At 61.2% G+C, this 115,343-nt stretch carries 96 protein-coding genes, 1 other RNA gene, 1 pseudogene and 1 riboswitch (2 of these 99 only partly in view); of the genes and pseudogenes, 36 read left to right on the forward strand and 62 right to left on the reverse strand.

Going from position 1 to position 115,343, the window contains the following annotated elements; translation table 11 throughout:
• Nucleotides 1-203 carry the 5' portion of a methyl-accepting chemotaxis protein gene (locus tag AC1Q80_RS11465; protein WP_492360504.1) on the reverse strand. It extends 1,915 nt beyond the left edge of the window, so 203 of the gene's 2,118 nt are visible here — the first part of the coding sequence; the start codon lies at nt 201-203; its stop codon lies beyond the left edge, outside the window.
• Between the two features lie 243 nt (nt 204-446).
• Here AC1Q80_RS11465 and AC1Q80_RS11470 point away from each other — a divergent pair, with 243 nt between their 5' ends.
• The 4 genes from AC1Q80_RS11470 to AC1Q80_RS11485 all read left to right on the forward strand — a co-directional run bounded on the left by AC1Q80_RS11470 (nt 447) and on the right by AC1Q80_RS11485 (nt 5,094).
• On the forward strand, nt 447-605 hold the full coding sequence (locus AC1Q80_RS11470) for a hypothetical protein (protein WP_173420581.1): 159 nt from the start codon (nt 447-449) through the stop codon (nt 603-605).
• 175 nt (nt 606-780) lie between these two features.
• On the forward strand, nt 781-1,380 hold the full coding sequence (locus AC1Q80_RS11475) for an SCO family protein (protein WP_173420582.1): 600 nt from the start codon (nt 781-783) through the stop codon (nt 1,378-1,380).
• 160 nt (nt 1,381-1,540) lie between these two features.
• Nucleotides 1,541-2,416: a 50S ribosomal protein L11 methyltransferase gene (locus AC1Q80_RS11480; RefSeq protein ID WP_173420583.1), complete on the forward strand. Its 876-nt coding sequence runs from the start codon at nt 1,541-1,543 to the stop codon at nt 2,414-2,416.
• Nucleotides 2,417-3,258: 842 nt separating this feature from the next.
• On the forward strand, nt 3,259-5,094 hold the full coding sequence (locus AC1Q80_RS11485; protein ID WP_492360505.1) for an aminopeptidase P family protein: 1,836 nt from the start codon (nt 3,259-3,261) through the stop codon (nt 5,092-5,094).
• An 84-nt stretch (nt 5,095-5,178) separates the two neighbouring features.
• Here the strand turns inward: AC1Q80_RS11485 and AC1Q80_RS11490 are convergent, their stop codons facing one another.
• The 7 genes from AC1Q80_RS11490 to AC1Q80_RS11520 all read right to left on the reverse strand — a co-directional run bounded on the left by AC1Q80_RS11490 (nt 5,179) and on the right by AC1Q80_RS11520 (nt 10,698).
• Nucleotides 5,179-5,493: an AzlD family protein gene (locus AC1Q80_RS11490; RefSeq protein WP_492360506.1), complete on the reverse strand. Its 315-nt coding sequence runs from the start codon at nt 5,491-5,493 to the stop codon at nt 5,179-5,181.
• A 3-nt stretch (nt 5,494-5,496) separates the two neighbouring features.
• A complete protein-coding gene (locus AC1Q80_RS11495) occupies nt 5,497-6,216 on the reverse strand; it encodes an AzlC family ABC transporter permease (RefSeq protein ID WP_173420585.1) in 720 nt (239 codons plus the stop codon).
• A gap of 437 nt (nt 6,217-6,653) precedes the next feature.
• Nucleotides 6,654-7,475, reverse strand: a complete 822-nt coding sequence (gene panB, locus AC1Q80_RS11500) for a 3-methyl-2-oxobutanoate hydroxymethyltransferase (RefSeq protein ID WP_173420586.1) — start codon at nt 7,473-7,475, stop codon at nt 6,654-6,656.
• A 2-nt stretch (nt 7,476-7,477) separates the two neighbouring features.
• A complete protein-coding gene (gene panC, locus AC1Q80_RS11505) occupies nt 7,478-8,353 on the reverse strand; it encodes a pantoate--beta-alanine ligase (protein ID WP_492360507.1) in 876 nt (291 codons plus the stop codon).
• 247 nt (nt 8,354-8,600) lie between these two features.
• A complete protein-coding gene (locus tag AC1Q80_RS11510; RefSeq protein WP_492360508.1) occupies nt 8,601-8,987 on the reverse strand; it encodes a VOC family protein in 387 nt (128 codons plus the stop codon).
• A gap of 231 nt (nt 8,988-9,218) precedes the next feature.
• On the reverse strand, nt 9,219-9,818 hold the full coding sequence (locus AC1Q80_RS11515) for an NADPH-dependent F420 reductase (RefSeq protein ID WP_492360509.1): 600 nt from the start codon (nt 9,816-9,818) through the stop codon (nt 9,219-9,221).
• Between the two features lie 127 nt (nt 9,819-9,945).
• On the reverse strand, nt 9,946-10,698 hold the full coding sequence (locus AC1Q80_RS11520) for a 3-oxoacyl-ACP reductase family protein (RefSeq protein WP_173420590.1): 753 nt from the start codon (nt 10,696-10,698) through the stop codon (nt 9,946-9,948).
• Nucleotides 10,699-10,807: 109 nt separating this feature from the next.
• Here AC1Q80_RS11520 and AC1Q80_RS11525 point away from each other — a divergent pair, with 109 nt between their 5' ends.
• The 3 genes from AC1Q80_RS11525 (at nt 10,808) to AC1Q80_RS11535 (ending at nt 13,155) form a co-directional block, all read left to right on the forward strand.
• Nucleotides 10,808-11,737 (forward strand): LysR family transcriptional regulator, encoded by a 930-nt coding sequence (locus AC1Q80_RS11525; RefSeq protein ID WP_209790719.1) that lies wholly within the window; start codon nt 10,808-10,810, stop codon nt 11,735-11,737.
• A 151-nt stretch (nt 11,738-11,888) separates the two neighbouring features.
• The gene (locus AC1Q80_RS11530) at nt 11,889-12,296 is read left to right on the forward strand and encodes a VOC family protein (RefSeq protein WP_173420592.1); all 408 of its coding nucleotides are present in this window, start codon (nt 11,889-11,891) and stop codon (nt 12,294-12,296) included.
• A gap of 205 nt (nt 12,297-12,501) precedes the next feature.
• Nucleotides 12,502-13,155, forward strand: a complete 654-nt coding sequence (locus AC1Q80_RS11535; protein ID WP_492360510.1) for a CatB-related O-acetyltransferase — start codon at nt 12,502-12,504, stop codon at nt 13,153-13,155.
• Nucleotides 13,156-13,292: 137 nt separating this feature from the next.
• Here the strand turns inward: AC1Q80_RS11535 and ligA are convergent, their stop codons facing one another.
• The 10 genes from ligA to aqpZ all read right to left on the reverse strand — a co-directional run bounded on the left by ligA (nt 13,293) and on the right by aqpZ (nt 26,768).
• Nucleotides 13,293-15,446 carry an NAD-dependent DNA ligase LigA gene (gene ligA / locus AC1Q80_RS11540; RefSeq protein ID WP_492360511.1) on the reverse strand — a complete coding sequence of 718 codons (2,154 nt, stop codon included), beginning with the start codon at nt 15,444-15,446 and terminating at the stop codon, nt 13,293-13,295.
• 81 nt (nt 15,447-15,527) lie between these two features.
• Nucleotides 15,528-16,490 (reverse strand): hypothetical protein, encoded by a 963-nt coding sequence (locus AC1Q80_RS11545; protein ID WP_492360512.1) that lies wholly within the window; start codon nt 16,488-16,490, stop codon nt 15,528-15,530.
• Nucleotides 16,491-16,576: 86 nt separating this feature from the next.
• Nucleotides 16,577-18,250, reverse strand: a complete 1,674-nt coding sequence (gene recN / locus AC1Q80_RS11550; RefSeq protein ID WP_209790715.1) for a DNA repair protein RecN — start codon at nt 18,248-18,250, stop codon at nt 16,577-16,579.
• 20 nt (nt 18,251-18,270) lie between these two features.
• A complete protein-coding gene (locus tag AC1Q80_RS11555) occupies nt 18,271-19,137 on the reverse strand; it encodes an outer membrane protein assembly factor BamD (RefSeq protein WP_173420597.1) in 867 nt (288 codons plus the stop codon).
• Nucleotides 19,138-19,309: 172 nt separating this feature from the next.
• The gene (gene lpxC, locus AC1Q80_RS11560) at nt 19,310-20,263 is read right to left on the reverse strand and encodes a UDP-3-O-acyl-N-acetylglucosamine deacetylase (protein WP_173420598.1); all 954 of its coding nucleotides are present in this window, start codon (nt 20,261-20,263) and stop codon (nt 19,310-19,312) included.
• A 338-nt stretch (nt 20,264-20,601) separates the two neighbouring features.
• Entirely contained in the window at nt 20,602-22,371 is a 1,770-nt protein-coding gene (ftsZ, locus tag AC1Q80_RS11565; RefSeq protein WP_492360513.1) for a cell division protein FtsZ, read from the reverse strand.
• 106 nt (nt 22,372-22,477) lie between these two features.
• Complete coding sequence (ftsA, locus tag AC1Q80_RS11570) at nt 22,478-23,809, reverse strand: cell division protein FtsA (protein WP_173420600.1); 1,332 nt, start codon at nt 23,807-23,809, stop codon at nt 22,478-22,480.
• Nucleotides 23,806-24,711, reverse strand: coding sequence for a cell division protein FtsQ (ftsQ, locus tag AC1Q80_RS11575; RefSeq protein ID WP_234941881.1), 906 nt, complete (start codon nt 24,709-24,711; stop codon nt 23,806-23,808). Before ftsQ ends, ftsA begins: the two co-directional genes overlap by 4 nt.
• A gap of 32 nt (nt 24,712-24,743) precedes the next feature.
• Nucleotides 24,744-25,670, reverse strand: a complete 927-nt coding sequence (locus AC1Q80_RS11580) for a D-alanine--D-alanine ligase (RefSeq protein ID WP_492360514.1) — start codon at nt 25,668-25,670, stop codon at nt 24,744-24,746.
• A 372-nt stretch (nt 25,671-26,042) separates the two neighbouring features.
• Nucleotides 26,043-26,768 (reverse strand): aquaporin Z, encoded by a 726-nt coding sequence (aqpZ, locus tag AC1Q80_RS11585; RefSeq protein ID WP_209790712.1) that lies wholly within the window; start codon nt 26,766-26,768, stop codon nt 26,043-26,045.
• 322 nt (nt 26,769-27,090) lie between these two features.
• Between aqpZ and AC1Q80_RS11590 the strand changes: the two genes are divergently transcribed.
• Complete coding sequence (locus AC1Q80_RS11590) at nt 27,091-28,401, forward strand: MFS transporter (RefSeq protein ID WP_209790711.1); 1,311 nt, start codon at nt 27,091-27,093, stop codon at nt 28,399-28,401.
• Nucleotides 28,402-28,713: 312 nt separating this feature from the next.
• Here the strand turns inward: AC1Q80_RS11590 and AC1Q80_RS11595 are convergent, their stop codons facing one another.
• From AC1Q80_RS11595 to AC1Q80_RS11680, 18 genes are all read right to left on the reverse strand, one after another.
• The gene (locus AC1Q80_RS11595) at nt 28,714-29,256 is read right to left on the reverse strand and encodes a hypothetical protein (RefSeq protein WP_492360515.1); all 543 of its coding nucleotides are present in this window, start codon (nt 29,254-29,256) and stop codon (nt 28,714-28,716) included.
• A 212-nt stretch (nt 29,257-29,468) separates the two neighbouring features.
• On the reverse strand, nt 29,469-30,443 hold the full coding sequence (gene murB / locus AC1Q80_RS11600) for a UDP-N-acetylmuramate dehydrogenase (RefSeq protein ID WP_209790709.1): 975 nt from the start codon (nt 30,441-30,443) through the stop codon (nt 29,469-29,471).
• Between the two features lie 2 nt (nt 30,444-30,445).
• Nucleotides 30,446-31,855: a UDP-N-acetylmuramate--L-alanine ligase gene (murC, locus tag AC1Q80_RS11605; protein ID WP_492360516.1), complete on the reverse strand. Its 1,410-nt coding sequence runs from the start codon at nt 31,853-31,855 to the stop codon at nt 30,446-30,448.
• Entirely contained in the window at nt 31,852-32,976 is a 1,125-nt protein-coding gene (gene murG, locus AC1Q80_RS11610; RefSeq protein WP_492360517.1) for an undecaprenyldiphospho-muramoylpentapeptide beta-N-acetylglucosaminyltransferase, read from the reverse strand. Before murG ends, murC begins: the two co-directional genes overlap by 4 nt.
• 3 nt (nt 32,977-32,979) lie before the next feature.
• Nucleotides 32,980-34,134, reverse strand: coding sequence for a putative lipid II flippase FtsW (gene ftsW / locus AC1Q80_RS11615; protein WP_112810274.1), 1,155 nt, complete (start codon nt 34,132-34,134; stop codon nt 32,980-32,982).
• Between the two features lie 101 nt (nt 34,135-34,235).
• Complete coding sequence (gene murD, locus AC1Q80_RS11620) at nt 34,236-35,627, reverse strand: UDP-N-acetylmuramoyl-L-alanine--D-glutamate ligase (protein ID WP_492360518.1); 1,392 nt, start codon at nt 35,625-35,627, stop codon at nt 34,236-34,238.
• Nucleotides 35,628-35,634: 7 nt separating this feature from the next.
• Nucleotides 35,635-36,735 carry a phospho-N-acetylmuramoyl-pentapeptide-transferase gene (gene mraY, locus AC1Q80_RS11625; RefSeq protein ID WP_209790707.1) on the reverse strand — a complete coding sequence of 367 codons (1,101 nt, stop codon included), beginning with the start codon at nt 36,733-36,735 and terminating at the stop codon, nt 35,635-35,637.
• A gap of 238 nt (nt 36,736-36,973) precedes the next feature.
• On the reverse strand, nt 36,974-38,413 hold the full coding sequence (locus tag AC1Q80_RS11630; RefSeq protein ID WP_492360519.1) for a UDP-N-acetylmuramoylalanyl-D-glutamyl-2,6-diaminopimelate--D-alanyl-D-alanine ligase: 1,440 nt from the start codon (nt 38,411-38,413) through the stop codon (nt 36,974-36,976).
• Nucleotide 38,414: 1 nt separating this feature from the next.
• On the reverse strand, nt 38,415-39,878 hold the full coding sequence (locus AC1Q80_RS11635) for a UDP-N-acetylmuramoyl-L-alanyl-D-glutamate--2,6-diaminopimelate ligase (protein WP_492360520.1): 1,464 nt from the start codon (nt 39,876-39,878) through the stop codon (nt 38,415-38,417).
• Nucleotides 39,879-39,946: 68 nt separating this feature from the next.
• Nucleotides 39,947-41,695 carry a peptidoglycan D,D-transpeptidase FtsI family protein gene (locus tag AC1Q80_RS11640; RefSeq protein ID WP_173420612.1) on the reverse strand — a complete coding sequence of 583 codons (1,749 nt, stop codon included), beginning with the start codon at nt 41,693-41,695 and terminating at the stop codon, nt 39,947-39,949.
• Nucleotides 41,695-42,078 (reverse strand): cell division protein FtsL, encoded by a 384-nt coding sequence (ftsL, locus tag AC1Q80_RS11645; RefSeq protein ID WP_173420613.1) that lies wholly within the window; start codon nt 42,076-42,078, stop codon nt 41,695-41,697. The genes AC1Q80_RS11640 and ftsL overlap by 1 nt, the downstream gene beginning before the upstream one ends.
• 7 nt (nt 42,079-42,085) lie before the next feature.
• Complete coding sequence (gene rsmH / locus AC1Q80_RS11650; RefSeq protein WP_173420614.1) at nt 42,086-43,111, reverse strand: 16S rRNA (cytosine(1402)-N(4))-methyltransferase RsmH; 1,026 nt, start codon at nt 43,109-43,111, stop codon at nt 42,086-42,088.
• A 14-nt stretch (nt 43,112-43,125) separates the two neighbouring features.
• Complete coding sequence (mraZ, locus tag AC1Q80_RS11655; protein ID WP_112810281.1) at nt 43,126-43,566, reverse strand: division/cell wall cluster transcriptional repressor MraZ; 441 nt, start codon at nt 43,564-43,566, stop codon at nt 43,126-43,128.
• A 491-nt stretch (nt 43,567-44,057) separates the two neighbouring features.
• Nucleotides 44,058-44,457: RNase P RNA component class A (gene rnpB / locus AC1Q80_RS11660), an RNA gene on the reverse strand.
• Between the two features lie 89 nt (nt 44,458-44,546).
• A complete protein-coding gene (locus AC1Q80_RS11665; RefSeq protein ID WP_492360521.1) occupies nt 44,547-45,737 on the reverse strand; it encodes an NAD(P)/FAD-dependent oxidoreductase in 1,191 nt (396 codons plus the stop codon).
• A 292-nt stretch (nt 45,738-46,029) separates the two neighbouring features.
• Complete coding sequence (locus AC1Q80_RS11670; RefSeq protein ID WP_492360522.1) at nt 46,030-46,557, reverse strand: lytic transglycosylase domain-containing protein; 528 nt, start codon at nt 46,555-46,557, stop codon at nt 46,030-46,032.
• Between the two features lie 226 nt (nt 46,558-46,783).
• On the reverse strand, nt 46,784-47,548 hold the full coding sequence (locus AC1Q80_RS11675) for an N-acetylmuramoyl-L-alanine amidase (protein ID WP_173420617.1): 765 nt from the start codon (nt 47,546-47,548) through the stop codon (nt 46,784-46,786).
• Nucleotides 47,545-48,252 (reverse strand): TerB family tellurite resistance protein, encoded by a 708-nt coding sequence (locus AC1Q80_RS11680; protein WP_492360523.1) that lies wholly within the window; start codon nt 48,250-48,252, stop codon nt 47,545-47,547. The genes AC1Q80_RS11675 and AC1Q80_RS11680 overlap by 4 nt, the downstream gene beginning before the upstream one ends.
• A gap of 407 nt (nt 48,253-48,659) precedes the next feature.
• Here AC1Q80_RS11680 and AC1Q80_RS11685 point away from each other — a divergent pair, with 407 nt between their 5' ends.
• The 3 genes from AC1Q80_RS11685 to AC1Q80_RS11695 all read left to right on the forward strand — a co-directional run bounded on the left by AC1Q80_RS11685 (nt 48,660) and on the right by AC1Q80_RS11695 (nt 51,868).
• On the forward strand, nt 48,660-49,874 hold the full coding sequence (locus AC1Q80_RS11685) for a pyrophosphate--fructose-6-phosphate 1-phosphotransferase (protein WP_173420619.1): 1,215 nt from the start codon (nt 48,660-48,662) through the stop codon (nt 49,872-49,874).
• 249 nt (nt 49,875-50,123) lie between these two features.
• Nucleotides 50,124-50,759 (forward strand): LysE family translocator, encoded by a 636-nt coding sequence (locus AC1Q80_RS11690; RefSeq protein WP_492360524.1) that lies wholly within the window; start codon nt 50,124-50,126, stop codon nt 50,757-50,759.
• Nucleotides 50,760-50,875: 116 nt separating this feature from the next.
• Nucleotides 50,876-51,868, forward strand: a complete 993-nt coding sequence (locus AC1Q80_RS11695; RefSeq protein ID WP_209790700.1) for a lytic transglycosylase domain-containing protein — start codon at nt 50,876-50,878, stop codon at nt 51,866-51,868.
• 39 nt (nt 51,869-51,907) lie between these two features.
• Here the strand turns inward: AC1Q80_RS11695 and AC1Q80_RS11700 are convergent, their stop codons facing one another.
• Both AC1Q80_RS11700 and AC1Q80_RS11705 read right to left on the reverse strand, forming a co-directional pair.
• Complete coding sequence (locus tag AC1Q80_RS11700) at nt 51,908-53,263, reverse strand: serine hydrolase domain-containing protein (protein ID WP_492360525.1); 1,356 nt, start codon at nt 53,261-53,263, stop codon at nt 51,908-51,910.
• A gap of 91 nt (nt 53,264-53,354) precedes the next feature.
• Nucleotides 53,355-54,917, reverse strand: a complete 1,563-nt coding sequence (locus AC1Q80_RS11705) for a putative bifunctional diguanylate cyclase/phosphodiesterase (RefSeq protein ID WP_492360526.1) — start codon at nt 54,915-54,917, stop codon at nt 53,355-53,357.
• 177 nt (nt 54,918-55,094) lie between these two features.
• Here AC1Q80_RS11705 and AC1Q80_RS11710 point away from each other — a divergent pair, with 177 nt between their 5' ends.
• From AC1Q80_RS11710 to AC1Q80_RS11720, 3 genes are all read left to right on the forward strand, one after another.
• On the forward strand, nt 55,095-56,345 hold the full coding sequence (locus AC1Q80_RS11710; protein ID WP_492360527.1) for a BtaA family protein: 1,251 nt from the start codon (nt 55,095-55,097) through the stop codon (nt 56,343-56,345).
• The gene (locus tag AC1Q80_RS11715) at nt 56,342-57,070 is read left to right on the forward strand and encodes a class I SAM-dependent methyltransferase (RefSeq protein WP_492360528.1); all 729 of its coding nucleotides are present in this window, start codon (nt 56,342-56,344) and stop codon (nt 57,068-57,070) included. Before AC1Q80_RS11710 ends, AC1Q80_RS11715 begins: the two co-directional genes overlap by 4 nt.
• Nucleotides 57,071-57,333: 263 nt before the next feature.
• Complete coding sequence (locus AC1Q80_RS11720) at nt 57,334-59,361, forward strand: AAA family ATPase (protein WP_492360529.1); 2,028 nt, start codon at nt 57,334-57,336, stop codon at nt 59,359-59,361.
• 65 nt (nt 59,362-59,426) lie between these two features.
• Here AC1Q80_RS11720 and AC1Q80_RS11725 read toward each other — a convergent pair whose 3' ends face one another.
• From AC1Q80_RS11725 to AC1Q80_RS11760, 8 genes are all read right to left on the reverse strand, one after another.
• Nucleotides 59,427-61,337, reverse strand: a complete 1,911-nt coding sequence (locus tag AC1Q80_RS11725) for an AAA family ATPase (protein WP_492360530.1) — start codon at nt 61,335-61,337, stop codon at nt 59,427-59,429.
• Nucleotides 61,338-61,377: 40 nt separating this feature from the next.
• On the reverse strand, nt 61,378-61,974 hold the full coding sequence (locus tag AC1Q80_RS11730; protein ID WP_492360531.1) for a hypothetical protein: 597 nt from the start codon (nt 61,972-61,974) through the stop codon (nt 61,378-61,380).
• 190 nt (nt 61,975-62,164) lie between these two features.
• Nucleotides 62,165-62,929: a metallophosphoesterase family protein gene (locus AC1Q80_RS11735; RefSeq protein WP_492360532.1), complete on the reverse strand. Its 765-nt coding sequence runs from the start codon at nt 62,927-62,929 to the stop codon at nt 62,165-62,167.
• 104 nt (nt 62,930-63,033) lie between these two features.
• A complete protein-coding gene (locus tag AC1Q80_RS11740; protein WP_492360533.1) occupies nt 63,034-64,902 on the reverse strand; it encodes a TniQ family protein in 1,869 nt (622 codons plus the stop codon).
• Nucleotides 64,899-65,837 carry a TniB family NTP-binding protein gene (locus tag AC1Q80_RS11745; protein WP_492360534.1) on the reverse strand — a complete coding sequence of 313 codons (939 nt, stop codon included), beginning with the start codon at nt 65,835-65,837 and terminating at the stop codon, nt 64,899-64,901. The genes AC1Q80_RS11740 and AC1Q80_RS11745 overlap by 4 nt, the downstream gene beginning before the upstream one ends.
• 11 nt (nt 65,838-65,848) lie before the next feature.
• Entirely contained in the window at nt 65,849-68,152 is a 2,304-nt protein-coding gene (locus tag AC1Q80_RS11750) for a TnsB C-terminal domain-containing protein (RefSeq protein WP_492360535.1), read from the reverse strand.
• A gap of 3 nt (nt 68,153-68,155) precedes the next feature.
• Nucleotides 68,156-68,944, reverse strand: coding sequence for a hypothetical protein (locus AC1Q80_RS11755; protein WP_492360536.1), 789 nt, complete (start codon nt 68,942-68,944; stop codon nt 68,156-68,158).
• On the reverse strand, nt 68,904-69,098 hold the full coding sequence (locus tag AC1Q80_RS11760) for a hypothetical protein (RefSeq protein ID WP_492360537.1): 195 nt from the start codon (nt 69,096-69,098) through the stop codon (nt 68,904-68,906). The genes AC1Q80_RS11755 and AC1Q80_RS11760 overlap by 41 nt, the downstream gene beginning before the upstream one ends.
• Nucleotides 69,099-69,699: 601 nt before the next feature.
• Here AC1Q80_RS11760 and AC1Q80_RS11765 point away from each other — a divergent pair.
• The 10 genes and pseudogenes from AC1Q80_RS11765 to AC1Q80_RS11810 all read left to right on the forward strand — a co-directional run bounded on the left by AC1Q80_RS11765 (nt 69,700) and on the right by AC1Q80_RS11810 (nt 80,919).
• On the forward strand, nt 69,700-70,632 hold the full coding sequence (locus AC1Q80_RS11765; RefSeq protein ID WP_492360538.1) for a hypothetical protein: 933 nt from the start codon (nt 69,700-69,702) through the stop codon (nt 70,630-70,632).
• 107 nt (nt 70,633-70,739) lie between these two features.
• Nucleotides 70,740-71,309, forward strand: a complete 570-nt coding sequence (locus AC1Q80_RS11770) for a Pycsar system effector family protein (protein WP_492360539.1) — start codon at nt 70,740-70,742, stop codon at nt 71,307-71,309.
• Nucleotides 71,306-72,280 carry an adenylate/guanylate cyclase domain-containing protein gene (locus AC1Q80_RS11775; RefSeq protein WP_492360540.1) on the forward strand — a complete coding sequence of 325 codons (975 nt, stop codon included), beginning with the start codon at nt 71,306-71,308 and terminating at the stop codon, nt 72,278-72,280. Before AC1Q80_RS11770 ends, AC1Q80_RS11775 begins: the two co-directional genes overlap by 4 nt.
• A gap of 182 nt (nt 72,281-72,462) precedes the next feature.
• Nucleotides 72,463-74,061, forward strand: a complete 1,599-nt coding sequence (locus AC1Q80_RS11780) for an ATP-dependent nuclease (RefSeq protein WP_492360541.1) — start codon at nt 72,463-72,465, stop codon at nt 74,059-74,061.
• Nucleotides 74,048-75,118, forward strand: a complete 1,071-nt coding sequence (locus AC1Q80_RS11785; RefSeq protein WP_492360542.1) for a UvrD-helicase domain-containing protein — start codon at nt 74,048-74,050, stop codon at nt 75,116-75,118. Before AC1Q80_RS11780 ends, AC1Q80_RS11785 begins: the two co-directional genes overlap by 14 nt.
• A gap of 566 nt (nt 75,119-75,684) precedes the next feature.
• Nucleotides 75,685-75,954, forward strand: a pseudogene (locus AC1Q80_RS11790) (DUF8534 domain-containing protein); the annotation flags it as partial.
• Nucleotides 75,955-75,993: 39 nt separating this feature from the next.
• Entirely contained in the window at nt 75,994-77,037 is a 1,044-nt protein-coding gene (locus tag AC1Q80_RS11795) for a DUF8535 domain-containing protein (protein WP_492360794.1), read from the forward strand.
• A 420-nt stretch (nt 77,038-77,457) separates the two neighbouring features.
• Nucleotides 77,458-78,243 (forward strand): glycoside hydrolase family 25 protein, encoded by a 786-nt coding sequence (locus AC1Q80_RS11800; RefSeq protein WP_173420626.1) that lies wholly within the window; start codon nt 77,458-77,460, stop codon nt 78,241-78,243.
• Between the two features lie 153 nt (nt 78,244-78,396).
• On the forward strand, nt 78,397-79,593 hold the full coding sequence (locus AC1Q80_RS11805) for a lytic murein transglycosylase (protein ID WP_492360543.1): 1,197 nt from the start codon (nt 78,397-78,399) through the stop codon (nt 79,591-79,593).
• A 387-nt stretch (nt 79,594-79,980) separates the two neighbouring features.
• Nucleotides 79,981-80,919, forward strand: coding sequence for a DMT family transporter (locus AC1Q80_RS11810; RefSeq protein ID WP_209790694.1), 939 nt, complete (start codon nt 79,981-79,983; stop codon nt 80,917-80,919).
• A 577-nt stretch (nt 80,920-81,496) separates the two neighbouring features.
• Here the strand turns inward: AC1Q80_RS11810 and metF are convergent.
• Together metF and AC1Q80_RS11820 are read right to left on the reverse strand one after the other, a co-directional pair.
• The gene (gene metF, locus AC1Q80_RS11815) at nt 81,497-82,438 is read right to left on the reverse strand and encodes a methylenetetrahydrofolate reductase [NAD(P)H] (RefSeq protein ID WP_492360544.1); all 942 of its coding nucleotides are present in this window, start codon (nt 82,436-82,438) and stop codon (nt 81,497-81,499) included.
• 2 nt (nt 82,439-82,440) lie between these two features.
• Nucleotides 82,441-83,460 carry an ArsR/SmtB family transcription factor gene (locus tag AC1Q80_RS11820; protein WP_173420630.1) on the reverse strand — a complete coding sequence of 340 codons (1,020 nt, stop codon included), beginning with the start codon at nt 83,458-83,460 and terminating at the stop codon, nt 82,441-82,443.
• A 559-nt stretch (nt 83,461-84,019) separates the two neighbouring features.
• Between AC1Q80_RS11820 and AC1Q80_RS11825 the strand changes: the two genes are divergently transcribed.
• Nucleotides 84,020-84,952 carry a ribose-phosphate pyrophosphokinase gene (locus tag AC1Q80_RS11825; protein WP_210264398.1) on the forward strand — a complete coding sequence of 311 codons (933 nt, stop codon included), beginning with the start codon at nt 84,020-84,022 and terminating at the stop codon, nt 84,950-84,952.
• A 494-nt stretch (nt 84,953-85,446) separates the two neighbouring features.
• Here AC1Q80_RS11825 and ettA read toward each other — a convergent pair whose 3' ends face one another.
• The gene (ettA, locus tag AC1Q80_RS11830; protein ID WP_173420631.1) at nt 85,447-87,096 is read right to left on the reverse strand and encodes an energy-dependent translational throttle protein EttA; all 1,650 of its coding nucleotides are present in this window, start codon (nt 87,094-87,096) and stop codon (nt 85,447-85,449) included.
• Nucleotides 87,097-87,213: 117 nt separating this feature from the next.
• On the reverse strand, nt 87,214-87,960 hold the full coding sequence (locus AC1Q80_RS11835) for a ribonuclease T2 (protein WP_492360545.1): 747 nt from the start codon (nt 87,958-87,960) through the stop codon (nt 87,214-87,216).
• A 216-nt stretch (nt 87,961-88,176) separates the two neighbouring features.
• Between AC1Q80_RS11835 and AC1Q80_RS11840 the strand changes: the two genes are divergently transcribed.
• From AC1Q80_RS11840 to AC1Q80_RS11850, 3 genes are read left to right on the forward strand one after another with little or no spacing between them, the layout of a single operon-like run.
• On the forward strand, nt 88,177-89,154 hold the full coding sequence (locus AC1Q80_RS11840) for an alpha/beta fold hydrolase (protein ID WP_492360795.1): 978 nt from the start codon (nt 88,177-88,179) through the stop codon (nt 89,152-89,154).
• 12 nt (nt 89,155-89,166) lie between these two features.
• Nucleotides 89,167-90,120: a DMT family transporter gene (locus AC1Q80_RS11845; protein ID WP_492360546.1), complete on the forward strand. Its 954-nt coding sequence runs from the start codon at nt 89,167-89,169 to the stop codon at nt 90,118-90,120.
• 44 nt (nt 90,121-90,164) lie between these two features.
• Nucleotides 90,165-91,811, forward strand: coding sequence for a thiamine pyrophosphate-binding protein (locus AC1Q80_RS11850; protein WP_492360547.1), 1,647 nt, complete (start codon nt 90,165-90,167; stop codon nt 91,809-91,811).
• A gap of 85 nt (nt 91,812-91,896) precedes the next feature.
• Here AC1Q80_RS11850 and AC1Q80_RS11855 read toward each other — a convergent pair whose 3' ends face one another.
• The 3 genes from AC1Q80_RS11855 to AC1Q80_RS11865 form a co-directional block, all read right to left on the reverse strand.
• The gene (locus AC1Q80_RS11855; RefSeq protein WP_492360548.1) at nt 91,897-92,250 is read right to left on the reverse strand and encodes a cupin domain-containing protein; all 354 of its coding nucleotides are present in this window, start codon (nt 92,248-92,250) and stop codon (nt 91,897-91,899) included.
• A 106-nt stretch (nt 92,251-92,356) separates the two neighbouring features.
• Nucleotides 92,357-92,695, reverse strand: a complete 339-nt coding sequence (locus AC1Q80_RS11860) for a protein tyrosine phosphatase family protein (protein ID WP_025427758.1) — start codon at nt 92,693-92,695, stop codon at nt 92,357-92,359.
• Between the two features lie 78 nt (nt 92,696-92,773).
• Nucleotides 92,774-93,613, reverse strand: a complete 840-nt coding sequence (locus tag AC1Q80_RS11865) for a DUF4432 family protein (protein WP_492360549.1) — start codon at nt 93,611-93,613, stop codon at nt 92,774-92,776.
• A gap of 168 nt (nt 93,614-93,781) precedes the next feature.
• Between AC1Q80_RS11865 and AC1Q80_RS11870 the strand changes: the two genes are divergently transcribed.
• Complete coding sequence (locus tag AC1Q80_RS11870) at nt 93,782-95,209, forward strand: L,D-transpeptidase family protein (protein ID WP_492360550.1); 1,428 nt, start codon at nt 93,782-93,784, stop codon at nt 95,207-95,209.
• Between the two features lie 786 nt (nt 95,210-95,995).
• On the forward strand, nt 95,996-97,285 hold the full coding sequence (locus AC1Q80_RS11875; RefSeq protein ID WP_492360551.1) for an NAD(P)/FAD-dependent oxidoreductase: 1,290 nt from the start codon (nt 95,996-95,998) through the stop codon (nt 97,283-97,285).
• Nucleotides 97,286-97,754: 469 nt separating this feature from the next.
• On the opposite strand, the gene AC1Q80_RS11880 is transcribed toward AC1Q80_RS11875, so the two are convergent.
• From AC1Q80_RS11880 to AC1Q80_RS11910, 7 genes are all read right to left on the reverse strand, one after another.
• Nucleotides 97,755-99,275 carry a methyl-accepting chemotaxis protein gene (locus tag AC1Q80_RS11880; protein WP_492360552.1) on the reverse strand — a complete coding sequence of 507 codons (1,521 nt, stop codon included), beginning with the start codon at nt 99,273-99,275 and terminating at the stop codon, nt 97,755-97,757.
• A 290-nt stretch (nt 99,276-99,565) separates the two neighbouring features.
• Nucleotides 99,566-100,285, reverse strand: a complete 720-nt coding sequence (locus AC1Q80_RS11885; RefSeq protein ID WP_492360553.1) for a ParA family protein — start codon at nt 100,283-100,285, stop codon at nt 99,566-99,568.
• Between the two features lie 236 nt (nt 100,286-100,521).
• Complete coding sequence (locus tag AC1Q80_RS11890) at nt 100,522-101,667, reverse strand: iron-containing alcohol dehydrogenase (RefSeq protein ID WP_173420642.1); 1,146 nt, start codon at nt 101,665-101,667, stop codon at nt 100,522-100,524.
• A complete protein-coding gene (locus AC1Q80_RS11895; protein ID WP_173420643.1) occupies nt 101,664-103,049 on the reverse strand; it encodes an aldehyde dehydrogenase family protein in 1,386 nt (461 codons plus the stop codon). Before AC1Q80_RS11895 ends, AC1Q80_RS11890 begins: the two co-directional genes overlap by 4 nt.
• 85 nt (nt 103,050-103,134) lie before the next feature.
• Nucleotides 103,135-104,499, reverse strand: a complete 1,365-nt coding sequence (locus AC1Q80_RS11900) for a glutamine synthetase family protein (protein WP_173420644.1) — start codon at nt 104,497-104,499, stop codon at nt 103,135-103,137.
• A 95-nt stretch (nt 104,500-104,594) separates the two neighbouring features.
• On the reverse strand, nt 104,595-106,142 hold the full coding sequence (locus AC1Q80_RS11905; protein WP_173420645.1) for an amino acid permease: 1,548 nt from the start codon (nt 106,140-106,142) through the stop codon (nt 104,595-104,597).
• 112 nt (nt 106,143-106,254) lie between these two features.
• A complete protein-coding gene (locus AC1Q80_RS11910; RefSeq protein ID WP_173421056.1) occupies nt 106,255-107,028 on the reverse strand; it encodes an N-formylglutamate amidohydrolase in 774 nt (257 codons plus the stop codon).
• Between the two features lie 175 nt (nt 107,029-107,203).
• Between AC1Q80_RS11910 and AC1Q80_RS11915 the strand changes: the two genes are divergently transcribed.
• From AC1Q80_RS11915 to AC1Q80_RS11940, 6 genes are all read left to right on the forward strand, one after another.
• Nucleotides 107,204-108,082, forward strand: a complete 879-nt coding sequence (locus tag AC1Q80_RS11915) for a MurR/RpiR family transcriptional regulator (RefSeq protein ID WP_173420646.1) — start codon at nt 107,204-107,206, stop codon at nt 108,080-108,082.
• Nucleotides 108,083-108,269: 187 nt separating this feature from the next.
• On the forward strand, nt 108,270-109,376 hold the full coding sequence (locus AC1Q80_RS11920) for an ABC transporter substrate-binding protein (protein ID WP_173420647.1): 1,107 nt from the start codon (nt 108,270-108,272) through the stop codon (nt 109,374-109,376).
• Between the two features lie 113 nt (nt 109,377-109,489).
• Nucleotides 109,490-110,371 (forward strand): ABC transporter permease, encoded by an 882-nt coding sequence (locus AC1Q80_RS11925; protein ID WP_173420648.1) that lies wholly within the window; start codon nt 109,490-109,492, stop codon nt 110,369-110,371.
• A complete protein-coding gene (locus AC1Q80_RS11930; protein ID WP_173420649.1) occupies nt 110,368-111,150 on the forward strand; it encodes an ABC transporter permease in 783 nt (260 codons plus the stop codon). The genes AC1Q80_RS11925 and AC1Q80_RS11930 overlap by 4 nt, the downstream gene beginning before the upstream one ends.
• Nucleotides 111,151-111,162: 12 nt before the next feature.
• Nucleotides 111,163-112,224 (forward strand): ABC transporter ATP-binding protein, encoded by a 1,062-nt coding sequence (locus AC1Q80_RS11935; protein ID WP_492360554.1) that lies wholly within the window; start codon nt 111,163-111,165, stop codon nt 112,222-112,224.
• A 134-nt stretch (nt 112,225-112,358) separates the two neighbouring features.
• Nucleotides 112,359-112,612, forward strand: a riboswitch (FMN riboswitch).
• A gap of 91 nt (nt 112,613-112,703) precedes the next feature.
• On the forward strand, nt 112,704-113,177 hold the full coding sequence (locus tag AC1Q80_RS11940; protein WP_209790682.1) for a 6,7-dimethyl-8-ribityllumazine synthase: 474 nt from the start codon (nt 112,704-112,706) through the stop codon (nt 113,175-113,177).
• A gap of 424 nt (nt 113,178-113,601) precedes the next feature.
• Here AC1Q80_RS11940 and AC1Q80_RS11945 read toward each other — a convergent pair whose 3' ends face one another.
• Together AC1Q80_RS11945 and derI are read right to left on the reverse strand one after the other, a co-directional pair.
• Nucleotides 113,602-114,879, reverse strand: coding sequence for a low temperature requirement protein A (locus AC1Q80_RS11945; protein WP_492360555.1), 1,278 nt, complete (start codon nt 114,877-114,879; stop codon nt 113,602-113,604).
• A gap of 291 nt (nt 114,880-115,170) precedes the next feature.
• Nucleotides 115,171-115,343, reverse strand: the 3' end of a protein-coding gene (derI, locus tag AC1Q80_RS11950) for a D-erythrulose-4-phosphate isomerase (RefSeq protein WP_492360556.1). The gene runs 265 nt beyond the window's last position; 173 of the gene's 438 nt are visible here — the last part of the coding sequence; the start codon falls outside the window, past its right edge — the gene reads right to left on this strand; it ends in the stop codon at nt 115,171-115,173.

A 115,343-nucleotide genomic window follows, 5' to 3' on the forward strand; every position in this document is an offset into this window, starting at 1 on the left:
GTGGTGGCGAGCCGCATCTCATCGACAGTGGTCAGGCCACGTTGCGCGGTGATCGCGCCGTTCAGCGCCTCGTTCGAGCGCATGTCTTCGTACCAGCCGACGCCAAGCACCGAGCCGAAGCCGACGAAGGCGGCACCGGCAAGCGTTGCGAGCCGCTGGCTGACGGAGAGGTTCTTCTTGAAAGGAGCAGACGTTGCGGTCATAGAGCAGTCCATGGTCACGGACCTGCCCAAAGCCAGGCGAAGTCCTCCGTTAAAATCGATGCGGAAAGCCGGGCTCGATCAAACCGGATGACGTCATGTCATGTAGAGGTGAAGCACTTCACCCGCGTTGTCGAAACACTGGCAAACAGACCTTAAGCATTCGCTAAGACGGGCACGCAAGTCTGGGGACAAGCGCGGTTCACCACCCCTTCCCCGCGCAGTTTCAGATGCTATGATGGGGCCATGAACACGAAACCGCAGAGATCGATCCGGCTCCCGCTGCTTGCAGCTGTCGCGATGACGCTCGCCGTCGTGTCGGTTCTTGCATTCCGCGGCTGGATGGCGAACGGCGCCGACATGTTCCTGGCGCTTGCCCAATCCGGCCTTGCCTGGTGCCTGTGACCTGATGAAGCCGACCGCCTGAGCATTTCCAGGAAAAGTCCGAAGCGGTTTTCGTCTGGAAATGCGTCAACTTGCCTGCGGCAATTCTCCCATTTGCGCGGCCGCGATGGAGACGGTATCAAAAGCCGATCAACCTGATAGGGCCGGCTCAGGCCCCAACAAATCGGTAGCACGCATGAAAACCATTCGCATCGCCCTTTGGGCCGCTGTCGTCGTCATGGCCGGCGTTCTCGGCTGGCTGACCTACGAGATGACCCAGTCGAAGCAGCAGGCCGCCTCCGGCCCCTTCGGCGTGCCCTTCACACTGGTGGCGCAGGACGGCAAGGAGATCACCGAAAAGGCCTTCACCGGCAAACCGACAGCGCTGTTCTTCGGCTTCACCCATTGCCCGGAGGTTTGCCCGACCACGTTGTTCGAGCTGAACGGCTGGCTGGAAAAGGTCGATCCGGAAGGCAACAAGCTGCAGGCCTATTTCATCACCGTCGACCCCGAGCGCGACACGCCTGACATTCTCGGCCAGTACGTGTCCAACGTCTCCAAGCGCATCACCGGCATTTCCGGCCCGGCCGAAAAGGTCCTGGACATGGTCAAGGGCTACCGCGTCTACGCCAAGAAGGTGCCGCTCGACGAGAAGCAGCCTAACGGAGACTACACCATGGACCATACGGCGTCCGTGTTCCTGCTTGACGCCGACGGCAAATTCTCCGGCACCATCGCCTATGAGGAGAACCCCGAGACGGCGATCAAGAAGCTCGAGAACCTCGCCAAGGGCTGAGGACGGCTCCAGCCTCAATCGAATGCTTTTCTTTTGCAAGCGCCGGCATCGCCCGGCGCTTTGCGTTTGCCCGGCATTCATGCTAGCGGCGGGGGCTTGCAGCGCCGCGCGCCAGAACGGGCGCGCGAAGATTATGCAGTGTCAGCCGAAGGACAGAGCCTTGAGCGAGATCAGACTTTTCGTCACCACCACCGAGAAGCAGGCGGAAGCCGTGCTCGACCGCTTGAGCGAGGTTTTCGGCGAAGAGGATTTTGCCATCGGCACGACGGAAGTCGACGAAAAGCGTGATGTGTGGGAAGCCTCGATCTACATGATGAGGGTTGATGAGGAAGGCGTGAACGAGCGCCTGACCGAGGCGCTGGCCGATGGCTTTGCCCATCTCGCGATCACGCGCGAAGTGCTGCCGGATATCGACTGGATCGCCAAGTCGCTCGAGGGGTTGGCACCGGTGCGTGCCGGCCGCTTCGTCGTGCACGGCTCCCATGATCGCGACAAGGTCCGCACCGGCGAAATCGCCATCGAGATCGAGGCAGGCCAGGCCTTCGGCACCGGCCACCACGGTACCACCGCGGGCTGCCTCGAAGTGCTGGCGACGGTCGCGCGCACCCGCACGGTGCGCAATGTGCTCGACCTTGGCACCGGCAGCGGCGTGCTCGCGATCGCCGCCTGGAAGCTCCTGCACGTGCCGGTGCTTGCCACCGACATCGACCCGATCGCAACCCGCGTCGCCGAGGAAAACGCACGGCGCAACGGTGTCGTCACCGGCATGACCTTTGCGACCGCCCCCGGCTTTCACTCGACCGCCTTCAGCGGCAACGGCCCGTTCGACCTGATCATCGCCAACATCCTCGCCCGCCCGCTGATGAAGATGGCGCCGCAGCTGACCGCCAACCTCGCGCCCGGCGGCTCGGTGATCCTCTCGGGTATTCTCGCTGAACAGCGCTGGAAAGTGCTTGCCCACTACAACGGCCAGCACCTGCGCCACGTGCGCACCATCTGGCGCAACGGCTGGGTCACGATCCACCTGGAGAAGTAATTTCGGCTTTTTGCCAGCGCGTGCGCAGCGGCCCCTCATCCGCCTACCGGCACCTTCTCCCCGCACGCGGGGAGAAGGCATCTGTGGCACCGTACCGCCACGTCATTACCTTCCCGCGCACTGGCGGTCTTCGAGCCAGGGCTATGCGCAGAGACGTCCTGTCGTCCGATAAACAAGCATCTCAGCCCACCGCCTTCCGCTGCGCCAGCCATCGCGCACGTCCCCTCGCCCCGCCTGCGGGGAGAGGGCTAGGGTGAGGGGCATTCGCAAACCACAATGAGAGCCGGCATCGCACGGATGCCCGAAGGAAAAAGCGATATCAACGCAACCGTCGCGCCTGATGCGCTTCGCGCGCACACACTTTCAAAACCCGGAAAAACGAAAAGGCCGCCACGTCCATCATGACGGGCGGCCCTTCGAAACAAAGGCGATGCCAGGGGCATCGCCTGCTGGTCGGCTTGAGACCGACCATGCCCGCGAGCCTGAGGAGGAGGAGCGCTCGAGCGGGCGTCTACCGTTCCGAAATTGACCACCCTTGAGGGAGGAGGAGAACAGAATGATCAACTATTCTCGGAACTGCAGGCTTTTGAACCACCGGATGTTCGTCCGTGTTCGTTGAGGCGGCTTATAAACTATTATTCCGATAGAGAAAGCGGCTTCTTGGCATAGGAGCCATGCACAAAGCGCATATGTATGGTAAATGAGCAATTGCCCTTTAATTCTGTGCACGCCACGCGGCACACTTGCCCGGCAGGAAGTCGCCTCTTTCCTCATAAGGGTCGTTTCCGCTAAGATCGCGCATCTTTCCCGCGGTTCTCCGCCCAATTTACCGGAAATCCCTCATGTTTCAGTCCTTTGAAGTCACCTCCACGCCGCAGTTCGGCAAGGAGCGCACAGAAGCGTTGCGCGCGTCCTTCGCGAGCCTCGGCATCGACGGCTTTCTCGTGCCGCGTGCCGACGAGTTCCAGGGCGAGTATGTGCCGGCCTCGTCCGAGCGGCTTTCCTGGCTGACCGGCTTTACCGGGTCGGCCGGTATCGCATTGATCACGCAGAGTCAGGCCGTCGTGTTCGTCGATGGACGTTACGTCACCCAATTGAAAGAGCAGGTCGACGGGCAGGTCTTTACCGGCGGCGACCTGATCGGCGAGCCGCCGCATCTGTGGCTGGAAAACAACGGCACCAAGGGCTTCAGGCTCGGCATCGACCCGTGGCTGCACACCGGTGCTGAAGTGCGCCGCTTGGAAAAGGCCCTTGCCACGCTCGGCGGCTCGCTGGTCTTCCTCGATCACAACCCGCTCGACCGCATCTGGACCGGACGCCCGGCCGCGCCCCTTGGCCGCGTCTCCATTCAGCCGATCGAACAGGCCGGTGAACTGGCCAAGGACAAGATCGCGACCATCGCTGCCGGCCTCGGCAAGGCCGGCGCCGGTGCCGTGGTGCTGACCGACCCCTCGTCCGTCGCCTGGACCTTCAACATCCGCGGCACCGATGTACCGCACACGCCGCATCCGCTCGCCCGCGCCATCGTCCATGCCGATGGCCGCGCCGAGATCTTCCTCGATAAGCGCAAGACCGGCATCGAGCAGGAAGCCTATCTCACCCAGATCGCCGAGATCGCAGCACCCTCGACCTTCGACGACCGCCTGAAGGCGCTCGGTGCTGCCGGCGCCGCCGTGATGCTCGACCCGGACCTCGCTTCGTTTGCCATTTCCGAGTTGATCCGCGGCAACGGCGGCAAGGTAGTCGAAGCCGTCGATCCCGCCCGCCTGCCCCGCGCCCAGAAGAACAAGGCCGAGATCGAGGGTTCCACCCGCGCGCATCTGCAGGACGGCGCTGCCATGGTCGAGTTCCTCGCCTGGCTCGACAGGGCCGAACCCGGCACGGTCACCGAAATCGGCGCCGCCAACCAGCTGGAAGCCGCCCGCGCCACTGTCGGCGAGCGCATGCAGAACCCGCTGAAAGACATTTCCTTCGACACCATCTCCGGCGCCGGTTCGCATGCGGCGATCATGCACTATCGCGTGACGACCGACACCGACCGCGCCATCGAGGCCGGAACCATGTTCCTGATCGATTCCGGCGCGCAATACATCAACGGCACCACCGACATCACCCGCACGGTCGCGATCGGCGCGGTGCCGGAAGAGCAGAAGCGCTTCTTCACCCTGGTGCTCAAGGGCATGATCGCCATCAGCACGGCGCGTTTCCCCAAGGGCACGCGCGGCGTCGACCTCGACCCCTTGGCCCGCATCGCGCTCTGGAAGGCGGGTGCTGATTACGCCCACGGCACCGGCCACGGCGTCGGCTCCTATCTCTCGGTGCATGAGGGCCCACAGCGCATCGCCCGGCTTTCCACCCAGGAGCTGCTGGCCGGCATGATCCTTTCGAACGAGCCGGGCTACTACCGCCCCGGCGCCTTCGGTATCCGCATCGAAAACCTGATCGTGGTCCAGCCGGCCGAAGAGATCGCCGGCGGCGACTTGCCCATGCTCGGCTTCGATACGATCACCTATTGCCCGATCGACCGCCGCCTGGTGCTGCCGGCGCTTTTGACCGACGAGGAACTCGCCTGGTTCAACGCCTACCATGCCGAGACGCGCGAAAAGCTGATGCCATTGTTGGTCAGCGACGAGACCCGCAACTGGTTGAAGGCAGCAACCGAGGCGCTGAGCCGCTAAGCCGGAATACGATCAGAGACAAAACGAAAACGCCGCGGTTCATCAGAACCGCGGCGTTTTCGGTTTGGATGCGGGACTGCTCGCCTACAGCACCAGGTGGCGCAGCAGCATCACCACCACCCAGCCGATGACCAGCATGCGCAGGGTGGACAGGTTGAGCCCGAGCGCAATGGCGAAGGCGACGAACATCGAGACCGCCACGTCGAAGCCGCCATAGACGAAGGCGGGCGCGACCAGCGTCGTCAACACTGCGGCCGGCACGGCATTCAGCGCCGCCTCCAGCCGCGGCGGGATCTGCTTCATCTGGGTGATGAGCACATAGCCGCCGATGCGGGTGACGAAGGTGGCAACGGCCGCCGCGATGATGAGATAGACAAGGTTGAGGTGCTGCGGATCCATGGCTCAGGCCTCCTTCTCGATGGCGACGGGCGGTGCAGCCACAGTCTCGACCGGCGGCAGGCAGGCAGCGAGCAGCACACCCGCCAGCGCCCCGATGCTGACATGCCAGGGCGAGCCGACGAAATGCATGCCGGCAACGGATGCGACGGCCGAAACGGCAACGATCGGCAGGAAGCGGTCGCGCTTGCGAAAGCCCATGACGAGGCCAAGGAAATAGATCGGCAACAGCACGTCGAGGCCAATCGCCTTGGGGTCGCCGATCATCTGGCCGAAGATCGCGCCCAGCAGCGTGTTGAAGATCCAGGGGAAATAGATCACCAGCCCGAAGCCGAGATACCAGGGGAAGGTCACCGGCAGGCCGCGCTCGCCGCGTTTCTCGGTCTCGGCATATTGGGGATCGACCAGCAGGAAGAAGGCGAAGAATTTCTGGATCGGCGTGAAATGCCGGATGTATTTGGCGATCGAGGCGGAATAGAGCACGTGGCGGAAGTTGACCGCGAACACCGAGAGCACCACCAGCCAGGGCTGGACGTGGTTGCCGAACAGCTCGATGCCGACCATCTGGCTCGCGCCGGCATAAACCGTCGCGCTCATGAACACGGTATCGGCGATGGTAAAGCCGTTGTCGACCGCAAGCGCGCCGAACAGCGCGCCGAACGGCGAAGCCGCCAGCATGATCGGAAAGCCGCCGCGCACGCCCTCCCAGAATTCGTCTTTTCTCATGGGTTCCTCCCGCGGCGCCTTGTCTCGGCGCCCGCGGCATGCTGCCTTAGATCGAGATCGATCCAGGCCACATGCAGCATTTCAAACTTGGTGTAACGGCCGTCGCGCGCCTTGGTGCTCACGGCTATCGTCCTGTGCCGGACAGATAGGCGCTTCGCCCCTGCCCAACAATTCAATTGCGCTTATACAATGATTGAATTTTATGATGCCTGGCGGCTGCAGGCTTGAACGAAATGCGCATGAGGTCGGCAAACGCTGGCGTTTCGTTGCCGCCGACATCCCATGTCCCGACAACCGTCAGGTCAACATGAGGTCAGCCTGAGGCCCATCCGGGATCACCCCGGTGGGATGGGGCGCAGGCCGCATCGACCTGCCCCCTTGTCACAAGCGCCGTGCTTTCATTCGGCACGGGCAAAGTCGCGTGAAGGCGGAGCGCCTTAGCGCTTGACCTGGAACGTATGTTCGATGCCCGGGAAGCTGCGCGCCTTCACCTCCGCCGCATATTCCTCGGCCGCCTTGGAAATCGCCGGAGCCAGCTCGGCGAAATGCTTGACGAAGCGCGGCTTGAAGTCGTTGAACAGGCCGAGCATGTCGTCGGAGACGAGGATCTGGCCATCGCAGGCCGGCGACGCGCCGATGCCGATCGTCGGCGAACGCAACTCGCCGGTGATTTCGCGCGCAACCGGCTCGACCGTGCCTTCAACGACGATCGCAAACGCACCGGCATCATCGATCGCCTTGGCGTCGCGGCGGATCTTCGCCACTTCCTTCTCGTTGCGGCCGACCGAGCGATAGCCGCCGGTGGTGTTGACGAGCTGCGGCATCAGGCCGACATGACCGAGGACCGGAATGCCGCGGCTGACGAGGAAATCGACGGTCTCGGCCATTTCGGCGCCACCTTCGAGCTTCACCGCGCTACAGCCGGTTTCCTTCAGGATGCGGGCGGCACTGCGGAAGGCCTGTTCCTTGGATTCCTGATAGGAGCCGAACGGCAGATCGATGACGATGCAGGAGCGCTCCGAACCGCGCATGACCGCCTGGCCATGGGCGATCATCATGTCGAGCGTGACGCCGACGGTGGTATCGAGACCGTAGAGCACCATGCCGAGCGAATCGCCGACCAGCAGGAAATCGACATGCGGATCGAGCAGCCGGGCGATCGGCGTCGTATAGGCCGTCAGGCTGACGATCGGGCGTTCGCCCTTCAGCGCTTCGATGCTGGCGGGGCTCAGGCGGCGTTTCGAGGACTGTACGCTCATTCTCAGGCAACCTTTGCAAAACGTGCGGATTTGGACGCAATCACGCGGTTATCGAGCAGCTTCGTCGTGCCGAAGCGGACGAAGAGCAACAGGAGGACCGGCTTGTTGCCGACCTCGTGAATGGTTTCGAGCGTGTCGGGGTCGCGCAGCGCCACGACTTCGGGCCGTGCGAGCGGCTCGGTCGAGAGAAATGCGATAACCGCCTTTTCCACCTCGGCAGCGTCGGTGATGCCGGACGCCACCAGCCGTTCGGCCTCGGCAAGCGCCTTCGGCACGATGGCCGCCGCCCGGCGTTCTTCTGCCGTCAGATAGACATTGCGCGACGAACAGGCGAGCCCGTCAGCCTCGCGCACCGTCGGAACGCCGACGACGGAAACCGGCTGAGCGAGATCTTCGACCATGCGGCGAATGATCTGCAGCTGCTGGAAATCCTTCTCGCCGAAATAGGCTCGGTCCGGCTGAACGATGTTGAACAGCTTGGTGACGACGGTCGAAACGCCGGCAAAGTGGCCAGGACGCACCGAGCCTTCGAGCTCGGAACCGAGCTTCGGCACGTCGACGACCGTTTCCATCGGGCGCGGATACATGTCGGACACGTCAGGCGAAAACAGGAAGTCGACGCCACCCTGCTCCAGCATCGCCTGGTCGCGTGCGAGATCGCGCGGATACTTGCTGAGATCTTCGTTGGGGCCGAACTGCAGCGGATTGACGAAGATACTGGCAACCACGACATCGTTGTCTTCACGCGCGCGTCGCACAAGTTCCATATGGCCGACATGAAGATAGCCCATGGTCGGCACGAGCCCGACCGTTCGGCCTGCACGGCGGTGCTCGGAAAGGGCTGCGCGCAGCTCGGCAATGGTGGTGATGGTCTTCAAATCCGGACCCTCCAATCCGCGAAGGCGCCGATCGCGCCCCGCCCCGCGGCATATGGCGCTTGGCCCGCTCCGCGAAAAGGCAATTGCACAAAATTTGGCTGCAAACCTCTATCTTGTGCAGCGCAAAAAGACAAACGGAAATGGTGCCGCTGCGAATGGGAACAACCCGGTCATCGACGTCGCACCGGCCAGACGCAAAAGTGCGGTATCGGTCCGATGAACTTGCGCCCCCTTGGCACGCTGAGGCTCACTGAGCCGCAGACGCTGGCACCCGCCAAGGTGGATCGAGCCTGTTGGTTCCGGCGAAATAGAGCACAATACGGTTACCGGCGGGATCAAAAACTTCGGCTTCCCGCCAGCGCCAGCTTTTGTCAGCAGGGCTGCTGGCAAACAGGATGCCGGCCTCGATCAGCCGGCTGACGGTCAGATCCAGATCATCGCACTCGAAATAGACGGTGGTCCCACCCGCCGTCGCCTCGCCCTGATGCAGCGAAAATGAACTGCCTCCGTCAGGGCAGACGAAGCGCACATAATGCGGCCTTGCATCGACGATCGGCTCCAGGCCGAGTTTCCGGTAGAATACCCACCCGGCATCGAGATCGGGCATCGTCACCGTCACCTGGTTCAAGCGCATGATGTTTCCTCATGTCAAAGGCCCGCGGCCCGGTTCCTCCTGTCTCGCAGCACCCCTCAGCAGGGTCTGGAGACCACGGAACATCGGTCAGAAACATTCGCGGTGCAAATGATAAGCGCCCTGCCGGAAACCGTTGGTCCGAAGGGCGGCAAAGCCGGCAAAGTTCAGTGTGTCGCGCCGAAAAAATCGGCGCGACCCGCGGGATTGGGCAGAGATCGGCTCCGGGGCCCCCTAGCCGAACTTGACGAGATTGATCGCCGGCAACGGCCCGCCCGGAAACTGCGCGAGCTTGGCCCCGACCGCAAGCGACCCGAGATCGATACCGAAGAAGCCGAGCCGGTCGATCAGTCGGGCAACGTCGGCCTTTGCGCTCTCGTCGTCACCGGAGAAAAACAGCACGCGGCTGCCGCCTTCTGCCTCCGGATCACCCGAGATGAGCTGTGCCAGCAGATGGTTGAAGGCCTTGACGACGCGGGCGCCGGGCACGAGGTCGGCGAAGATCTTGCTCGACAATCGGCCGTCAAGCTCGGCCGGCTTGAACAGCGGCGCCTCGATCGGGTTGTTGGCGTCGATGGCGATGCGACCGTTCCAGGCTGGCAGGCCGGCAAGTGCTTTTGGCAATTTCGACCAGTTGACGGCAACGAGCACGATGTCGGCGCTTGCCGCCTCCTCCCGCGTGCCGGCGGTGATGAAGGGCGAAAGTTCATCTGTCAGCGCCTTCAGGCTTTCCGGCCCGCGGCTGTTGGCGATGGTTGCAGGGATCGACGCTTTGGCGAGCGCCCGGGCGAAGGCCGACCCGATGTTGCCGGATCCGATAATACCGATGGACATGGACATTCTCCTTGGTACGCGCCGCTGGTAGCAGCCGATTTCTTGGGGCTGCGGCGACGCTGATCAGGGTTGAGGAGTGTTGACGGGGCGCCGACCGGCACACCCGTTTCTCATCGACGTGGACCGGTCAGGCGGTAAAGCCGCCGTCGGCAACGATGTCGGCGCCGGTGACGAAGGCAGCCTCCGGGCTTGCCAGATAAGAGACGACGCTGGCGATCTCCTCCGGCTTGCCATAGCGCCCGATCGCCATGCCGGGACCGACGATCTTGGAGACGGGTCCGCCGTCCGGGTTCATGTCGGTATCGGTCGGCCCCGGATGCACCGTGTTGACGGTGATGCCGCGAGGGCCGAGATCGCGCACCAGGCTGCGGTTGAAGCCGGCGACCGCACCCTTGGTCAGCGTGTAGAGCGAGGCGGTTGGAAAGGCGGCGTAACGCACCATCGACGAGCCGATATGAATGACGCGGCCACCCGGCTTCATCCGGCGCACGGCCTCCTGCGTGGCGACGAAGACGCCGGTGACGTTGACGGCGATCATGCGGTTGTAATCGGCGTCGGTGATCTCGTCGATCGGACCGCCCAGCGCAATGCCGGCGTTGTTGACGAGGATATCGACGCCTCCGAGCGTCTTTGCCACCTCGTTGACAGCGGCGCGCACCGCACCGGCATCGCCGGCATCCGCCCTGATGGCAAGCGCATGGCCGCCCGCAGCCTCGATCTCCGAGACCACCGCGGCCGCCTTTTCCGGCGAACCGTGATAGGTGATGGCGACGGCCGCACCGTCGGTTGCGAGGCGCTTTGCGACGGCGGCGCCGATCGAGCGCGAACCTCCCGTCACCAACGCCACCTTGCCTTCCAGCGTCTTTCTATTCTCGGTCATGACATCAACTCCTTCAGCGTTTCGATGGAGTGGATATTGCCATTTCATTCCGCCAGCATAAGCTGGCAATCGCTTTCATCATCTTCAACGATTGCTTGAATATTCGACCATGGAAACCCTTGCCAATCTCGAATCCTTCGTGCGCAGCGCCGAACTCGGCGGCTTTTCCGGCGCGGCGCGAAAACTGGCGCTGACGCCGGCAGCGGTCAGCCGCAACGTCGCGATGCTGGAGCGGAACCTCGGCGTTCGCCTGTTTCATCGATCGACGCGTAAGTTGACGTTGACCGAGGAAGGCGAGCGCTTCCTCGCTTCCATCCGTGACAATCTCGAGGGCCTGCAAAACGCGATCGCTGGCATGTCGGCCGAAGGCGGCGCACCCGCGGGCCTGCTCAAGGTCAGCCTCAGCCCTACCTTCGGCATCGATCACATCCTGCCGCTGGTGCCGGCGTTCCTGGAGAGATATCCGGCTGTCCGCCTCGACTGGCAATTCGATAACCGGCAGGTGGATCTGGTAGCCGAAGGTTTCGACGCGGCGATCGGCGGCGGCTTCGAGCTTTCGCCCGGCATCATCGCGCGGCCGATCGCACCGGCGCACATCATCGCGGTCGCCTCGCCCGCCTACCTGAAGAAACATCCTTTTCCGCTGGACCCTTCGGGGCTCGCCGACCTTGATGGCATCGTCATGCGTGCCAGCGGCACCGGACGCATCCGCCACTGGACGATGCGCAACGTGAGCGGCGATGAAATGAGCGCCACGCCGCGCGAAACCCTCGTCGTCAACGACCCGACCGCCATGTGCCGGGCGGCCCTCATCGGCCTCGGCGTGACCCTGATCGCCGTTCCCGATGTGCTCGGCCACCTCGAAAGCGGCGCCCTCGTGCGGCTCGTTCCCAAATGGTATGCCGATGCAGGCCCGATCTCGATCTACTACGGCAGCCGGACGCTGTTGCCGGCAAAGACCCGTGTCTTCGTCGACTTCATCGCCGAGCATTTCAAACGCCACCGCCTCGCCGAGCGCTTTGCCGGCAGCCTTGGGTGAGCCAGGAATTCTTGAAAACCGCTGATTGCGCACCACCTCAGCACGGACACATCGCATTCCTCAAAAAAATGTCTGACCGGCTGTCGGCTGCGTGTCCAGCCGTTCGTCCTAGTAATGTCCAACCAAGAAAATCCCTTATGAGGAGCATTCCATGCGCATGATTTTTGTGAACCTGCCCGTCAAGGACCTGAAGGCGTCGCGGAGCTTTTTCGCGGCACTCGGCTATACCTTCAACGAGCAGTTCTCCGACGACACGGCCGCCTGCACGGTGATCTCGGACAACATCTTCGTCATGCTTTTGACCGAACCGAAGTTCCGCAATTTCATCACCGGCGAGATCAGCGACACGTCAAAGGGCACGGAAGTCATCACGGCGCTGTCAGCTTCAAGCCGTGCCGAATGCGACGACCTGCTCGCCAAGGCGCTCGCCGCCGGCGCCAAGCCCTGGAAGCCGGCCATCGATTACGGCTTCATGTACGGCATCAGTTTCCAGGATCTGGATGGCCACGTCTGGGAATACATGTGGATGGATATGGCAGCCCAGCAGCAGGCCTCCTGATCTAACACTATGCCCCTGCCTTGCGCCCGCCGCTTCCTGCGGCGGGCGTTTTTGTGTGATCGAATGGCCGCAGCACCAGCCGAAGCCGTCGCTCGGCGGCCATTTCTGGAAGAAGTTGCACCGGAAATCCGATAGTTGGGGAGCGGATACGAATGGCAAGCGAATGATAGCCAGCGCTTGCAAGCATGTAGAAAGAGGAAGCCCCATGTCCACGACTGTCGAAGCCAAGCATTGGTCCAAGGTCGAGCTTTTGCACGAGACCGTGCGCAACCCGAACATCCACGTGCGCGGCACCAACAGCTATTACAGCAACGCCTGGACCGGCTCTTTCGAAGAGAGCGTCGTTCGCTACCTCTATGGCGACGACTACAGCCTGAAGGCCTGGGAGCCGCAATGGCCGATCGACCAGTTGCGCATCGGCGACTACGTCGCGATCGGCGCCGAGGCCGTGATCCTGATGGGCGGCAACCACACCCACCGGACCGATTGGGTGAGCCTCTATCCCTTCCTCGACGTCATCGGCGAAGCCTATATCGGCAAGGGCGACACCGTCATCGGCGATGGCGCCTGGATCGGCATGCGTGCCATGATCATGCCGGGCGTCACGCTGGGCGAAGGTGCCGTCATCGCATCCGGCGCAATCGTCACCAAGGATGTGGCGCCCTATACCATTGTTGCCGGCAATCCGGCCCGGCCGGTGCGCCAGCGCTTTTCCGAAACCGACATCGAGACGTTGCTCGGTCTCGGCATCTACCAATGGGAGAAGGCGAAATTCGAAGCGCTACGGCGCTTTATCTGCGCCGACGACATTTCCGCGCTGAAAGCCGCATCAGAAGCCTACGATCGAGAGCAGGCGTAACCACGACGCCTGCCGGTCGCGCCTGATCGGCAGGCATCAGAGCGTTTCCAGTCTGAACGACCCCGCGGAAACGCTCTATCTCCTTGTTTTACGCATGTCTTGACGAAAAGCCGCTTCGCACTTTTCCTGGAAATGCATCAGCCCGCGATTAGCGCCAGCCACTCGTCCTCGTCCATCGTCTGCACGCCAAGCTCTCGCGCCTTGTCGAGCTTGGAGCCCGCCCCCGGGCCTGCGACGACGATATCGGTCTTCTTCGACACCGAACCTGCCACCTTGGCGCCAAGGCTTTCTGCCCTGGCCTTGGCCTCGTCGCGCGTCATCTTTTCGAGCGAACCGGTAAAGACGACGGTCTTGCCGGCGACCGGGCTATCGCTTGCAACCGGCTTTTCCGCGTCTTCAGGCGTGACCTCCGCAAGCAGCCGCGTCACCACTTCGAGATTGCGCGGCTCCTTGTAGAATTCGACGATGGCGCGCGCGACCACTTCGCCGATCCCGTCGATGCTGTTGAGCTCGTTCCAGGCATCGCCGGTAAAGCTGCCGGCCTCGCCCATGGCCGCACCGAAGGCCTCATAGGTGCCGTAGGAGCGCGCCAACAGCTTGGCCGTGGTCTCGCCGACATGACGGATGCCGAGCGCATAGATGAAGCGGTTGAGCGCGATCGAGCGCCGCGTATTGATCGCATCATAGAGCTTGCGCACGCTGACACGGCCGAAGCCGTCGATATTCTCGAGCTTCGTCAGCGATGCCTCCTGGCGCTTCTCCAGCGTGAAGATATCGGCGGCCGTGCGGATCGACAGCGTCGGATCCTCGCTTTCGAAGAAAAACTCGATCTGCTTGGAACCGAGACCCTCGATGTCATAGGCATTGCGCGAGACGAAATGCTTCAAATGCTCGACCGCCTGCGCCCGGCAGACGAACCCGCCGGTGCAGCGGCGCACTGCGTCGACCTTGCCGGACTTCTCGTTGATGTCGCGCACCGCATGGCTGCCGCAGACGGGGCATGTCGTTGGAAAACGATAGGGTTCGCTCCCCTCCTTGCGCTCGTCCATGACAACATCGACGATCTGCGGGATGACGTCGCCGGCGCGCTGGACGATGACCATGTCGCCGATGCGGATGTCGCGGCCCTCGCGAATCGGCTCGCCTGAGTTGCCGAGCCCCTTGATGTAATCCTCGTTGTGCAGCGTGGCGTTGGTGACGACGACACCGCCGACGGTGATCGGCTCCAGCCGTGCGACCGGCGTCAGCGCGCCGGTGCGGCCCACCTGGATGTCGATGGCCGTCAGCCGCGTAAACGCCTGCTCGGCCGGGAACTTGTGCGCTGTCGCCCAGCGCGGCGAGCGCGAGCGGAAGCCGAGGCGGGCCTGCAGGTCGAGCCTGTCGACCTTGTAGACCACGCCGTCGATATCGTAATCGAGATCCGGACGTTCACGCTCGATATGGTGGTAGTGCGCCAGCAGTTCGTCGGCGGACGAGATCCGCTGCATCAGCGGGTTGACCGGGAACCCCCAGGCCTTGAACGCTTCCACCATGCCGAACTGGGTATCTGCAGGCATTTCCGACATCTCGCCCCAGGCATAGGCAAAGAACCGCAGCTTGCGGCTGGCCGTCACCTTGGCGTCGAGCTGGCGCAGCGAGCCTGACGCGGTGTTGCGCGGATTGACGTAGAGCGGCTTGCCGAGTGCTGCCATCTCCGCGTTGAGGGCGGCGAAGTCCGATTTCCCCATGTAGATTTCACCGCGCACCTCGACAATCTCAGGTGCGCCAGCCGGCAGCGTCTGCGGGATCATGCCGATGGTGCGGATATTGGCGGTGACGTTTTCACCTGTCGTGCCGTCGCCACGGGTCGCGGCCGTCACCAGCTTCCGGTTTTCGTAGCGCAGCGACATCGAGAGACCGTCGATCTTGGGCTCGGCGGTAAAAGCGATCGAGTTGTCGGGCAGTTGGCCGAGGAACCGATAGACGGACGCCACGAAATCACGCGCATCCTCGTCGGAAAACGTATTGTCGAGCGACAGCATCGGCCGGGCGTGGACGACCGGCTGGAACGTGACCGAGGGGGCCGCCCCCACCTTCTTCGACGGGCTGTCCTCGCGAATGAGTGCCGGGAACCGCGCCTCGATCGCGTCGTTGCGCCGTTTCAGCGCGTCATAGTCCGCGTCCGTGATCTCTGGCGCGTCGTTGCCGTGATAGAGCGCATCGTGACGGGCGAGCTCGGAGGCGAGAAAAGCCAGTTCCCCGGCAGCTTCCGTTTCGGTGAGGTTCTCGACGGGTTTCAGTTCACTGGACATGCGCGACGACTCCGGATTGGGAGTCGTTTTTTAGAGCAACTGCCGGGAAAGAAAAGAGCGACCGCGAGCAAGCTCCCCTGATCATCCGGCGGAAACGACACTTGGCGAGACATCGGCGCAGCGGCGGATCTCCAGTTCGCACCAACGTTCGTATCGCTTCTGGTAGCGGGCGCGTATCACCTCCAGATCCTGCCGGTGAATGCCGCGTCGGGTGTAGATCCATTTGCCTTCGGCAAGGCCTCGCATGACACGACCGACCGGCTCCAGCCCGAACATCTTCAGGATGGCGGCGCCGCCCTTGTCCCAGCCGATGCCGTAGAGGTCGATACCTTCAGGCGGAAACTCCTGGTACTCCAGGATCGCCGACACCGTCGCCCAGACAAGAATGCCGTTTTGCCGTCGGCGTTCGCTGCGCATGGAATCAAGCAGGTAGCTCAGATTAAGGATGGTGGCGAGATAGACCACCTTGGCCTTGCGCGCCTTCGGATGGGCAAGCAGCCCGTTGGCAAGCAGATCGTCGAAGCCGTAGTCGCCTTGCAGGAACAGCTTGAAGTGGTTCTTCTCGAAGACGTAGTAGTCGGTGAAACCGAAGATATGGTCGTCCGAATCCTGCAGGCAGATCAGGCTGTAGGGATCGGAGAAGAAGGCCTTCATATCCTCCTCCGGATCGATCGCGTCGCTCTGGAAGACATCCTGCGCCTTGCGGATCACATCATAGGCAACCGCGGTCGAAGGCGGGATACGAACCAGATACGGACGCTCGTCCTCCATGCTGGAACGCAGAAGGCCGGGCGGCTCGATCCAGCCATCGCTTTCCTCCGGCAATTCGATGCTGCGCAGACCTGAAAGCCGCGCGACCACAAAAGGAAGGACCGCGGTCGCGCCGACCACTGTCAGGATACCAAGCACTCCAAGCTGTTTGTCCGCTTCCTTTATCGTCAGGATGTAACCGACGAAGGCGAGCGAATAGATCACGATCAGCTCTGGATGCTTGCGCATCTGCTCCAGCCGAAGCTGAAGCCGCTGCTGTAGTCTCTCCCACATGCGCTATGCCGCCCGCTATTCCGCCAAAGACGAATAAAAACACGTACGCGGAGGGCCCGGCAACCTGGCGAGAAGACGTAGGAGCCTTAACCGTTGCCGGACAGCAACCTTGCGGCAGCCGCCCTCGCCTCTTCGGTGATCGAGGCGCCGGCGAGCATGCGGGCGATTTCCTCCGTGCGGGCCTTGTCGTCCATGCGGGCGACGCGGGTCGAGATCATCTCGGCCTTCTCGGCCGATGGCCCCTTGGAGATCAACAGATGCGTTGCCGCGCGTGCGGCCACCTGCGGTGCGTGAGTGACGGAAAGCACCTGCACCGTGCCGGAAAGCCGCTTCAGCCGCTGGCCGATCGCATCGGCAACCGCGCCACCGACGCCGGTATCGATTTCGTCGAAGACGAGTGTCGGCGCCGAGCCGCGGTCGGCAAGCGCCACCTTCAGCGCCAGCAGGAAGCGCGAAAGCTCGCCCCCGGACGCCACCTTCATGATCGGCCCCGGCCGGGTGCCCGGATTGGTCTGGACATGGAATTCGACGAGATCGATTCCGTCTGCGGTCGGCTGCGCGGCGTCGCTCTGCACTTCCACCATGAAGCGGGCGCGCTCGAGCTTCAGTGCCGGCAGCTCGGCCATGACGGCGGCCGACAGCGCCGAGGCGGTGCTTTGGCGCTTGTCGGACAGCGTGCGCGCGGCAGCGTCGAAGGCCACCCGTGCAGCGCCCACCTGCGCGTCGAGCTGCTTCAGTTTCTCTTCACCGGCGTCGAGGTCGGCGAGATCGGAAATCATCCGGACGGCCAGTGCCGGAAGCTCGGCGACCGGCACGGAATATTTGCGGCTGGCGCCACGAAGTGCAAACAGGCGTTCTTCTACCCGCTCCAGCTCCTTCGGATCGAATTCGGTGTTGCGCAACGCCCGCTCGACGGCCATCTGAGCGTCGGAAAGCTGGTTGAGCGCGCCGTCGAGCAGCTCGACGGTTTCTTCGAGCAGGCCGGGCGCCTCATGGCTCTTGCGCTCGAGCCGGCGCACGAGAGAGGCGATAAGCGGGACAGGCGAGCCATTGCCGTTCAGGAATTCGGACGCTTCGTTGATGTCGCCGGCAATGCGCTCGGACTTCATCATTCGGGCGCGCTTTTCGGCGAGCTCATCCTCTTCGCCGTCGCGCGGATTGAGTTTTTCCAGCTCTTCGACCGACGAGCGCAGATAGTCGGCCTCGCGGGCCGCTGCCTCGACGCGCTCGCGGTGTTTCTTCAGCCCACGCTCGGCGTCCTTCCAGGCACGATAGAGACCGGAAACCTGTTCGGCCTCGTCGGTCGTGCCGCCGAAGGCGTCGAGCAGCGTGCGGTGGGCGTCGATATCGACCAGCGCCCGGTCGTCATGCTGTCCGTGGATTTCGACCAGCGTCTGGCCGAGCTGCCGCATCAGCTGCACGCTGACCGGTTGGTCGTTGACGAAAGCTTTTGTGCGGCCATCGGCCGACTGCACCCGACGGAAGATCAGGTCGCCGTCATCGTCGATGCCATTGTCGCGCAGCATCAGCCGCGCCGAGTGCCCCATCGGCACGTCGAACACCGCCGTCACCTGCCCCTTGTCGGAACCATGACGCACCAGCGAGCCGTCGCCGCGCCCGCCAAGGGCGAGCGACAGACTGTCGAGAAGAATGGATTTACCCGCGCCGGTCTCACCGGTCAGCACGGACAGTCCGGCCTCGAACGCCAGATCAAGCCGTTCAATCAGGACGATATCGCGGATCGAAATCTGGGCGAGCATCCGGGGTCAAATCTTCCGTATCAGGCGCCGATCAGCTTCTTGCCTGCGCGCGCAATCCAGGAACTTCCGCTTTCGCGTGGCTCGAGACCACCCGACTGCAGCAGCTTGAACGAATCACCATACCACTGGCTGTCAGGATAGTTGTGTCCGAGAACGGCGGCAGCGGTCTGCGCTTCGGAGGTCACGCCCATGGCGTAGTAAGCTTCGACCAGACGGGCCAGAGCCTCTTCGACCTGGTTGGTATTGGGATACTGCTCGACGACCGTGCGGAAACGCGACACGGCGGCGAGGTATTCCTTGCGCTCGAGATAGTAGCGGCCGACTTGCATTTCCTTGCCGGCGAGCTGGTCGCGGGCAAAGCGGATCTTCGACTGCGCATCCTCGACATATTGCGAGTCCGGATACCTGTCGACGACGGCCTGCATCGCCTCGATCGCCTTGAAGGCCGGCTTCTGATCCTGCGTCACCGCCGGGATCTGCTTGGTATAGGCAAGGCCCTGGATGTACTGCGCGTAGGCAGCATCTTCGGACTGCGGATAGAGGTTGAGGTAACGACCGGTGGCGTTGATCGCCTCCTGGTACTGACCGTTGCGGTAGGAAACGAACGCGTTCATCACCAGCGCCTTGCGGGCGTATTCGGAGAACGGGTGCTGCCTGTCGAGCGCTTCGAACTTGCGCGCCGCCTCGCCGGTCTTGCCGGCATTGAGGTTGGCAAGACCCTGGTTGTACAGCACTTCCGGCGGATCGGTCTCGGCCGTCAGCTTGGTGATGTCGATATCGGGATCGTTCTGGCAGGCGGTAATCAGGGCGCTGCCGGCAACGGCCGCGACAACCACGGCGAACACACGCGCTGACTTCTTCAAATCAACAGAAACTGCAAGAACCATCGGATATTCCCGTTCCATTCTGCGGGCATGGACCCCGCCAGACATGCGCTTTTAGAGCAAGTTGCCTCAAGACCGCAACGTCATGATCGGTGATTCATGCAAATTTGTGGCGGCGCCGACATGAAAATGCCGGCCTTTCGGCCGGCGACTGGAGGAGAGTGTCCTTTTGTTGTTATGCGGACCAGGGCGCGAAGCCCGGAACTGCAACCGCAACCATGTCGCGCGCACGGGTGCGCTGGCGTGGTGTGGCGGTTTCGACAACCTCGTAGGCCGAGGGATCGCTGAGTAGAGCCTTGAGCGCATTTGCGTTCATCTTGTGACCACCGCGGTAGGAACGGTAGCAGCCGATGAACGGCGCGCCGGCAAGCGACAGGTCGCCAACAGCGTCGAGCGTCTTGTGGCGCACGAATTCGTCTGTGTAGCGAAGGCCTTCGACGTTGATGACCGAATTGTCGTCGGAAATCACGACCGAATTTTCGAGCGACGAACCCAGCGCGTAGCCGGCCGCCCAGAGGCGCTCGACGTCGCGCATGAAGCCGAAGGTGCGGGCACGCGACAGTTCGCGCTTGAACACCGAAGGCGTCATGTCGCCCTTCCAGGCCTGGCGACCGATCAACGGGCAATCGAAATCGATCTCCACCTCGAAGCGCATGCCGTCATAGGGCGTGAACTCCGACCAGGACGCGCCCGATTCGATTCTGACCGGCTTGATCACTCGGATGTAGCGACGCTTGACCGCAAGCGCACGAACGCCGACCTGTTCGATCGCGTCGATAAAGGGTTCTGAGCTGCCGTCCATGATCGGCATCTCGGCGCCGTGAACCTCGATGGTGAGGTTGTCGAGGCCGAGCGCGTAGATAGCCGCCATCACATGCTCGATCGTCGCGATCGAGGTGGCCGGCGACATGCCGAGAACAGTGCAGAGATCGGTATTGCCGACCTGCGAGGACACCGCCTTGAATTCGCTCAGGCGACCGTTGGAAAGAACGCGCTGGAAAACGATGCCCGCATCGGCTTCGGCCGGATGGAAGGTGATTTCCACCTCGGCGCCGGAATGAACGCCAATTCCCTTGAGCGTTACCGGGCTAGCAATCGTGGTCTGAAACCCGAGCAATTCGATTCCCATTCTCGTCGTCACTTTCAATACCTATGGCCCCAGGGCCCAAACATCAGGCGGATGCAGCGGTTTTCAGGGCACAAGAAAGGCGCCCGAGAGTTTCGACACAAAGGTCGGAACTCTGCGTTTCGAACAGACAGCGCGTGATCGAATCGCATGCATCCCCAATTCCGAGTTTGAAAATAGAGGTTCTGAGGCACCATTCCAAATCACTGTTCGTTTCGCTTTGTTACGCATTTGCGACGGACGAGGCAACCAAAGCAACCTATTGAAAAAATGACGGAAATGCAAAAATGCCCGGGCGTTAGCCCGGGCACTCGGCAAGGTGAAGGAACGGGCCTTCAAGATCAGTTCGATTGACGGCGCAGGAACGCCGGGATCTCGAGCTGATCATCTTCGTGCGAGCGCGCCTGCGGTGCGGCGCGACCGTGATCGTCAAGCTGGCCGCGACGCGGCGCATAGAGGCTGGCTTCGGGCGACAGCGGACGGCGCTGCTGGGAAGCGGCAGCCGGCGCACCAGCCGTCATGTCGGCGGAGACGCTGTGGCTTTCCTTTTCGCGCAGGCCGAGCGAGCTGGTGATGCGGTTCAAGAGGCCCATCGGGCCGCGTTCTTCCGGCATCTGCGGCGCCGGCTGGGCGCGCTGGTCCATCTCGGCCTTCACGACCGGCGGGAAGTCTTCGACCTTCGGCATGCGAACCGGCTCGGCCTGCTGGCGGATGACCGGAGCGATCGGTTCCTGGCGCTGAACCGGCTGCGGCTGGGCCTGTGCGTGAACCGGCATTTCGACCGGACGCTGAACCGGGGCCGGCTGGCGCATGACAGGAGCGGCCTCTACCGGTGCAGCACCGGCAAAAAGCTTGCTCTGGGGACGGAAGTCCTCATGGGCCTGCTGCATCGGTGCTGGTGCCTGGGTGGCGGCACGGGTCGCGATATCGAGTTCGCGTTCCATTTCCGCTTCGCGGATCGCAAGCGCGATCTGGTCGACGGAGTTCTGCTGCTGCACCGGCTGGGCGACCGGCTGCTGAACCGGAGCGGGCTGGTGGTGGGCAACAGCCGGCTGCTGGGCCGGAATGGCTGCCGACGGGCGGATGATCGGCTTCTGGGCTGCTACCGAACGAAAGTCAGCCGAACGACCGGCTACCTCCGCGGCCGTGCGATCGATGCCGGTCGCAACGACCGATACGCGGATCAGGCCTTCGAGTTCTTCGTCGAATGTGGCGCCGAGGATGATGTTGGCGTCCGGGTCGACTTCTTCGCGGATGCGGGTTGCCGCTTCGTCGAGTTCGAACAGCGTCAGGTCGCGACCGCCGGTGATGGAGATCAGCAGGCCCTGCGCGCCCTTCATCGAGGTTTCGTCGAGCAGCGGGTTGGCGATAGCAGCTTCGGCGGCGGCCATTGCACGGCCCTCGCCCGAGGCTTCGCCGGTGCCCATCATGGCGCGGCCCATTTCACGCATCACCGAGCGGACGTCGGCGAAGTCGAGGTTGATGAGGCCTTCCTTGACCATGAGGTCGGTGATGCAGGCAACGCCCGAATAGAGGACCTGGTCGGCCATCGCGAACGCATCGGCAAACGTCGTGCGGTCATTGGCGATGCGGAAAAGGTTCTGGTTCGGGATAACGATCAGGGTGTCGACCGACTTCTGCAGTTCGGCAATGCCCTGGTCAGCCAGACGCATGCGGCGCTGGCCTTCGAAATGGAACGGCTTGGTGACGACGCCGACGGTCAGGATGCCCTTGTTGCGGGCGGCCTGTGCGACGATCGGGGCTGCACCGGTGCCGGTGCCGCCGCCCATGCCGGCGGTGACGAAGCACATGTGGGTGCCGTGCAGGTGATCGATGATCTCGTCGATGCACTCTTCGGCAGCCGCACGGCCGACTTCCGGCTGCGAGCCGGCGCCAAGACCTTCGGTCACGGCGACACCCATCTGGATGACGCGCTCTGCCTTGGTCATGGTCAGTGCCTGCGCGTCGGTGTTGGCAACGACGAAGTCGACGCCTTCAAGACCCGCGGTGATCATGTTGTTGACGGCATTGCCGCCGCCGCCGCCAACACCAAAGACGGTGATGCGGGGCTTCAGCTCCGTGATATCCGGCTTCTGCAAGTTGATAGTCATAGTACCCGTTCCTTCTGTTTTCTGGCCGCCTTGCCGAGCCGACCAAATCCTTGAAATTCCAACTTTGTCTTCACCGGGCGCCGTCCCTGTTCGGCACCCGCGTTACTCAAAAACTTTCCTTCAGCCACTGGCCCATGCGGGCGATGCGGCCGTTGCCGTTGCCGATCGACGAAAACATGCCGCCATGGGTCGCATGTGTTTCGAGGTCGGCGACCTGCGGATAGATCATCAGGCCGACGGCCGTGGAGAACGCCGGTCCCTTGGCAGCAGCCGGCAGCCCGGAAACGCCGAGCGGACGGCCGATGCGAACGTTGCGTGCGAGGATGCGGCGCGCCGCTTCCGGCAGGCCGGTCAACTGGCTGGCGCCACCGGTCAGGACGATGCGCTTGCCGACGATCGGGCTGAAGCCCGAGCGCTGGATGCGATCGCGGATGAGTTCCAGCGTTTCCTCGATGCGGGCACGCACGATCCGCGATACGAGCGCGCGCGGCACATGGGTCGGCTGATCGCGGTCGTCCTCGCCGATCGGCGGGACCGAGACGATGTCGCGCTCGTCGGCGCTGTTGGGAAGTGCCGAACCGTGCACGACCTTCAGCCGTTCAGCGTCTTCGATGCGGGTCGAAAGACCGCGCGCCAGATCCGTCGTCACATGGTGGCCGCCAAGGTTGACCGCGTCCGCATGAACCAGCTTGCCGTCGGCAAAGACCGAGATCGTCGTCGTGCCGCCGCCCATGTCGATCGCGGCACAGCCGAGTTCGACTTCATCGTCGACGAGAGCCGCCAGACCGCTGGCATAGGGCGTCGCGACGATGCCTTCGACCGAGAGATGCGCTCGGTTGACGCAAAGTTCGAGATTCTTCAGCGCGGCCCGCTCGGCCGTCAGCACGTGCATGTCGACGCCGAGAACGTCGCCGAACATGGCGAGTGGATCACGGATGCCGCGCTCGCCGTCGAGCGAGAAGCCGGTCGGCAGCGAATGCAGGATGGCGCGGTCGGAGCGCAGCGACTGCTGGCCGGCGGCCGACAGCACCCGCTTCAGGTCGCTGGCGTCCACTTCCTGGCCACCGAGATCGATGGTCGCGGTGTAGACGTCGCTCTGCAGGCGGCCGGCGGAAATGTTGACGATCAGGCTGTCGATTGTGAGGCCCGCCATGCGCTCGGCCGCATCGACGGCGAGACGCACGACGCTTTCGACCGCATCGAGATCGGCGACGACGCCGTTCTTCACGCCGCGGGATTTCTGGTGGCCGATGCCGATGATCTCGACGCTATGCGTGCGATTGGGCAGGATCTGGCTTTCGGCGCGCGGCGTAAGCCGGCCGATCATGCACACGATCTTGGTCGAACCGATATCCAGCACCGAGACGACATGAGACCGCTTCGAAGAAAGCGGCTTCAGGCGCGGCAGGCCAAAGCTGGAGGAACCGAACAAACTCATATCCGCCCCTCTTTCTTCTTCTCCGTCTCCTGCGCCTTCAACATCTTGTCCCTCGCCTTCAAGGCAACTTCGCGCCGGCTGACCGCACCCGGCGTCAATTGAACTGTGGTCCGATCTTCCAGCCTGAGATCGACGGCTGCGATGTCGCGCTCGAGCAACTGATGCTGGCTTTCCATGTCGGAGAGAACCTGCATCGCGCGGGCGACATCGTGTTCCGGCAGCTTGACGACGATGCCGTTATCGAGCCGCAGGTCCCAGCGACGGCCGGCAACTCGCACGAAGGCCTTCACCCGCGAGCGGATTTCAGGCCAGCGGGAAAACTCGTCGTAGAAATCGGCCGCCGCCGTCTCGGCGTCACGACCGACGAACAGCGGAAGCGCCGCAAACTTGTTGTCGCGCAGCGGCGCGATCGCGCTACCGCTTCGCTCGATCAGCGACAGGTCGGAACCGTGCTGCCAGATGCCGAAGGCCTTGCGCTCGGTGAGCGTCACTTCGATTGTGCTCGGGTAGACCTTGCGGACGGTCACGCCCTGAACCCAGGGCAGTTCGGCGATCAGCTTGCGCGCCTCGATGATGTCGAGCGCCACAAGCGACGTCGTGCCGTCAAGGCCGAGCTGCTGAAGGATATCGATCTCGGATGTCTGCTCGTTGCCGGAGACGCGCACATCCTCGATGGCAAAGCCGGCCGCGGTCGTCGACGCCTGCGCGACGTTCTGCGTGTGACCGCCGAGCGACATGCCGTAAAAACCGGTGGCGGCAAAAAAGGCGATGGCGGCAATCGTGCCGGTGTGGGCGGGAAAGCGGACACGGCCACTACCGAGGCTGACCAGGAAGCGCACGGCCTTGCGAAGCGGACGCGGCAGAACGCGTGCGCCATCCGCCTCGGCGGCAACTGCGCCCAGCGGGTCACGAACTCTCTTGCCCCTTTTGCCCCTTACCGCAAGCACGAAGCGTCCTCCACCATCCACGTCAGAAACTCGCCAAAGCCAAGGCCCGCATGCTGAGCCATTTCAGGCACCAGGGAGGTCGGGGTCATGCCGGGCTGGGTGTTGATTTCCAGCCAGATCAGTTCGCCTTCACCGGAGCCACGGTCGTCGAAGCGAAAGTCGGATCGGCTGACGCCGCGGCAACCGATTGCCTGATGCGCCTTCAATGCGAGTGTTTGTATTTTTTGGTAAATATTTGGTGAAACCTGTGCCGGAATGACGTGTTGCGAGCCACCTTTTACGTATTTGGAATCGTAATCGTAGAAGGCGTGGCCCTGCGGGATGATTTCGGTGACGCCAAGCGCCTTGTCGCCCATGACGCCGCAGGTGAGTTCGCGACCGGCGACATAACGCTCGACCATGATTCGGTCGCCATAGCGCCACTCGCTGGAGGTCACGACCTGCGGCGGGTGCGACTGATCTTCCTTGACGATCACGACGCCGAAGCTCGAGCCCTCACAGACCGGCTTGACGACGTAAGGCGGCTTCATCGGATGCTTCGGGCCAAATGCCTTGCGATCCATGACGAGCGCTTCAGCAACCGGAATGCCGGACGCGGCAGCCACATGCTTTGCCTGCGCCTTGTCCATGGCGAGCGCCGAGGCCAGCACGCCGGAATGGGTGTAGGGAATTTCCAGATATTCGAGGATGCCCTGGATCGTGCCGTCTTCGCCGAACGGACCATGCAGCGCATTGAAGGCGACGTCGGGGCGCAGCGCGCCAAGCACAGAGGCGACGTCGCGCGCGACGTCTACACGCGTAACGCGGAAACCTTCCGCTTCCAGAGCATCGGCGCACGCAGCCCCGGACGACAGGCTAACCGGTCGTTCCGAAGAAAATCCGCCCATAAGGACAGCTACATGCTTGCCGTTCATTCATACCCCCGAAAATACGCCACTATCGCAGCGCTTGCTTGCGTCTGGCTTGTTCCGGCATCGCGAGTCGCCGGTGGCCATTGGGGGCACTAGAGCGGCATTATAGTTAATGAACCGTTTACTTTTATTAACCTTAGTCGGGAAACGATCGGCAGCGGCGCGCGAAAACGCAGTGAATACAACACTTTCCGGCGCGAAATCAGCGACTTGCCGCGACCTGCTTACACAAAACACAAACTACTAAAAAATGAAGGCCCCGCACCAGTTCGATGCGGGGCCTTAGTGATTGGCGGCATTTTCAGCGGAGCGCCAAGCGTCAAACGTGATGGGTGAAGACGCCGAACAGCTCAGATTTGCTGCACGATATTCTTGTCAGGCCAATTTCTCCTTAAGGGAATTATGCGCGAGCGATACCTCGTCTTCACCGACAATCTTCCAGACGATACCGGCGATCGCCGCACCGACGATGGGAGCCAGCCAGAAGAGCCAGAGCTGCGAAAGCGCCCAGTCGCCGACGAACAGTGCCTGCCCCGTCGAACGGGCCGGATTGACCGACGTATTGGTGACCGGGATCGACACCAGGTGGATCAGGGTCAGCGCCAGGCCGATGGCGATCGGTGCGAAACCTGAGGGCACGCGGCCGTGGGTGGCGCCGAGAATGATGAACAGGAAGAAGAAGGTCATCACCACTTCCATGACCAGCGCCGCGGTCAGCGAATAGCCGCCGGGCGAATGTTCGCCAAAGCCGTTGGCGGCAAAGCCACCGAGCTGGAAGTCCGCCTTGCCGCTGGCAATGACATAAAGGACGGCAGCCGCGACGATCGCACCCGCCACCTGGGCGATGATATAGCCGACCAGGCTGGACGCCGGAAACTTGCCGGCAACGGTCAGGCCAACGGAAACGGCCGGGTTGAAATGCCCGCCTGAAATGCCGCCGACGGCATAGGCCATGGTGAGAACGGTGAGACCGAAAGCGAAGGAGACGCCGAGCAGGCCGATGCCGACCTCAGGAAAGGCAGCTGCCAGCACCGCACTGCCGCAACCGCCGAAAACGAGCCAGAATGTACCGAGAAATTCCGCAGAAAGCTTCTTGAACATGCACTCTCTCCCGAAAACCGAAGCCCATTGCTTCTGTCGGCCAGAGTTTGCCACATTTTGATTCCGGTCAACCCCGGTTGCGGCGGGCCGCCAGCGCGCGCAAAACACGAAATCGGACACGGCACACGCGCTGCAGTGCCTATTTCGGCGGCAACGAATCCCTCCATCCACCGAAGCCATGCAGCCCCGGAATAATGCTGCGTCACCCCAAGGATTCGTTCGCACTTCTTACGAATTCAGGGTTTCATCGTGCGGAAACTTGCGTTAAGACGCCCGAACCGCCTCCCAAGACGGCATGACATCCATATCAGGAACGACAACAATGACAGACGCGACACCCTCCCTGTCGCCGAAGGATAGCGCGTTGCAGACGCCGGCAGTGAACTCCCCTGCCCGGGTGCTGTTCGCCAGCCTCGTCGGCACCACCATCGAATTCTTCGACTTCTACGTTTACGCCACCGCAGCCGTGCTGGTCTTCCCGCACCTCTTCTTCCCGACGTCGGACCCGACATCGGCGATGCTGCAGTCCTTCGCCACCTTCTCCATCGCCTTCTTCGCCCGGCCGTTCGGCGCGGTGATCTTCGGCCATTACGGTGACAAGGTCGGCCGCAAGGTGACGCTGGTGGCCGCCTTGATGACCATGGGCATTTCCACCGTCGTCATCGGTCTTCTGCCGACCTATGCCTCGATCGGCGTCGCAGCCCCGCTGCTGCTGGCCCTTTGCCGCTTCGGCCAGGGCCTCGGCCTCGGTGGCGAATGGGGCGGCGCCGTGCTGCTCGCCACCGAGAATGCGCCGGAAGGCAAGCGTACATGGTATGCCATGTTCCCGCAGCTCGGCGCGCCGATCGGCTTCATCCTGTCGGCCGGCACCTTCCTCATCCTCGGCGAAGTCATGACCGACGAGGCCTTCCTCGCCTGGGGATGGCGCGTGCCCTTCGTTGCCAGCATTCTGCTCGTGATCGTCGGCCTCTATGTCCGCCTGAAAATCACCGAGACACCGGAATTCCAGAAGGCGATCGACAAGCACGAGCGCGTGCAGGTTCCGATCGCGCAGATCTTCCGCTTCCACAAGCGCAGCCTCGTGCTCGGCACCTTCGTGGCGCTCGCCACCTTCGTCCTGTTCTACCTGATGACAGTGTTCTCGCTGTCCTGGGGCACGGCCAAGCTTGGCTACTCGCGTGAGCAGTTCCTCGTGGTGCAGATGACCGGCGTGGTGTTCTTCGGCCTGATGATCCCGGTCTCGGGCATCCTGTCGGACCGCTACGGTCGCCGCCTGGTGCTGATCGTCACCACCATCGCCATCGGCGCCTTCGGCCTCGTCATGGCCCCGCTTTTGGCGGGCGGTCTTGGCGGCGCCTTCCTGTTCTCCATCCTCGGTCTCGGCCTGATGGGGCTCACCTATGGTCCGATCGGCGCAGCCCTTGCCGCCCCGTTCCCAACCTCGGTGCGCTACACCGGCGCGTCGATGACCTTCAACCTCGCCGGTATCTTCGGCGCGTCGCTGGCGCCCTACATCGCCACCTGGCTCGCGACCAACTACAGCCTGGATTATGTCGGCTACTACCTGCTGGCGGCCGCCGCGATCACGCTCGTGTGCCTGGTCCTGTCCACCGAGGAAGAAGTCTCAGCCTGATAATGGATTGGCTGCGACTTCGCAGCCGGCCACAAACAAGAAGAGCCGCAGCGGCAACGCTGCGGCTCTGTGCATTGATCCCGGAGTTTGAGGTGGCCAACCCCTCTCCTCCCGTCATCCTCGGGCTTGACCCGAGGATCCGCGCACGGACCTCCCTCATAGGGAGTGAAGCCTGCATGCTCGGGTCAAGCCCGACCATGACGGAGCCTGTGTACCCCTTCTCCGCCGGATCCGGGAAGCCTCGATCTTCGTCGATGTCTTGACCGTCGTGTCGGCCAGCTCCGTGACCAGCTCGGCCAATAAAGTAACGGCTCACTGTGGTGTCGTAAGGTCCGGATCGTCACCGCAGTCCCCCGTCATGGCGCAGCTTGAGCCGATCCGCCGAACCTGCTTGGGAAGTTGGGCAATCAGCTCACAGCGGTGCATCGATTCAGCGAACGTGTTATCGACTTCCGTGCCGTCGATCATCATCACGCCGTTTCGGATGACCGGCTGCGTGCCGTCGGCGATCAACACCGCAATGAGCCTGATGGCAATGTTGGCGTGATGGCATGGCCCCATGGAAAGCCCGATTTGCTGCAAGTTGGGGATCGTATCCAGGCTCTCCAAGAAATCACCGTCCTTCATCTCGATCTGTTCGGCCAGCTTCACAAGCCCGGCCTGATCGCCAGATTTCACGAAATCGGCAACCTTGGCTTCGAGACGTTGTGCTTCAGCACCGTCGCCCAGCGAAGCCACGACAGCGCGCAGGCGAACCTCATCCATCGCCATGGCGGGCACAACGAATACGGAATTGGCCAACAGAGCGAGAAAGAGGAACGACCTCACGGACGACAGTTTTTGCAGGCAACTCACTCGCGCTTTTCTCCTGGGACGTTATTGCTGCGCTGGGAATACGGCATTCGTTATCAAAGAGCCCGGTGGCAGTCGCTGCCCAATGGTGGCGTTCTCTGATCCACCGTTCTTTCCCCGAGCAGAGGAATGCAGGTCACACCGCTCGCCACATAAACAAAAAGAGCCGCAGCGTCGCCGCCACGGCCCTTCTCAATATGCCTGTTCACTCAACCTCAGGCGATGCCGCGGCCGAGGAATTCCTTGATCTCGTAGCCCGGCATGAAGGTGCCGATGCGCTTGATCTCCCATTCCAGCCGGACGCCGGAATGTTCGAGCACGCGGTTGCGCACGGTCTCGCCGAGATACTCCAGCTCGTAGCCGGTCGCTTGGCCGGTGTTGATCATGAAGTTGCAGTGCAGCGGCGACATCTGCGCGCCGCCGATCATCATGCCGCGGCAACCCGCTTCGTCGATCAGCTTCCAGGCAGAGTGACCTTCCGGGTTCTTGAAGGTCGATCCCCCGGTCTTTTCGCGGATCGGCTGTACGGTTTCGCGGTGCTGGCGCACGGCGTCCATGTCGGTGCGAATCTTGTTCTTGTCCTCGGGATAGCCTTCGAAGATGGCATGCGTGAAGATCAAATCCTTCGCCGCCGAGGAATGACGATAGCCGTAGCCCATATCGGCATTCGACAGCACATGGGCATTACCCTGGCGATCGACCGCATGCACCTCGACGACGCGCTCGCGCGTCTCTGAGCCGTTGGCGCCGGCATTCATGCGCAGAGCGCCGCCGATGGCACCGGGAATGCCGTAGTAGAAGTAGAAGCCGCCGATGCCGTTATCGAGCGCCATCGCCGCGATGTTCTTGTCCGGGCAGATCGCGCCGGCCTTGATGCGGTTCTCGCCGACGAGTTCGAGATCGCCAAAACCCTTGGCCGACAGCCGGATGACCACGCCGGGAATGCCGCCGTCGCGCACCAGCAGGTTGGAGCCGACGCCCATGACCATGACGGGCACGTCCGCCGGAACCAGCTTCAGGAAGGTGACGAGATCGTCGGTGTCGTGCGGCTGGAACATCAGCTCGGCAAGACCGCCGGCGCGGAACCAGGTCACGCGATCCATCGGCGCGTCGGGCGTGATGCGGCCGCGAACGGCGCTGACCCCGCTTCCGAGTGCTTCGAGTAGTTTCTGACCGTTGACCTGTTTCATACTCAATTTCCTGAAATGTCTGCGAGTTCCCGTGGCAATGCGGCAGCCCAGTAGGTGATGCTGCCAGCCCCCAAGAGAACCACAAAATCACCCGGCTGCGCAATCTTGCTGACAACCGGCGCGATTGTTTCGGGGCCGACCACATACCGGGCGTCGCGATGACCGCCTGCCTTGATGCGATTGACAAGCTCTTCGGCGTTGATGCCGTCGATGGCATCTTCACCCGCCGCATAGACAGGCGCGATCAGGATCGTATCGGCGTCGTTGAAGCAGGCGGAAAAATCTTCAAACAGGCTAGCGAGCCGCGAGTAGCGGTGCGGCTGGTGCACGGCGATGATTCGGCCCTGGCACGCTTCGCGCGCGGCCCGCAGCACCGCCTTGATCTCGACCGGATGGTGGCCGTAGTCGTCATAGACGCGCACGCCGTTCCAGTCGCCGGTAAAGGTGAAGCGGCGCTTGACGCCGCCGAAAGAGGCAAGCCCCTTGGCGATCGCTTCCGGGCTGACACCCAGGCGCTGGGCAACCGCGATTGCAGCCGTTGCATTCGAGACGTTGTGCCGGCCGGGCATCGGCAGGCGCAGATCCTTCATCGTGATCACCTGGCCGGTCCGGCGGCGGCGGATCTCGACGTCGAAGACGGAGGTGGCGCCATCCATGCGGATATTGTGGAAGCGCACGTCGGCTTGCGGGTTTTCGCCGTAGGTGACGACCTTGCGATCCTCGATCTTGCTGACCATCGTCTGCACTTCCGGATGGTCAAGGCAGAGCACGCCGAAACCATAGAACGGCACGTTTTCGACGAACTGGCGGAAAGCGGCCCGTACGGCGTCGAAATTGCCGTAATGGTCGAGATGTTCCGGGTCGACATTGGTGACAACGGCGACATCGGCCGGCAGCTTCAGGAAGGTGCCGTCGGATTCGTCGGCCTCCACCACCATCCACTCGCCCTCGCCCATGCGGGCATTGGTGCCGTAGGCATTGATGATACCGCCATTGATGACGGTCGGGTCGAGGCCGCCGGCATCGAGAAGAGCTGCGACCATCGAGGTCGTCGTCGTCTTGCCATGGGTGCCGCCGATGGCGATCGCGTTGCGGAAGCGCATCAGCTCGGCCAGCATTTCGGCGCGACGCACGACCGGCAGAAGCTTCTCGCGCGCGGCGATCAGTTCCGGGTTGTCCTTCTTGATCGCCGTCGAAACCACCACGACTTCGGCATCGCCGATGTTTTCGGCCTTGTGTCCGACGAAGACCTCGATGCCCTTGTCGCGCAGGCGCTGGACGTTGGCGCTATCCGACTGGTCTGAGCCCTGCACCCGGTGACCGAGATTGTGCAGCACCTCGGCAATGCCGCTCATGCCGATACCGCCGATACCGATAAAATGGACCAGACCGATCGTTTTCGGCATTTTCATGAGCGTGCTTCCTTGAATGTCGCGACTGTCGAACCGCTGGCAATAGCCTCTACCATGCTTGCAAGCAAGCGCGCGGCGTCCGGCTTGCCGGTTTCGCGCGCATGGGCAGCCATCTGCGCCAGCGACTGCGGATTGGCCATGGCGTCGGCAAGAATGCCGGCAAGACGCTCGGCGGTGAGCTCGGCCTGCACGATCACCTTGGCGCCGCCCTTGGCGGCAATGGCGGCCGCATTGGCGGCCTGGTCGTGGTCGAGCGCATAGGGATAGGGAACGAGGATCGCCGGCCGGCCGATGACGGCAAGCTCTGATACCGTCGAGGCGCCGGAGCGGCAGATGACGAGCTGGGCATCGGCGATGCGCTCGGCCATGTCGGTAAAGAACGGCGAGACGTCGGCGGGCACGCCGAGCTTCTCATAGGTGGCGATAACGCCGTCGCGGTCTTCCGGGCGCGCCTGCTGCGTCACCTTCAGCCGCTGGCGAAGCCCGTCGTCGAGCCTGCAGATCGCCTGCGGGACGGCCTTCGAAAAATACTGCGCGCCCTGGCTGCCGCCGAAGACGACGAGATGGAACGGCTCAGCACCCGCTGACGCCCGGTAGGCAACGTTCGAAGCCTCGAGCACCGCGGGGCGCACCGGGTTGCCTGTCGTCACCGTCTTGGCGGCGAAGGCGCCGGTGCCTTCGGGCAGGAAGCCGCCGGCGATCGCCTTGACGCGGGACGCGAGGGCCTTGTTGGCGCGGCCCATGACGGCGTTCTGCTCATGGATCATCGAGGGCACGCCCATGCCGGTTGCCGCCAGCAACGGCGGCACGGTCGGATAGCCGCCGAAGCCGACGACAGCTTTCGGCCGCAGACGCGCAATCAGCCGGCGCGCGGCGCGCATGCCGGTCCACAGCGTCCACAGCGAGCGCGCGACGTGGATGGGGTTCTTCGAGCCGATGGTCGCCGACGGCACCACGTGCACCTCGTCGGCCGGAAACTTGCCGGCGAAGCGCTCGGCGCGGCTGTCGGTCACCAGATGCACCGAATAGCCGTTTGCCTTCAGCTCGTGGGCCAGAGCCTCGGCTGGAAACAGATGGCCGCCGGTTCCCCCGGCGGCAAGAAGAATAATGCCTTTGGTCATGTTTTACTCCGCCGGCACGCCAATGCCGGACCGAAACAGGCTGCGCTCCACGGCGCGCTTCTCCGGGCGATGGCGCGTGAGCGCCAGGATGAAGCCGGCGGTGACGCAGATCGCCACCATGGACGAGCCACCATAGGAGATCAGCGGCAGGGTCATGCCCTTGGCCGGAAGCAGTTCGAGGTTCACGCCGATGTTGATCATCGACTGGATGCCGATCTGAAGCACGAGGCCGGCGACGGCGAAACGGTTGAAGTCGTTGCGCTCGCGGAAGGCATGGTTGAGGCCACGCAGCACCAGGAAGGCAAAGATCATGACGATCAGCATGCAGAAGACGATGCCGAACTCTTCGGCCGCCACCGAGAACACGAAGTCGGTGTGGCTATCGGGGATGATGCGCTTGACGATGCCTTCGCCCGGGCCGCGCCCGAACCAGTCGCCGCGGATGATCGCCTCGCGCGCCGTGTCCATCTGGAAGGTGTCGCCCTCGCCGGTGAGGAACTTGTCGATACGGCCGGCCACGTGCGGCAGCATGGTGTAGGCGACGAAGAAGCCGCCGAAGGCAGCGCCAGCAAGCACGATGATCCACAGCCAGGGCATGCCGGCCATGAAGAACATGCCGCCCCACACAGCGGTGGTCAGGATCGTCTGGCCAAGGTCCGGCTGGGCGACGAGCAGCGCGCCGACGATGCCGAAGAGCAGTATCGCGAAGAGATTGCCGGGGATTTCAGGCTGGCGGGCATGCTCGGAAAACAGCCAGGCGCAGACGACCACGAAAGCCGGTTTCATGAACTCGGAGGGCTGGATGGAAATGCCGGCGATCGAGATCCAGCGCATCGAGCCCTTGACCTCCTGGCCGATGAACAGCACCAGCACCATCATCGAGAGCGAAACCCCGAGCAGGATGATCGCCGCCCGGCGCACCTGACGGGGGGAGAGGAAGGAGATCGCGACCATCACCACAAGCGACGGCAACAGGAACACGGCGTGGCGCTTGACGAAGTGGAAGCTGTCGAGGCCGATACGCTCGGCGACCGCCGGGCTTGCCGCGAAGGACAGCATGAAGCCGACGCCCATCAACAGGATGAAGGTCGCCAGGAAGAACCTGTCGATCGTCCAGAACCAGTCGGCCACAGGGCCACGTTCGGCTCGGCTTACCATCTTGTCAGTCCCCTTTATCAGGCGCGCTTGCGCCAAACGTCCGATACCCCGGCATCACCGCCACCTGCCGCGCGCTACGGGAGCGCGCCGGCGGGTGCGCGTCAGATCAGCATCGTCACGCCCTGCAATGCCTTGACGTGCGTCACGAAGGCATCGCCGCGTATTTCAAAGTTCTTATACTGGTCGAAGCTTGCGCAAGCCGGGGATAACATCACCGCCGAAGCGCCCTTGCCGTCGCCTTCCGCATCCGCCGCCGCATGCGCCACGGCCTTTTCAAGCGTGCCTGAGATCTCGTAGGGCACCGCCTCGCCGAGCGTCGCGGCAAATGCAGGTGCCGCCTCGCCGATCAAGTAGGCCTTGACGATCTTCGGGAAGAACGGCGACAGCGAGGTGATGCCACCTTCCTTGGGCAGGCCGCCGGCGATCCAGTAGATGCGCTCGTAGCTCGACAAGGCCGGGGCAGCGGCATCCGCATTCGTCGCCTTGCTGTCGTTGACGAAGACGACCGTGCCCTTGCGGCCGACCGGCTGCATGCGATGCTTCAGCCCGGGGAAACTTGCCAGCCCCTGGCGGATCTCGTCTTCGCTGACACCGACGGCAAGGCAGGCGGCGATTGCGGCTGCCGCATTCTGGGCATTGTGGCCGCCGCGCAGCGTCTGGATGCCGTCGAGGTCGACGAAGAGCCGCGACGTTCCACCCTGCGCCTGCAGGATGCGTGATCCCTCGGCATGGATGCCGTCTGCCAGGACATGCCGGCGCGAGATGCGCACAACCTTGGTACCTGCCCGCTCGACGCGGTCGGCAATCAGCGCTGAGAAACTGTCATCGACGCCGACGATCGCCGTGCCGCTGCCCGCCACCAGCCGCTCCTTGATGTCGGCATAATGCTGCATGGTGCCGTGGCGGTCGAGATGATCGGGCGTGAGGTTGAGCAGGATGCCGGCTGTCGGGTTGAGCGTCGGCGCAAGATCGATCTGGTAGGACGAGCACTCGACCACGTAGAACCGGCCGGCCTTCGGAGGATCGAGTGTCAGCACGGCCGTGCCGATATTGCCGCCGAGCTGCGTGTCGCGGCCGCTTTCCTTCAGGATATGGGCGATCAACGCCGTCGTCGTCGATTTGCCGTTGGTGCCGGTAATGGCGATGAACGGGCAGTCGGGCGCCTGCGCACGGCGCTCGCGCACGAAAAGCTCGACATCACCGATGATCTCGACGCCGGCTGCATGCGCGAGGTCGACGGTCCAGTGCGGCTTCGGATGGGTCAGCGGCACGCCGGGCGACAGCACGAAGGCGGCGTAAGCGCGCCAGTCGATGCCGTGCAGGTTCGCCGTCGGCACGCCTGCGTCGGTGGCCTTGGCGACGCTGTCGGGATTGTCGTCCCACGCCGTCACCTCGGCCCCGCCGGCCACGAGCGCCTGCGCGGTCGCGAGCCCCGAGCCGCCAAGCCCGAAGAGAGCGACCTTTTTGCCCTTGAATGTGCTGACCGCGATCATCGTCCGATCACCGCAGCTTGAGGGTGGACAGGCCGATCATCGCCAGGATGACGGCGATGATCCAGAATCGGATCACGACCTGGCTTTCCGTCCAGCCCTTCTTTTCGAAGTGATGGTGGATCGGCGCCATCAGGAAGACGCGGCGGCCGGTGCGCTTGAACCAGAACACCTGGATGATCACCGACAGCGTTTCCATGACGAACAGGCCGCCGATGATGATCATGACGAACTCATGCTTGACGGCGACGGCGACGGTGCCGATCAGGCCGCCGAGCGCCAGCGAACCGGTGTCGCCCATGAAGATAGCGGCGGGCGGCGCGTTGAACCAGAGGAAGCCGAGGCCGGCGCCGATGACGGCGCCGAGGATGACGGCAAGCTCGCCGGTGCCCGGCACGAAGTGGATCTGCAGGTAGTTGGCGAAAACGGCGTTACCGGCGAGATAGGCGATCAGCCCGAAGGCGGCGGCCGCGATCATCACAGGCACGATCGCAAGCCCGTCGAGACCATCCGTCAGGTTCACCGCATTGCCGGCGCCGACGATGACGAAGCCGCCGAAAAGCACGAAGAAGTAGCCAAGATTGATCACCAGGTCCTTGAAGAACGGGAACGTGACCGAGGAGCCGAAGGTCGAGCCGGCAGCGCCGCCCGAGAGCGAAGCCTGCATCATGAAGAACACAGCGATGGCAGCGATGAGGAACTCGAAACCGAGGCGCGCCTTGCCGGAAAAGCCCTTGTCCGACTGCTTGGTGACCTTGAGATAATCGTCATAGAAGCCGATGGCGCCGAAGCCGAGCGTGACGAGAAGGGTGGACACCACATAGACGCTGGAAAGATCGGCCCACAGCAGCGACGACACCACGATGCCGGCAAGGATCATCAGGCCGCCCATCGTCGGCGTGCCGGCCTTCTTGAAATGCGTCTGGGGTCCGTCGGCGCGGATGGGTTGGCCCTTGCCCTGACGGATACGGAGCGAATCGATCATGCGCGGTCCGAACAGAAATACGATCAAGGCCGACGTGAAAAGCGCTGCACCGGTACGGAACGTGATGTAGCGAAAGAGATTGAAAAATTGAAAGTGGTCCGCCAGTTCCACGAGCCAGATGAGCATTAAGGGACCTTTCCCCAAAGGTTTAAAATCGGACACCGTCCAACAGAATCATCTGAAAAACGATACGCGCTTGTATACAAAAGTGTTAGGTCGCGCTGCCTAACCCAAAGCTGTATCCACCGTCACCGGCATCTGCGGCGACCCTCACAACGCTGCGCGCGCCATGAGGCGCGCAACGGTCGCTATCGTCATGTCTTCGGTCGCATCATTGCCCGCCGACAGCCTGCGGCCGGGGCTATCATGCCGTCGGTTCGTTCTCCTCGGCCTCAGGCTCGGGATAGGCTTCGATCAGCGCGTGCACGATCTTGACGCAGCCCGTGCCTTTCGACGACTTGATCATCACCACGTCGCCAGCCGCAACCGCGCCGAGTGCGTATGCCTTCAGTTCTTCCACGCTCTCGCGGTAGACGACCGAGACTTCCGGCGGCAGCGCGTCGCGCAAGTGGGCCATCAACGGCCCTGCGAGCCACACATCGGTAATCCCGGCCTCAAACAGGGGCCTCGCGAGCGCCGCGTGAACCTCGACGGCATGGTCGCCCATCTCCAGCATGTCGCCGAGCACGGCGATACGACGCCCGCCGGGTGCCGGCGTCGAATCCTTCAAGAGCGAAATCGCTGCCCGCATCGAGGTCGGGTTGGCGTTGTAGCTTTCGTCGATCAGCGTCAGCGTGCCGGGGCCGACCAGCAACTGGTGCCTGCGTCCCCTGCCGGTTTCGGCCTGCACGGTCGCAAGCGACGAGGCGGCGTAATCGACGTCAGCGCCGACGAGCTTGACGGCTGCGAGCACGGCCAGCGCGTTTTCGGCAATGTGACGGCCAGGTGCGCCGATGGTGATCTCCATCGTCCGGCCACCAAGCGCTGCCCAGAGCACCGATCCATCCGCAGCGCCGGCAAATTCCACAAGACGGAACTCCGCCTTCGGGTTGACGCCGAACGAATGAATGTAGCTGACACCGGCGGCACCCGCCGCCTTCTCGAGCAGCCTGTACTGGGCACTGTCGTGATTGATGACAGCGTGACCGCCATTGACGACGCCCTCGAAGATCTCGGCCTTGGCCTCGGCGATCTGGTCGAGGCTTTCGAAGTTGCCGAGATGGGCGGCGGCGATGCTGGTGACGATGGCCACATGCGGACGAACCATCTTCGTCAGCGGCCGGATCTCGTCCGGGTGGTTCATGCCGATTTCGAAGATGCCGAAATCGGTGGCCTCCGGCATGCGCGCCAGTGTCAGCGGCACGCCCCAATGATTGTTGAAGGAGGCGACGGACGCATGCACGCGGCCTTGCGGCACCAGCACGTGGCGCAGCATCTCCTTGGTGGTGGTCTTGCCGACCGAACCGGTGACGGCGATGATCTTGGCGGCGCTGCGATCGCGCGCCGCACATCCAAGCCGGATCATCGCTTCGAGCACGTCGTCGACGACGATCATCGGTGCGCTGAGGCGGCCGAGCGCCGGCAGCTTGCCTTCGCTGACGACGAGCAACGCCGCGCCGTTGGCAAGCGCGAGGCCGGCATAATCGTGGCCGTCGACCCGGTCACCCTTGATCGCGAAGAAGGCTTCGCCCTTGCCGACAGAGCGGCTGTCGATCGATATGCCGCTTACTCCTTCGGGCAGGTTTCCAACCGGTCGGCCGTGCATTGCGGCCAGAAGATCGCTGCTTGTCCAGAGCCAGTTCAAATCAAAGACCTCCCAGTGCCTTGCGGACTTCTGCATGATCCGAGAATGGCAGCGTGACGGAACCGACCGTCTGGCCCTCCTCGTGTCCCTTGCCGGCGACGATCAGCGTGTCGCCGCTTTGAAGCATGCCGACGGCGGCGCGAATCGCTTCGGCGCGGTCGCCGATTTCGGTCGCGCCCGGGGCGGCAGCCATGATTTCGGAGCGGATAACCTCAGGGACTTCCGAGCGCGGATTGTCATCGGTGACGATCACCACATCGGCAAGCCGCGTCGCGATCTCGCCCATGATCGGGCGCTTGCCCTTGTCGCGGTCGCCGCCGCAGCCGAAGACAACGATGACGCGACCCGTCGTGAATGGTCGCACGGAGGCGAGTACGTTTTCGAGCGCATCCGGCTTGTGGGCATAATCGACATAGGCAAGCGCGCCATCGCGCGTCTGGCCGACCAGTTCGAGGCGGCCGGAGGCGCCCTGCAGCTTTTCAAGCGCGGAGAACGCCGCCTTGGCGCTGATGCCGGTGGAGATCGCAAGGCCGGCGGCGACAAGCGCATTGGCCACCTGGAAATCGCCAGCCAGCGGAATGTGGATTTCGAAGATGTCGTCGCCGACATGGACTTCGGCTGATTGCTTGTGGCGGAAATGCTCGACCCGCTTCAGCGAGATGAAATCGCCCTTGCGGCCGACGGTGCGGACATCGAGCTTGGCCTTGCGGGCAGCGGCGATCGCCTGCTCCGACCACTGGTCGTCGGCAAAGATCACCGCCGGCGCGCCCTTCGGCAACAGCGCATCGAAGAGCCGCATCTTCGAGGCCATGTAGTGTTCGACAGTCGGATGGTAATCCATGTGGTCGCGACCGAGATTGGTGAAGGCGGCGGCCGAAAGCCTGACGCCGTCGAGCCGGCTCTGGTCGAGGCCGTGGCTGGACGCTTCCATCGCCGCATGGGTGACGCCGGCGTCGGCGAGTTCGGCCAGAAGCTTGTGCAGGGAAACAGGATCTGGCGTGGTCAGCGAGCCATAATCGTTGCGGCCGGGCGCAACGACGCCCGTGGTGCCGATCATCGCGGCAGCAAGGCCGGAATGCGCCCAGATCTGCCGGGTGAAGGAGGCAACCGAGGTCTTGCCGGCCGTCCCCGTCACCGCCACCATCGTCTCGGGCTGGCGGCCGTAGAAGGCGGCGGCAGCGCGCGCGAGGAAGGCGCGCGGATTGGCGAGCGAGAGAACGGGCGCGGAGGTTCCATCCGGTTTCGCATTGCTTTCGGCAACCACGGCGACTGCGCCGCGCGAAAGCGCATCGGCGATATAGGTGTTGCCGTTTGCCTTGCTGCCGGATACGGCGACGAAAAGATCCCCTGGCTGCACCTGCCGACTGTCGGCCGTGATGCCGGCAACCTCGATCGCAGAGGAAGCGCCATCCAGTTGCGCAGAAAGTTCAGGGAAGCTCGTTCCCGCCAGGTCTTTTATCTTCATGAACCGCACGTCTCACATCGCTCTCGATCCGCTGGAATCGCGAATCGTCCCGCATTCTCATTTCATGCCTAATAAGACACAAGCATGGCAGAACCATCTTCTCCGAACTTCGGTTCGACGCCGAGAAGCGGTGCGGAGCGGCTGATGATGTCGCGAACCATGGGCGCGGCATTCGAACCGGCGGTCCGTCCGCCGCCTTCGCCGGTCTTCGGCGCATCGATGAAGGTCAGCACGATGTACTTCGGATTGTCGATCGGAAAGGCTGCAAGAAAGGCGTTGAAGTTCTGGTCGCTGGCATAGCGACCGTTGACGACCTTGTCGGCCGTTCCGGTCTTGCCGCCGACGTTGAAGCCCGGCACCTGCGCGCGCTTGCCCGAGCCGGCGATGCCGTTCCAGCGAAGCAAGAAGCGCATGTCGTCGCTGGTGCTCTTCTTGACGACCGTGGTTGCCAGTTCGTCCGCTTGCTCTTCCGAACGCGGCAGGAAGGTCGGCGGGATCAGCTTGCCGCCGTTGACGAGTGCCGCACCGGCAACGGCCGTCTGCAACGGGGTCGTCGAAACGCCGTGGCCGAAGGAAATGGTGATCGAGTTGATCTTCTTCCATTCACGCGGCTGGCTCGGGGATTTGACCTCCGGCAACTCGGTCGGCAGCTTCGACAGCAGACCGATGCGGGTCAGGAATTCCTTGTGGCCGGGAATGCCGATGAGGTCGGCGATCTTGGCCGTGCCGATGTTCGACGAATACTGGAAGATTTCCGGCACGGTCAGCACGCGGCGCTTGCCGTGGAAGTCCTTGATGGTGAAGCCGCCGATGCGGATCGGTGCCGTGGCGTCGAAACTGTCGTTGAGCGTCACCTTGCCGGAATCGAGCCCCATGGCGATGGTGAAGGTCTTGAAGGTGGAACCCATTTCGAACGTGCCGTTCGACATGCGGTTCATCCAGCCCTCTTCGGCCCCTTCCGCCGGCTTGTTGGGATCGTAGTCAGGAACGGACGCCATCGCCAGCACTTCACCGGTGTGAACGTCGAGCACGACGGCGCCGGCGGCCAGCGCCTGGTAGTTCTTCATGCCGGAATCGATGACGTCGCGGACGATGTTCTGCACGCGGACGTCGATCGACAGCTTGACCGGCTCGAGCTTGGCATCGCTGGTCATGCCGATGGCGGCGAGATCGGCGAGCCCCTGCCCGTCGATGTAGCGCTCCATGCCGGCAACGCCGCGGTTGTCGATGTTGACGTGGCCGAGGATGTGGGCGGCGGTCGGGCCACCCGGATAGAAGCGACGCTTCTCCGGCCGGAAGCCGACACCGGGAATGCCGAGCGCAAGGATCTCGCTCTGCTGCTTGGGCGTCAGCTGGCGGCGCAGCCACTGGAAGCGCGATTTCGACTTCAGCTTGTTGTAGATTTCGCGGGCGTTGATGTCAGGCAGAACCGTTGCCAGCCGCTCAACCGCCTCGTCCGCATCGACGATCTTGTGCGGCTCGGCATAGAGCGAAACCGTGCGGATGTCGGTGGCGAGGATCTCGCCGTTTCGATCGAGAATATCGGGGCGTGAGGCCATCAGGTTGTCGGCACGGCCGATGCTCGACACCGTCTCCGGCTGCGCCATGCCATATTGCACCAGCCGGCCACCGATGACCGCATAGACGATGCCGAAGCTGGCGATGATGATCGCCACACGGTTCTTCGCCTGATTGGTGGTCTTCTTGCGCGTGCCCTGGAAAGTGACGTTGAGCTTGGCCTCAGCCGGCAGGTTGTTGCCGCCTGCGGAGAAATGCGCCTTGCTCTTCAGAACCATGATGCGGGAGAGAAACGACATCAGCGCGCCACCGAACCTGTTTCGATATTATCGGTCGTCTGCTCCGCTGCCTTGGCGGCGGCGAGCTTCTTTTCTTCTTCCGTCGGCGGCACATCCGCCTTCAGCATCGGCAGTTCCTGGGGACGAACGAGCTGGGTAGAGGGCGTCGGCGCCAGCTGCAGGTCGGCACCGAAGGCGCCAACCAGCCGCTCCAGCCGGTTCGGCTGCGTCAGCAGCGCCCAGTCAGCACGCAGAAGATCGATCGTGTCTTCTTCCAGCTTGATGGCAGCATCGAGCTTGCGCACCTGCTCAAGCTTGTTTTCGGCCTGGTGCTTGATCGTGTAGGTGACCGTGGCGGCTGCCGTCATGACGACGATAAGGACTATGTCGAGTGTTCGCAGCATATCTCTCTCAGCCCCCCAACCGTGCAAGGCTCGCCAGTTCCGGCAGATTGAAAATGGATAGATCGTTTCCCGGCGATGGCGCTTCCGTGCGGATACCGGCTCTGAGCTTGGCAGACCGGGCGCGCGGATTGAGGGACGCTTCTTCCTCGCTGGCTGCCACCATAGGCTTTCCAACTGGTGTGAAGGTTGCCGGCCGCGCGGTTACCAGCGGCAGATGCCGCGAACCGGCGGCCTTGCCCGAGCGATCCTGGAAGAAGGCCTTGACGATCCGGTCTTCAAGGGAATGGAAGGTGACGACCACGAGCCGACCGCCCGGCTTCAGCGCCCGCTCGGCAGCAAAGAGCACCTGGGCGAGTTCGCCGAGCTCGTCGTTGACGAAGATGCGCAGCGCCTGGAAAACGCGCGTTGCCGGATGGATCTTGTCCTTGGCCTTGCGCGGCGTGACGATTTCGATCAGCCCGGCGAGATCGCGGGTGGTTTCAAACGGCGTTTCGGCGCGGCGCTTCTCGATGGCGCGGGCAATGCGGCCCGACTGCTTTTCCTCACCGAGAAAACCGAAGATGCGAATGAGATCGGAAACCTTGGCCCGGTTGACAACGTCGGCAGCGGAGACACCGGCGGCCGACATGCGCATATCGAGCGGACCCTTCCTCTGGAAGGAGAAGCCGCGCTCGGCCTCGTCGATCTGCATCGACGACACGCCGATGTCGAGCACCACGCCGTCAAGGCTGCCAGCTGGCGCATGCTCGGCAAGTTCGGAAAAGCGCGAATGAATGAGCTTGAGCCTGCCGCCGGAGGCCGCGACCATCGACTGGCCCGCGGCGATCGCCGTCGGGTCGCGGTCGAGCGCGATGACATCGGCACCGGCATTGAGGATGGCGGACGCATAACCGCCGGCACCGAACGTGCCGTCGAGAATGACCTTGCCGGGAGCCGGCTCGAGTGCCGCGAGAACCTCGTTCAGGAGGACGGGAATGTGACGGACCGGTCCGCCATCGGCTTCAGAAGCTCCTCCGCCTTGTTCCGTCACCATTCCGCCTCTCCATTCTATTCCGGACGCAGCCCCCGTGACTTGCGCCCTTCCCGGGCTGCCGCTTGCGCCTTTTGAAAGGCCTGCGGCTCCCAGAGCTGAAAATAATCGCCCCGCCCGACGAACATCACGTCGGTCGAGATACCGGTGAAGTCGCGGATGAAATCCGTCACCATCAACCGGCCTTCCGGATCGAGCTTGACGAAGACCCCGCCCCCATGAACGAGCAGCGACATCTCGTTGGCCGCCGGGGAAAATGGATCCTCGACCGCCATCTGCCTCTCGAACCGGTCCAGAAGCTCCGGCCCGCCGACACTGATCGCCGGAAAGACGAAGTCCTGAAAACAGTATAGCTCCCGGACGCCCCCATCCGACAGAACGGAACGAAACGCCGAAGGCACGGACACCCGCCCCTTTGCATCGATCCGATTGGTGGCATTTGACAAGAAGCGGTTCATGACTCGAAACGGCCGCCCAAGACTGACGGGCCATAATCATCGACCCGCGAGAACATTCGACCACGCTCACAAAACGCCCCCGCCGGACACCAACATGCCCGCCCATCTCCCGATGCCGGGAGACCCTGGAATCTTGCGATGATGGGCCACGAAGCGGCCCTTGCGCAGTACCATTATGGGATATCATGGGACCATATGGGCGTCAATGGGATTGGCTCTTGAGCAGCCGGGTAGCTGATCAAATATTGATAGGTTGTTAAGTTTAACGAAGCGTTACGAAGCGACCCCCGCTGCCCTGGAATGCGACGGTCAAACGGCTTCAAATCGTTGAGAAATCAGAATGTGAGAAAGAATGCAGCAAAGCGGGGGAGCAGGATTTCCCTGCGCGATTTCTGATCGCTTCATCCGGTTCGGCATCGAAACGATACCCGCCTGAACATGGTTGCGCCTGCGCGTCTCGAAGCGCGCGACACCGCTGAGAAAAAGGAAAAATCGCCAGTTGGCCTGTAAGCCGGGTTCTGTATGGCCCCGCTGCCCGAAGACAACGGAACGTGGCAGCCATTCATCTGGGACTACGTTTGCACGCAGCCTCTTGCAACCCACCCGGATGACTGGCCCGGAAACAGGCTGGACGCTTGCGCGTCCGCGTCATCCCTATTCGGTCTTGCTCCCGGTGGGGTTTGCCGTGCCGTCCATGTCGCCATGTCCGCGGTGGGCTCTTACCCCACCCTTTCACCCTTACTCCGCAAGCGGAGCGGTTTGCTTTCTGTGGCACTTTCCCTGAGGTCGCCCTCGCCGGACGTTATCCGGCACCGTACTTCCGTGGAGCCCGGACTTTCCTCCCCCCGCGGCCTTTCGGCACTTGCGGAGCGCGGCTGCCCGGCCAACTGGCAGGCGGTCCTTAAACGACCGGGAAGCCGAGCGCCAGAGAAAAACGGCAGGCCCGGCGTTTCAACGCTCGCCCACCCGCGCTTTCACGTTCAGCGGAACGCCACGGCGAAATCCGTCTCATAGGCCGGGTCGTCGATCCGGCCCTCGGCCACCAGCACGGCGCCGAGCCGGCCGATCTCGTCGGAGCTTTTCGCTGCCTGGCCGTTGCCGCCGGTCACCACAGCGATGCGGTCGCTGCCGGCAAAGCCGATATAGGGAAAACCATGGCGGGTGAACGACGTCACGCAGGGTCTGAAATGCGTCGAAGCCGGCTTGAAGCCGGGCATCACCTCGGCAAGCAGCCCGCCCATGTGCGCAGCCGCCCCGGCGCCAGCGCTGCCGCGGAACCAGGCACGCACCGCGGGCTCGCTGTCGAGCACGCGATCGGTCGGGTCGCCGCCGATCTTGATGTAGTGCTTGCCGTCGGCGTAAGCGACCGGCGGCAGCAGATAGTAGCTCTTTTCCTGCTCCGGTGCCGCGCCGATCAGCGATGGCATGTGGTCATAGGTCGAAAGATCGCCGGCTGCGACCTCCGCAAAAAATACGGTACGCGCCTTGACGACAAGGTCGATCGGCCGGGGAAGAAGCGTGTCGGAAAGAGAGAACCCGCCCGCAGCAACGATCACCCGCCCAGCACCGAGCGTGGCGCCATCCACGGTCGTGATGACGACGCGGTCGCCGGCCTCGGATACCGAGGCCACTTCGCTGCGCACGATCCGTGCGCCGGCCTTTTCCGCGCAGATCGTTTGCGCCAGCACCAACGCGCGCGGATTGATGTATCCGGCCCCTTGCGCCTCGTGAATGCCGGCAAAACCTTCGGGAAAACGGAACCAGGGAAAGCGTTCGGAAAGTGCGCCCTGCTCGAGAAGCGGCGCCTCGACGCCAAGCGTGTCGCGCGCCTTGGCCACCTTCTCGATATAGTCGTAGCTGCCGCCCGGCGCCGGCCCGGCGATCAGGCAGCCGACTTCGGCATAGAAGTCGACGCCACTTTGAGCGGCGATCTCGTCGTAACGGTCGATGGAACGCTTGGCGAGCCGCGCCCAGACCGGATCGTCGTCGATCGTGCGTGTGATGCGGGCATTGTCGTAGTGGCTGGAAAAGACGCCGCCGTGATTGGCCCAGTCGCCGGGCTCGTCCGGCCCGACCAGGGCCACCCGAGCGCCCGAGAGCGCCAGGTGCCGCGCTGCCGCCGCCCCCATCATGCCTTTGCCGACAACGATGAAATCAAAGCTTTCCGACATGTCCGTCCTCACCATTTCGATCAGGTCTGGATAGCATGCCGGCGCAGATATGGCACTGCGGTTGCATTACGTTTTGAAGGTCGCCGGAACGCGAGACCTGTCCGGCTGGAGCACCCGCCACCGCTTGAAGACAGCCGGCGGTTGATGCTCGGTATTCGACGGAAACAATGCCCCTGAACCGAGGCCCTTCCTCGTGCCGGCGTCGGCCGATGCGAGGAGGTCATGCTGCACGCTTCAATCGATGAAGCGTGCTTTGCGCGCACGATCAGGCGCGCCCTACGATCGGCATCGATCAGTCGATGATGCTCTGAACCTTGCCGCAGTAACGCTTGGAAACCGGGTTCATGCGCTTGGCACCATGGCCGGCATTGTACTTCAGGACCGTGCCGCAGGTGGTTCCGCCGGAAAGCTCATGCGCCATGGCGAGATACTTCATGCCGAACTTGATGTTCGTTTCCGGATCGTAGAGACCGCTGGAGGAGCCGGAGTAGCCCATCATGCGTGCCGTTGCGGGCTTGATCTGCATCAGGCCGATTTCACCGGCGCTGCCGCGAGCCTTCGGGTTGAAGTTGCTTTCGACCTTGACGATCGCATGGGCCAGATCGATCGGAACGCCGTACTGCTTGGCATAGGACTGGATCAGGATGGTGTACTGCGTGCCCTGTGCGAGCTGTGGGTTCGGGTAGCCTGTCGTCCGTGTAACTGACTTGAGGGATGAGGTCTTGATGGTCTTGTCGACGTTCCCCGCATACGACGTACCAATCCCGGCGAAGAACATGCCAAGGCATGCCGCCACCGCAGCAACAGACGATATTCTCATGTAGCTTGAAGTCTCCGGTCTGGGGAATGGACAGCACGGCGCACCCCGCCGTTCGAGCCTCACTTCCCGATCGTTTCATTGACAGGAAGGACCGTGTTGCCCTTGCGTTTCCTGCAGTTTCAATGAGCGGCAAATGAATGCCGCATCATGGTAAACATGTGGCAACGCAGCAAATTTGTGCGGAAATGACCGGAAAAGCTAATTTAGAACGCAAAAATTTTGCGCGTCAGGCACCAAACTGAGGTAGCGCCTGGAGCAGTCGATGCAACGTATCGAGCGTCGAGATATCGGCGATGCCGTCGACCCGTTGCTGACGAAAATGCCGCTGGAACGCAGCAACGGTTCCCTCGGTTTTGTCACAGAAATCGCCAGTGACTTCAACGCCGTAACCATAGAGCGACAGCATCGACTGTATCGCCTCGACCGGCTGTCCGCGGTCGCCGCGCTGGAAAAAGCGACCGCCGCCGATCGGCGCCGGCTCGACCCAGTGCCCGACGCCCTCGCGGTGCAGCTGATGCCACGGAAATTTTTCGCCCGGGTCAACCTTGCGAATCGGGGCGATATCGCTGTGTGCCAGCACCCGCTCAGGGGCAATCGACCACCGTTCGCCACAGTCCCGACACAATTCGGCGACCGCCGCGATCTGCTTTTCGGGGAATTCGGGAAGCCCGCCGGGGTGACCGGCATTGGCGATCTCGATGCCGATCGAGCTGGAATTGATGTCCGTCTCGCCCTTCCACACGCTTTTCCCCGCGTGCCAGGCCCTCCGCGCCTCCGGCACCAGCTGGTCGACACGGCCGTCCTCATGAACGAAATAGTGGCTGGAAACCTGGCTTTCCTCGCGACACAGCCATTCGAGCGCAGATTTCGCCGTCGGCATGCCGGTATAATGAAGCACGATGATATCGGGCAGCCTGCCGTCCGCACGGTCGCCGAAATTGGGCGACGGCATGAAGCGGGCACCCGAGTAGTCGCAGTATTTCGACGTCATGCGGCGCGGCGTTCTCTCTCGATCGCCTCGTAGGCGGCATTGAGCGCGGCCATGCGATCATTGGCGATCGCGTGGAACTCTTGTGGCACGCCGCGTGCAACCAGCCTGTCGGGATGGTTCTCCGACACCAGCACGCGGTAATGCTTGCGGATCTTGGCGAAATCGTCCTTGGGCGAAACGCCGAGAACGAGATAAGGGTCGCGGCCGTCGCTATGGACGTGACGCGCCATGATCTGTTCGAAGTGCGCTTCGTCCATCTTGAAGATCTCGGCAACCCGCATCAGGAACGCCATTTCCTTCTCATGCACTGCGCCGTCGGACTTGGCGATGTGGAACAGGCCGTCGATGATGTCTTCCAGGATCGGGCAATTGTTTTCGCAGGACGAGCAGAGCGACGCCATCTTCTCGGCATAGGCTTCGAAACCGGCAACGTCCTGGCGCGCGAGATTATAGAGACGGGCAACGTTCTGCGCCTGATCGGCGGGAAACTCGAAGATATCGCGAAAGGCCGAGACCTCCGCCTCCGTCACCACGCCATCAGCCTTCGCCATCTTGGCCGAAAGCGCGATCATCGCCACGGAGAAAGCCACCTTGCGCCGCGTTTCGGGGTCGCCTTCGAACAGGGTGCGCACGGCCTCGACCACACCGGCAAGCGCGTTGCCCGTGGCGGTGACGATCTTGAGGAGGCTATCCCAGAATGACATGCACGATTTTCCTGTCTCTCCAGCCTATAGCATGGACTATTGTGGTGGCAAATTGCAAGCGGTGGCCTGCGGCGAACCACGGGAATGACGAATTTGTGATGGCCCCTCACTATTGTCAATCCGTTTGAGTAACGTTGCGATAGCGCAAGGGTTCCCGCCTGTTCCCTGGGGAACACACCTGCGGCGGCGGATAAACGCCTGAGCCCCTGCCCCGCACCGTATTGACGCTGGCGTCGTTGCCCCGTCCCCTTCCCTTGCGCGACATCATGTCCACGGCGGAAATGGAGACGAATGCGGCGAAACCTGCGCGCTTGCCGACAGGACATCCACAGAGCCGTCATTTAACTTCCATCCGTTTTGCGCTAGAGAGGCCCCACCAATTGCGTGCCGAATCCCGAGGAGGAAACATGGCCAAGAAGAAAGTCGCAATGCTGACGGCGGGCGGGCTCGCGCCCTGTCTGTCATCCGCCGTTGGCGGCCTGATCGAGCGCTACACCGACATCGCGCCCGACTACGAGCTGGTGGCCTATCGCTCCGGCTACCAGGGCGTCCTGCTTGGCGACCGCATCGAGATCACCAGGGACATGCGCGAGAACGCGCACATCCTCCACCGCCACGGCGGTTCGCCGATCGGCAACAGCCGCGTCAAGCTCACCAATGCTGCCGACTGCGTCAAGCGCGGCCTGGTCAAGGAAGGTGAAAACCCGTTGCGCGTCGCCGCCGAACGGCTTGCCGCCGACGGCATCTCTATCCTGCACACGATCGGTGGTGACGATACCAACACCACCGCCGCAGACCTTGCCGCCTATCTTGGCGCCAACGGCTACAACCTGACGGTCGTCGGTCTGCCGAAGACGGTCGACAACGACGTGGTGCCGATCCGCCAGACGCTCGGCGCCTGGACGGCCGCCGAATACGGCGCTCGCTTCTTCGATCATGTCAGCAACGAACAGAGTGCCGCCCCGCGCACGCTCGTCGTCCATGAAGTCATGGGCCGCCACTGCGGCTGGCTGACGGCAGCAACCGCGCGCTCCTACGTCCAGATGACAGAGGACAAGCAGTTCGTCGACGGCTTCATGATGAACAGGCAGCTGAAGAACATCGACGGTCTCTACCTGCCCGAGATCAAGTTCGACCTTGAGGCAGAAGCCGAGCGCCTGCGCGGTGTCATGAACCGTTCGGGCTTTGTCACGCTGTTCGTCAGCGAAGGCGCCTGCCTCGACGCGATCGTCGCCGAGCGGGAAGCCGCCGGCGAAACCGTCAAGCGCGATGCCTTCGGCCACGTGAAGATCGACACCATCAATGTCGGCAACTGGTTCACCAAGCAGTTTGCCGCCCTTCTCGGCGCCGAACGCTCCATGGTGCAGAAGTCGGGCTATTACGCCCGCTCGGCACCGGCAAACGGCGACGACCTGCGGCTGATCCAGAGCATGGTCGATCTCGCCGTCGAAAGCGCACTCAACAAGGTCTCCGGCGTTACCGGCCACGACGAAGACCAGGCAGGCAAGCTCAGAACAATCGAATTCCCGCGCATCAAGGGCGGCAAGCACTTCGACACCTCGACCAAGTGGTTCGGCGACGTCATGGACGTCATCGGCCAGAAGTGGCAGGCGGAAGACTAGTGCATCCTGTCTTCAAGTGGAATCACTTGAGGGCAGAAAGATGCTCTAGAATTAAAGTGCTGGAGCGTCCTTTGTGCGTTCATATGAACGCACGGCGCTCCAGGAACGAAGCGCCCGACGCCGACCATCGGCTTCGGGCGACTGCCTATTGGCAAGCCGAGCCTCTCGATTGGCAGTTGACGGCTCCGCGCCTTGGTGGCTCCCTCCAGAGATCAGTCTCGGAGAGCCCTCAAGCGCGGAGCCTTTTTCATGTCGTTCGAACATTGGTTTGCCTTTGCCGCCGCCTCGGCAGTGCTGCTCGCCATCCCCGGCCCGACCATATTGCTCGTCATCTCCTATGCGCTCGGTCACGGCCGCAAGACGGCGGGCGCGACCGTTGCCGGGGTCGCACTCGGCGATTTTACCGCCATGACCGCGTCGATGCTCGGCCTCGGCGCGCTGCTTGCCACCTCGGCTGCGATCTTCACCGTATTGAAGTGGGTGGGGGCCGCCTACCTCGTCTGGCTCGGCATCCAGCTCTGGCGGGCACCGGTTGCCGGCAATGACGGCACGGGTGGTGAGGCACCCGCCAGGGAACGGCCGCTGCGCATCTTCCTGCATGCCTACGCGGTCACGGCACTCAATCCCAAGAGCATCGTCTTCTTCGTCGCCTTCCTGCCGCAGTTCCTCGATCTGTCGCAGCCACTCTTTACCCAGATGGCGATTTTCGAGGTGACGTTCCTGACCCTCGCCATCCTCAATGCCAGCCTTTATGCCGCACTCGCGACCGCCGCCAAGAGCACCATTTCCAAGCCGAATATCCGGCGCATCGTCAACCGTACAGGCGGTTCGCTGCTCATCGGCGCCGGGCTTCTGACGGCAGCCATGAAGCGGGCATCGGCCTGAAATTCGCCCCTGCGCTTGCTGCCGGCCGCCCCATGGGTTAATGGAGATTCACGCATGGCGGCTGGCAGCCGTTGATTTGCAGGGGCTGCGGGGCCCAGAAGCACGAAAGTGACAGCATGGCGAAATTCCGTATTTCCCTTTCAAAACAGACGTTTGGCGTGGCAGCTATTCTGTCGGCGACACTCGTCTCGGGGTGCTCCACTGTCGAGCATACCTCGGTGGAAGAGCTTACGGCCGTGCAGACGGTCACCCCGCTGGCAAAGCCCGGCACGGAAATGACGGCCTATGCCCTGCCGACGCCCGATGGCGCGGCAACCGCGGCGGCCGCCGCCCTGTCGGCACAGACGGCCGGCATGGCAACCACCTATCCCGTCGGCACCGACCTCGCGCAGGCTGCCGGTCCGGCACCGGCAGTCGTGGCCGTCCCCGGCAGCAAGCCGGGTGAAGCCCAGGCTGTCGCCATGGCGACGCCGGTTGCAGCTTCGGCCGATGCCACGGCATTGCCGGAAACCGCATCTGCCCTTGTCTCGCCGAAGACGAGCCGCGTTCAAGATCTTCCCGTTTCGACCCTTGCGGTGGCTGCCGCGATGGAATCGGACTTCGACACCGGCGAACCCGTCGGCCTCGAAACGCTCGTTGCCAACCGCATGATCGTTCCGACGGAAAAGCCGAAGATGGGTGTGATCGGTTCGAGCGTCGCCGCCGTTGCGAGCGTCATTCCCGAATCGCTGAAGCTGACCAACGCGCCGTCCAGCTCGCGTCCGGACCTGGACAAGCTCATCAAGCACTACGCCGATCTCAACGACATTCCGGTCGAGCTTGTGCACCGCGTCGTCAAGCGCGAGAGCAACTACAATCCGCGCGCCTACAGCAAGGGCAATTACGGCCTGATGCAGATCCGCTACAACACCGCCAAGGGACTCGGCTACGAAGGCCCGGCCGAGGGCCTGTTCGATGCGGAAACCAATCTGATGTATGCGACGAAGTACCTGCACGGCGCCTGGATGGTTGCCGACAACAAGCACGACGGCGCGGTCAAGCTCTATGCCAGCGGCTACTACTACCACGCCAAACGCAAGGGCCTGCTCGACGATCTCGGCATGAAGTAAGCAAGCCCGATCGTTTCGACAAAAAGGTTCAGGAGGCGCTCAATCGAGCGCCTCTATTATTTTGGCGTTGAGTTTTTGCACGTCATAGCCGCCACGCGATGGCGTCAGCCCCAGGCGCACGACCGCAAGCTTGAGCGACGGCACCAGCATGATCGCCTGCCCGTCATGTCCGAGCATCCAGAAGGCATCCGCCGGAAAGACACCGGTGCCGGCGCGGACTCCGTTCTCCTGAAGCCACACCTGACCTGCACCATACTCGCCGCCAGAGGCTTTGGTCGGCGTCCGCATGAAGGCGACATAATCTCCAGGCAACAGCGCCCTGCCCTTCCAGGTGCCGTCCTGAAGCAGGAACTGCGCGAAACGCGCCCAGTCGCGCGCCGTTGCATACATGTAGGATGAGCCGACAAAGGTGCCGCTGGCATCGGTCTCGAGCACCGCGCTCGTCATGCCGAGCGGCAGGAACAGGGCATCGCGCGGATAGGCGAGTGCAGCGGCAGGATCGCCGAAGCTCCGCATCCACAGCCGCGACAACAGTGTGCTGGTGCCGCTCGAATAGCTGAAGGTCGAGCCCGGCTCGGATGTCGCCGGTTTGCCCGCGGCAAAGCCGGCCATATCCCGTTCGAGATAGAGCATGCGCGTCACGTCGCTGACATTGCCATAGCCCTCGTTGAATTCCAGGCCGCTCTCCATGCCCATCAGGTCGGCAAGCCTGATCTTCGCGCGCGCATCGCCGCTCCACTCCGGCAGGAGGCCCGCGCGCGTCAAATCCATGCGCCCCTCGGCGACGCGCATGCCGATCAGCGCTGATGTCACCGATTTGGTCATCGACCAGCCGAGAAGCGGCGTCGAGCGATCGAAGCCCGCGGCATAGGTCTCGGCAATCAGATGTCCATCGCGCACCACCGCGACCGCACGCACGCCGGGACCGGCGAGATTGGCATCCTCGATCAGTGCCTGAACGGCCGGGTCGATATCGGCCTTGTCGCCGTCCGGCCAGGAGATGTCGACAGACCGTGCGATATCAGGGACAGGCGGATCTGCGGTCGCAACAGGGGCCGCGAGATCGTCTGCGTCGACGTTGGCGCAACCAAGCCCCGGGCGGTAGGCGGCAAGCGCCGGTGCGGCAAAGCCAAAGATGCGGGCAGAGACCAACCGCTTGTCGCGGTCCACCGAGACGGTGATGAACTTCAGCAGCGGATGGCCTGGCGCCTGCACGTCGTCGGCCAGCACCGCCTGTCCGTCACGTCCGGCGATGAAGACATTCGAGCAGACGATCTTAGCGGCGTATCCATCGCCGACCTTCAGCAGTTCCGGCGGCGCGACGGCCAGCCATCCGCCGACGCCGGCAATGGCGACGACGACCGCGGTCCCGACAGTCTTCAATAGGCGTGCCATCGCATCCTCCCGTCTGACGCCGGAGAGAAGCAGCATTTGACCGAAAGGAAAAGCCCTTGCGTCGTGCTTCGGATTGTTGGCTGCCGTCCGGCTATGCCAGCTGGCGGGCGTCGCCGTCGCTAGCACCATGCAACAGCGGCGGAAGATCCCGTGCCGGCAACGCCGGTGATATCCATGGACCCCAGGCCTCCACCGCGCCTGCGGTGCGGGCGCAATCCATTTCGCTTTCCCTGGCGATGCCGCGCACCGCCATCGGCAGCCGCAGAACCTGCCCCATCTTGACCAGGCAGGCGAGCAGGGCGACGCTACGTTCGCTGCCATGGATGTCGCGGATCGCCGGCAGGTCCACCGTCAGTTGGTCCGGCTGAAGTTCGCCGACAAGGTTGAGCGGCAGCGAGGCCGCAGCGCCGCCGCTCAGCGCCACGCGCACCCCGAGCGCGCGCAGGCCATGCAGGTTTTCGCCGATCAACATCATGTCACCGGTCGACAGCGCTTCCGACACCTCGATCGTCAGCCGGCCGGGCGCCAGCCCGGCCTCATCCAGACATGTCTTCACATGGCTGAGGAAATCGCGATCTCGCAGTTGAAGCGCGAAGGGTGCCACCGTCAGGGCCACTGGAGACGGCCAGTTCGCCGCCTGCCGGCAAGACTGCCGCAACGCCCAGTTGCCGACCGTCAACGCAAGTGTTCCCTGCTCCAACGGCTCCGCAAAGGCTTCGGTGCCGATGACGCCGCGGATCGGGTGCGACCAGCGCAGCAAGACTTCGAAGCCCCGGATGACGCCGCTCGCAGTGCCGGCGATTGGCATGTATTCCAGGAAAAACTCCCGCTGGGAGACTGCACGGGCAAGGTCGCGCTCGGCCTCGGCGCGCATTTCGGCGGCTTGCGCGAGATGCGGCGCATAGAAGACGTGGCTGTTGCCACGCATTTCCTTGGCTTCGTAGAGCGCGAGATCCGCCCGTTTCAAGACCGCGCCGGTCGACAGATCGCCCTGTTCCAGGAACGTGACGCCGATGCTGCAACCAGAAGCCGCCTGACCATCGACCAGATCGAAGGGCGCATCGAACAGCGCCTTCACCCGGCCGGCAAGGGTCGTGACCTCGGCATCCGACGGAGAACCCGGACCAAGCAGTACGAACTCGTCGCCACCGAGGCGATAGACCGTCGCCTCGCCGGCGAAGGCTCGCCTCAGCCGCAGGCCGATACCGCTCAGCAGCCGGTCGCCCGCATCATGGCCCATGGTGTCGTTGACCGCCTTGAACCGGTCGAGATCGATCAGCAGCAGCGGCCGGCGCTCGAACGGCGCACCATCAGAGCGCAGAGCGCGCAACACGTCTGCCTCCAGTGCGGAGCGGTTTTCAAGCCCGGTCAACCGATCGCGATGAACCTCGTTGCGCAGCCGCCGCTCGGCGCGGCGCGCGGCCTTGAGCTCGCGTTCCAACCGTCGTGAATAGGACCAGCGGTAGAAGGAGGCTCCAGCGACGAAGGGCATGACGCCCGCCGCGAGCGCTCCGGAAAAGTTCCAATGGGTGAAGGATCCATCCGAAAAAAACGTTTCCGTGGTCAACCAGATCGCCGGAAACAAAGCCCCCAATGCCGTGCCGGCAGCCGCAAATCGCTGCTCGGGCTTCGGCAGAAACGTTCTTAACATCATGTCGACGCCCCCCGAATATGAGAAGGAGCTAGCACGCCAGGGTTTAATGAATTCTTATGGGTGAAAAATCGTAGTCAGCTATTTTTGTGCAGTGCGGGAGCTGTGAAAAACCCCGTCATCAAAGTGTAGCGGAGTCACTTTAGAAGCGGCTAAGTTTCAACTGGATGAGCGGCAGAGATGACCGAACTTGCCCCTGATGTCGGCTTTGGCAGAAACAATCCGAAGCTGAAAAACGCCCTCCTGCAACACAAGACCTTCTCGCTTGCTGGCCTCTCCGAGCGCCTGTTCGGCCTGCTCTTCTCCGGCCTCGTCTATCCACAGATCTGGGAAGACCCTATCGTCGACATGGAAGCCATGCAGCTTCGCCCGGGGCACCGCATCGTCACCATTGGCTCCGGCGGTTGCAACATGCTGACCTATCTCTCGGCCGGCCCCAGCCGCATCGACGTCGTCGATCTCAACCCACACCACATCGCGCTCAACCGATTGAAGCTTGCCGCCTTCCGCCACCTGCCTGGTCATAAGGACGTCGTGCGGTTCCTGGCGACGCAGGGCACCCAATCGAACGTCCAGGCATTCGATCTGTTCATCGCCCCGAAGGTCGACCAGGCGACCCGAAGCTACTGGAACGGCCGCAGCGTCAGCGGGCGTCGACGCATCGGCGTCTTCGGCCGCAACATCTATCGCACCGGCCTGCTCGGCCGCTTCATCGCTGCCAGCCACATCCTGGCACGTCTGCACGGCGTCAACCCGGAAGAGTTCGTCCAGGCACGCTCCATGCGCGAGCAGCGCCAGTTTTTCGATACACGGCTGGCGCCTTTGTTCGAGCGTCCGTTCATCCGCTGGATCACCAGCCAGAAAAGCTCGCTGTTCGGCCTTGGCATCCCGCCGCAGCAATTCGACGAACTGGCAAGCCTCAGCGCCGACAAGTCGCTGGCCGCCGTGCTTCGCCATCGCCTTGAAAAGCTGACGTGCCATTTTCCGCTCAGGGAAAACTACTTCGCCTGGCAGGCCTTCGCGAGACGCTATCCCCTGCCGCATGAGGGCGACCTTCCGGCCTACCTGCACACCGATAACTATGAGACGATCCGCAACCGCGCCGAGGACGTTCAGGTCCATCATGCCAGCTTCACCGAGCTTCTGGCGAAGAAGCCGGCCGCATCGGTCGACCGCTACGTCCTGCTCGACGCGCAGGACTGGATGAACGACCAGCGGTTGAACGACCTGTGGACCGAGATCACCCGCACCGCTGCTGCAGACGCGACCGTCATCTTCCGCACTGCTGCCGAAGACAGCATCCTCACCGGCCGTCTCTCGCCGGCACTGATGGAGCAGTGGCACTATGATGCCGAGACATCGCTGAAGCTCGGCAACGCCGATCGCTCGGCCATCTATGGCGGCTTCCACATCTACAGGAAGAAGGCATGAGCGAGGTGCACCAGAGCGAGATCAGCCATCAGCGGCGCATGGACCACATGTACCGCTACCAGAGGCACGTCTACGATCTGACGCGCAAATACTATCTTTTCGGCCGCGACACGCTGATCCGCGAGCTGAACGTGGAGCCCGGCGCCTCCGTTCTCGAAGTCGGGTGCGGCACGGGACGCAACCTCGCGCTGATCGGCACATGCTTTCCGAGAGCCCGGCTCTTCGGTCTCGACATCTCCGCCGAGATGCTCGCCTCGGCCGCAGCCAAGCTCAGCCGCCGCGGCAGATCCCCCGCCATGCTGCGTGTGGCCGACGCGACCAGCTTCGAGCCGCGGTCGTTCGGCGAAGTCGGCTTCGACCGGATCGTCATCTCCTATTCCCTGTCGATGATACCGGACTGGCAGGGTGCGATCGACGCGGCAATTGCCGCGCTCAACCCCGGCGGCTCGCTGCATATCGCCGATTTCGGCCAGCAGGAACGGCTGCCGGAAAGCTTCCGCCGCCTGCTGCGCGGCTGGCTCAAACGTTTCCATGTGACGCCGCGCGAAACGCTGTTCGAGGTGCTGGCAGAGCGCGCCAGGCGCAACGGCGCACAGCTCGAGCGCCGGGCCATCGGTCGTGGTTATGCCTGGCTTGCAGTCTACCACCGCCCTTCGGCCGCGGCATTATCGCCCGACACATCGCATGAGAATAAAGGTCATTGGGAAACCTTGGCTTTCTCCTAAAACAAGCCAATTCAAATGCGAGTAGCCGACGCAACCTTTGCAAACGCAATGACTTAGCGACACATCTGATGCTAGTCGCAGCCGAAGCCACCGTCAACGTTCTCAGAGGAGAGTGATCGATTAGTATTGCGCCAAGCTGTTGCCGCAGGTCAGCGCTCTCAATGTCGTCGCCCAGCTGAAAACAGCTGAGGATTGTAGCGTTGAAGCAATTGCCATTTCCTGCCGCCTGAACGAGCATATTCGGTAAGGCTGGAGGAAATGCAATGAAGCTTAAAACTGTCAGGGTGACAAATTACCGAAGCATAAAAGATACAGGCGTCATCGATATCGAGCGTCAAAAAACGATACTGGTTGGACCGAATGAAGCTGGTAAGTCCGCAATCCTCCAAGCCATCCAGCATCTGAAGCGGCCCGAGGGTGTTCCAAAGCTCGATGCGTTAAGAGACTATCCCAGGTCGCTGTACAACGACATCACGCGCGGCAAGGTGAAACCCAGCCTTTCAAAGGTGGTGACGGCAACATTCTCGTTGGAAGAGGAAGATCGGGACGCCCTTCCACAAAGCTTCAGGGACAAGGTCAATACATACACATTAACCAGGTATCTCGATAACAGCGCCACGCACAGCTGTGACCTGAGCACGTCCGGAACTACCCTCTCGCAAATCCGCAAAGACCTTGATCGCCTTGCGGCACACGTGGATGCGCGCCTCTCTACTGATGCCGGAGCCGACACGACGAAAACGGCGACCGATTTAGAAGCGGCACTTGATGGTATTTCCGCCAACTACTACCTCAGTAAAGAGAGCCGCGCAAAAATTAGGTTATGGCTGAAGAAGCAAATCAGCCATATCGACGCCGGATCAACTATAGAAGAGCGATATGACGCAATCGTCGCTGCCCTCGACGCCGCCGATGGAGCTGACGAGGTTCTCACGACCCTAGATCAACGCGTGCCCGTTTTCGTTCTGTCGAACAACTACTTCCGTGTTCGGCCCCGTATCCACCTAGCACACCTCCATCAGCGCGTTTCACAGAAACTGATGGATGACGAGAAATATGACTACGGCAACCTCTGCTTACTCAAACTCCTTGGTTTCGATGCGCAGGAGTTAGCGAAAGCCGGTACGGTCACAGACGATCAGCGTAGAGACGCCAGCGAAAGCAATCTGTCAGCAATCGAACGACGTGCCGACGAGCGTCAGTATCAGTTGGATGCGGCAAGTGCCAGACTTACTGAGGAAATCAGGTCGATCTGGAATCCAAATCCTGATCGTGCTGAAGCAGATCGCCTACGCGTCCTTGCTGATGGTCAATATCTCAAAGTCGTTGTCGAAGATGATCTTGGTGTGTCGGTTGAATTGGATCAAAGGTCAGAAGGTTTTCAGTGGCTTGTGTCATTCTTTGTCGTCTTTTTTGCCGAGGCTGAAGACAACTATGAGAATGCAATCCTCCTGCTCGATGAACCTGGAGTTAGCCTTCATGCCTTAAAGCAGCGTGAATTCCAGAAAACCATCACCCGATTGTCAGAAAACAATCAGACGATTTTCACTACGCATTCGCCATTCCTGGTTGGCAGCGACGAACTCGATCTCGTGCGTGTAGTTGAAATGACCGACCGGAAAGTTGGAACCAAGGTCCACACGACCGTGACGTCTAACGATCCAGCCGGACTGCTTCCGTTACAGGAGGCTCTTGGATATGATCTCGCTCAAAGCCTCTTTACGAAAAAAAAGAACTTCATCTTGGAGGGGCTGACCGACTATTGGTATATCGACGCCGTTTCAAACCTATTGAACGTAGCTGGGAAAGTTCACCTCGATCCGAAGGTCGCACTTATTCCCGCAGGAACCGCTAGCAAAATAACATATTTCGCCACGATCCTTCACGCTCACAACCTTAAGGTTGCCGCCCTGCTAGATTCCGACCGTGCTGGGGACGACGTTGCCAAGCAAGAAGTTCTGGTCCACACGTTGAAACAGAAGGCGATCCTGAGAACGAAGGATTTCCTTAAAAATCCCGTCGAAAAGTCAGAAATCGAGGACCTGCTACGAGAGACGCTAGTTGAAGTGGTCAGGTCTGAGTTCGAGATCGACGTAAAAGCGGTTTTTGAGAAGCAATCCGATAAACCAGCTGTCGATATCCTCGCGAAGGAAATAAGGGACTTCAGCAAGTACAAACTTGCGAAAGCCTTCCTCCGCTGGAGCAGGGATCACGACGCATCGCACCTTTCGCAAACAGAGGTGGAGCAATTTGAAAAGCTATTTGCTGCGGTCAATAAGGCGCTGTCCTGACCTTTTGCGTGACGCCGTCCAGCTCGACAGCGTCACGCAATTTTTCATCGGGTCTCAATCGAGACTTAAGCCGCTGTCTTCTTTTTCCCAATCGTCCCATTCATGAGTTCGCTGACTCTCTGAGAATCAAGGACTCCGAGTTCGAACAATTCCTTGCCCAGAGCGACCAGGGCATCTTGTTCCTTTTCCAGAATTTCTTTTGCTCTGCTGAACTCCTTGGCAAGCTTCGCGTCGATCCTTCCCCTCAACTCCGGATCACTCCGTCGCAGATTTTCCAAGGCATCGTCATCTGTTGCCCCACAATGACGGTATGATGCCCCCATTCCCAGTGTCGTTTCCATCATTGTGGCCAGCCTCGTTGCTCTTGCAAGATCAGACGACGGACCAGCACCCGCGCCGTCGTAGGTTTCACCGAAAACGAGTTCTTCGGCTGCCAGACCTGCCAAGGTCATCGCGATCTGGTTGTCGTAGTTGGCTCGTCCCCGGTGCGCGATGATGGGCATCTCGAAATAGGCAGCCCCTGCCTGATTGCTGGCACCTTTACCGAGGCAAATTTGCTCGACCACGCGAGTACCAACATATTTCCCGACACCGAGCTTGATCCCGACCAGAGTGTGCCCGGATTCGTGAATGGCATTTGCGTACCGGTGATCATCGGTCAAACGGAAGACTTCAGGCAATCCTTCCAGCAAATCATCGACCGTGACCGTTCGCTTTTCCCGACGTGCGATGCGCCGGGCGTTGCGAGCAGCTTGGGCCAGGTCGGCACCGGACATTCCTTGTGTCGGAACGACCAGCTTGTGCAGTTCATCAACCGGAATACAGAAATCTACATGTTGCGACAGAATCCCTACACGGTCGGCCGCATCTGGCAACGGGATGACCACGTGTCGCTCCAAACGTCCCGACCGAACAACGGCAGGGTCGATCCTGTCATAGTGATTTGTGGCACCCATAACGATGATGCCTTCTCTCCCACCCACACCGTCCAACAGCTCCAAGAAGGCGTTGACGACCTGGATCGAATAATCGGAATTGTCATTCTTGAACTTCTGCCGGTCGCCGATTGAGTCCAACTCGTCGACGAACAGAATGGACGGCGAAGCTTCCCTTGCTGCCGAGAAGTCGGCTCTCATAGCCTTCAGCAAGTCTCCCAAATGCCCCCTTGATTGCCACTGGCCGAGTGACGTTGCGATCAGTCTCACGCCACACTGTTTCGCTACGGCCTGAGCAAAGATGCTTTTGCCCACGCCAGGAGCGCCGCTCAGAACAATGCCACGGTCAACGTCATCCCAATCAATGTTGCCGTTGCGCCAGTCAGCCAAGTCCTGTGCGAGCTGCATTCCCCAAGCCTTCGCGTCGCCATAGCCGAACATGTCTGTCAGAGCAGGAACCTCCCGAGCCGGTCTACGCGTTGGCGTATCGTCTTCATCCGGCCGTACTGCTGCCAGGCGTTCCAAAACCGTCGAGATAGGCCGACCAGGACGCAACGCCGCCCACAAGAGCCGTTCGGGATAAGACATAGCCTGTTGCGCCGCCTGAACAGTCACTCTGATCCCCAGAACAACCCGACAGGCGATCTGCAAATCTCGGTGGTTCACTGGAGGAATGTCAGCAACGACGTCTGCCCCGATACCGATTTCGGCCGGAATCGACGCGCCATGCTCGACGACGATGATGGCTCTTCGCTTCTTCAGGCAATCATCCCGGAAATCGTTCAGCGTCTTCGACAGCTTGTCGCCCTTCAGGACGTACATGAAGCCTCGATCATCGCGCCGGAAGTCGTCATCCGGAAACAGTTCATCTAGAATGGCTGTACCATAACGCGCGGGTACGTGGTTTTCGGGCGTGATTAACACCAAAATCCCCTCGCCACCTTTGGCAAACACAGGGTGGGATTTCAGGGCTCTCTTCATAGAGCACAACAACGCGCAGTCTTCTGCGGATTTCGCAACCTTCGATTTTCTCTTGAACATAATAACCTCGGAGCAGCCCAGCTGCTTTCGAAACCGGAGGTCAGCCGCGACGGCGGCGGACGGTGGATTCGGGTCCGATCAACGCTTCGTCCAGATCAATCTCGATGAAGCGGTTGAGAACCATGGACGCCAGGCCTGCTATTGGCCGGGTCTCTCGAAACACCGATAGGCATTCGGCTAGCGTGAGGGTTCCGTGTTCGTCCAAAGCGGCCAGAAGCCGTACGCGATCCTCCAGACCCGCCTGGAACTTTCCATATCGAAGAAGGTCTTTTGCGTTTTTCAGCCGGATCGCGGGCAGATCAGGGCGGCGCACCGCTTCATACTTATGACCACTCTGATAGACCGCCTCCGCGATCCACGATGGCGTATCATCGGTGATCGCATCGATCACAACGAGATGATCATCAACTCGGGCTACGAGGTCAGGTCGATAGGTATCGCATCCATTGACGAACGACAGCGACTGGCATCGCCATTCAGTAACGACGTCATCAACGTCGAGGAGGCAAGCCACATCTCTGGCGAACTGGCTGCGAAAGATCACAGGGCCATCACATCGGATTGTAGCTGAAGGGTAGAAAATCTGGCCCTGGGATACTGTCTTCCAGGATTGAGAAGACGACGGTTCAACACTCATCTGAACTACTCACGTAAACGCGTGGGAACGGCCTCCAATCGGAGGCAGCGATCAAGGCGTTATTCGTAGTAGGTGTAGCGCGAGTTTCGTCATGAATGGAACAAATAAAGAACAAAATATCGAATGTCAACGGGTGTTCATCCGGCTATCGCCGTTTACCAAGCGTTTCACCGCGCCCAAGGCAGTAAGTTCACGCTGCCTGAAAACACTCGACTTCCTCTGCGGAAGCGTCAAATAGACGGACACGTTCACCGTCATTATCGATTTCGGCAGATACAAACCCGCTTAGGATGTCAGCACGGAAGATAGCCGCCGTAATTCTGCCCGTCCGATACGAACCGGTATCGATGGCAATGCGATTGGAGTGAACTTCCGGCAGTTCCGACGGCGTTATCGAATGGCCGTGAACGATCATTTTCTCAAATGGTAACGTGTGATCGAGAAACCCTTTCCTGATCCACATCAGGTCGTGCGCTAATTGCTCCGACAACGGCACCTCCGGATCAACTCCGGCATGAACGAAGAAATGGTTTTCGGTCTCGAAATGCGAAACGGCATTCTCGAATAAGGTGACGTGTCTGGGCCTTACGCGCCGAAGTACCTTTCCTGCGGCGACCAGGTCACCGTCGTCCAAACCGTAGGATTCCAATGTGTTCATGCCCCCTTGAGCAAACCACCGGTCTTCTTCGTCTCTCGCTAATGAAAGATTGGCGAGGTTACGCATATAGAAGTCATGATTCCCAAGGACCATCACAGAGTCTGGGAACGTCTCGATGATCCTGCAGACCTGATTTACCGCCGGAAGCGAATCCGGCCCCCGGTCGATAATGTCGCCAAGGAAAACGAACTGTGCGTCTTCCGGGGAGAACTCGTTTTCGAGGTGTTGCAACAGAAGTTTCAGGACATGAGCCATCCCATGGATGTCGCCGACAGCTATCAAGGTCTTCTTGTTCATATCGACGATGCCACTGTTTTTACAGGATGCAGGAACTGTTGTTGTTTCATATACTTGGTATCACAATACGTCATTAACAAGCACAGGCTTGACGGCGAGATCAGTCACGCCAGGATGAGCTTGAGACCGTTCAGCACTGTCGCCATTTCCCGGGCCTGATACCGCGTCGTGACATTGAACGTTACAGCGAAACCCTTGCCGTCCACTGTCGGGGTCCAGCGCCCCGAAGCCGCGACGCGGCGCAATTCCTCCTTATCCTCCAGGTAACGGTCCCACCTGCGACGGGTAAGTTCCGGATGCAGGGTCAAGACGAGGCAGAAAGCGGAGGGGTCGACCGAGACCGCCATCGCGAGCTTGCGGTTGCTCGTGAAAATCTGAAATTCGGCACCGGCATCGTCCGGGACTTTAAATGCCGGGCATACCTCTTTCAAACGCGAACGGAAGCATTCCCAAAGGGTGGCGACATCAGCTCTGTCATGCGCGTTCTCTGTAACCTCGACATCGCTCCGAGCGCCAGACCCGATCTGAGGTGCATTGAAGTACATCGATCTGAATCCAGGCCTCTCTGGGTTGACAGCGTCGGCAACCAGATTTCCTTCGACGATGCGCAGTGCCAGATCGCCCTGGCTGATACCAAGATGCTTGGCATACGAAAAAAACGTCATCATCCCGCGCCTGGGCTCTCGCTCAACTGATTCTGTCACTTTCCGGATCAAGCTGGTTACGGCTCGGGCCGAGACCCGGCCACCGCGTTTTCCATCGACCGGCAATCCATGGAATTCCTTGACCTTGCCTGCCTTGACCAGCACGCGGAATTCGTGACCGGGAAGCCCTGCAATATCCCATGTGTCGGTCGACGGGATCAAATCCTCGACGGCGTCCTTCAGCGTTCGAAACGTGTCCTCGTTGAACGACAAGGCATCGCCGTTCCATTTTGCATCCGGCAAGAGACCGAGTTGCTGCACGAACTTGCTCACCCCTTTTGGAGGCAAGCCAAGTTCCCGAGCGGCTTCCAACAGCGTCCGTTCACATCGCTCCGAGGGCCGGTACCGCACGAACTTGCGTCCCAAGGTGCCGACCTTGGCAAATTCTTCGAACAACACCGTCTCGATGTACGATCTCAAACGGCTACACGGGCGGTTACGCCAATAGCCCGAAAAGCCTGGCAACGACGCATGGAAGCCATTGCGCAAGGCCTCCGCAGGCACTTTGGCTACGAGCCAGTCCCGGATACATTCACGCAAGTCACCTTCTTCAAGCTCAAGGATCGAGAAACCGTATTCGACATCAACTGCCGATGGCAGACCAAGCTTTGCGGGGTTATCACTTTGCATCCACCGGCTAAAGAAGGTTGCGCCATCGATAATATCGAAGAGATCGTATCCTGCGAGCGAACCGCTTTCTCGCTCACCCGAAGTCAGCCGGAAGAGAATGAAGGAATGGAGGCGGAGAGAGGCCCCCTCGGTCTGTGTCACACTTACCTTCGGGAGGGGGTAACCCTGAGGTGAATTATCGAAGTGCGGCCAGTTCCAGTTCAAGCGATGGCCTTGCACATCCGTCGCCAAGAGAACCTCGTGAACGGGACATGCGTGGAGATCGACGATATCCCACCAGACACGGTGAAAACGGCTTTCGCAAAGACACTTCGGGCAGAAGCGCCTTGTTTGGAACGAGACCTGTTTTTGCCGCAGGCGTTCATGCCCCAGCGAATAGAACCCTTCTCTCAGAATGGGCGTAGCGTACCTCAAACGGTCCTTGTACATCTGATCGAGTGGTAATTTCTCCAATGAGTGCAAGAGCTGCTCCGGATTGATGTTACGCCCATCAAGGCCGATCTCGTTTGCGTAAACCCGAAGGCTGTCATGGCCTTCGTCCGCAACTTCACGAGCGAAATAGCTATAGGACGGTTCACCAATTTCCGGCTTCAATCGCCACCGGGAGAATGGACGCGCAAGCTTGAAATCCAAACTCATTTCTTGGCTCCAATCTCGAAATAGCGATAGGAACGATCCGGATGCGCCGGGACCAGCCTCCGTGAGGCATCTCGCAGATGTTCGCGCATGATCTGAGCCGAACCATCGTCGATTGCGAAATAGGATGCCTGCTGAATGAGGTTTACCAAGCGCCCAATCAGACCGCCGCTGAAGCGATGGAGATCGTCAGAAATGCTCTTTTCGATGAAATTCGAAGGTTGCGCGAATGGCAGGCGGTCCTCAATGGCCAGCAACAGGTTCCGGAAGTTCTTCCTTTCGTCGTGCTTCGAAAATGCACGCAGGTGCTCATAGACAAAGCCTCGGCCTGACAACGTCGGCGTTGCGTCAATCGTGTCGAGAATGCTGTCTTCTCCCACCAGCAAAACGCTGGCCAGTTTTTGGTCCGCAACCATCTTCACGAAACTGATGAAATTTCGCCGGTCCGTCTGGTTGCGACCATCGTACATGAAATGGGCATCATCGATGATCAGAAGCTGGGTCTTTGCAGCCGCCAGGCGAAGCAGCGTCGCATCGACCACCAGCTTATGCTTGACCGTCAAGGAACGGGCACCGGTCGCGATGCAGATGCGGTCAGCCAATGACGGCAATTTCATTTCATCCGAAGCCTGGACGTATACGACCGGGTAGAACTCGCCTTCATCGTCGTAGAAAGGTGGATTCTGCGACACGAAGTAATTGCAGATCACCGTCTTCCCGACGCGGGATTCGCCAAGAAGTCCACCAATTCGCCCGGCTGAAGGGTTGCCGCCTTCTACCGGTACGTGGAACTTCCTGATGAATTTGATCCCGTCACGAAACTGCGGATACGGTACCAGCATCGTTTCCATCAATGCTTGCCGGACACTGGCCGACTGCTTCGACGCTTCGACCCGTTCCTCTGCCGTCATCGGCTTGCTGTTACGCCTGTGCTCCATAAGCAATCCTCTCAGAAATCAGGTTTGTCAAAATCCGGATCACGGTCGTCGCGCTGGCCCGGATTAGGTTCGTTCTCTTGGCTTCCCCGTCCCACCGGCTCATCGTCACCCGTGGCGCTGTCATTGCTGGCAGGAGTGGTCGGTACCTCCTGATTGCCGTCCCTAGGCTCGGGCATCCGGCTACGACGGTTGTCGCTCAATTTCACCGCAGGTGTCGCGACCTCGGGGCTGAAGTAGTCGATGTGCGTGTCGACGGCTTCGTCAGGTGTCAGTTCCACGATCCTGGACAGCCGGGCCTTGGCCGCATCCGAACGGATGAATTTCGCCAATGCTTTTGCGGGGTCGTATTTCCGATGGCGCTTGTGGAATTCCATCATTCGCAGTTCCAGATCGCGACGGGCCTTCATCAAGCCCTTGCTGTCCGTCACTTTGCCAATCGTCGCCTTGTGGTGCTTAATGGCCTTCTGATGTTCGAAGAGTGTCAGGCCACTCGCGTACTTGGCGTCCCGATCAATTACAGGCACCTTGATCACGACGTTCCGATACGGGTCGTTGACATAGAGAAAACCGACCTCGTTCGGATCGCGTGTTACCTGGTAGGTGGTGCCTTTGTGCTTGCCTTTGCCATCCCGGTGGTTCGGGTGCTGCTTCAGCGCATGCAGTTCTGGTGACCAGTAATGCAGATAGTCCAGTCGGATGCCGTCTCGCTGCACGGTCACCCCATCGGTGTAACCGACGATGCGGGTGAAGACGTCCGGGTTGATCGGAGCACGCGTGGGTGATCCGATGATACCCCGGTCCCAGCGATCACAAGGATAATCTTCGAGCGTGATCAGCGGCCCCAGACCAGCCTTCAGGCTGCGATTGTGAATCTCAGCGAAATAGTGCGCCAGAAACCCGTGCAGTTCGTCCAGTCGCAACTGTGGAACGGCCTTCTCCTTCTCATCGTCGAATTCGTCACGCTCCTTAGGTGATCCGGCTGTAGAACCTGGCAGACGATGGATGAGATGCTTGTTCAGGATGGAGAACAAGCGCTCGGTTGCCCCCTTTTCCCACGGATGCCCGGGCCGGTACTCGATCAGGGTGAAACCCAGTTCGCGGGCGGCACTGCGGATATCGTTCCCGATCAAGTGCATGTCATTGTCGACACCGATCCGGAACGGAATCCCGAACCACGGCCAGGTCACCCCTTCAGGCAGGGTCGCCGGGTCCTTGGGGAAAGCCGCATGTTTCAGACCAGCGATAAAGCTGGTGATCGATGGCGCACCGAAGGTGATATAGAAGCCCAACACGATACCGGAGTGGCGATCACGAAACACCAGGATGTTCGGACGGCCAAAGGCAAAGCGTGACGTCGGATCAAAGACGAAAACATCCAGTGTGGTGTAGTCGACATCGACGACATCGAGCGGATGATCTGGCAGTGCCAAACGCATTTTCGCCGAACTCAGGCGAGCAGCTGCATCTGCACCGTGGCCGAGATAGATTTTGCTGTAGGGATCGGCGTTTTCCAGGATGCGTTGGTAATGCCGGTCCGAGCATTTTCGAAACTCGGCAATTACATCATGGAACTCTGCACCTTCTGCGGTCAGGGCTTCCATCGCCGCTTTGATGGTGAGATAAGTTCTCTCCGGATCGCTGAGGGCGATGATGAGAGCCTCCCGCAAAGCCTCATAGAAGCGCACGCTCTTACGTTTACTGGTGTTTCCGGGGTTACGCTTTGGGGCCATCTTGGCAATAGGATCATCGGTCCGGACCCGAGCCTTCCTGATCCACCGGTACATCGTTGCATCAGAGGGACACGTGTCCTCTTGCCTCATTTTTGCAACTTCGGCCTTGGCAATTCGCAAGGCAACCGTTGTCTCTTTGAAGCCGTACTGCTCCTCCACGATCTTGAAATAGAAATCGATATATTCCTTGGCGCGATGAGCACGTTCACGCTGATTGATCGTCAGGTTCAGTGCATTTTGCGGCTGACCAGCGTCCGGCTGCAGGCTGAAACTCATTGCCCGGCCTTGCCCCACCAGCCAGAAGTATTGGTGCGCAGTCATCGGAAACGGCGTCGCGTACTGGAACTCGTGGAACAGCATTGTTTTCGGCATTCCAGGACCGGAATTCTGCCAGCCTTTGAATTCATAGACGGAGAACGTCCGTTTATCGGCCAGGTACAGGGCAATGCGCTCGCCCATGGCGATCCCAGGAAGCTGAGAGTCGTATTGATCGACCGGCGTTTCCGGCAGATTGAAATCGCGAGGTGACAGGATCGCTGTCGCCTTGGCCAAGAGAAACTCAAATTTTTCGGACGCAATCGACATCGGTTAAACCTTCAGGATCAGGGAATTCATGGTCAGCCGTTTGCCAAGGTCGAGGCGAACTTCTCCGCGCATCGCCAGCTGCATCACAGCTGTGAAAACAGGATTGGACTGAGGGAGGACCGTCGGCGCATCGTCGCCTTCCCAGACAACCGCGTGCTGCGGTGTGCCCAGGTATCGCCAGACATCATCGATAGTGACCGGATGCCCAAGTGGGGCGATGGCGTCGCGAACACGATCCAGATCGACCGGCTGCGAACGGACCTCGCGGTGCTGCCACATCTGGCGCAGGTTCGAGAAACGAGGCTCGATATGAAGCGAAGCCTCGTTCAGCACCCGGAAGGCACAGCCGAAAACTTCCAGATAATAATCGGCAAGAGCCTTGGCCTCGCTGACATGCCACGGCCGCTCTTCCTGCATGTAGAAAGTTTCATACTTCAGGAAGACGACAGAACCGTCGCGGCGCTTGGCAGCCACATCCGCGAAATGATGCAGACGATCCTCGACCCCAGGTTCAATCTCGACCCAGGCATCAGCAGTCAGCGGATACGGAGAGATCGCCACGACATCCGGATCGGTGTCGAGGTGAAGAACGCCATCGGCCATGAGAGGAGAACGGCAACGAATGCCGCCACTGACGCATTTGCGCGTGGGAAATTCCACCGGCAGCGTCTTGTGGCGAACACGCTTGGGCGGGTCATAGACCGGCTCATGTTCTGCCGAAAACAGGGAATTCAGTACCGCATAGACCGATTTAGCGCGCATCACGCACCTCACGATCCGGCAACGGTACACCCTCGTTGCCTAAGATAGCCTTGGGCACGGTCGACATCGCACGCAGCGACATGACAATGTGCTCAGGCACCCCCAGCACGACAAGTTGCTCGACGGAAACGGGCTTACAAGCCACGCGTCCGCTATCGAAAGAGCCGTTCATCACAGCCTCCATCGTTCGCGCTCCTGACAGGAAGCGCGGTGGAACTCGGATAGGAATGGATGTCGCTGACCCTCGAAGGGGTCAGAATCCTATCGCTAGACCGTGGTGATGGAAGAAGTTCGGAATAGGCTTCATCGCACGCAGATGCCCTTCGTCACGAGACGACCGGGGTGCACAGCGATGGTAGCTTTTGAGGAATTTCATTTTATCCACCGTTCCCTAACTTGGGTTGACCTCGGTGGGATGGTGCTCAGCAAATCAGCCGAGCAAAAACGCTTTGCTAGCTGACGATTGCCGAACGGACATCCCGTTCGTTTCGTATGCATAGCTTATAGGTCACAGCATTTTTCCTTTGCTTTTCGGCGCGGACGAGAAGGTACCTCGACAAATCCGAACAAGAGATTGCATTTTTCTCAGGCATTTTAAACGACCAAAGGAATTCTTCAGAACTCCTTCGTTTCCAGGCCTCGCGACCTCGATTTATTTTCGGTTCGGACACGTCATCTGCCCGGTGGCCGGTATATGTTCACGTATTGTTCTATATGTCAAGCGGCCTTTGTGTCATGCTTTGCATCGCGTCAGCCTGACGGATATCGACGCCGTGAGACACACCATGAAACATGACCCGCATCCCGTTCGCTTCCTCGACCTTCCTGGCATTCTGGAAAACCGTCCGGAGAAAATCGGCTACGAGGCGGCAGTCTCACACCGTGGCCTGTCCGGACGTCGTTCACGCAAGGAGAATGATGTCGCACTGACTTGGGCTGATAACCGCGACCTCGAAAACATGTCTGCTGAGCAGCAGCAGTTCTATATGTTTCGCGTCGAGAAGCTGAAAGAGCTGGTTGGGAGCGTGTTCGTGTCAGGCGACGTGCCTAACGTTTACGATGTCTCGGCCCTCGTTGGCAAACTGCCGGATCAGGACATCTCTGCCTGGAACCTGTCCAACCTCGTTATACCTGGTGGCGACGGATTTTCATTTTTCGATTTCGGGCACCAGGAAGCACTGGTCATCGACAAGGATAAGAACCTATATTTCGAAGGCGCGTACGTTGAGATGACGGAATCCGACGACGAGCGCAGCATGTTCGACTTCTATCTCGTCCTTAACGACCCTGAATTTGACCGGGACGGATTGGAGCGGACGACTGCGGCGACCCTGGCACGCATGGCCAATTACGTTCATATGCGCATTGGCGAAGACAATACGATTGAGGGTGCGTACCAATTCTTCTCGTACTGGAACACCTCCGCGAACGCCAATGACGAACTACGTGGTGATTGGAAGGCCGCAACGGCAGCGATCAACACTCTTATCAAAGCTGCGACGTACATTGCCTCCGAATTCGTCGGGGATATCGAGTTCGGATACAGCAAAGATGCCCCAAGACCATTAGTCGTGGCTGCCTCCGAGGGCAATCTCGGTGCAGTCAAAAAGCTTACAGAACAGGGCTTCCCAATGATCATGCATGTCGGCCGTAACATCGGTCCTATTGCTGAACTGTTAGAACCTCGGTTCGAGACGGCTGCGACCTACGGGCGGTGATGCCGCAGCTGCAATTTCTTGGGGAATCCTGCGAGTGAAGTAAGTTTCCGTTGCGTAGCTGTCCCGATATCCGTCAATATCAATTTATTACGGGATCGGGGCAGTCAATGAAGAATGATCAACAAGAAGCGTATGAACGTGTCCTTACATCGTCACTTGCTCGGGTTCTGGATTTCCTGAAGTTTGCGGAAACCAAGAATGCCGCCCTGCTTACATTCGCCTCTGCCTCGATAGTAGCTTCGATAAGCAACCTGAATAATTCCACGCTCGGAAGTGAGTGGAGAACGGCTTTTACCTTCGCGTTGCCATTGTTCATTCTCACGGCGCTGACGGCATTATATTCGTTTCTCCCTAAGACCCTGTTGAACAGCTTTCACAAAGACCCGGAGCAATCGAAGTCCCTCTTGTACTTTGGTGATGCTGCGTCCTTCGCTCCCGCTGCATATAAACAGCGAGTATTGGAGCGATACCTTCCGCCAGAAAATGAATCCGCCACCCAAAACTACCTGGACGACCTGGCGATCCAAATCGCTGTCAACAGTCAGATCACTAAGCGGAAACTTACGATCTTCAACACCGGCGCATTGATCGTGTTTTGTGCGATCCTTGTTGTCTCGGTTCCCGGCATCATCAGTCTGTGGCGGCTTCTATCGGCGCTATTCGGGAGCAATCCATGACGATGAAGGACCTGCGCGATGAGATTGTCGAGGAAGTCAGCACTATCCTGGCGGCAGACTTTCAGATTGATGTGACGGGGACAAAGACGGTCCCACATTCAGGCGACCCGGCAATAACGTTTCCAAACTTGGACGCCAAGCGACAAGGCGCGAAGTTGATCGAGACCTGCGTACTTTACATCGACATACGCCGGTCAACCGAGCTGAATATTACCCACAAACCAAAGACGGTAGCCAAGCTCTACTCAGCTTTTGTCAGGGCAATGACACGCTGTGCTCGTTACCATAAAGGGCACGTCAGAGGCATTATCGGTGACCGTGTCATGGTCATATTCGATACCACAGACGCGTATGTAAATGCCGTGGAATGCGCGATTGCGATGAATACGATCTCCCAGCATGTGATCAATCTGCATTTCAAGCGGGGCGAGGTTGAATGCGGCATTGGGATTGATGCTGGGAATATGTTAGCGACCAAAACAGGCGTGCGTCGCCGGGGCGTTGATCAAGCTGCCTACCGAAATCTTGTATGGCTGGGAAGACCTGCGAACGTTGCGAGCAAACTGACGGACTTGGCCAACAAACCCGAGGAAAGCGTTCCGATTCCAATCGTGTCCGCACACTTCAAGTCACCCCTTGGCATTTTCGCCGGGCTGGGTGGAGATGGAACCTGGAGAGACTTTTATCCCAGTGACTTCGTACGTCAGCTTTCATCCGAACTGCTCGGGAATCGCATCCAACACTCTGACCCGAACTTCCAGATGATGTTGGTATCCGAACGCAGCATTGTTACGCGGGCGGCAACGAAACCCATCATGATGACCGAGACGGTCTGGAACGGGTACAAGGCCGCCGCACCGGCCGCGAAATCAGTGGTCAATGGCTGGTTCTCCGAGGTGCCCATAAAGGTACCGGGCTATACAGGCAAAGTTTACGCCGGAGACGTCTACTACCCAGCGCTGAAGGCCTGATCCGCGCGAACCTCGGATATACTACCACCGGCGTCATTGCGTCTAGGGTGATGACCGTATCGATATCCCGGGTTATTGAAGCGCAAGATTTAACGCATCAGTTGTATCATGAACGATCCCCACGGTAAGAATCCATATTTGCATCTGAACCGATTCGTCGGCTTTCAGGATGGATCGCGGGGATGTCGGTGCACATTACAAAAGTCGTCATCAAAAACTATCGGTGCTTGCTGGACTCGTCGGTTGATCTCAATCCGAACCTAAACGTCATTGTCGGCGACAATGAATGCGGGAAATCGACCCTTCTGGAAGCAATACATCTTGCCTTGAGTGGGCAGATCAACGGCCGTGCTATCCAGGGGGAACTGCACCCTTACCTCTTCAATTCCAAGGTGGTCACGGAATACATTGCGGCACTGCACAAGAAGTATGTCGGTCCGCCGCCTTCGATACTAATCGAGCTTTATTTCTCGGACGATCCCGACCTGACAAAGCTGAAAGGAAAGATAAATTCCCTGAAGCTTGACGTTCCAGGCGTCAGAATGCTGATCGAATTCAACGAAGGCTACCGGGCTGAGTATGATGACTACATCGCCGATCCCTCGCTCATTCGAACGGTTCCAGTAGAGCATTACATTGTCCGGTGGCGCGATTTCGCTGACAACGATGTGACAGCACGATCCATTCCAGTTCGACCCAGCTACATCGACGCGAGCACCCTGCGGAACAATGGTGTTGCCAATCGATATGTCCTGGATGTGGTCAAGGACAGCTTGACGCGTGAGGAGCAGGTTAGTCTCGCTCTCTCATATCGGCAGATGAAAGATCGCTTCCTGGCCGACCCTAAGGTGGCAGCGATCAATTCAGGTCTTGAAGCGAAAAAAGGGCATGTTTCTGATAAGGCGATCACCGTGTCGCTCGACAGCTCGGCTCGGGCAAGCTGGGAGTCAGGTGTGATGCCGCACCTTGATGAGATTCCGATGACGCTTGTTGGCAAAGGTGAACAAAGCTCAGTCAAAATCAAGCTAGCCTTGGATGTTGCGGACAGCTCCCACGTTTTCTTGATCGAGGAAGCTGAGAACCATCTTTCATTTACAAATCTTGCAAGCTTGATCGCTCATATCGCCGCCAAACGCGGAGACCGGCAGCTGCTGATAACCACCCATAGCAGCTACGTGATGAACAAGCTCGGGATTGGTTCCGTTTTGATGTTCATGAACGGCATCGCGACCAAGCTAACAGCGCTCGATCCGAAGACCCGGGATTACTTCCTAAAACTGCCGGGCTACGACACGCTTCGATTAGTGCTTTCAAAGCGTGCGATCCTGGTTGAAGGGCCATCCGATGAGCTTATTGTGCAGAAAGCCTTTCATCGAAGACACGGAAAGATGCCCATTGAGGCGGGCGTCGATGTCATCAGTGTCAGCTCTCTCGCATTCAAACGCTTTTTGGAGATCGCTGACATCTTGAATACCAAGGTCGACGTGGTGACCGACAACGATGGGGACGTGGCTCGGCTGCAGCAAAAGTACGCCGATTATCTCAAGCATAAACACATCGCAGTTCAGTACGATCCCGACGAGAATGCGAGGACATTGGAACCGCAGATTCTCAAGGCCAATGACCGGGCTGTGTTGAATGATATCCTGGGCACCACGTACACCACGGACGAAGACCTGCTGAAGTTCATGCAGAATAACAAAACCGAGGTCGCGCTACGGCTTTTCGAAACCGATAAAGCGTGGAACGTACCGGAGTATATCAACCGTGCGGTCGCCTAACCGGATTGTCATCGCTGCTGCAGGTGGTGGAAAGACAACACGTATCGTTGACGAGGTCCTGGCCGACAAGTCGGTCCGGTCGGCAATCATCACCTACACCAGAAACAATGTTCGCGAGATTCAGGCCAAATTCTATCAGCGTGGGCAAGCCATCCCGCAACACGTAGAGATCATCCCCTGGTACACGTTCCTTCTCCGCGAAATGGCTCGGCCATACAGGAACCATAAATACGACAAACGCATAGACGGGATTTTTTGGACGGAAACGACGGTCGACAGGTTCGCTCCCAAATCGGACGCTGGCCGCTATTATTTCGGAAATTCGTCGAACATCTACTCGAACAAGCTCGCGGAGTTCGTCTGCGACTGTAACGCGATATCCGACAACGCGATCATGCGTCGGTTGGAGCAGCGCTTTGAACGCGTCTACATCGACGAAATTCAGGATTTCGCTGGATACGACCTCGACATCCTCGAACTGATGCTCAGGTCCAATCTCGAAGTCGTTCTTGTGGGCGATCCCCGGCAATCCACTTTCACGACCAATAATTCCAACCGTCACAAAGGCTTTCGCGGGCCTGATATCATCAAGAAATTTCGGGACTGGGAGAAAAAGAAGCTCGTTGAACTACAGCATCTGGTCGAGACCCATCGGTGCAACCAAATAATCGCAAATCTTGCTGACAGCTTTTACCCCGACCACGAAAAGACACAGTCGCGAAACAAGGACCTGACCGGTCATGACGGCGTGTTTTCGATAAAGACAGGGGACGTTACCGAGTACATCAACAAGTTTAAGCCGCAGGTGCTACGATTATCTGTGAAAACGGAATGCGCTGGTTTTCCCGCCCTGAACTTTGGAGAGTCGAAGGGTATGACTTTCGACAGAATACTAATATTCCCGCATAAGAAGGCGGAGAAATGGCTGAAGACGGGAGACTATGAGCTTGTGAGCGGTGTCAAACCTGAGCTGTATGTCGGAGTTACCAGGGCCCGCTACAGCGTAACATTCGTGTACGACGGAACTTCAGCTCTAAAAGAGATCGTCCCACACTAAAGCATGTCGCGGTAGTCCTGAAGGAGCGCGCTATTCCGATTGGTGGCGACTGCTGCGTTTCGCCAACTGAGCATCGGGGTCATTGTCGTCGCCTGTTCGAGTCCAGTTCAGCGATGTTGAGCCACGCCGTCAGGCGATGTCGGCGAAGACGTTGAGCCGACCTTGCTACACAAGCAGCCCTACTGCCTGTAGTGTTCGATTTCTTGCAACACTGCTTCTACGAACCCTGCTTGCAGCCCAAGATAAGCCAATCGACATTCTGTGGTCGCAGCGATTTCTGGAGCCACCTCTCTTAGAATTTTTGCTAAGCCTAGTCGAAGTTGCTGTGTTGTGCGACTCCGGTCTGTGGTCCGTCGCAAGGATTGCGCTTCGTCAAAGAGTTGCCCAATGATGTACGGCTGATGCGGTCGCTCATTCCTGACCGAAAGCGTCAGGTCCAGTTCCTGCATACGCAAGGGTCCAAAGCTGAAAAGAAATTTTGAATAAAATTCATACCCTGGTGGCAAAAGCACTTTTAAATCTCCCAGTTTACGAGAGCATCGAACCTGGGCCTGAAAGACACCAATTTGCTAAATGTTGTTGTAAAAAATTCACTCAAGCAACTGGGGCCGGTCAGTTGTAGAGACTACCTCAGTCTGAAAAGAGCTTTTGGTAAATTCAGACAAACTAAAGCCAAAACTAGAGGTCTAAAGGTAGCGTCTAAATTCGCTGCGAAACATCGTTGGCTTGCATGCGACTGTCAGGGCGAGACAGCCCGCCCACCAATTCTATACCCTCATGCAAAGAACGGAATACAACGCGAGCCTTTCGCGCGAAATTTCCCTCACGCAGAACACTGTGAATTTGCGAAATATCCTGAGCAACAGTCTAAAGTAGTGGAAACCTACCGGAAGGCGGTACCGACGAGACGCCCGAGAAGGCTGGTCCCACCTTTCATACGCAACGAAGCCAATGATGTACCGTCATCAAAAAACGTCTCCTCTGCTCGAAAACGCCCCGGACTGGCACGGCTTCTCGTCGAGATTCTTGAGACATGCGAGATACAGGTATTAGACGAGTTCGCCAGGAAAGAGGATACTCAGCGCCGTGCTGACCAGATCGCCCTCATCGAGGAGTCGGCCCAACATATTTATCTGGACACTGACCAGCCGCTCTCGAAATGGATTGCAACGTCGTTCAGCGAATACATGGACCTTCGCAAACGACTCGACGCTGAGGAACACGATTGGCGGCGCGGCAGGCCGCACGGCATCTACATCGACACCTTCTCACGCATCGTCGGAGAAACCCTTTTTATAAACGAGGAGCGGGATACTCCATACATCGCGGTCGATGGGCATCTCTACACTTACGGAGGGTATCAACCGGCTCGCACACCATATCTCGCGATATGTCTGGTTGCTAAGCCGATGGCCCAGGACACTCCGAGGGTAATCAGAGCGTATGCACATCCTTGCCTAGGAAAAACCCATTTTGCTCTCGTTGACAGTGCACTGGAGAAGGCAACCTTAGACCAGGTAATTGATTGCAAAACATACCTCGAAACATTCGGCCTCGAAGTTAAAATATTGAAGCCGCTATCCGACATGGGGCCGCGTCTCCCGACAGAGCGGCCGGTATGCATTCCCGACTTCGTTGTTAGTGCCCAAGGACCACTAGTATTGAACTCCACTGTCGTCGTTGAGACCATGGGTTATGATACAAAGGCCTATCGGAGCCGAAAACGCGAGATGAAAAAGTGGTTCCGGATGATCGGTGGAACAGGCAAGTATGGTACTCCGATTGTTGAGCACGACCGGTCTGGGGAAACGGATGAGACAGAGATCGCCAGTATAGACTCAAAATTTTGGACGAAATTGCGCAACAATCTGTCCACTGCGCGTGGCCCCCGAAGGAAAAAGCCTGAACACGGAGGCTGAAGCTGCTTGCCAGTGGGCAGCAGATTAGGAGCATCGGTCAGAGCTTTGAGAAGGCACTCACCAAGGCTTGAAAGCATTCATTCAGGTGAAAGTGACCGCAGTTCATTGACGGTGCCACGCTTGCGGCAGTTGCGGCGGTGGTCACGCTATGGGAAGAGACCAATTCTCACCCGTTGAGTCGATCAATCGCAAAGGATCGTCGTTTCAATCAACGGATGAGTCGGGCTATAGGCATCCTTGCAGGCAAATCGGGCCGCCGCACTGCTTGACGATCAGAGGGCTGCCGCAATTCCCGCTTGAGCTAACCCAATTTTTACGATGATATGGTGAAAATGAGGTTCACGCCTCGCTGGGGGACATCACCATCATGGAAGCCATCGTGTGAGGCAGGATCGTCGATCGTTTCGAAACAGGACCTCCATGCGCCGGCTTCTCCTGGCACTGCTGCCTATCGCCACCCTCCTTTCCGCCTGTTCGTCGACCGACTACGATCTGATGCAGACCGCATCGATCCCGCCGCGTTTCAACGATACCGATCCGCAGGATTTCGGCGACCGCACACCGCAGCATCACAATATCCACGGCATCGACATCTCCAAATGGAATGGCGATATCGACTGGATGAAGGTGAAAAACTCCGGCGTCTCCTTCGCCTTCATCAAGGCGACGGAGGGCAAGGACCGGGTCGACACGCGCTTCAACGAATATTGGCAGCGCGCCCGCGCCGCCGGCATTCCCTATGCGCCCTACCACTTCTACTATTTCTGCTCGACGGCGGACGCCCAGGCCGACTGGTTCATCGCCAATGTGCCGAAGAGCGCCGTCTACCTGCCACCGGTTCTCGACGTCGAGTGGAACGGCGAATCCAAGACCTGCCGCACCCGCCCCTCGCCGGACGAAGTCCGCGTCGAGATGAAGCGCTTCATGGACCGGCTCGAAGCCCATTACGGCAAGCGACCGATTATCTACACCTCGGTCGACTTCCACCGCGACAACCTCGTCGACCAGTTCAAGGAACACCACTTCTGGGTCCGCTCCGTCGCCAAGCATCCGGGCGAAGTCTATGTCGAGCGCCGCTGGGCCTTCTGGCAATATACCAGCACCGGCGTGATACCAGGCATCGACGGCGCCACCGACATCAATGTCTTTGCCGGCTCGCCGAAGAACTGGAAGAATTGGGTTGCGGCCGTCTCCAAGCCGAAATGACGACGGCCACGGTTCTGTGCATTAGCGCGGCAAACCGACCCATTTTCTTCTTTCCGTCATAATGCTCTGAGAGACGAGCGGCAGATTGCATCTTTGGTACATTGACCGCCAGCGGCGGCGCATCGCGCCGTGCGGCGACAGAAAGGAATTATCATGATCCTCAAAACCCGGCATGCTCTTGCGTCCGTCGCGCTTCTCGCGCTGACAGCCTCGCCCGTTTTCGCGCAGCAGGCACCGGCTTGCGGCGGCGATCTCGGCGCGTTCCTGCAGGGCGTCAAGGCCGAGGCAGTCGCCAAGGGCGTGCCGGCCGACGTGGTCGACCGTGCACTTGCCGGCGCCGCCATCAATGAGAAAGTGCTGAGCCGCGACCGCGCCCAAGGCGTGTTCAAGCAGACCTTCACCGAGTTTTCCAAGCGCACCGTCAGCAAATCGCGCCTCGATATCGGCGCCCAGAAGATGAAGGAATATGCCGACGTCTTCGCCCGCGCCGAGAAGGAATTCGGCGTTCCCGCCCCTGTCATCACCGCCTTTTGGGCCATGGAAACCGATTTCGGTGCCGTTCAGGGCGACTTCAACACCCGCGATGCGCTTGTCACGCTTGCCCATGACTGCCGCCGGCCGGAAATGTTCCGCCCGCAGCTGATCGCCGCCATCGAGATGGTCCAGCACGGCGACCTCGACCCGGCAACGACCACCGGCGCCTGGGCCGGCGAGATCGGCCAGGTGCAGATGCTGCCGGAAGACATCATCGCCTATGGCGTCGATGGCGACGGCGACGGCCACGTCAACCTGAAGAAGAGCTCGCCGGACGCGATCCTGACCGCCGCCAAGTTCATCCAGAGCCTCGGCTTCAAGGCCGGCCAGCCGGCGATCCAGGAAGTCAGCGTTCCCGAACAGCTGCCCTGGGAAAAGACCGGCCTGCAGCCGGGCATGAAGGCGAGCGACTGGTTCGCGCTCGGCGTCAAGCCGCGCAATGGCGACACGTCCTTCGGCAACCTTGAAGCCTCGCTTGTCCTGCCGCAGGGCCGCAAGGGCGTCGCGTTCCTGACCTACCCCAATTTCAACGTCTATCTCGAGTGGAACCAGTCGTTCATCTACACGACCTCGGCCGCCTATTTCGCGACCCGCCTCGGCGGCGCACCGACCTATGAGGGCGGCAACCCGGAACAGGGCCTCGACGACACCGGCATGAAGGCGCTGCAGACCAAGCTACAGACGCTCGGCCATGACGTCGGCAAGGTCGATGGCATCCTCGGCTCGGGCACCCGCGCAGCGCTGCAGAAGGAACAGCTGCGCCTCGGCCGTCCCGCCGACGGCTGGGCAACGCTCGAACTGCTGAACTCGCTCTAAGCATTTCCGGAAGAAGAGCAGCGCGGCAAATGCTTGAAGACAATCCTATCGCGCGCTTCTGCATTTCCGCCTGAACCGAATGCACATCTGCCCGGCCGGGATCTGGCCGGGCAGATGTTCGCCCTTGCTCCCCCGATCGCAACGGGCCGAAGCCGCCAGGCGCCTCCCTCCCCGACCAGCGATAAACACCGAGATCACTTATGGGCTGCCCCCCCCCCGCAAGAAGTGGGTGGTGTCCTGCATCTCGCCGCGCTAGACCTGTGTGATGCCTCTCCCCGGGGCCAGTGAACCGCCATCGGCGCACCGTGGAGACGTGATCTAATCAGTTGCGCATCCCGATTGCTCGAATGGATCGGCAGCGGCCGCGCAGAAAGCGCGAGCAGTACGATGAATGCACCATCACAGGCAGCCAGCCAGCAGATGACCATGCGGACCTGGGCGCTTCTCGCCCTGCTCGGGCTCATCTGGGGCGGATCCTTTTTCTTTGCCCGAGTCGCCGTCGCGCATGTACCGCCATTCACGCTCGTGTTCCTGCGGCTCGGCCTCGCGGCTCTGGCGCTGCACATCTATATTCGTGGGCGCTTCGGCATCTATCAGGTGCTTGCGAGCCGCTGGCGCGAGTTCCTGCTGATGGGCCTGATCAACAACGCCATTCCGCACGCCTTCATCTTCCTCGGGCAAACCCAGGTCGGCGCCGGGCTTGCGGCGATCCTGAACGCAACCACGCCTGTCTGGACCGTGATCATCGCCAACATGGCAACCGACGACGAGAAACTCAGCACCGCCAAGATCGGTGGCTGCCTGCTCGGCCTCGCCGGCACGGTGGTGTTGATCGGGCCGAGCGCCATCGCCGGGCTTTTCGGCAACGCCAGCGGCGTGCCGCTCTGGGCATTGCTGCTGCCGGTACTGGCCGCCGTCAGCTATGGCCTGGCGGCAACCTACGGCAAGCGCTTCCGCGGCCTGGCACCACCCGTCACCGCGGCCGGCCAATTGACCGCCTCGTCACTGATGATGCTGCCGGTCGCATGCCTCATCGACACGCCCTGGGCCCTGCCGATGCCGCCGATCGAGGCGACGCTTGCCATTCTCGGCCTCGCGCTCGTCTCGACTGCCTATGGCTATATCCTGTTCTTCCGCATCATGGGCGAGGTTGGCGCCACCAACACGTCGCTGGTCACGCTTCTGGTTCCACCGAGCGCAATCCTGCTTGGCTATCTCTTCCTGGGCGAGACATTGCAGCCGGCAGATGTGGGCGGCATGGCGCTGATTGCCGCCGGCCTTGCCGTACTCGACGGCCGGATCCTCAGGATGAAACGCGCCGCATAGGAGGAATCGAACAGGCCGGGAATGGCGGGAAACGTGCCCTTCCGAAGCACTCACGCTCGGTTACAAACGTTTACATTAACCTTCCGGCAGCGATTGTGAAAAAAATGTGGCACGTTAAAATGCGATTTAATTTCAAACGACTAGCCCTGTTGATAAGGCAAATGTGATCACGTGTTTTTGCACTGCAGCACAAGTTTCCCTTTTAAGCGCCGTTAATTCGCCCTATGTTTTAACGGTCAGCGCAAGGAGGGTCTTCGATGGGACTTACACATTCGTTGAATGTCCTCATGATTAGTGCAGCGTTCGTATTCGTGGCCACAATGCTCTTCATCTGAAGTCAGGCCGCTGAGAGTCCAAACCGAAATAGGGACTTTAATTTTCCGGGAATTCAATTTGCAGCAGAGATTTTTGAGGTAGGCCAACACAGCAATCTGCCTCGACGCTGCAGGAAAAAAGAAAGCGCATGAAGGACACCTTCATGCGCTTTCGCTTTTTCAAGGTCGGCTTTCCGCCGGGACATCCGTGCTGACCCGAGGAAATCGACCCTTTCCACATTTGCGGGCGAAATCGCGGGGCTTTACGCCGCCGCGCCGGCAACCGCCTTCAGCGCAACATGCTCGCTTTGCGCCGTCTCGTCCGCGCGCTCGAACCCGACGAGGTCTAAGACGGCCGTGATCAGCGGCGAACGGTTCATGGTATAGAGATGGAAATCCCTGACGCCACGACGGGCAAGATCGACGATCTGCTCGGCGGCGATATGGGTCGCCTCCTTGAAGCGCTCGGTCGGCTGGTCTTCCAGATGCGCAAGACGGGTGACGATCACCTCCGGCACGCTGGCGCCGCAAAGGCCGGCAAACTTCTGCACCTGGCCCAAGTTGTTGATCGGCAGGATGCCCGGGACGATCGGGATATCGATGCCGGCCCGGCGCACGCGCTCGAGGTAGCGTTCGAAATCGTCGTTGTCGAAGAAGAACTGGGTGAGCGCCCGGGTCGCACCGGCATCCACCTTGCGCTTCAGCATGTCGATGTCGGCATCGACGTCAGGGCTTTCCGGGTGCTTTTCCGGATAAGACGATACCGAGATCTCGACATCGCCGCGATCGCGGAGCGCCCGCACGAGATCGGAACTGCTCTCGTAACCACCCGGAAAGGGCTGGTAGGTGCTGCCGATTCCGCCCTGCGGATCGCCGCGCAGCGCCACGAAGTGACGAACGCCGAACGAGAGAAACTCGTCGATAACCGTGTCCACCTCCGACTTGGGCGCGCCGACGCAGGTCAGATGCGCTGCCGTGTTGGCAAAGCCCTTCTCCTCGATCATCCGCTTGACTGTCGTCAGCGACCGCGTCTTGGTCGAACCGCCCGCACCATAGGTGACGGTCACGAAGGCCGGACAAAAGACAGAGAGATCTTCGGCCGTCTGGAAGAGTTGCACTTCCATCTCATCGGTTTTAGGGGGGAAGTATTCGAAGGAAAGCCGCAGATTGCCGCGCTCGGCAGGATAAAGCGTCTGTGCCGTCATTCTCAAAGTCCCCCTGCTTGCATGCGCTGATGTGGCGCTTCGCTCTCCTCGACGGCGCGCTGATCGCGCGCCAGCCAGATTGTCACCGTCAGTTTTCCTCCGTCCGTGCCTTCCGGCGACAGATCGGTCGTCTTTTCCAGTTGGAGCCCGGCCTTCGCCAGCCAATCGGTCATGGCCTGATGCGAGAAGCCGAGCCGCGCATGGGCATGTTCGTCGCGCAAGTGCTCCAGTCCGTGCGGGGCAAAATCGATGATCACCAGCCGTCCGCCGGGTGTCAGCATGCGGGCGGCCTCGGCGATCGCCGCTTCCGGCTGATCGAGGAAATGCAGCACCTGATGAATGGTGACGAGATCGAACACCTGGCCGTCGAGCGGCAGGTTGAAGATGTCACCGTGGCGGATCGACGCCTTGGTGATGCCGGCACGGTCCAGATTTGAACGGGCAACGGCCAGCATGTCGCGGCTGGCATCGATGCCGATGCCGCGTCGGTAGAGGCCTTCGAACAGCTGTAGAATACGTCCCGTTCCGGTGCCCAGGTCCAACAGGCTGTCGACCGGCTCGTCGCCAACCATGTCGCGCAACGCCGTCTCCACGTCCCGCTCGCTGACATGCAGCCGCCGAAGCTCGTCCCAACCGGCCGCGTTGCGGCTGAAATAGGCCTGGGCCTTTTCGGCCCGCGCCTTCTTCAAGGTGACGAGCCTTGAGGCATCGCGCGACAGAACCGCGTCGTCCGATGTGGCAGACGCAAGCATCGCGCGCACCAGCGACACGCGGGCACCCTCCTGGCGAAGGCGGAAATAGGCCCATGCGCCTTCCTGGTAGCGGTCGACGAGCTCGACTTCGGCCAGCAACTTCAGGTGCCTCGAAATGCGGGGCTGCGATTGTCCGAGAATTTCGGTAAGATCGGTGACGGTGAGATCCCCCGCGCCAAGCAGCGCGAGCAGGCGCATGCGGGTCGGCTCACCCGCAGCCTTCAGCACATCCACCAGCGCGTCGAGACTTAATTCTCTCTGATCCGCCATACCAATCCCCATCAACACATAAAGATATGTTTATGTGATTTACGGATGTAGCGCAAGCGGATTTGCGCGGACAGAGCAAACTATGCCGCTCAAGGAACAGGACTTTCCACCGTTCCGTCAGGCAAGCGGGCGAAGCTTGCCTGCCCGCGGCGCCCAGATGTCGTCGCCTTGCGCACGGGTTGCGAGGCAGCCCGAGGCGTCCCTTGTTCCCTGTTGCCTTGAAGCGAATGCCGTTGAAGGAAAACGGGCGTCACGTCAACACGTTGCAGCGCGCCTGTGTGCGCCTGCCGGGCGCGGCGCCTCTCCAATCGCAGCAGGAGGTCAACCGCTTTTCGCGCTCTCCGCCGTCGGATTGCATTCGCTTGATCTCGACACGACGGCGTAAGCAGGGTCGTTGTCCGCAAGCGGCAATCGGGACAAGCCCGTAGTTAAGTCAAGCCAAACCGATCATCTCGCAAGAAATGCAAGGCGCTTGGTTGTGATTCCACACGCAAGACTCTAAAGGTGCCGAAGACGCAAACTTCTGCTCCCGAAGGCTCCTTGAAACAGGATCGCGCTCATGAAGCTGGTGACCGGCAACTCCAACCGCGCCCTTGCCGAAGCTGTTGCCAACCACTTGGATCTTCCCCTGACAGATTGCACGGTCAAGCGCTTCGCCGACCAAGAAGTCCACGTTCAGCTTCATGAGAATGTGCGCGGTGAGGACGTCTATATTCTCCAGTCGACAAGCACCCCGGCCGACGGCCATCTCATGGAGCTGCTGATCCTGGCCGATACGCTGCGACGCTCGTCAGTTCGCCGGATCACCGCCGTAATCCCGTACTTCGGCTATGCCCGTCAGGATCGCCGCGCCGTTGGCCGCACGCCGATCTCGGCGAAGTTGGTAGCCAACATGATCGCGGGCACAGGTGTCCATCGCGTCATAACAGTCGATCTCCATACGGACCAGATTCAGGGCTTTTTCGATATTCCGACTGATAATCTTTATTCAGCGCCCGTGATGACCCGCGACATTCAGGAGCACTACGACGCCAAGAATTTAATGGTCGTTTCGCCCGACGTCGGCGGCGTGGCGCGCGCTCGCGCCATCGCCAAGCGCATCGGCACCGATCTCGCGATCGTCGACAAACGGCGACCCCGCGTAGGAGTATCGGAAGTCATGAACATCATCGGCGATGTCTCAGGCAAAAGCTGCCTTCTGATCGACGACATCGTCGATAGTGGCGGGACATTGATCAACGCGGCGGAAGCGTTGTTGAAATCCGGTGCCAAGGAGGTTTCGGCCTACATAACCCATGGCGTTCTTTCCGAGGGCGCCTGCGAACGCATTGGTACCAGCAGCCTCAAGGAACTGGTGGTGACCGATTCCATTCGCGAAACCGAAGCTCAACGTCAGACCCCCAATATAAGACGCATCACTATCGCACCTTTGTTAGGCGAGGCCCTGGCCCGGACGGCGAGAGAACAAAGCGTTTCAAGCCTTTTCAGCTAGAGCGCTTCATCTTTAAACGGAAGCATTCTGCCGGAGGGAATTTCGGCCAGAACCAAGTCGGCTGGCGAAGAGCGCAGCAGAAGCTGCGGTCGAGACGGACGCCGCCGGTAATGGCCGAAATTCATCCGGCCCTTCGGGTTGGCTGAAAACGGCCGTCCACTGTGTCGGATGGCTTGACCGATGGGTCCGCATCGCTCTGCGCCATCCTTCGTGTGGAACGGCCGTTTTGAGCCAACAGAATCGCTTCCGTTTAAAGATGAAACGCTCTAAGTCGACGCGTGGCGCGACACCCACCGTCATGCCTCCCTTGAGCATCCCGCTTTCAATCGGAATCTCTGAAGGCGCATATATGCTCTCGAATCAGAGTGCTGGCGCAGCCTTGGTGCGTTCTTCTGGACGCACGGCGCCCCAACGTCGCAGACGGTTGCCGCCTACCCATGCTGCAGAAGATGGGTGCGTCGCGCGAGGCCGGGCTCACGCGACGCACAGGATTGTCAGCGCGTCAGGCGCTTGTAGGTGACGCGCTTCGGGTTGACCGAATCCGGGCCGAGGCGGCGGATCTTGTCCTTCTCGTAGTCTTCGAAGTTGCCTTCGAACCATTCGACCTGGCTGTCGCCCTCGAAGGCGAGGATATGGGTCGCCAGGCGGTCGAGGAACATGCGGTCGTGGCTGATGATAACAGCGCAACCGGCAAAGTTTTCGAGCGCGATCTCAAGTGCCGCCAGCGTCTCGGTGTCGAGGTCGTTGGTCGGTTCGTCGAGCAGCAGCACGTTGCCGCCATTCTTCAGCATCTTGGCGAGGTGAACGCGGTTGCGCTGACCACCCGAGAGATTGCCGACCTTCTGCTGCTGGTCGCCGCCCTTGAAGTTGAATGTCGAGCAATAGGCGCGCGAGTTCATTTCGTATTTGCCGAGCTTGATGACTTCGGCGCCGCCGGAAATTTCTTCCCAGACGGTCTTGTTGCCGTCGAGCGCGTCGCGGCTCTGGTCGACATAGCCCAGATGCACCGTGTCGCCGATACGGATCGAGCCGCTGTCTGGCTGTTCCTGACCGGTGATCATGCGGAACAGCGTCGTCTTACCGGCGCCGTTCGGACCGATGATGCCGACGATGCCGCCCGGCGGCAACTTCAGCGATAGACCGTCGATCAGGAGGCGGTCGCCATAGCCCTTGGTGACGCCGTCCATTTCGATGACCACCTGACCGAGACGCTCGCCGACCGGGATGATGATCTGCGCATCACCAGGACGCTGGTTTTCCGCCGCGTTGACCAGTTCGTCATAGGAGCGGATACGCGCCTTCGACTTGGCCTGGCGGGCCTTCGGGCTGGAGGCGATCCATTCCTGTTCGCGGGCGATCGCCTTCTGGCGGGACGCTTCTTCGCGGCCTTCCTGCTGCATGCGTTTGGCCTTGGCGATCAGGTAGGCCGAATAGTTGCCTTCGTAGGGAATGCTGCGGCCGCGGTCGAGCTCGAGAATCCAGCCGGTGACGTTGTCGAGGAAGTAACGGTCGTGGGTGATCATCAGCACGGCGCCGGGATATTCGCGCAGGTGCTTTTCGAGCCAGGCGATCGTCTCGGCGTCGAGGTGGTTGGTCGGTTCGTCGAGCAGCAGCAGGTCGGGCTGCGACAGAAGCAGCTTGCAGAGTGCGATACGGCGCTTTTCACCGCCCGAAAGGCTGGTGACATCGGCATCACCAGGCGGGCAGCGCAGCGCTTCCATCGCCATTTCGACCTGGCTTTCCAGATCCCAGAGGTTCTGGCTGTCGATGATGTCCTGAAGCTTTGCGCCCTCTTCCGCCGTCTCGTCGGAATAGTTCATCATCAGCTCGTTGTAGCGCTCGACGATCGCGGTCTTGGCGGCGACGCCTTCCATGGCGTTTTCGAGCACGGTCTTGGTCGGGTCGAGCTGCGGCTCCTGCGGCAGGTAGCCGATGGTCGCGCCTTCGGCGATCCAGGCCTCGCCGGTGTATTCCTTGTCGAGGCCGGCCATGATGCGCAGCACGGTCGACTTACCGGCGCCGTTCGGGCCGAGGATACCGATCTTCGCGTCCGGGTAGAACGACAGATGAACGTTCTCCAGGACCTTCTTAGCGCCGTAGGACTTATTGAGCCCGGCCATATGATAGATGAACTGACGTGCCATAAAGGAAAGCTCCGCATGGAAGGAAATTTGCCCGCTATGTAGGCGAATTAGTGCAAAGGGGCAATCGCCAAAGGCGCTTGCCCCTGCCTATCCCATGCCAGTGAGGCTTGTCAGCCGCTATCCTCGGCCAGCCGCGTCGGCAAAGCCCTTGGCGCATTTGAACTCCGTCGGCCCCGCCGCCTGGATCAGCGGCGTGAGGCCGGATTTGCCCGAGATGTCTCCAGTCAGCCCGATCGTCAGGCCGGTGATGACGCTGCGCCCCGCGACGGTCTGGCAGCGCATACGCACCCGATCGCCGGCACCTTGGCCAAAGCTCTGGTCGAACGCCTGCTTGATCGCCGTCTCGTCGAGCTCTGAGCCGATGCGTCCTCTGAAGAGCGCGCCCACGGCCGACCGGTTGAGCTCCTCGAGCATGCGAAGCTGCGCGGCAAAATAGTCGTCGACCGTACCCCCCTGGCAGGTTCCGCTGCGCAACCATTGATGACGGTCGAGCCCGGATTGGACACCGGGCATCGCGATCAGCAGCCGCGCAGCGGTATCATCAGCCATGGCAAGCTTCGGCAGATCGAGCCAATCACCCTTGCGGTCTTGGCTGCGCATCTCGGCCGCCACGCCGCAATAGCTCTTGCGCAACGGCCAAAGCCCATGCAGCGACAGGTTGGTGGCATCGAACCGTTCCGCCGTCTGGCTGGCGCATTCCTTGCGCTCAGGCCGCGTCTCGCAGAAGCCCGGCTGCCAGCTGACGGCGAGCACGTAGTCCGTTCGGGACGAGCCACTATCCGCTCCAGCGTTGACCTTCTCCTGCGCCAAGGCAAAGGACGACGGGGCAAGCAGCATCGCCATCGCCATCGCAACAATTGTCATTGGACTTGATATCGCTTTACTCCAACATGCCATGACACTCTCCCGATAAAACAAAACGGGAACAAATATCGCTCAAAACGGGAAAATTGCAACTGGTAATTACAGGTCCGGGAAATCGCTTGTGACCTCATGCGTAGAGATCACCAAGCAGCGATTGCCTTTCCCATGCAAATCGATTTGATATCGGCAAAGCTGACGATTGGTCCGGGAGAAGGCATGTTCGGGCAGGTGAGGACGCATCAAAGCCCGACAGGCGCTACCTTGAGCTGGCGCCACTTTCCGGCAACGATCGACGCGCGCGGCATTGTTCTTGTCAGCCACGGGCTTGCCGAACATTCCGGCCGCTACGCCCGTTTCGCGGAAGTGATGGCCGCCCACGGCTTCCACGTCTACGCCCATGACCATCGCGGCCACGGTGCGACCCGCGCGCCGGATGCGCCGCTTGCGATGTTCTCGAACCGGGATGGCCTCGACAAGGTGTTTGCCGACATCAAGGCGATGCGCGCCCTTGCGACTGCCGCCCATCCGGGCCTGCCGGTCATTCTCTTCGGCCATTCCATGGGCGGGCTGATTGCGCTCAACGCTGCCGAGACCGATCCTGATCTCTATGACGCGCTTGCTGTCTGGAACTCGAATTTCCGTCCGGGCATTGCCGGGCGCGGCGGCCAATTGATCCTGAAGATCGAAAAGGCGCTCAAGGGCTCGGATGTGCCGAGCCCGCTACTCTCCAAGCTCACCTTCGGCGCCTGGGGTCAGGCGATCAAGGATCGCAAGACCGATTCCGACTGGCTGTCGCGCGACGAGGCGGAAGTGGCGAAATATATCGCCGACCCGCTTTGCGGCTTCGACGCGACAGTATCGCTGTGGCTGGACCTGATGCGGCTCGCCTTTGCCGGCGCGCGCGCAGACCGGCTGGCGCGCCTGCCGGCCAACCTGCCCGTCCATCTCGTCGGCGGCAGCGCCGACCCCTCGACCGAAAATGGCGGCGCCATTCGCTGGCTCGGCAGCCAAATGAAGGCGCGCGGCATGACGAATGTGTCGGTGACCATTCACGAGGGCATGCGCCACGAGACGCTCAACGAGATCGGCCGCGAGAAGGCGACCGCGGATTTTGCGGCCTGGTGCCAATCCGCCGTCGACAGGTCCGCCGCCAAGGCTGCGGCCGACAAGGTCGCCGTCGGCAAGAGGTCCTGACCCGAAATCACCATGGCAGACATGTCCCTCCCCAAGACCGCCAATGCCAACGACCGCATCTCCTTCGGCCTGACGCTGATGGTGCTTTCGGTGCTCCTGTCGCCGCTGATCGACATTTTCGCCAAGCTCGCGATCGCAACCGTGCCGTCGGCGCAGATCACCGCCGTGCGCTTCATCCTGCAGGTCGTTTTCATCCTGCCGATCGTCGTGGTGCGCGGCAGCCTGTTCGACCTTACCTGGCGCAAGACCGGGCTGCATGCGCTGCGCGGCGGCCTGCTTGTCGTCACCATGCTCTCCTTCATCACCACGCTGAAGGTGATGGAGGTGGCCGATGCCATCGCCATCTTCTTCGTCGAGCCGATCATCCTCACCATCCTCGGCAGCATCTTCCTGAAGGAAACCATCGGCTGGCGGCGCTACACCGCCTGCGCCGTCGGTTTCCTCGGCGCGCTGCTCGTCATCCAGCCGAGCATGCAGGAAGTGGGGCTGATCGCGCTGCTGCCGATCGTCGCCGCCTTCGGCCTTGCCGTGTTCCTGCTGGTGACGCGCATGGTGGCGCAGAACGAAGACCCGTGGTCGATGCAGTTCCATGCCGGCATCTGGGGCGGACTTTTCTGCCTCGTTCTGCTGTGGCTGGGCGAAGGCACCGGATCCGCTGTTCTCGATCCGGTGTGGCCCGAGGGCAATGCCTGGTACTACCTGCTCGGCGTCGGCGTCACCGCCACCATTTCGGGCGTGCTCGGCGTCTATGCCTATCGCTCGGCCCCTGCTTCCGTGCTGGCGCCGCTGCAATATCTTGAAATCGTCTCGGCGACGATCTTCGGTTGGCTCGTCTTCGGCGACCTGCCCGACGCGCTGAAATGGCTGGGCATTTCCATCATCATCGGCTCCGGTCTCTACATCATCTGGCGGGAGCGCCGGATCGACAAGACTGCGAGCATCGCTCCGGTTTCGCCGGCAATCTGAAATAAGCAATCTGAAAACAAAAGAATGACTATCGGGAGGAAAACATGAAAACTGGAGGTCAGCTCGTCGTCGACGCACTCGTCGCCAACGGCGTCAAGCGTATCGCCTGCGTACCCGGCGAAAGCTATCTGGCGGTGCTGGATGCGCTCTATGACACCGACATCGATGTCGTCGTCTGCCGCCAGGAGGGAGGCGCTGCGATGATGGCCGATGCCTGGGGCCGCCTCTCAGGCGAGCCCGGCATCTGCATGGTCACGCGCGGCCCCGGCGCCACCAATGCGTCCGCCGGCCTGCATGTCGCCAAGCAGGACTCCATCCCGATGATCCTGTTCATCGGCCAGGTGCAGAGCGAGGCGCGCGAGCGCGAAGCCTTCCAGGAGATCGAGTATCGCCGCGCCTTCACCGAAGTCGCCAAATGGGTCGGCGAGATCGATGATCCCGCCCGCATCCCGGAATTCGTCACCCGCGCCTTTGCGGTCGCAACCTCCGGCCGGCCGGGCCCCGTCGTGCTGACGCTGCCTGAGGACATGCTGACCCGCAGCGCCGATGCGCCGGCGGCAAAGGCCTACCAGCCGGTCGAGGGCCATCCTGGCCCCTCCCAGATCAAGACGCTTGGCGCGCTCCTCGAAGGCGCCAAGCGCCCGATCGCCATCCTTGGAGGCACGCGCTGGACGGCGGCGAGCGTCGCCGAATTCCAACGCTTCGCCGAGCGCTGGAGCCTGCCGGTCGGCTGCTCCTTCCGCCGCCAGATGCTGTTCGACCATCTGCATCCGAATTACGCCGGCGATGTCGGCATCGGCATCAACCCGGCGCTGGCGAAGGAAATCAAGGAAGCCGATCTCGTGCTTCTCGTCGGCGGGCGCTTCTCCGAAATGCCCTCGTCCGGCTACACGCTGATGGATAGCCCGTACCCGCGACAGACGCTGGTTCATGTGCATCCGGATGCCGCCGAACTCGGCCGCGTCTACCGATCGGAACTGCCGATCGCCGCCAGCCCGCGCGATTTCGTTTCCGCCCTCGAAGGCCTTGCGCCGGCAGCCGAACCGGTCTGGTCGGCGCGCACAAGGGCGATGCACGAAGGCTATCTCAAGTGGTCGACACCGCCGGAAACCGGCCCCGGCGACGTGCAGATGGGCCCGATCATGAACTGGATCGAGGCGAACACGCCTGAGGACACGATCTTTACCAACGGCGCCGGCAACTACGCCACCTGGGTGCATCGCTTCCACCGCTTCCGCCGGTATGCGACGCAGGCAGCGCCAGCGTCGGGCTCGATGGGCTACGGCCTTCCGGCAGCGGTTGCCGCCAAGCACCTGCATCCGGAGCGCGAAGTCATCTGCTTTGCCGGCGACGGCTGCTTCCTGATGCACGGCCAGGAGTTCGCGACAGCGGTGCGCTACCGCCTGCCGATCATCACCGTCGTCGTCAACAACGGCATCTACGGCACGATCCGCATGCACCAGGAGCGCGACTACCCCGGCCGCGTCAGCGCCACGGACCTGACCAATCCTGATTTTGCCGCCCTTGCCCGCGCCTATGGCGGCCACGGCGAGACAGTTGAAAAGACGGAAGAGTTCGCCGATGCGTTCCTGCGCGCCCGCGCCAGCGGCAAGCCGGCGATCATCGAGATCAAGCTCGATCCGGAAGCGATTACCCCGACGCGCACGCTGAGCGAGATCAGGAACGGCTAAGCGGGTTCTTCTCTCCAGGAAGGTTCAATCACGGCGCAGACACGCTGTGGCTGGATTCCTGTGCTTGTCACAGGAATCCAGCTTCCTACTCCTCCAGCCACTCGGTCGCAAACGCGCCGGCCACGTGCAGGTCGGTTGTCTCCAGTCGCCCGGGTCCGAGGTTCTCGAATTTGTGCGCCACGTTGGCCGGCGCCACGACGATCTGGCCGGCTTCGGCCTCGACCTTGCGATCGCCGACGGTAAACAGCGCACGTCCGGTGCGAATGATGAACGTCTCGGCATAGGGATGGCGGTGCAGCTTCGGGCCGCCACCGATCTTGTCGGTGGTAAAGAACACCACCGAGACGTCGGCGCCATAGGCGCCGCCCTGGAATTCGCCCTGCCAGACATCGGGCTTTTCAGCCCACTGCTCGCGCTCAATCAGATGTACTGCCGCCATACCGTCTCCTCCGCCATTCGACCGTTCGAACCGCGGACGAGCCGGCAACCCCGGGGACGCAAGGCGTCATGGGGCGCAACGCACCCCTATGCTGCAGAGAGCCGGCTCAGCCGCGAATATGCTGTGTCTGCTGGAAGACCGCCGTCGAACGGGCGCCGGAGCGGCAATAGCCGAGCATCGGCCGCTGAAATTCGTCGAGCGCGTCGACCATCTTTTGAACCGCGTCCGCCGTCACGCCCATCGGGCCGACGGGGATATGCATGGTTTCGATGCCCAGCTCCTGCGCGCGCGCTGCGATGGAATCGAAGGTCGGCTGGTCCGGTGCCTCGAAATCGGGGCGGTGGCAGACGATGGACTTGAAGCCAAGCGCCTTGATCTGGTCGAGGTCCTCGACCGTGATCTGGCCGGAAACCGAGTATTCGTCGTTGATCGGGCGGATGTCCATGGCAGCTTTACCCTTGAAAAAACCTGAGGCGACTGATGTAGGCCCGGTGCCCGTCGGCGTCAATTCCAAACGCTTGGGTCAGGCAACGCCGAAAGCAACCGCATAGGTCTGCGTTTGGCCTGGCTCGAGCAGTTTCAGCTCACCGGCAGCGCCGAGCTCCGGCCGCTTGGCCAGCCGATGCGACGCAGGCTCGATGCTGATGACGTCGGCTACCCCACGCTGGCAGCGCCACATCTGCAAAAAAGGCAGCGTATCGGCGCGAAAGCGCACTGTCAGCCGCTTACCGCCGGCAAGCGGGGCAAGCGTCACATCCGACCAACCATCCGCCTCCACCTCTGCCGGAATGCAGAAATGCGCACTTTCCCCCTCGCCGAAGCGCCAGCCGCGCTCCCGCTCGGCAAAGGACGGGCTGATGATCCGGGTATCGTCTCTGACCAGCCTGCCGGCAATATTGAGGTGGTACATCATCATCGGTGGAAAGGCGCGGGCGCCAGTGTTGGTAAGCCTGTCTTCCAGCATCACCTCGTGCCGGTCGGCGTCCACATGCCAGCGCCGCTCCAGCAGCGCATGCCCACCATCGGCAAGGTTTACTTCGACCGTCGCGATGCAAAGGGTGCTGTCCGCAGACATGTGCGTGTGCTTGACCGGCGTGCCGGCAAGTGAACCGTGAAGCGGGTAACGCGCGCCGTCTGCGCCAGCGGCAATCGGCTCGGGATGGCGGATGTGCTCCGGACCGCAAGTGAAGAGAAAGCCGGAAAGCGCCCTGTCGATGCGCGGGTCTCCATCGGACGGGATCGCCGCCCCCGGTGAAAGGTCGACGCCATCGACGACGAAAGCGGCGATGTCGAGCGCCGACGACCGGTCGAACAGGATGTGATTCTCCTGTGCGTCGTCAGGTGCATCAAATCTCGTTCGCATGCACCGGCCCTCCACCTCCAACCCACGGGAATCACAGCGATCACAAAGACATGATAGCCGATGGGGGCTGTTTTTCATCGGTTGAAAGCTGGTATGGCTGCGCCTAGATAGAATTTAACCGCTTATTCATGATGAATTCATTTTTTTCACATTAACGTCGAAATCGGAATGTACCGCGCCACATCAACCACCATGAGAACAGGTTTTATCGTGACGTCAGCGACCCGCACCGGCCTCTCGCTCCTCGCCGCAGCCGGCTTCCTCGCCGTGGATCTTGCATCCGCCTTTGCTCAGGAAGGCTACGGCCGCAATCGGCGTGGCAATGGCGACGTGATGCTGGTGACGCCGGAAGGCGAAATCCTCGACTACATGCCGGGGTCCGACGAAGTGCGCACCATGCGCGACCGTCGCGGCCGCACCGTGCTGGTCGACAACTGGGGCAATGTGGTCGCGACCGTCGTGCCATCAGAAGGGTATGGTGCCTATCGGCGCCAGCAGGAAGCAGATGTCTATTCCAACCGTCGCACCCGCGATCGCGGTTACGGCTATTCCGAGCCCGGCGATGTCACCGGGTCCATTCCCGATTACCGCGACCCGGCCTATCGCGACGTGGTGCCGCCTTCCGTCGAGCGCAACGAACTGCCCAACAGCCTGCCCGGCTTGATCGACGGCGACGAACAGGCGGCGATCGACCCGCAATACGACCAGCCGATGAGGCAGTCGATGCCGCCGGCCATCTCGGTCAAGTCCAAGTCGCGCGCCGAAATTACCGCGCTGCAGGTATTCCTCGACCGCGAAGGTTTTTCGCCCGGCGTCATCGACGGCAAGATGGGCTCGAACGTCACCAAGGCGATCGAGGCCTTTCAGCAATCGACCGGCGAAACGCTCGACCCGAACAATACCGAGGACATCCTCGAGCGGCTGCGCATGAACGGCGGCCTGCCGATCACCAGCTACACCATCACGGCCGCCGACGCCTCCGGCCCATACGTCGCCTCGATCCCCGACGACTACGCCCACAAGGCGATGTTGCCGCACATGTCCTTCACCTCGACGACGGAAATGCTCGGCGAGAAGTTCCACATGGACGAGACCTATCTGCGCGAGCTCAACCCGGGCGTCGACTTCACCATTCCCGGCACGATCATCAAGGTCATCAACCCCGGCGAAAACCGCAAGGAAAAGGTCGCGCGCATTGTCGCCGACAAGGCCCGCAAGCAGGTTCTGGCCTATGACGCCGCCGACAAGCTGGTCGCCGCCTACCCGGCAACGATCGGCTCGTCCGACACGCCGTCACCATCGGGCACCGTCAATGTCGAGCGCATCGCGCTCAATCCCGGCTACACCTACAACCCGAAGATCAACTTCAAGCAGGGCGACAACGACAAGATCCTGACGCTGCAGCCGGGGCCGAACGGCCCGGTCGGCACGGTCTGGATCGCGCTATCGAGGCCGACCTACGGCATTCACGGCACGCCGGAACCCTCGAAGATCGGCAAGACCCAGAGCCACGGCTGCGTGCGCCTGACCAATTGGGACGCGACCGAACTCGCCAAGATGGTCAGCGTCGGCGTCACGGTCGAGTTCGTCGATTGAGACGTCATATCTGAGCGATCTTGGGGCCTGTCGTGAGCTTGAGCCTTGCGCAGGCGTCAGACCACGAGAAGCGTCTAGAGCGCGTCTTGCTCAAAAGGCATCCCCGCCTCCCTCATTCCGGCCTCGTGCCGGAATCCAGCGACCTGACGTCCGTCAGGTCGAAAGACCTTTCATGCCGAAGACCTGGGATGGTCCCGCAGTTCCTGCGGAACTGCGGGACCCCTGTGACAAGCAAAGAAATGTGGTGCCTTATGCTCTTCCTAAGCCTTCATTGCGATCGGCCGACGACACAGAGCGACACCGTCCCAAGCCCTTATGTCGTCACATGCGCAACGGCGCCTCAGTCGGTGCCTCGGCACGGATATCTCCAACGCCCCAGAATCCCTCACGAATCCCTTGAAAACGCAGCTTTTTGTGCACTGCGTCACCCAATTGGGGGAGTGACTCCGACATGCCTGCGTTGAAAATGGCCCTGTCTGCCCAGGGACTTCTTGGTCAGGCTATTTTTATCGGAACCCATAGGGCCGGTGCGGCGGACCACCGTCCCGGCAAAGACATTTACACCCGACTACTCCACCGACACGACCCAGACCGCGGCCGCCCACGAACCGGCTGCGGTCATTTTTTTTGCAGGGGTACCCTGCACCATGCTGCAAGGCGCCCGGTCGTCACGACCTGATAGAAGCCATCATGACCTCATGAAACATTGTCATGAGAAATTTGAAGGCATTGGTCCTATCACTTAGCCACCTCTAAATTTCAGACCTTACCGAAGGAATGTCCGCTATGGCGACCGAGCGCACCCTGCCCAACCTCTGGCATGCGACGGCGCCGGCAGCGCCGGAGACCCGGCCGCTTGGCCGCGACCTGACAACGGACGTCGCCATCATCGGCGGCGGCTTCACCGGTCTTTCGGCAGCCCTTCACCTTGCCGAAAAAGGCGTGAAGGCGCCCGTCATTGAGGCGAAGATGATCGGCTTCGGCGGCTCCGGCCGCAATGTCGGCCTTGTCAATGCCGGCATGTGGGTGAAGCCCGACGACCTGATCGCGACGCTCGGTGCCGACGCCGGCAACCGCCTGCTCGGCGAACTCGGCGACGGCCCTGCCATGGTCTATGCCCTCGTCGAGAAGCACGGCATCGCCTGCGAAGCCGTTCGCAACGGCACCCTGCACATGGCCGTCGGCGCCGAGGGCCTGAAGGATATCAGCGACCGCGAAGCCCAGTGGAAAAAGCGCGGCGCGCCGGTCGAGGTTCTCTCGGCCGAGCGGGCGGCAACGCTCTCCGGTGCCAAAGGCTTCTCCGGCGCGCTCCTCGACCGCCGCGCCGGCACGATCCAGCCGCTTGCCTATGCCCGCGGCCTTGCCCGCGCAGCGCTTGCCGCCGGCGCCGAGATCTACACCGACACGCCGCTTAGAGGCGCCGAGCGGCAGGGCGAGACCTGGGTGCTGAAGGCGGGTGACAATACCGTCAAGGCCAAGCAGGTGATCCTCGCCACCAATGCCTATGGCGGCATGTTCGCCGAGGCGCCCTGGCAGCAGCACACGCAGGAACTGACGATCCTGCCCTACTTCCAGTTCGCCACCAATCCGCTGCCGGAAAAGGTTGCAAATCGCATCCTGCCGGAGCGCCAGGGCACCTGGGACACCGGCCTCGTAATGACCTCGTTCCGCATGGACCAGCAGAACCGGCTGATCTTCGGCTCGATCGGCCGGCTCGATGCGATCGCCGAAGGCACGCACCGCGCCTTCGCCGCCCGCTCCGTGCGCAAGCTCTTCCCCTATATCGGCGATTTCCGCTTCGAATACTGGTGGGACGGCCGCATCGGCATGACGACCAACAACCTGCCGGCCATGCATACGCTGGCGCCAAACGTCTTTTCCGTCAGCGGCTACAACGGCCGCGGCATCGCGCCGGGCACCGTCTTCGGCAAGGCGCTCGCCAACCACGTCACCGGCCAGACCTCGGCAATCCCCCTTGCCGAAACGCCTGTTACCCCCGACAGCTGGCGCACCGTCAAATCCGCCTTCTACCATGCCGGCGCGCAGGCGAAGCACCTGGTCGACCACCGGTTTTGAACGATCTCAGTAGGTCGGCGCGACCGCGTCGCCGAGATAGAGAGCTGATCTGCTGAACATGCTCCATGCAGGCACGCATCGAGCCGCTGGCGGTACCCACTCTCCCCGTTATCCTCGAGCCTGCCCCGAGGATCCATGTCGCGCCACGCGAACAATCATCTGTTCTTGATGAACCGAGGATCCACAGGCCCCGCGCGGAGCTCGCAGATCTGTCGAGGACCACAGAGCTGGATCCTCGGGTCAAGTCCGAGGATGACACTTTGAAAGCTTGGGCCTCACGGCCCCGTGCCAATGGCCAAGCCCGACGTAGCAACTGCGAGACCAAATCATGCCGACAACGCGTGGGTGAAGTCGGAACAGACCGTGCGCTTCACCGACAGTCCAACTGCGCAAACAACAAGACGCCACAAAAAAACGCCCCGGACCGGGATGGTTCGAGGCGTCAATGCTTCATACTTTGCTGTCCGGTTCAGGCCGCGCGGCGATAGCCGGATCCGGTGCCGACGTGAACCTGGGTGGATGTCTGGAACGCCTTCAGCTTCAGTGCGATCTGCTCTGATTCCACCGTCAGTGCCTGGCTTGCGGCATTGGCCTCTTCGACCATGGCGGCGTTCTGCTGGGTGATCTGGTCCATCTGGCCGATCGCCGTGTTGACCGCCTGCAGACCTTGCGCCTGCTCGGCGGTGCTGGCGCGGATATTGCCGAAGACCGAGCTGACTTCCACCACCTGCGAGACGATCTGCTGCAGCGACTGGGCAACCTGGTTGACCGAGTTGACGCCATCGTCAACCTGGCCGCGCGACTTGGCGATCAGGCCCTGGATGTCCTTGGCCGCATCGGCGCAGCGCTGGGCAAGCGCCCGCACTTCGGAGGCGACAACGGCAAAGCCCCTGCCCGCCTCGCCGGCACGCGCCGCCTCGATGCCGGCGTTGAGCGCCAGCAGATTGGTCTGGAAGGCTATCTCGTCGATGACGTCGACGATGCGGGCAATGCTTGCCGACGACGTCTGGATTTCCTGCATCACCTCGATCGCGTGGGTGACGATCTCGCCGCTCTGCTCGGCGTTGGCACGGGCGGCAATCACAGTCGAATTCGCCTGGTCGGCACCCTCGGCGGTCTGCTTGACCGTGCGCGTCACCTGCTCGACGGCAGCCGCGGTTTCTTCAAGGTTTGCCGCCTGGCGTTCTGTGCGCTTGGCGAGGTCGTCGGCTGCGGCCGCAATCTCCTTGGCGCTCAGATGGATCTGGCTGGCGCCGGCCTCGATGCCGCCGATCGCGCGGGCAAGCTCGCTGATCGCATGGTTGAAGTTTTCGCCCAGCTCTTCGTAAGCCACGGGAAGGTCAGCGGCGATGCGCGCCGTCAGGTCACCGTCGGAGATCTTCTTCAGCGCGACACCGAAGGTCTGGCTGACGAGTTTGCGTTCGGTCGCGAGCACCTCTTCCTGCACGGCGCGCTGCTTGGTGACGTCCGAGGCGTCCATATAGACGGAGATCGACAGGTCCATGTCGAGGAACATGCCCTTGACGAGGCTCGACAGCATCGCGCTCATGTCTTCGGCCGAGGTCTTCTGGCTGGAGAACAGGCCGCCCTTCGGCCAATGCTCCTTGACGATTTCGGTGATCAGATGTTCGGCGATCAGCGCATAGCCGCCGATGTACCAGCGCGGCTCAAGCCCGATGCGGGCATGCACCTGGCCGATGGTGCGGACCTTCGCACCGTATTCGTCGTTGAAATTGCCGTCGGCGATGTTGGCCCAGTGGCCGACCTGCGCCCCCTTGGCGCGGTTGATATGCGCGTCCGACGAGAAGAAGCGGTTCGTCTCCGGTGTCTTCTTCACCCGGGCGTAGAACTTGTCGAGCGCCGGCGCCATTTCCTTTTCCAGGATCGGCTTCAGGGCCCTCAGGCTCGCCTTGGCCGCATCATCAAGCGCCATGAAATTGAGACGACCGGCAATGTCTTCCTTGCCGGCAGCGACGTGTTCCGTTTTCATGCGCGACTTCCCTGCATGCTCTTGCTGGATCATGGAAGCTGGACGGGAGACCGGGCGAACGAGGTCAGATCCACAATCCTTGCCGCAATCATGGCGGCTATCTGCCCCCAGGCAAAAGCCATGAGCTGCAGTCACTTTCCATCAGCACTCGTATAAGCCCATGGTAAAGGAAGCCTTACGGGAAACAGCCATTTCGAGTAACCCGCACGCGCTTCAACCGGAATTGACGAACATCAATTCCGGTTGTTCAAAGTCTTCAAGGCATGTGGCGTCGGGGCCTGAGCCCCTGATCAGGCGGCGCGCCGCGAAGCCCAGGATGGCGCACGCGAAGCCCAGGAGCGCCGCGCCTTGATCGGCGTCAGGGCCTGCACTTCCTTGGCAAGCGCAATCGCATTTTCGCGCGCCTTGTCGAGGTTGCTGACGCGGGCCTCGTCCATCGACTGCAACGTTCCGCCGCAGTCGAAGATTTCGCGATAGGCAACACGTTCGACGATCGGCGTGTCGAGCACGGAGACGCCGCGCGAGGCAAGCAGCGTCTTGATGGTCTGCAGCGCCCGCGTCGTCACCAGCGAATTGACGCGGGTGAGCACGACCGAATGGTTGATGCGAACCCGGGCCCTCTCCTCGATCTGGCGGATAAGTTCGAGGATCTGCACGGCACCACGCGCGTCCATGGCACAGCCCTGAACCGGGATCAGCACCTGGTCGGAAAGGGCCAGCGCCAGCGCGACGATCTGGTCCTTGGCGCCGGCGAGGTCGATGATGATGTAATCGGCCTCGTCCTTCATTTCCCGGATATGACATTCCAGCGATGCCGGGGTGATGTGGGAGATGACCGAGAGATTGGCGATCTGGCCGGAGACTTCCGCCCAACTGGTGATCCAACGCTGCGGATCGGCGTCAAGAACTACAACGCGGTGTCCCTGCCTTGCCAGTTCCGTCGACAGGATCAGCGCCGCCGTCGTCTTGCCCGCGCCGCCCTTTGCATTGGCGAAAGTGATGACCGCCATCTTATTCCTCATTCTATCCTGTGTTCCCGCGCCCTGCCCGACCGAAGCGTCGAGCGAGCAGTGCCGCTTAATAGAACCTTTCAGAACATGGTTAACGAATTGGAAATTTTCGCTGGCGAAGATTAACACCATCCTGCCCAATCCGCAGGCAGGACACGAAAAAGCCCGGAAAACTGGTGGTTTCCCGGGCTTCAAGAAAATTGACGCTCAGAGGCTTGTGGGCAATGCGCCCCGCCTCAGATGCATTCCCTGAACAGCTTCTTGGCCGCATCGAGCGTCAGCTCGACCGGGTTGCCGCCGGCGGTCGGATCGACGATCGCCATTTCCGACATCTCGTCGATGCGGTCGGTGCCGACACCAAGTGCTGCGAGCTTGTCGGGAACGCCGAGTTCTTCGCGCAGCTTCAAGACATAGTCGTAGAAGCCGTCGAAGCCGCCGGAGATGCCGAGATAGGCGGCCGCGCGCACGATCTTGTCCTCGATCGCCGAGCGGTTGAAGCGCAGCACCGGCGGCATCACCACGGCATTGGTCATGCCATGATGGGTGTTGTAGATCGCGCCGACCGGATGCGAGAGCGAGTGGATGGCACCGAGCCCCTTCTGGAAGGCCACAGCCCCCATGGCGGCCGCACTCATCAAGTTGGCGCGGGCTTCGATATCGGTGCCGTCCTTGTAGGCGCGCGGCAGGTATTCCTTGACGAGCCGCATGCCTTCGAGCGCGATACCCGCCGACATCGGATGATAGAACGGCGAGGAATAGGCTTCCAGGCAATGGGCAAAGGCGTCCATGCCGGTGCCGGCCGTGATCACTTTGGGCATGCCGACCGTCAGTTCCGGATCGCAGATGGTAACGGCGGGCAGGAACTTCGGATGGAAGATCACCTTCTTCACGTGGCTTGCCGAATTGGTGATGACGCTGGCGCGACCGACCTCGGAGCCGGTGCCGGCAGTCGTCGGCACGGCGACGATCGGCGCGATGCCTTCGACGCTCGCACGCGTCCACCAGTCGCCGACATCCTCGAAGTCCCAGACGGGCCGCGTCTGCCCGGCCATGAAGGCCACGCACTTGCCGAGGTCGAGGCCGGAGCCGCCGCCGAAGGCAACGACGCCGTCATGGCCGCCGTCCTTGAACGCCTTGACGCCGGCGGCCAGGTTGATGTCGTTCGGGTTCGGATCGACATCGGCGAAGATCGCCCGGCCAAGGCCGTTGGCCTCGAGAATATCGAGCGCATTCTGCGTGATCGCCATCGGCGCCAGGCCACGGTCGGTGATCAAGAGCGGCTTCTTCATGCCGGCCGCCTTGCAATGGTCGGCAAGCTCCTTGATCCGGCCGGCGCCAAACCTGATGGCGGTCGGATAGCTCCAGTTCGCGGTGATCGTCATGCTGTGACTTTCTTCAGATGGTAGGATTTCGGACGGGTAAGGTTCTGGAAGCCGATGACCGAAAGCGAGCCGCCGCGGCCGGTTTCCTTGACGCCGGTCCAGCAAAGCGCCGGATCGAGATAGTCGGCGCGGTTCATGAACACGGTGCCGGTTTCAAGGTCGCGGCCGATGCGCGAGGCGCGGTCCGCATCCTTGGTCCACAGCGACACGGTCAGTCCGTATTGGCAATCGTTCATCAGCTCGATCGCCTGGCTGTCGCTCTTTACCTTCATGATGCCAACGGCTGGGCCGAAGGTTTCTTCGCGCATGAAGGCCATGGAGTGATCGACATCGACCAGCACCTGCGGCGCGAGATAGGCGCCGCCATCGTCCTGCGGGAACAGCTTTGGATCGACCAGCGCCTTGGCGCCCTTCGAGATCGCGTCGGCGATCTGCTCGCGCACCGTTGCGGCAAAGCGCTTGTGCGCCATCGGCCCCAGCGTCGTTTCCGGGTCGAGCGGATTGCCGAGCTTGTAGTTCGACACCCAGGCGACCGACTTCTCGACGAAAGCGTCGTAGAGCGATTCATGCACATAGATGCGCTCGATGCCGCAGCAGCACTGGCCGGAATTGAAGGTGGCGCCATCCATCAAGGTGTCGACCGCCGCATCGAGATCAGCGTCTTCCATGACGTAGCCCGGATCCTTGCCGCCGAGTTCCAGGCCAAGGCCGGTGAATGTGCCGGCAGCCGCGCGCTCGATCGACCGGCCGCCTTCGACCGAACCGGTGAAGTTGATGAAGTCGAAGCTTTTCGCCGCGATCAGTGCTGCCGTCGTCTCGTGGTCGAGGAAGACGTTCTGGAACACATCGGCCGGAACGCCGGCCTCGACGAAGGCGCGCACCATGCGCTCGCCGACGAGGATCGTCTGGCTGGCATGCTTGATGATGACGGTGTTGCCGGCCATCAGCGCCGGCGCGACCGTGTTGATCGCCGTCATGTAGGGATAGTTCCACGGCGCGATGACGAAGACCACACCATGCGGCTCGCGTTCGATACGGCGGCCGAAGCGGTCGCTGTCCTCGACGAGGATCGGCTGCAGCGCATCGGCGGCAATCGAGGCGACGTAGTTCGAGCGCTCGTTGAAGCCCTTGAACTCGCCGCCGTAGCGCACCGGCCGGCCCATCTGCCAGGCAAGCTCCGGCACGACCTCGTCGACCATCTCGTTGAGACGGGCGACGCCGGCCAGCACCAGGTTGACGCGCTCATCCAGCGGACGGCGGGCCCAGGCCTTTTGCGCCTGGCGGGCGTGGGCGACGGCCTGCTTGGCAAGCTCCAGCGGCAACGCCGGGCGTTCGGCATAAACTTCCCCGTTCACCGGAGAAATACACTTGATCATGCTCATGATCGTCTTCCTGCTTCCATTTCGAATGACGGCGTGGCCGGCCCCGGTAGCGGGCCGGCCACTGAAACTTGAAATTCCGGCCCTGTCAGGCCCGCTCGAAACCGCGTGCCACTTCCCAATCGGTGACGCGGCGATCGTATTCTTCCTGCTCCCACTCGGCCGCGCGGACATAGTGGTCGATGACCTCGTCGCCGAAGGCTGCACGCAGCATCTTGGAGCCGGTCAGCGCTTCCGTCGCGGCCCGCAAGGTACGCGGGATCTCGCGCACGTTCTTGCCGCCATAGGCATCGCCGACAAAGGGCGCTTCCAGTTCCATCTTGCCTTCGATACCGGAAATGCCGGCGGCGAGCAAAGCGGCGAAAGCGAGATAGGGATTGAGGTCGGAGCCGCCAACGCGGCACTCGATGCGGATCCCCTTGGTGTCCTCGCCGCACAGGCGATAGCCGGCCGTCCGGTTGTCCTTGCTCCACACCGCTTTCGTCGGCGCAAACGTACCGGCCATGAAGCGCTTGTAGGAGTTGATGTAGGGCGCGAGGAAATAGGTGATCTCGCTGGCGTGGCTCAAGAGGCCGGCGACATACTGGCGCATCTGCTCCGACATGCCGTATTTGCCGTCCTTGTCGAAGAATTTCGGCGTCTTGCCGTCGGCGCTCCACAGCGACTGGTGGATGTGCGACGACGAGCCCGCGGCCTGATAGTTCCACTTGGCAAGGAAGGTGATCGCCTTGCCGCGCGACCAGGCGATTTCCTTGCAGCCGTTCTTGATGATCGCATGCCGGTCGGCCATCGTCAGAGCGTCGGCGTAGCGCACATTGATTTCTTCCTGGCCGGCAGACGCCTCGCCCTTGGAATTCTCGACCGGAATGTCGGCGCCCTGCAGGCCGTTGCGGATCGCCCGCATCACGTCTTCTTCCTTGGTGGTCTGGAAGATGTGGTAGTCCTCGTTGTAGCCGCTGACGAGCTGCAGGTCGCGGTAGCCGGACTGGCGCGCATCGTCATAGGTCTGGTCGAACAGGAAGAATTCGAGCTCGCTCGCCATGAAGGCCTTGAGGCCCATGGCCTCCAGCCGGGCGATCTGCTTCTTCAGGATGGCGCGCGGCGAGTGCGGCACTTCGGCGTGTGTGTGGTGGTCGAGCATGTCGCAGAGCACAAGCGCGGTGCCCTCGAGCCACGGAATACGGCGCAGCGTCGAAAGGTCCGGCTTCATCGTATAGTCGCCGTATCCCTTCTCCCAGCTCGTCGCCTTGTAACCGGAGACCGTTTCCATCTCCATGTCGGTTGCCAGCAGGTAGTTGCAGCTATGCGTTTCCTGCCAGGCGCTGTCGACGAAATATTGCGCGTGGAAGCGCTTGCCCATCAGCCGGCCCTGCATGTCGACCTGGCAGGCGAGAACCGTATCGATGCGGCCCGCGGCAACATCCTCTTTCAATTGCTCGAACGAATAGCTCATCAAAATTCATCCCATGTTTCGGCAAGCGGCCGTTCCCGTGGCCGCAAAAAGAAAGGCGGAAGCTGCAGATGCGCTTCCGCCCATTTTATTGTTGCTTAGATCTGGCCGACCGCCTTTTCGGCAGCAGCGATTTCCGCCTGGCGGCGTGCGACTTCGTCGCCGATCGGCGGGCCGCGGAAGCGGCGCTTTTCGAAACCGAACCAGATGATCGCGGTCAGGACCAGGAAGCCGACGGTGATGTAGAGCGCCCAGTCGTTCGGCGGCTGGATGCCGAGAACGAAGATCAGCGCCATGGCGATGATCGAGAGCACCGCAAAGATCTTGAACATACCCTCGCCCAAGTCCCACGGGCCCATCTTGTCCCACTTCGACGTGCCCCAGGCGAAGAGGCCGAGCGTGATCGGGATCGCGAAGGAGAAGAACAGGAAGATGACCGTGCACGACACGACGATCGTGTAGACGGGCGTCTCGCCGATCGCGACCAGTGACGAACCCCAGACAAAGAGCACGGCGAGGATCGAGCCGGTCCAGATTGCTGCCACCGGCGTGCGGTAGGTCGGGCTGACCTTGGCGAGCGCCTTGGAGGCCGGCAGACCGCCGTCACGCGAGAAGGCGAAGATCATGCGCGAGACCGAGGTCACGGTTGCCAGGCCGCACAGCCACTGGCTGACGAGGATGGCGAGGTAGAGCACGTCCTTCATCACAGGGTGGACCTGTGCGTCCATGGCCCAGAAGAACACGTTCCAGCCCTGCTTGGCGGCTTCGTCCATGTTCGGGATCATCAGCACGAAAGAGCACAGCATGATGTAGCCGAACAGCGCCGACCACAGCACCGACGAGACCATGCCGCGCGGCACGGATTCGGCAGCTTTCACGGTTTCTTCCGAGGTATGCGCCGACGCATCGTAGCCGGTGATCGTATAGATCGGCAGCAAGAGACCGAGCAGGAAGACCCACGAGCCCGAGGTTGCCGGCCAGACATTGCCGCCGGCTTCACCGGAATAGTTGGAGAAGGTGAAGAGGCGGGCGATGTCGTAGCTGTCGGCAACGGCAAGGCACACGACAGCGAGCAGGATCGACGTTGCGAAGATCAGGTAGCCCGAGAAATCGGTGAGCTTGGCCGTGAGCCCAATACCCATGTGGTTGACCAGAGCCTGGGCGCCGGTGATGACCGCCAGGAAGATGATCCGCGTCAGCGTCGTATCCTCAAGGCCGAAATACGGTGTGCCGAACGAGCCCATGAAGAAGTAATAGGTGCCGACATTGATGGCGCCCAACACAGTAACGAGACCGAGCAGGTTGAACCAGGCGGTCAGCCAGCCGGTGAAGCGGTTGCCGAGGATCGAGCCCCAGTGATAGAGGCCGCCGGCGGTCGGATAGGCCGAGCTGATCTGCGCCATGGCAACGGCAAAGACGAGCGAGATGAAGCAGCCGAGCGGCCAGCCGATGCCGATGGCGGCCCCACCCGCACCCGACGTTGCCTGGGCCAGCGAATTGATGCCGCCGGAGAGAATGCAGATGATCGAGAACGAGACCGCGAAGTTCGAGAACCGGCTCATTCGCCGCTCGAGCTCCTGGGCATAGCCCATCGAATGCAGGACCTGCATATCCTGCTTTTTGTCGAGATCACTGTAGTCTGACATTTTTCTTCCCCTGATTTCTTCAGACCCGGCCGCCCCATTGCGGCAGGATCCCATCACTACCTGCCCCGGCAAGCCGGAACAGGACCGCGGCAAAGCCGCTCCCCAGGGTCTTTTATTGTGCTGAAAGTGCCGCCACGCCTTGGCTGAGCAACCCTTCCAGATAATCGGCCATGACCCTCTGGCCGATCTCGTTTCGAATGAGATCGTTGCGGATCTCGATCATCACATTCGGCAATCCGTTGTGGACGCCGTATTCGATCAGGCTATGCGTGACACCGTCGGCCGGCCCGTATGGCTCGTTGCGGCGGATGTCATAGGCAACCTTGCCCTTGGTGGCGAAGGTCAGCATCTGGTCGGCGAGCCGGCTGTCGGCGTCATGCAATATGCCGACCTCGACTGAACGCGGCTTGCCGAAATAGACCGGCGTGAACGAGTGCATGGTGACAACCACGGGCGGCTTGCCCTTGGCCTTGCGCTCGGTGACGAACCGGCTGACGGCGTCGTGAAACGGCAGGTAGATCTCGTCGACACGCGCCTGCCGCTCGTCCTCTGCCAAATCGCGGTTGCCGGGAACCTCGAAAACTTCGCTGACGGCAGGCATGGCGCCGTCGGCCTCCGGCGGACGGTTGCAATCATAGGCAAGGCGCGAGAAGCGCTGGTAAATCAGCGCCGCATCGAGCTTGCGCGACAAGAGCTCGGCAACGGCGAGCGCGCCGGGATCCCAGGCGATGTGGCTTTCGAGCGCCTGCTGCGAAAGGCCGAGAGACCCCAGCCGTTCGGGCACCCGGCGCGATGCATGTTCGCAAACGAGAACGATTTCGCCTCTGCCGGCCGCATTCTCGATCGCAACCGGATCGCCATCTGTATCGGTCAAAAGTCGCGTCAACACCGGCATCCCCTCTTGCCCCGTTAGACGTTCATTAATGAAAAGATTTGTTCAGAGATTAGCCAGTGTCAATCGAAATCTGAAACGATCTCTTCAAAATTGCGATTGACTCCAATTGTGACAGCGATGTTTAATCTGTCACAAACTGGCATTAGACCAGTTCAGGGGAACCGATTTGACCAGCAAGGCGACATCCACGACGGTGTCGGATGTGATCAATGCCCACTTCACCGCGCTGACCCGCGCGGAAAGGCAGTTGGCGGAGACACTTCTCGACAATTATCCGGTATCGGGACTCGGTTCGATCACCACGGTCGCCGAGAACGCCGGCGTGTCGACACCAACAGTCGCCCGCATGGTGCAAAAGCTTGGTTTCAAAGGCTTTCCCGATTTTCAGTCGCGGCTGCACCAGGAGCTGGAAGCGACGATTTCCAACCCGATCACCAAGCATGACCGCTGGGCTGCAAGCGCGCCGGGTACCCACACGCTCAACCGCTTTGCCGACGCCGCCATGAACAACATGCGCGAGACGCTGTCGCAGATCGAACCGCAGGAATTCGACGAGGCGGTAGCCCTTGTCGCCGACCGCAAGCGCAACGTCTATCTGCTGGGCGGCCGCATCACCCGCGCCGTTGCCGATTATCTCTTCACCCACCTGCAGGTCATCCGCCCTGGCGTCACCGAAATCGCCTCCAATGCCAGCGCCTGGCCGCATTACGTGCTCGACATGCGCCATGGCGACGTGCTGATTCTCTTCGACATCCGCCGCTACGAGCAGGAGATGGAGACACTCGCGAAATCCGCCCGCGACCGCGGCGTCGAGATCGTGCTCTTTACCGATCGCTGGAGTTCACCGGTCGCCAAATCCGCCTCCAAGGTCTTCCGCTCGCAGATCGAGGTGCCGTCCGCCTGGGACAGTTCGGTGGTCATCCTGTTTCTGGTCGAAGCGTTGATCGAAGCCGTGCAGAGCTCCAACTGGGACGCGACACGCGACCGGATGAAGACGCTCGAAGGGCTGTTCGATTCGACCCGCATCTTTCGCAAACCGGTTTAGGAGGGACAGCCGGAACGTTCACGAAGTTTTATGCACATGTGTCTCAGTGAAGGCGCCGTGTCGGAAAAAGATTTGTTCTTCCAACGACATGGGCGGCGCGAACAGACAGATCGCTGTCACACAAGTTTCATAGCATCTCTTTAACAGCATCGCCGAAATTGACTGAAAACCCATAAGGAGAACGCCAGTGATTTCAACGACTCAACGCCTGCTCTCGCTTTCCACCGCCATTCTCTTGGCAACGACGGCCATTGCCGCTGCCGAGCCAAGCGCAGAGCTCATCGAAGCTGCCAAGAAAGAAGGCATGCTGACCACCGTTGCCCTGCCCCACGATTGGTGCGGCTATGGCGACGTCATCGCCGCGTTCAAGGCCAAGTATCCGGAAATCCAGGTCAACGAACTGAACCCCGACGCCGGCTCTGCCGACGAAGTCGAGGCCGTCAAGGCCAACAAGGACAACAAGGGCCCGCAGGCGCCTGACGTTGTCGACGTCGGCCTTGCTTTCGGTCCGCAGATGAAGGCCGAAGGCCTGCTGCAGCCCTACAAGGTGTCGACCTGGGACGAAATTCCTGACAGCGTCAAGGATGCCGAAGGCTACTGGTACGGCGACTATTACGGCGTCATGTCCTTCCTGGTGAACAAGGACCTCGTCGCCAACGCGCCGAAGGACTGGGCCGACCTCTTGAAGCCGGAATATGCCGGCCAGGTGGCACTCGCCGGCGACCCGCGCGCCTCGAACCAGGCGATCCTCGGCGTTCTCGCTGCTGGCCTCGCCAAGGGCGCCAAGTCGGGCAAGGAAGCCGGTGAAGCCGGTCTCGCCTACTTTGCCGAGCTCAACAAGGCCGGCAACTTCGTTCCGGTTATCGGCAAGTCCGGCACGCTCGCCCAGGGTTCGACCCCGATCGTCGTTGCCTGGGACTACAACGCTCTCGGCTGGGCGAAGACGCTTAACGGCAACCCGCCGACCGAAGTCGTCGTTCCTGCAAGCGGCGTTCTCGCCGGCGTCTACGTTCAGGGCATCTCGGCCTATGCGCCGCACCCGAACGCCGCCAAGCTTTGGATGGAACACCTCTACTCCGACGAAGGTCAGCTCGGCTGGCTGAAGGGCTTCTGCCACCCGACCCGCTTCAACGCCATGGTCAAGGCCGGCAAGGTTCCGCAGGAACTGATCGACGCCCTGCCGCCGGCAGCTGCCTACGAAAAGGCCTACTTCCCGACGCTCGAAGAAGTCGATGCCAACAAGGCAGCGGTCACCGGCGCCTGGGATTCCGTGGTCGGCGCCAACGTTCAGTAAGCGTTTCCACAATCATGCTGCCCCGGCCGGTTTTCCGGCCGGGGCAGATGCGATATCGATAAGCAATTCAATGAACGACCGCGTCCGTAACGCGGCTTCTCGGGGCGAACGGAATGTCATCTGCTCACACCGGCGCCAGGCCACCTGCGCGCCGTCTTCCGCTTCACTGGCTCGGCGTCCTGCCCTTTGCAGCGTTCGTGTTCCTTTTTCTGATTCTGCCAACGATGAAGATCGTGGTCGGCGCCTTCCAGACGCCTGATGGCAGCTTCACCTTCGACAACATCATCGGTCTGTTCACGCCGTCGATCCTGTCGGCCTACTGGATCTCCATCAAGATCAGCATCGCCTCGGCGCTTCTCGGCTGCCTGATCGGCTTTGCGATTGCGTCTGCCGTCGTCTTCGGCAGTCTGCCGAAATGGATCCGCGGACCGCTTTTGACGTTTTCCGGCGTCGCTTCGAACTTCGCCGGCGTCCCGCTCGCCTTCGCGTTTCTCGCAACGCTCGGCCCCGTCGGCATCCTTACCGTGTTCCTGCGCTCGAACTTCGGTCTCGACCTCAGGCTGCTCGGCTTCAACCTCCTGTCCTTCTGGGGGCTTACCGTCACCTATCTGTTCTTCCAGATTCCGCTGATGATCCTCATCATCACCCCGGCTCTCGACGGATTGAAGCGCGAGTGGCGCGAGGCTGCCGAAATTCTCGGTGCCACCGGCCTGCAGTACTGGCGCATGGTCGCCTTCCCGATCCTGCTGCCTTCACTTCTCGGCACCCTCGCGCTCCTCTTCGCCAACGCCTTCGGAGCCGTCGCGACCGCGATCGCGCTCACCGGCTCGTCGCTCTCGATCGTCCCCATTCTGCTCTTCGCCCAGATCCGCGGCGACGTTCTCGGCAATCCGCACCTCGGCTACGCACTCGCCTTCGGCATGATCGTCGTCACGGGCATCGCCAACGCGATCTACATCTGGCTTCGCGCCCGCAGCGAGAGGTGGCTGAAATGAAGAAGATATGGGCCTGGGGGGCCCTCATTTTCGGCCTCCTCTATTTCACCCTGCCGCTCATCGGCATGACGAACTTCTCGCTGAAGATGCGTCGCGGCGAGTATTCCTTCGACGCCTATGGCAAGGTCTTCAGCGATCCGCGCTTCCAGGAGACCTTCACCTATTCCATCATGCAGGCGCTGTTCACCATCGCCTTCGGCGTGCTGCTCGTGGTGCCGACGGCCTACTGGGTTCGCCTGAAGCTGCCGCGGTTGCGGCCCTACATCGAGTTCATCACGTTGCTGCCGCTCGTCATTCCGGCGATCGTCATCGTCTTCGGCTACATCCGCCTCTACAACACCTCGAGCTGGCTGCCGCTGACCGGATCGATCGCGGGCACCAACGTGCTTCTGATGTTCGGCTATGCCATCCTCGCCCTTCCCTACATGTACAGGGCCGTAGACACCGGGCTTCGCACGATCGACATCGCCACACTGACAGAGGCCGCTCAAAGCCTCGGCGCGGGGTGGGCGACCATTCTCGGCCGGATCATTCTGCCGAATGTCCTGGTCGCAGTGCTCTCCGGCGCCTTCCTGACGTTTGCCATCGTCATCGGCGAATTCACCATGGCAGCGCTTTTGAACAGGCCGGCGTTCGGTCCGTATATGCAGCTTCTGGGCGCCAACCGCGCCTATGAGCCAGCCGCCCTCGCCGTCATCGCGTTCGGCATCACCTGGGGCTGCCTCGGCCTCATCCAGCTCGTCTCGCGCTTCCAAAAAAGCGCGCCTCCCAAGGCCTGAGGATCGGTTCATATGAGTTTCCTGACACTGACCGCCATCCAGAAATCCTTCGGCCCCGTGCAAGTCGTGCATGGCTTCGACATGGCGATCGAGAAGGGCGAGTTTGTCTCGTTCCTTGGCCCCTCGGGCTGCGGCAAGACCACCGTCTTGCGCATGATCGCCGGCTTCGAGACGCCCTCCAGCGGATCCATCGTCATCAATGGCAAGGATCAGGGCGCGCTGAAGCCGAACCAGCGCAACATCGGCATGGTGTTCCAGGCCTACGCTCTGTTTCCCAACATGAACGTGCACGACAACGTCGCCTTCGGCCTGAAGGTCGCCGGTGCGCCGAAGGCGGAGACTGATACGCGCGTCAAGCAGATGCTGAGCCTGATCAAGCTCGAGCACCTGGCCGACCGTTTCCCCTACCAGCTGTCCGGCGGCCAGCAGCAGCGCGTGGCACTCGCCCGCGCGCTCGCCGTCAAGCCGCAGGTGCTTTTGCTCGACGAACCACTGTCGGCGCTCGACGCCAAGATCCGCGTGTCGCTACGCGAGGAGATCCGCCAGATCCAGCAGCAGCTCGGCATCACCACCGTCTTCGTCACCCATGACCAGGAAGAGGCGCTGTCGATCTCGGATCGCATTGTCGTGATGAATGGCGGCCGTGCCGACCAGATCGGAACGCCGTTCGAGATCTACAACACACCTGCCACCCGCTTCGTCGCCTCCTTCGTCGGCACGCTCAACATCATCGAGGCCAAGGTCGCAGACCCGGCCACGGGCGCCGTCGCCATTGGCAACCAGCAGGTCTCGCTGAAGGAGCAGATTGCCGGCATGAAGGGCGGCGACCCGATTTCGTTGGCGCTGCGCCCGGAGGCAGGCTCGATCGCCGACAGCGCCAAGGGTGATACGGCACTGACCGGTGAAGTGGTTTCGACCAGCTTCCTCGGCTCGGTCATCCGCACCAAGCTGCGGATCGGCGGCGATGTCATCTCTTTCGACATGTTCAACGACCCCGGCCTGACGCCGCCGACCTTCGGCGACAACGTCACGCTGCGTTTCGCCGCCAAGGATCTGCTGGTCATCCGCGAGTAGCCGAGCGTTGAAAGGTCAACCGTCGCTGGAATCATTTCGCCCGGCGGCGGCCGGCCTTGGAAAAATCTGTCGTAATTTCCAGGATTTTCGTCGCGCCACGCGTTTGACCACGCGTGGCCGATCTATATAGTCGGCCCTGTTCTCAGGGCGGGGTGAAAGTCCCCACCGGCGGTAGCGATCGCTACAGCGCCGCGCGTCCTAAAGACGCGCAAAGGTCGCTGTAGAACTTGAACGTGCTGCATGTTTTGCCCTTAAATCGGTGAGATTTAAGGATACATGCAGCGATCGAAGCCCGCGAGCGCCTTGGAGCCGGCAGTGGTTCCAGGGGTCAGCAGATCCGGTCAGATTCCGGAGCCGACGGTTAAAGTCCGGATGGAAGAGAGCAAGCAGGAACGTGGGCCCCATCGCGGGGTTTCGCGCGCATGCATGTTCGCCCGACGGGAAAATTGGAAACGCCAAACCCTGGAAGGCTTGAGACCATGACTATTCTTTCCCACCCCACCGCCAAGATCGCGATCGTTCGTGCCCGCTGGCACGCCGACATCGTCGACCGCTGCGTCGACGCCTTCGTCGCGCAATGGACGAAGCTCGGCGGCTCGGCTGCCGATGTCGAGATCTTCGACGTGCCGGGCGCACTCGAAATCCCGCTGCACGCCCAGAAGCTCGCCAAGACCGGCCGCTACGCCGCGATCCTCGGCACCGCCTTCGTCGTCGACGGCGGCATCTATCGCCACGACTTCGTCGCCGGCACGGTGCTCGACGGCATGATGCGCGTTCAGCTCGACACCGACGTGCCGGTGCTTTCCGCCGTGCTGACCCCGCACAATTTCCAGGAAAGCGCGCCGCTGATCGCCTTCTTCCGCGAACACTTCGTCACCAAGGGCGAAGAGGCCGCCAACGCCTGCGCCCAGATCCTCGACGCCCGCGCCAAGCTGGCGCTGGTCAACGCCTGACCTTAAGATCGCGACACAGGACCCGACAAGCCCCTCATCCGGCCTGCCGGCCACCTTCTCCCCGCCAGGCGGGGAGAAGGACGTGCGTGGCGCGCTCTCGCGTCCAAGCACCGTCATCCGATGGCCACAGCCTTTGCCACCCTACGCTGCGGTCGTCGGTACCGGCAAAGCGGATGGCGAGGCTGTCGGACGAAATAGCACCGCAGGGCTTACGGCGAGTGAAAGCGCACGCGTCACGCTCGACCGTCCCCGCTCCCCGCCTGCGGGGAGAGGGCTAGGGTGAGGGGCAGCTTTGCGCAAAACGGGTGAAGAACAAATCCAAGTGAAGGCCCGACCCCTTTCTTGAATCAACCTCTGAACCACCTGAATCGACCCGCCAGCAACGGCCCTCAAACCGCTGTTTCGACTCGACAATTCCAGCGGCTCACTGCGCCGGCTCGGCCTCGGCGAGGCAACGTTCCAACGCCTCCATGCGGTGACGATGGCCCGCCGCCTCGAAGCCGACGACGGTCACGAACGGCGCGAACATCACCACAATCAGGCAGACGGCCATGTCGACGCCTGCCATCGCCGCTGCGATCGACGCTGCCAGCACAAGCACCGTTCCGGCGAGCAGCCACGCATGCAGCGGCTCTGCCTGCCGCAGCAGATAGGCATACATGCCGTAGACGAGGCCGATGTACGCGCCGACCGGGATGACCACTGTCAGAACCGTTGCCAGCGAGCCGATATGTGCCTTGTGCTCGATGTAGTAGGCAGCGACATGCAGGCCGGCACCGGTCGCGACGATGGCGGCGAAGATGAACATGTGGCCATAGCCCCAGACGAAGGACCGCTTGCGGTGCGCATGTAGCACCTCCGCACTCGGCAGCAGGAAATAGATCCACCACATGCCGAAGGTGAGGCCGGTGCCGGCCAGGCAGACGAGCGCCACGTCGAGGTTCCAGCCCTCCCCGTCGACAACGGCGGTGATCGAGGCGACCGTGCCGACCACACCTTCGCCAAGCGCGATGATCGCCAGAAGGCCGTAGCGCTCGGCGATATGGTGCGCATGCCAGGGCGTGCCACCATACCGCGTCTCGGCGATGTAGGGCCCAAGCATCTCGATCGCCGTCAGCACCACCACCATCGCAATGGACACGCTGAGCGAGAAATCGAAGAAGATCAGCACGATCCAGCCGAGCTGGGCGATGCCGATGGCGATCACATAGGTCATGCAGGCACCGCGCCGCTGCGGATCCTGCCGGGTGGCGCGCAGCCACTGGAAGATCATCGCCACGCGCATGACGACATAGCCGAGCACCATCACGCCATTGTCGAGATGCCCACCCACGTCGATCGAGTGGAACATGGCGGGAAGGCCGATTGCCAGGATCAGCACGCCGACCATCTGCACCATGGTGACGCAGCGAAACACCCAGTCGTCAGTGTCATAGGCTGACGCGAACCAGGTGAAATTGATCCAGGCCCAACAGATGGCAAAGATCGCGAGCGTAAAGCCGATCAGCCCTGCCCTGAAATGTCCTTCGGCCATCAGATGCGCAAGTTGCGATGCCGCAAGGCTGAAAGCGATGACGAAGGTCAGATCGAACAGAAGCTCGAGCGTCGTTGCCGTGCGGTGGTGTTCATGCGTGTCGCGTCCGCTCATGCGCGCCAGGCGATGGGCTGTGGCACGGGGTGGCGTCGTGGTGGCGTCGGACATGGATCGGCATTCCTCGCAGACGGGATGATATGCAAGAATATTCAAATATTTTCAGAAGCTTCGTCAAGCGGGCAGTGCCAGATCACCCGGTTTTGGCTGAACATGAAAACGCCCGGCATCTCTGCCGGGCGTCTCGCCGCAATGCGCGAGGGAGGATCAACGTGCATGGCGGTATCAGCGCATTTCCAGGACACATGCGAAGCCGTTCGCAGCCAGGAATTGCGTAATGCGATGCGAGAGAGCGTCTCCATGGCCCGGTTCAGGCCGGAAACGCTCTCTTGCCCGGTTGAATTACTTCGCCGCGTCGAGACGATCGATCGCGTCGACATTGCCGGCCGACGGGCCGTTCGGGTCGAACTCGGAGGCGAGCCAGGCATCGACGATCGATTTGGCCAGTTCCGGCCCGATGACGCGTGCGCCCATGGTGATGATCTGGGCGTTGTTCGACTTGGCAGCCCGCTCGG

The organism is Ensifer sp. GW823-FHT05D09 (assembly GCF_058795755.1).

Bases quoted from the DNA above. Each gene is read 5' to 3' on its own strand.
- AC1Q80_RS11855 (WP_492360548.1), bottom strand. From the start codon at position 92,250: ATGGCGGCAGTACATCTGATTGAGCGCGAGCAGTGGGCTGAAAAGCCC.
- AC1Q80_RS11635 (WP_492360520.1), bottom strand. From the start codon at position 39,878: ATGAAGATAAAAGACCTGGCGGGAACGAGCTTCCCTGAACTTTCTGCG.
- AC1Q80_RS11740 (WP_492360533.1), bottom strand. From the start codon at position 64,902: ATGAGTTTGGATTTCAAGCTTGCGCGTCCATTCTCCCGGTGGCGATTG.
- AC1Q80_RS11515 (WP_492360509.1), bottom strand. From the start codon at position 9,818: ATGTCCATCGGTATTATCGGATCCGGCAACATCGGGTCGGCCTTCGCC.
- ligA (WP_492360511.1), bottom strand. From the start codon at position 15,446: ATGTCCAGTGAACTGAAACCCGTCGAGAACCTCACCGAAACGGAAGCT.
- AC1Q80_RS11535 (WP_492360510.1), top strand. From the start codon at position 12,502: ATGTCCACGACTGTCGAAGCCAAGCATTGGTCCAAGGTCGAGCTTTTG.
- AC1Q80_RS11525 (WP_209790719.1), top strand. From the start codon at position 10,808: ATGGAAACCCTTGCCAATCTCGAATCCTTCGTGCGCAGCGCCGAACTC.
- AC1Q80_RS11925 (WP_173420648.1), top strand. From the start codon at position 109,490: ATGTCATCTGCTCACACCGGCGCCAGGCCACCTGCGCGCCGTCTTCCG.
- AC1Q80_RS11890 (WP_173420642.1), bottom strand. From the start codon at position 101,667: ATGACGATCACCGCGAACTGGAGCTATCCGACCGCCATCAGGTTTGGC.
- AC1Q80_RS11805 (WP_492360543.1), top strand. From the start codon at position 78,397: ATGATCCTCAAAACCCGGCATGCTCTTGCGTCCGTCGCGCTTCTCGCG.
- AC1Q80_RS11885 (WP_492360553.1), bottom strand. From the start codon at position 100,285: ATGGCGGTCATCACTTTCGCCAATGCAAAGGGCGGCGCGGGCAAGACG.
- AC1Q80_RS11845 (WP_492360546.1), top strand. From the start codon at position 89,167: ATGGCAGACATGTCCCTCCCCAAGACCGCCAATGCCAACGACCGCATC.
- panB (WP_173420586.1), bottom strand. From the start codon at position 7,475: ATGAGCGTACAGTCCTCGAAACGCCGCCTGAGCCCCGCCAGCATCGAA.
- AC1Q80_RS11875 (WP_492360551.1), top strand. From the start codon at position 95,996: ATGGCGACCGAGCGCACCCTGCCCAACCTCTGGCATGCGACGGCGCCG.
- AC1Q80_RS11750 (WP_492360535.1), bottom strand. From the start codon at position 68,152: ATGTCGATTGCGTCCGAAAAATTTGAGTTTCTCTTGGCCAAGGCGACA.
- AC1Q80_RS11850 (WP_492360547.1), top strand. From the start codon at position 90,165: ATGAAAACTGGAGGTCAGCTCGTCGTCGACGCACTCGTCGCCAACGGC.
- AC1Q80_RS11640 (WP_173420612.1), bottom strand. From the start codon at position 41,695: ATGTCGTTTCTCTCCCGCATCATGGTTCTGAAGAGCAAGGCGCATTTC.
- AC1Q80_RS11520 (WP_173420590.1), bottom strand. From the start codon at position 10,698: ATGACCGAGAATAGAAAGACGCTGGAAGGCAAGGTGGCGTTGGTGACG.
- AC1Q80_RS11760 (WP_492360537.1), bottom strand. From the start codon at position 69,098: ATGGAGGCTGTGATGAACGGCTCTTTCGATAGCGGACGCGTGGCTTGT.
- ftsA (WP_173420600.1), bottom strand. From the start codon at position 23,809: ATGAGTTTGTTCGGTTCCTCCAGCTTTGGCCTGCCGCGCCTGAAGCCG.
- AC1Q80_RS11470 (WP_173420581.1), top strand. From the start codon at position 447: ATGAACACGAAACCGCAGAGATCGATCCGGCTCCCGCTGCTTGCAGCT.
- mraY (WP_209790707.1), bottom strand. From the start codon at position 36,735: ATGCTCATCTGGCTCGTGGAACTGGCGGACCACTTTCAATTTTTCAAT.
- AC1Q80_RS11930 (WP_173420649.1), top strand. From the start codon at position 110,368: ATGAAGAAGATATGGGCCTGGGGGGCCCTCATTTTCGGCCTCCTCTAT.
- AC1Q80_RS11580 (WP_492360514.1), bottom strand. From the start codon at position 25,670: ATGAACGGCAAGCATGTAGCTGTCCTTATGGGCGGATTTTCTTCGGAA.
- AC1Q80_RS11555 (WP_173420597.1), bottom strand. From the start codon at position 19,137: ATGGTTCTTGCAGTTTCTGTTGATTTGAAGAAGTCAGCGCGTGTGTTC.
- AC1Q80_RS11725 (WP_492360530.1), bottom strand. From the start codon at position 61,337: ATGTTCAAGAGAAAATCGAAGGTTGCGAAATCCGCAGAAGACTGCGCG.
- AC1Q80_RS11675 (WP_173420617.1), bottom strand. From the start codon at position 47,548: ATGACGTCGAAATACTGCGACTACTCGGGTGCCCGCTTCATGCCGTCG.
- AC1Q80_RS11860 (WP_025427758.1), bottom strand. From the start codon at position 92,695: ATGGACATCCGCCCGATCAACGACGAATACTCGGTTTCCGGCCAGATC.
- AC1Q80_RS11825 (WP_210264398.1), top strand. From the start codon at position 84,020: ATGAAGCTGGTGACCGGCAACTCCAACCGCGCCCTTGCCGAAGCTGTT.
- AC1Q80_RS11820 (WP_173420630.1), bottom strand. From the start codon at position 83,460: ATGGCGGATCAGAGAGAATTAAGTCTCGACGCGCTGGTGGATGTGCTG.
- AC1Q80_RS11690 (WP_492360524.1), top strand. From the start codon at position 50,124: ATGTCGTTCGAACATTGGTTTGCCTTTGCCGCCGCCTCGGCAGTGCTG.
- AC1Q80_RS11880 (WP_492360552.1), bottom strand. From the start codon at position 99,275: ATGAAAACGGAACACGTCGCTGCCGGCAAGGAAGACATTGCCGGTCGT.
- AC1Q80_RS11870 (WP_492360550.1), top strand. From the start codon at position 93,782: ATGTACCGCGCCACATCAACCACCATGAGAACAGGTTTTATCGTGACG.
- AC1Q80_RS11670 (WP_492360522.1), bottom strand. From the start codon at position 46,557: ATGAGAATATCGTCTGTTGCTGCGGTGGCGGCATGCCTTGGCATGTTC.
- AC1Q80_RS11800 (WP_173420626.1), top strand. From the start codon at position 77,458: ATGCGCCGGCTTCTCCTGGCACTGCTGCCTATCGCCACCCTCCTTTCC.
- AC1Q80_RS11530 (WP_173420592.1), top strand. From the start codon at position 11,889: ATGCGCATGATTTTTGTGAACCTGCCCGTCAAGGACCTGAAGGCGTCG.
- AC1Q80_RS11710 (WP_492360527.1), top strand. From the start codon at position 55,095: ATGACCGAACTTGCCCCTGATGTCGGCTTTGGCAGAAACAATCCGAAG.
- AC1Q80_RS11475 (WP_173420582.1), top strand. From the start codon at position 781: ATGAAAACCATTCGCATCGCCCTTTGGGCCGCTGTCGTCGTCATGGCC.
- mraZ (WP_112810281.1), bottom strand. From the start codon at position 43,566: ATGAACCGCTTCTTGTCAAATGCCACCAATCGGATCGATGCAAAGGGG.
- AC1Q80_RS11665 (WP_492360521.1), bottom strand. From the start codon at position 45,737: ATGTCGGAAAGCTTTGATTTCATCGTTGTCGGCAAAGGCATGATGGGG.
- AC1Q80_RS11935 (WP_492360554.1), top strand. From the start codon at position 111,163: ATGAGTTTCCTGACACTGACCGCCATCCAGAAATCCTTCGGCCCCGTG.
- AC1Q80_RS11780 (WP_492360541.1), top strand. From the start codon at position 72,463: ATGTCGGTGCACATTACAAAAGTCGTCATCAAAAACTATCGGTGCTTG.
- AC1Q80_RS11695 (WP_209790700.1), top strand. From the start codon at position 50,876: ATGGCGAAATTCCGTATTTCCCTTTCAAAACAGACGTTTGGCGTGGCA.
- AC1Q80_RS11495 (WP_173420585.1), bottom strand. From the start codon at position 6,216: ATGAGAAAAGACGAATTCTGGGAGGGCGTGCGCGGCGGCTTTCCGATC.
- AC1Q80_RS11770 (WP_492360539.1), top strand. From the start codon at position 70,740: ATGAAGAATGATCAACAAGAAGCGTATGAACGTGTCCTTACATCGTCA.
- AC1Q80_RS11735 (WP_492360532.1), bottom strand. From the start codon at position 62,929: ATGAACAAGAAGACCTTGATAGCTGTCGGCGACATCCATGGGATGGCT.
- AC1Q80_RS11865 (WP_492360549.1), bottom strand. From the start codon at position 93,613: ATGCGAACGAGATTTGATGCACCTGACGACGCACAGGAGAATCACATC.
- AC1Q80_RS11590 (WP_209790711.1), top strand. From the start codon at position 27,091: ATGACAGACGCGACACCCTCCCTGTCGCCGAAGGATAGCGCGTTGCAG.
- AC1Q80_RS11775 (WP_492360540.1), top strand. From the start codon at position 71,306: ATGACGATGAAGGACCTGCGCGATGAGATTGTCGAGGAAGTCAGCACT.
- AC1Q80_RS11765 (WP_492360538.1), top strand. From the start codon at position 69,700: ATGAAACATGACCCGCATCCCGTTCGCTTCCTCGACCTTCCTGGCATT.
- AC1Q80_RS11810 (WP_209790694.1), top strand. From the start codon at position 79,981: ATGAATGCACCATCACAGGCAGCCAGCCAGCAGATGACCATGCGGACC.
- AC1Q80_RS11490 (WP_492360506.1), bottom strand. From the start codon at position 5,493: ATGGATCCGCAGCACCTCAACCTTGTCTATCTCATCATCGCGGCGGCC.
- ftsZ (WP_492360513.1), bottom strand. From the start codon at position 22,371: ATGACTATCAACTTGCAGAAGCCGGATATCACGGAGCTGAAGCCCCGC.
- ettA (WP_173420631.1), bottom strand. From the start codon at position 87,096: ATGGCACGTCAGTTCATCTATCATATGGCCGGGCTCAATAAGTCCTAC.
- AC1Q80_RS11545 (WP_492360512.1), bottom strand. From the start codon at position 16,490: ATGTGGGAGAGACTACAGCAGCGGCTTCAGCTTCGGCTGGAGCAGATG.
- AC1Q80_RS11510 (WP_492360508.1), bottom strand. From the start codon at position 8,987: ATGCGCTTGAACCAGGTGACGGTGACGATGCCCGATCTCGATGCCGGG.
- rsmH (WP_173420614.1), bottom strand. From the start codon at position 43,111: ATGGTGACGGAACAAGGCGGAGGAGCTTCTGAAGCCGATGGCGGACCG.
- AC1Q80_RS11715 (WP_492360528.1), top strand. From the start codon at position 56,342: ATGAGCGAGGTGCACCAGAGCGAGATCAGCCATCAGCGGCGCATGGAC.
- AC1Q80_RS11940 (WP_209790682.1), top strand. From the start codon at position 112,704: ATGACTATTCTTTCCCACCCCACCGCCAAGATCGCGATCGTTCGTGCC.
- AC1Q80_RS11745 (WP_492360534.1), bottom strand. From the start codon at position 65,837: ATGGAGCACAGGCGTAACAGCAAGCCGATGACGGCAGAGGAACGGGTC.
- murC (WP_492360516.1), bottom strand. From the start codon at position 31,855: ATGAAAATGCCGAAAACGATCGGTCTGGTCCATTTTATCGGTATCGGC.
- AC1Q80_RS11730 (WP_492360531.1), bottom strand. From the start codon at position 61,974: ATGAGTGTTGAACCGTCGTCTTCTCAATCCTGGAAGACAGTATCCCAG.
- AC1Q80_RS11840 (WP_492360795.1), top strand. From the start codon at position 88,177: ATGTTCGGGCAGGTGAGGACGCATCAAAGCCCGACAGGCGCTACCTTG.
- AC1Q80_RS11900 (WP_173420644.1), bottom strand. From the start codon at position 104,499: ATGAGCTATTCGTTCGAGCAATTGAAAGAGGATGTTGCCGCGGGCCGC.
- lpxC (WP_173420598.1), bottom strand. From the start codon at position 20,263: ATGGGAATCGAATTGCTCGGGTTTCAGACCACGATTGCTAGCCCGGTA.
- ftsL (WP_173420613.1), bottom strand. From the start codon at position 42,078: ATGCTGCGAACACTCGACATAGTCCTTATCGTCGTCATGACGGCAGCC.
- murD (WP_492360518.1), bottom strand. From the start codon at position 35,627: ATGATCGCGGTCAGCACATTCAAGGGCAAAAAGGTCGCTCTCTTCGGG.
- AC1Q80_RS11835 (WP_492360545.1), bottom strand. From the start codon at position 87,960: ATGACAATTGTTGCGATGGCGATGGCGATGCTGCTTGCCCCGTCGTCC.
- AC1Q80_RS11700 (WP_492360525.1), bottom strand. From the start codon at position 53,263: ATGGCACGCCTATTGAAGACTGTCGGGACCGCGGTCGTCGTCGCCATT.
- aqpZ (WP_209790712.1), bottom strand. From the start codon at position 26,768: ATGTTCAAGAAGCTTTCTGCGGAATTTCTCGGTACATTCTGGCTCGTT.
- AC1Q80_RS11705 (WP_492360526.1), bottom strand. From the start codon at position 54,917: ATGATGTTAAGAACGTTTCTGCCGAAGCCCGAGCAGCGATTTGCGGCT.
- recN (WP_209790715.1), bottom strand. From the start codon at position 18,250: ATGCTCGCCCAGATTTCGATCCGCGATATCGTCCTGATTGAACGGCTT.
- AC1Q80_RS11680 (WP_492360523.1), bottom strand. From the start codon at position 48,252: ATGTCATTCTGGGATAGCCTCCTCAAGATCGTCACCGCCACGGGCAAC.
- AC1Q80_RS11895 (WP_173420643.1), bottom strand. From the start codon at position 103,049: ATGAGCATGATCAAGTGTATTTCTCCGGTGAACGGGGAAGTTTATGCC.
- AC1Q80_RS11685 (WP_173420619.1), top strand. From the start codon at position 48,660: ATGGCCAAGAAGAAAGTCGCAATGCTGACGGCGGGCGGGCTCGCGCCC.
- ftsW (WP_112810274.1), bottom strand. From the start codon at position 34,134: ATGGTAAGCCGAGCCGAACGTGGCCCTGTGGCCGACTGGTTCTGGACG.
- AC1Q80_RS11720 (WP_492360529.1), top strand. From the start codon at position 57,334: ATGAAGCTTAAAACTGTCAGGGTGACAAATTACCGAAGCATAAAAGAT.
- murB (WP_209790709.1), bottom strand. From the start codon at position 30,443: ATGAAACAGGTCAACGGTCAGAAACTACTCGAAGCACTCGGAAGCGGG.
- metF (WP_492360544.1), bottom strand. From the start codon at position 82,438: ATGACGGCACAGACGCTTTATCCTGCCGAGCGCGGCAATCTGCGGCTT.
- murG (WP_492360517.1), bottom strand. From the start codon at position 32,976: ATGACCAAAGGCATTATTCTTCTTGCCGCCGGGGGAACCGGCGGCCAT.
- AC1Q80_RS11905 (WP_173420645.1), bottom strand. From the start codon at position 106,142: ATGTCAGACTACAGTGATCTCGACAAAAAGCAGGATATGCAGGTCCTG.
- AC1Q80_RS11485 (WP_492360505.1), top strand. From the start codon at position 3,259: ATGTTTCAGTCCTTTGAAGTCACCTCCACGCCGCAGTTCGGCAAGGAG.
- AC1Q80_RS11945 (WP_492360555.1), bottom strand. From the start codon at position 114,879: ATGTCCGACGCCACCACGACGCCACCCCGTGCCACAGCCCATCGCCTG.